This is a genomic window from Acinetobacter sp. ANC 4558, from assembly GCF_002135375.1.
Taxonomy (GTDB): Bacteria; Pseudomonadota; Gammaproteobacteria; order Pseudomonadales; family Moraxellaceae; genus Acinetobacter.
On record NZ_NEGH01000002.1, the window covers coordinates 115,344 to 230,686 of the forward strand.

Here is a 115,343-nt window from a genome sequence, read left to right on the forward strand (position 1 = left end):
CTGTGCTTCGTGATGCAAATTATTGTGGGCTTCCTTCAACGCAAAGACAACATGGATTACACAGGTGATCCATGGGATGGCCGTGTACTTGAATGGGCTACATCATCTCCAGCACCGTTTTATAACTTTGCTCATCTTCCAAAGATCAATGGTATTGATACTTTCTGGACTGACAAAGAAAATGGTATTGCTTACGTGAAACCAACTCATTATGAAGATATTCATATGCCAACAAACCGCGCAGCTGGTTTTGTGATTGCAATGTTTATTACCATTATGGGCTTTGCGTTAATCTGGCATATTTGGTGGTTAGTTGTCGTTACTTTCGTTGCCGCAATCATCAGCTTCATCGTATCTTCTTTCACGAAGAAAGTAGATTACTATGTTCCTGCTGCTGAAGTAGAACGTATTGAAAACGAACGCTATGCGCTTCTTGAAAAACACTTGAAGAAGGACTAAGACAATGGCTGAAGTACTTCATCACGATAACCACGGACACGATGATCATCATCACGATGATACAGACATCACCGTCTTTGGTTTCTGGACCTACTTAATGAGTGACTTGATTTTATTCGGTACACTCTTCATCGCATTTGCTGTGTTAAGTAGTCACATTCCAATGGGTACACCTAGTGCAAAAGATCTTTTTGGCGTTTCATTAGATTTCGTCTTAACTGAAACTTTTGCACTCTTAATATCTTCCGTAACATTTGGTTTTGCAGTACTTGCTGCATACAAAAAAGATGTTGCTAAAGTATTAACATGGTTAGCCATTACTTGGGTATTTGGTGCGATCTTCATTGGTATGGAAATTTATGAGTTCTCTCATTTAGTTCATGAAGGTCATGGTCCAAGCACAAGTGCGTTCCTATCTGCGTTCTTTACCTTAGTTGGTACGCACGGTATTCACGTTACTTCTGGTTTGGTGTGGATGATTGTATTGATGATTCAAATCAAAAAATACGGTCTAACACTTCCAAATACACGTCGTCTTGCATGCTTAAGCTTGTTCTGGCACTTCCTTGACATCGTTTGGATCTGTGTATTCAGCGTCGTTTACTTACTGGGAGTTATCTAATGAGTCATGATCATAACTCAGCTGGTGCAGCACACGGTAACGTTAAACAATATACGATTGGTTTTATCCTTTCAGTTGTTCTAACACTCATTCCTTTTGGAATGGTGATGTCAGGCAATTTTGAGGAACAACGTGGTTTACTCGTTGCTGTTATTGCAATTACTGCGGTTGCTCAGGTTCTTGTTCAATTAGTTTATTTCTTGCACATGAATTCTTCTTCAGAGCAACGTTGGAACGTTATTGCATTTATCTATACAGTGTTATGTATTGCTATTCTTTTGATTGGCTCTGTGTGGATTATGAATCACTTACATTTCAACATGATGATCTAAACTGATCGTCATGTTAAAAAAGTATTTATTCCTGACTAAGCCAGGAATTCTCTTTGGTAACTTCGTTACCACTTTGGGTGGCTATTTTTTAGCTGCCCAAGGTTCTGTAGATTTCCTTCTCTTACTGATTACCCTTGTAGGAACTACGTTAGTTGTCGCATCAGGTTGTGTCGTAAACAACGTCATTGATCAAGATATCGATCATAAGATGGAACGTACGATGAATCGTGCATTAGTTCAAAAAACCATTAGCCCCTCTTTTGCTTTAGCATTTTCTGCAGTGCTTGGTGTGATTGGCTTTTCTTTACTCTGGTTCTTTGTTAATGCTTATGCTTTCGGCTTTGCGGTTCTCGGATTTTTAGTTTATGTAATTTTTTATAGTCTTTGGAGTAAACGTACCTCTATTCACCAAACTGTGATTGGAAGTATTTCTGGCGCAAGCCCTCCAGTGATTGGATACACTGCCGTTTCAAATGAGTTTGATGTTGCTGCATTGCTTCTCTTTTTAGCGTATGCACTTTGGCAAATGCCACATTCATGGGGAATTGCAATTTATCGATTTGATGACTATAAAAATGCTGGGATACCCATTTTACCTGTAGCACGTTCGATTTTTCGTACAAAAGTTGAAAGCTTAATTTATGTTTTACTTTTTGCTGCTGTTTTAAATGGTTTGTATTGTTTTGGCTATACCAATGTATTTTTCTTAATCCTCTTTAATGCACTATGTGCTTATTGGGTGTATTTATCAATTATTGGGTTTAAAGCTGAAAATAATCAGATTTGGGCTAAACGTTATTTCTTATATTCAGTTATTTTAATTACTGCATTAAGTATTAGTTTTAGCTTTAGCTATATTTCTCCCGCACCGTATTTACCGTTATTTTAAAAAGATAGAGTTCTCTCTATCTTTTTTCATCCCAAATAAACAAATACAGCATGAATTCCGCCAATCTAGATTGGCGCCATCCATTTCTACCGTTATATTGTTATTTTAAAACTTACTTTTAGATAGTCACTTTATATTTAATCACGCTTCTTTATCTAAACAGATCATGGCTGAGCCAATACTTTAAATAAAAATGAGCTCACTAATGCAGCATGAAATGCACGTAATTTTTTTGTTGCAAAAATACGATGTCCTCCCTCCGACAGTTCATAAAAATACACCTCTGGTATATTCAACTCTTTCATCTTTGCAGCCATTTTTCTGGCATGTGCAGGTGATACTCGATCATCACTCGTTATGGTGTAAAATAAAATTGCTGGATAATCTTGTGCGGCCGACAGCTGATGATATGGAGAAATTGTGTGTAAAAAATTTCTGCCCACTTCGTTATTCGGATCCCCATATTCAGCAATCCATAAATGTCCTGCTCCAATTTCATGAAACCGTAGCATATCAAGTAAGGGCACTTCACACACAATAGCAGCAAATAAATGCGGATATTGTGTCAGCATATTTCCCACCAATAACCCTCCATTACTCCCCCCTATTGCCGCTAATTTATTTGGTGAAGTTATGCCTCTTTGAATTAACTCTTCTGCGACAGCGGCAAAATCCTCATAGGCGCGTTGTCTATTTTGTTTTAATGCCTGCTGATGCCATGAAGGGCCATACTCACTGCCCCCACGAATGTTTGCAATAACATAAATACCCCCCTCATCAATCCAAGCAGGAATTTCTGTTTCAAGAAATTTTGGAAGCAATGAAAACTGAAACCCACCATAGCCCTCGATTAAAGTTTGCTGTGGCACGTCGGTTAAATCCTTTTTTGCAATTTGAAAATAAGGAATTTTTGTACCATCTTGAGATATCGCAAAATTTTGTGTAACCTCATAATTATCAGGAATAAGCTGATTTGATTCAAATTTTATTAATTGCTTCGTTCTTGTATTCAAGTCAACCCTATATAATCGTTGCGCCGATACAAAACTTTCTTCAATCATAAAAAAATGATTACTGGTACGATCAACGTGATCAATTCGTATTTGTGCATATTGTTGATCAGGCCACATCGCATCCACATATTTAAAATCACTTCTACAATCTAATATGTGCAAAAAGTGACTGATATCTTTCATAATTTTTAGAATCAAAAAATCTTTACTAAAATTAAAACTAAATAAAATCTGATCGTATGCTTGTTGAAAGATAATTTTAAATAATCGACATCCCGATAAAAACTCATTTAAGTCAATCACCAATAATGAACCTGCTAAATACTCTGGATGAATATCCCAGTCTGTACTTAAAACAACGATTAACCAATTTTCATGAAAATCTATCTGCGCATCTAAAGGTAAATCTAATCGTTTTAGATCATCCAATAAATAAACTTCTGTTTCATAAAAGTTAATCGCTCTATAAAGAATACTTTTTTCAAAATTTTTAGTCGTATCGTATGTAGCAAATACATTTAAATCTGTTTGCTTCCCTTCAAATACGATGATTGCTTGCTCAATTGAAGTACCACGCTGCCATTTTTTAACAATTCGTGGATAACCTGACAAGGTCAAACTATCTTGCCCAAAATCTGTCATGACATAAATATGGTTTTTATCTATCCAATTCACTGTCGTATTGGCGATATCAACAAAAAAACCATCTAAAACAAATTGCTTAGTTTTTAAATTAAACTCACGAACTTGAACAGCATCTGTACCATCTTCGGCTAAATAGATTAAACAGTGCTCCTCACTCTCTGCTAAAAAAATACAATCTTGATAAAACCAATTGATATTTTCAATAGCGCCTAATACATCAATATCAATCACGGTTTCCCATTCAATGTCATCTAAACAATATTTTTCAAATGAGGTTCTACGCCATATTCCTTTAGGATGTTGATCATCCTGCCATAGATTATAAAAATACGCGCCTTGCTTTGTAACATAAGGAATTTTCTCTTGATTAAAAATAACATTATTAATTTTTTGATTTATATGATTAAAATTTTCAGATTTGACTAAAATTTCTTCTGTGATCTTGTTTTCTAGTGCTACCCATGCCAAAGCATCTGAACCGTATATTTCTTCTAAATATAAAAACTGATCTGTCATATATTCTTCCATTAACTCCACTTTGATATTTATTTAATTTTAGTTAAATAATATGCACAACGAAGAGGCGTATCATTGTTCATTTCTTGTATTAAAACGTATACGTTCCTTCCCCCACTCCTCTTGAAATTTTCCATAAAAGCGACTAGAATCTCGGCTTCCGTAATTACTACGGCACAACTTCGGTTGTGACTCCTTGCTTCTAACAATTAGGTTAGGGGCTGTATAATCCGTAAGGAGCTGACAATGCGTCACTACGAAATCGTACTTCTGGTACATCCAGATCAAAGCGATCAAGTGGTAGGTATGGTTGAACGCTATATCTCTCACATTAAAGAAGCTGAAGGTCAAATTCACCGTCTTGAAGATTGGGGCCGTCGCCAATTGGCTTACCCAATTAACAAAATTCACAAAGCGCACTACATTTTAATGAACATTGAATGTGGTCAAACGACGCTTGACGAACTTGAAGAATTGTTCCGTTATAACGATGCAATTATTCGTAGTCTTATCATCCGTCGTGAAAACGCAATCACTGAAGAGTCTTTATTGGCTAAGAGTGCTGAAGAAAAACGTGCGCGTAAAGCTCAACGTGAAGAAGCACAATTGGCTCAAGATTCTGTTGAAGCATAAGGAGAACATCAATGGCACGTTTCTACCGTCGTCGTAAGTTCTGCCGCTTTACAGCTGAGAACGTTACATATATCGACTATAAAGATATCGATACTTTAAAACAGTACATCACTGAAAACGGCAAGATTGTTCCTAGCCGTATTACAGGTACTAAAGCTCGTTACCAACGTCAATTAGCGCTTGCTATTAAACAAGCTCGCTACTTATCGTTGATTCCTTACACTGACAATCATAAGTGAGGTTGAGCTGTGGATATTATCTTACTACAACGCATTAAAAACCTTGGTAAACTTGGTGATAAAGTTTCAGTTAAAGCTGGTTATGGCCGCAACTTCTTAATCCCTCAGGGTAAAGCTGTTGCTGCAACTGAAGCAAATACTGCTGCTTTTGAAGCTCGTCGTGCTGAACTTGAAAAAGTTGAATCTGATGTTTTAGCTGCTGCTCAAGCACGTGCTAATCAATTAGACGAAGTAAATATCGTAATCACTGCGAAAGCTGGTGATGAAGGTAAACTTTTCGGTTCTATTGGTACTCGCGATATTGCTGATGCTTTAACGAATGCTGGTCTAGAAGTAGATCGCGCAGAAGTTCGTTTACCAAATGGTGCGCTTCGCAACACTGGTGAATTTAACATCTCGATTCAATTGCATCATGATGTTGCTGCTGAAGTTCTCGTTACAATCGTATCTGAGTAATTTTTGCACAAAAAAGAGCATGCTTTCGCATGCTCTTTTTTTATCTTTTAAAAATAGTTTACTTTTTCATTGATTTAAATAAGTGAAAATTTCGGTATGTATTGGCTAGCAGAAAGCGTATGATCTGCTAAAATAAATCATATTCTATCGCATTGCATTTTCATAGCATTTACTGTATTTAAAATCAGGAATTTATATGTCACAGGCAAATGCCAAAAGCACACAAAAAACCTCAAAAGCAGATGTAAATAGTGCTGAAACGTCTCAATTGAAAGAAATTCGTACACCACCACATAATTTAGCCATTGAACAAGCCGTTCTTGCAGCATTAATGACTGTAGCTGAATCTTTTGAGCAAGTGGGTGATGTATTACAAGAAGTAGATTTCTACGCAACACGTCATAAATATATTTTCCGTGCAATTGATACGCTTGCTAAAGAAAACTCGCCTTATGATGCTGTTTTAGTCAATGACTGGTTAATAAAACAAAACTTATTAGATGCGGTTGGTGGTGAAGAATACCTCATGCAACTTATGGCGGATTCCCCTTCAAGTTTCTACAATATTGAAACCTATGCAACCAAAATTAAAGAGTTTGCAACGTTAAGAAATATGATTAAAGTCAGCACTGAAATTTTGCAGAATGCCTATGATACAAAAGGCAGATCCGTCAGTGAAATTTTAGATTTAGCTGAAACAAATGTATTCCAAATTGCAGAACAACATAACAATAATAAAAAAAATGCTGGTCCTAAACCCATTACGACCGTTGTTGCTGATGTATTTGATAAGCTCAATGAACTATCACAAATGGAAGGAAGTATCACTGGATTAACTACAGGTTTCCTAGAATTAGATAATAAAACATCAGGTATGCAATCTGGAGATTTAATTATTGTTGCTGCTCGTCCTTCTATGGGTAAAACGACGTTTGCAATGAATTTAGTTGAAAGTGTTTTATTTAATAATGATTTACCTGCCTTGGTTTTCTCGATGGAGATGCCAGCAGACTCAATTGCAATGCGTTTAATTTCTGCCTACGGAAAAGTTCATCAAGGTCACTTACGTTCGGGAAAATTAGATGGTGAAGAATGGTCAAAAGTGACTGGAACAATTCTTCAATTACAAGAAAAGCATTTATATATTGATGATTCCTCTGCGTTGCCACCCACAGAGCTTCGAGCGCGAGCTCGACGTATTGCAAAGCAACATGGCGGAAAAATCGGCTGTATTATGGTCGACTATCTTCAGCTTATGAAAGTACCTGGAATGGGTGATAACCGTGTAGGTGAAATTTCTGAAATTTCCCGAAGCTTAAAAGCATTAGCGAAAGAAATGAATTGCCCTGTTATTGCACTTTCTCAGCTGAACCGATCATTAGAGAATCGACCAAATAAACGACCTGTGATGTCAGATTTACGTGAATCAGGGGCAATTGAACAAGATGCCGACTTGATTATGTTTATTTATCGTGATGAAGTTTATAACAAAGAGTCGAAAGAAGCTGGTACAGCAGAAATTATCATTGGTAAACAACGTAATGGACCAATTGGCTCAGTCCGTTTAGCCTTTGAAGGACATTATACGCGTTTTAGTAATCTATCACCTGAATTCTATGCACAATATGAAGATGATGAATAGAATTGGGCAATTATACGCCCTTTTCTACTTCATTTAGCTATAACGCATTAAATATAGCATTCAATTATTTCTAAACCCATTTAATTAATTCCGACTTTAACCCCGATTAAATGTGAACATTTAGTAAATATATCAACATGATCTTTAGTTTTTTCAATTGCAAATAATTTGCCCCACTAAATCAAAATTTCAGTCACGTTTTAAGATAAATAATTATTCATAAATATGCTTTTCATTGAACATTTCTCTAGAGACACGAATATTAATGAAAATCATAAATGAACGTATTCATTTTCAAATGAAGCGCTTAGAATAGGTCATTGCGATATATTTAAATTGCATTAAAATCATATAAGAATGCTGAATCAAGAAATAAGTTATGTATTTCCTAATCATCATCTATCTTCTTTAAGGAGTAATTCGGGTGCGCCAAGCAACAGTTTATATTGATAGTGAAGCACTGCAATATAATTTAAATCGTGTCAAACAACTTGCACCAAAAGCAAAAATAGTGAGCATGGTCAAAGCCAATGCATATGGACACGGGGTAAAAAACTGTTTAGCCGCCTTAAAAAATACCGATGCATTCGGTGTTGCATGCTTAGAAGAAGCGATTGAAATTCGTGAATTAGGTTATCAACAACCCATTACTTTAATTGAAGGTATATTTTCATCTGATGAGATGAAAACTGTACTTGAACAGAATATTGAAATCGTTGTCCACCATCAACAACAATTAGATTGGTTATATGCCCATCAAGTTGCATATCAAAATAAAAACTTAAAAGTTTGGGTTAAATTGAATAGCGGAATGAACCGTCTTGGTTTTAAATTATCTGAAATTATTAACGTCATTCAAACACTTAAAACTAAAGGTTTTACTTGCGTACTTGTCATGCATTTTGCAAATGCTGATACAGATAATCATGATCTCAATGAACAACAAAAATTACAATTTCTACAGGTAAAAGAAGCTTGTTCACCTATTTTAGCCTCTTGCTGTAATTCTGCCGCTATCTTCCAATGGCCCGAACTTCACTTTGATTTTGTTCGTCCAGGCATTATGCTTTACGGTGCAAGTCCTTTTGCTCATAAATCTGCACATGAATTAGATTTAAAACCAGTCATGTCCTTTACCGCGGAAATCATTGCTTTAAATCACCTTCAAAAAGGTGATGCGGTCGGTTATGGTTCAAGCTTCGTGGTTGAAAAAGATACCCATCTTGCGATTGTTTCCATCGGCTATGGGGATGGTTATCCAAGAGCATATTTCAAACAAAATTACGTTGTCATTAATCATCAAAAAGTTGCCGTTATTGGTCGGGTGTCTATGGATATGATTGCAATTGATATCACGGGTTTAAATGTTGAAATTGGCACAAAAGTAGAACTTTGGGGGAAACATAGATTGGTCGATGAAGTTGCTGATGCCAATGGAACAATTGGTTATGAGTTACTGTGTCGTCTAAGCAACCGTCCGATAAGAAAAGTTGTTTAATTTTTAAATTGATCATGAGCAATGAAGCCTAACCTATTTCTTAGGCCAAATTGCTCTTCTAAATTTTACAATACAACCCAAAATTGTTTGACTTAAACAGCTCAATAATTAAAATACCGCTTACATGTTTTAATCTGTCCTCCAATTATGTCGAACGATTTATTAGACCAGCAAGTTGTAGAGCTGGACAACCTGAATGAGCATCGTGAAATTGTCACGTTTATGCGTCGCTCTTCTCCGCTAAATACATCTCAACGTACTGCGCTTGAACAATATGCTCACTTAATTTTGGAATATCCTGTAGGTGATTTAAGACAACACTTTGCACATCCAGAGCGCCCACTGACCGTTGAGATTGGCTTTGGTATGGGGCGTTCACTTGTGTTGATGGCTCAAGCCAATCCTGAACGAAATTTTATAGGAATTGAAGTGCATGTTCCTGGAATTGCACAGTGTGTATATGAAGCAGGTCTGGCAGGCGTAATGGACAATCTTCGTGTACTCGATGCTGATGCAATTCAAGTTTTGCGTGAAATGCCAGACGATAGCATTAACTGCATTCAACTTTATTTCCCAGATCCGTGGCAGAAAAAACGCCACTTTAAACGTCGCTTTGTTGCACATGAACGTATGGAATTAGTGGAACAAAAACTTGAATTAAATGGAACCTTCCACTCTGCTACAGATTGGGAACCCTATGCTGAATGGATGCTTGATGTTTTAGACAACAGACCTCGCCTAAAAAATTTAGCTGGCAAAGGCAATAGCCACCCTCGTCCTGACTGGCGTCCACAAACTAAATTTGAACGACGTGGCATTGAATCAGGTCATAAAATTAATGATTTTATCTTTAAGAAAATAAATTAACGCTTAAATCGAGAATATCAAAAGCTGATCATTTGATCAGCTTTTGAATTATCACTCACTTAGTTTTTTTCATATTTCTTCATAATTTGCGCTGAAAGCAATTGATATACTGCTAAAAAATTTGTCTCATTTTGAGTTTGCAGCATTTCTTGATGCATTTGAATAATATTCAAATCCCCCCGACTTGCAGGTCCAGTTTGTACATCCTGAGGATCAGTAAAGGTTGCTTTTCTCGCAGTTTCTAACATTAAAGGATGAAGTAAAGAAAAATCAACCTGACTTTGATCTAATATTTGCTTTGAAATTGCATAACAATAATTACTAAAATTACAGGCAAACACTGCCGCCAAATGTAAACTGAGACGCTGCTCTGACGTATATTCATATACTTTTTGACTCAAAAATGTGGCAAGTTGATACAATATTTCCCGATCTTTCACATCATGAGCTTCAATAAATAGTGGCGTCTGCTGCCAGTTTATTTTACTTTCAAAACTAAACGTTTGTAATGGATAAAATACGCCTGTTCGACTGAATGATTTTGCCAATACATCTATATGTGTACTACCAGAAGTATGTACAACTAATCCTTTAAAATTTAATTGCTTCAGCTGCTCAACAACAGTTGAAATTGCTTGATCATTAACTGAAATAATCAAAAGTTCAATTTCAGGATCAATTTGATTTAAATCATCTATAGGTTGAGCATTTATATACTCTGCCAATCGTGTTGCATGTGTTAAATGGCGACTGAAAATTTGCACGATTTGATAGTTTGTAAAGAGCTTAGTTGCCAAATGCGTTGCAACCCGCCCTGCCCCAATAAATCCAATTTTCATTTTGAAAAACATCATTAAAAAATCATAATGAGCATGCCAACAAAATTTTATTGATGCAAATATTCTTCTTCCAAAACTGCTGGATATTGAAATTAACTAAAATAAAAAGCCAGCAAATGCTGGCTCTTTTCTATTCAGATCGAATCTATTAAGCTATAAATGTTCTAATTGCCTTACCTTTTACATCTTGCAGAATTAATGGTGTATTTTTTCCATGAGAAATAATGGTATCTTTATTTAATTGCCACGTTAATTCTGGATCAACCAATACCCATCCCTTCTCTTGCAACCAACCCTCATACATATTTGCAACTTTAGCAGGCGCAACAGTTACTTTTTCAACCCACTCTAAAGGTGAGAATAAACCTTCTTGAATGAGCTGTACACCAAATGGGATATAAGTATCAAATGCGCTAAATCCTGGTAAAGTTTCAGCAAACGGTGCATTTTTCGCAGATCGACTTAAAGGTTCATGATGGGTACAGATTGCATCAATTACACCATCTTTTAATCCTTGGCGTAATAATATCTTATCTTGTTCTGAACGTAATGGTGGTCGTACATGGGCTAAGGAGTTGAAACCATCAATCAATTGATCCGTTAAATGGAGTTGATGCATTGCCACATCACACGTTACATTCAATCCTTTTGCTTTTGCTAATTTAATTAACTCAACGGAAGCACCGCAAGATAACAGACCAAAGTGTGCGCGAACTGCGGTTGCTTCAATCATTAATAAATATTTAGCTATAGCAACAGTTTCCGCTAAAGTCGGAATCATGGGTAATCCTTGTCGTGATGCAACAAAGCTCTCATGAACGCAGCCATCTTTCGCAATTTGATGTTCTTCTGCATAAAACACAACGGTCATATCCAAACCCGCTGCATATTCTAAAGTTCGAATGACCACATCATCATCTGCAAATGGTGCATAGGCATTAGAAACAGCAGAACACCCTCCCTTTTTAAGACCAGCCATATTGGCAGGTTGTTTACCTAAAAGTCCTTGGGTTTGTGCACCAATTACTTGCAAATAAATACCACCATCAAGCATGGCTTTTTCAACCAAACCATGAATAAGCGCACCATTGTCTTGTACAATCGGTTTTGAATCTGGTGGTGTAAACACATGTAAAATACCATTTGCACGTGCAGCCCGACCTTCTGATTTCAATGTTCCATGCTGCTGTTGTCCTGGTTCGCGTAATCGAGCACAAAGATCAACCATCGTTGGCATTAACCATTTACCTTGACCATCAATGGTTTCTTCAACTGAATCTAGTGCCGCAACCAATTGACCATTTTTAAGATAAACAGTTTGTACATGATCGGTTTGCTGAATGGGATCTAAGACACGTACATTTTCAATTTTTACCATACTCATGACTGTCTCCTTACACCGCAATCGCGTCTAACAAACCTTTTTCTTGTAACTGACCTTGCATTGATAATGCGAGAACAGCCATACGTACTGCGATACCATTGGTCACCTGTTGAAGAATAACGGATTGCGAACCATCTGCAATACTTGAGTCGATTTCAACACCACGATTCATCGGTCCAGGATGCATCACAATACAATCGGGTTTTGCTAACGCTAAACGTTCAGGATTTAAACCATACATTTTATAGAATTCAGCTTGTGATGATAATGCTGGAGAATCAATTCGTTCATTTTGGATGCGCAAAGTAATAATCACATCACAATCGCGAATACCATCTTCCATTTTATTAAATAAACGCACTCCTTCACCGTATTCATTAAATCCATACGGTAATAAGGTATTTGGCGCCACAATTCGAATATCTTGACAACCTAAGGTTTGTAAAGCGGCAATATCAGAACGTGCAACACGTGAATGTTTAATATCACCAATAATTGCAATACTCATCGCTTCAAATTTTTTATTGGTTTCACGACGAATTGTTAACATATCAAGCATTGCTTGGGTTGGATGTGCATGACGCCCATCACCCGCATTAATAATCGCAACATGCGGACAAACATCTTTCGCAATAAAGTGTGCTGCACCAGATGAAGAATGACGCACCACAAAAACATCTGCAGCCATTGCTTCTAAATTCCACAACGTATCTCGTAAGGTTTCACCTTTTGACGTACTTGATCGTGCAATATCAATATTTAATACGTTTGCAGATAAACGCTTGGCAGCAGCTTCGAAAGTCGTTCTGGTACGCGTAGAATTTTCAAAAAAGAGATTCATTACCGTACGACCTTCTAAGAGATTATTGGTAATGAGTTGATTTTGGTCATTAAAAAAGGACGCCGCGGTGTCCAATATTGTGGTCAGAACTTCTTTTGATAGACCTTCAATCGTCAAAAAGTGCTTTAGGTTTCCGTGCTGATTAAGTTGAATCTGGCTCTGAGAGTGTAATGCCGCCAAATGCATGATGGATTCCTTATACGCTAAGTTAAGGTATTATACAGACATTGCTCTTTGATGTGCATCGCATGTTGTAGGAAAATACAACAATTCTAAAAGAATTTTACACTTAAATTCACAATATATAACTTAAATATCAATTATATATTTTGAATTCGATTATATATAATTCCGTCCTAAAACTTTTATTTTTATCCTTAATCAATATGAATATTTCATTGAATCTACACAATAAAACCTTTTAGGTTTAAGATTATATCCTCAGTACCAAATCACTGTAATTGGTGATTTTTTCTAAAAAATGACACCCATTTCATTCAAGTAAAAGTTCAATGTAAATTACCGTCATTTCAATCATAATTGAATCGGTTATTTTCTTATTCTAAAATAAATTTCACTTATTCAATGCTCAATTTAAATAAGTGAAATTACGCTTTTAATTTTTTAATGTAGAACTCATTTGAAATTGCTCATCGTCAATAACAATCGCTTGCCTACAAATTCCTTCTGCATTCCGTTGATTTTCAAATAATAATACGGGCATGGGCTCAAAAGAATCAAAAAAACATATTTCATGTTCATCAATTGAATATACCAGCGACTGATTTCCGACTTCATCAACCGTATCATAATAAACAATAACGAATTTTTCTTGCGAAATCGCTTGCTGGATTTGTTCATAACTTAATTCTGGTAATATTGGAATTTGTAACTTTTGTGCTTCTACATACATAAGTTGTTCTTTTTCACCAATATTTGGATCTTCATCTGTATAAAAAGTCACACCAAAACCAAACTTTTTGAGTGCGATCGCTAATGCAATGGTAAACGTTCCTTCTTGATCATCATATTGTGTCGTTTTAATAAGATTATCAATATCGACCTGCATACCATGATGATGAAAAAGCATCCAAAGCGCATAAATACCACAGTTTGCTTCCAAATTTGCGAGTGCATCAGGAATCTTTAGCGCCATTTTCAATGTCCGTTCAAATAATTGTGTTGATAATAAACAAAACACGATTGGAACTAAACAATTTTCCAAGTACAATAGTTCGCTAGTCGAGGGATGCTGCGACCATTTACGGACAGGTTTATAAATGTCTTAAACAGTAAATAGGCCAGGCTCGACGATCGGTAAATGCTTTCATGCACTACCAACAACGGCATCCGCGAACTGAATGATCAATTATTTTTTTTATAAGGAGATCGTGATGAACGCGGTTAATGCTTCATTTACAGATTATAAAGTTGCCGATATTTCTTTAGCAGATTACGGTCGTAAAGAAATTAAACTTGCTGAAGCTGAAATGCCAGCGCTGATGGGTTTACGTAAGCGTTATGCAGCAGCGAAACCACTAGCAGGTGCTAAAATTCTTGGCTGTATTCACATGACGATTCAAACAGCTGTTCTCATTGAGACATTGGTTGAATTAGGTGCTGAAGTACGCTGGACTTCATGTAATATTTTTTCAACTCAAGACCATGCTGCAGCAGCTATTGCGGCAAGTGGTGTTCCTGTATTCGCTTGGAAAGGTGAAACAGAAGAAGAATACAACTGGTGTTTAGAACAACAAATTAATGTGAATGGTACACCTTGGGATGCCAACATGATTCTGGATGATGGTGGTGATTTAACTGCACTTGTTCATGATAAATATCCTGAATTAATTACCAAAATTCACGGTGTAACTGAAGAAACTACGACTGGTGTTCAACGTTTATATGAAATGTTACGTGATGGTACATTAAAAGTTCCTGCAATTAATGTAAACGACTCTGTTACTAAGTCTAAAAATGACAATAAATATGGTTGCCGTCACTCGCTTAACGATGCGATTAAACGCGGTACAGACATGTTGTTATCTGGTCGTCGTGCATTGGTTATTGGTTATGGCGATGTAGGTAAAGGTTCTGCTCAATCACTTCGCCAAGAAGGCATGATTGTACGTGTCACGGAAATCGATCCAATTTGTGCAATGCAAGCATGTATGGATGGCTACGAAATTGTATCTCCATACAAAAATGGAGTTCAAACCGGTAAAAAAGAAGATATCAATCTTGAGCTTCTTCAAAATACCGACTTGATTGTTACCACAACTGGTAACTACCACGTTTGCGATGCTGCAATGTTAGATACCTTAAAGGCGGGTGCAGTTGTTTGTAATATTGGTCACTTCGATACTGAAATTGATACAAATTACTTACGTGGCTATAAATGGGTTGAAGTTAAACCGCAAGTTCATCAAGTGTATCGTTCAGAAAATGAAAATGATTATTTAATTCTTCTTTCTGAAGGACGCTTAGTTAACCTTGGTAATGCAACTGGTCATCCTTCACGTGTAATGGATGGTTCTTTTGCAAACCAAGTATTAGGTCAAATGCATTTATTTGCTGAAAAATTTGCTGATCTTCCAAACGAACAAAAGCAAGCTGCTATTCGTGTTGAGTTGCTTCCTAAGAAACTCGATGAAGAAGTTGCTGCTGCAATGGTTGCTGGTTTTGGTGGTGTATTAACCACCCTCACCCAACAACAAGCAGACTATCTAGGCGTTCAAATTGAAGGTCCATTCAAGTCCGACACTTATAAATACTAAGTAATGAAAAGTAAGTTAACCCTCTTAACTTTTTAATAAAAGAGAAGACTTTTACACTCAATGAGCTAAAACATCAGTTTTAGCTCATTTATACAATGGATTTGAACATGTCTAAGCATATTCCAATTTCCTTTGAGTTCTTTCCAACCAAAACTGATGTAGGTGCAGAAAAACTTAAAGTTGTACATCAAGAGCTTCAACAATTAAACCCAGAATTTTTTTCAATTACCTATGGCGCTGGTGGATCTACTCGTGAACGCACTCTAGCAGCCATTAATGAGTTTAATGGAAAAGGAGCGCCTGTTGCTCCTCATCTTTCTTGTATTGGTGATGATAAAGGACGTATTTCTGAATTATTAGATATATATCAATCAATTGGTATTAATCGTATTGTTGCACTACGCGGAGATCTCCCTTCTGGACAAGTCGGTTTGGGCGAGCTTCCTTATGCCACTGATCTTGTTCGCTTTATTCGTGAACACTCAGGTGATCACTTTCAAATTGAAGTTGCTGCATATCCTGAAATGCATCCACAATCTGAGAACTTTGACTTAGACATAAAACATTTTTGTGAAAAAGCCAATGCAGGTGCTAATGCAGCAATAACCCAGTTCTTTTTTAATCCTGACGCTTATTTTTATTTTATTGAGCGTATTCAAAAAGAAGGCGTAAATATTCCTGTATCACCAGGAATTATGCCCATTACCAATGCCAATAATTTAATTCGTTTTGCAGATGGTACAGGTGCAGAAGTTCCACGCTGGATTCGTAAACAGCTTGCAGCTTATGGCGATGATACAACCAGTATTAAAGCCTTTGGACATGAAGTCATTGTTAAGCTCTGTGAACGTTTAATTTCTGGTGGCGCACCAAGCCTACATTTTTATACCATGAATACAACAAATCCAACGCGTCAACTTATACTTGATCTTGGTTTAGCATAATTTATACACCTATTTGAGAGTACAGATTAAATGCCTCGTTTTTTTATAGAAGCAGAACTAAATACCAATACAACGATTCAACTCACTGATACCGTTTTTCATCATTGGATTAAAGTCTTACGTGCTCAAATAGGTGATCAAGCAACATTATTTAATGGAATCGGGGGTGAATATGAGGTGTCGTTAATTGATATTTCTAAAAAATCAGCCGCAGTTCAAATTCACACATATACCCCTAACAATCGAACGCCAAAATGTAAAACTTTACTTGGGCAAGTGATGAGTAAAGGAGATCGTATGGATTATGCCATTCAAAAAGCAGTTGAATTAGGTGTTGCTGAAATTCAGCTACTTACCTCAGAACGCTGTGAAATGCGCCTAAAATATGATCGTGATCAAAAAAAAATCGATCACTGGCAAGCGATTGCCATTGCAGCTTGCGAACAATGCGGCATGAATATTGTCCCTAAAATTTTAGCGCCTCTTTCCTTAGACACATGGCTGCAGTCTGAATTGCCAAATACTAAATTTGTATTAGCACCATATAAAGAGGAAATAAATATAATAGATACCATTCACTCTAGCTTGAGTATTGCATTATTAATTGGGCCAGAAGGTGGTTTAAATGAAAATGAAGTTCAAGCAGCTAATCGAGCAGGTTTTTTAAACTGGTGTATTGGAGAACGAATATTACGCACCGAAACTGCACCGATTGTGGCATTATCAATCATTAATCAATATGTTAAATAAATCACACTTTTTTAAAAAAGTAATATATAATAAATATAAATACAAATTAGATTGAAATATATCAAGAACCTTGTTCCACTCTTTGTGGGACATCTTGGATTTAAGCCACATGACAGAGTCTACTCCCCATGTATATAGTAAATACTTATATACTGAACAAATTAGAAACTCTTTAACAAACATTAAGTATTTTTTACTTAGTCTTTGTTTTGTCAGCATCTATACCTATATCTTTTACTCTTTATTTTATGATTATTCTTCTTTATTTAATCTATGGTTTAATTTAACTGAATTTTTATTGTTGACTTGCCTATGCCTAACACAATTTAAGTTTAAACATAAAACGTATTTGATGAACAATGCTGACTATTGGATAAAATCAGTATGTATGATTATGGGTAGCATACTTGCTATCGGTATTATTATTCTTTATTTTTATTTACCTGTTTATGTCAATGAAGCATACAATTATCGTTCATTTGACCTATCTTTTATCATTATTTGTCTTAGTACTATATTTGCTTTAACTTTTTTAAATCAAAAAAATAGTTATTTTCTTTTATTTTATATTCCTCTGATTTTACCTTTTCTATATATCCAGTTTTATCTTTTAATCGATTATGATAATCATTTTTCACTCTTTCTATTCACAGACATTATTTTATTTCTGGTTTTAATTTGTTCAAGTCTTTTTATTCAAACTCAAAAAAGATTAACCCGAGTTCACTATAAAAACACCCTATTAACACGTCGTGTAATAGATCAAACTCAACAGAAAAAAATTCTGAATCAAAAACTTAGGGATGAAATACAAAAATCTCAAACAATTGAGCGCCAACTATTTTTATATACTAAAGCACTCAAACATAATATTAAAAAATTAGATATAAAATCTACACAGCATAATCTTAGAAATATAAAATTCGATTTTATATTCACACATCATTATGCTCACTTAATTCTCTGGAATAAGAACATAAAGCATAACTTACAGCAGAATGAGCGTAAGCTTATTCATAATTTCAATGATCAAAATAAAAGCTTTGTACATTCTCCTGATTTTAAAAATTTTAAAGATGAGTTATTTAAGCAGCTACGTGGCTTAAGCCATCAATTTGAAGCTAAATCTAAAATTCAACTCAGTGACAGAAAATGGTATTGGATACATGATATTAGTCGTGTGATTAATCGTTATACCAAAAACCCCTTCACACTTCACATGGTTGACATTCAAAAAAATACTCATCATGAATGTTCAAATCAAGAGCGATTAAGACTTTCAGCGAGCGTCTTGCTCCAACAAGCTGCTGAAGGTATTTTTATCTTAAATCATGAATTACAATATATTGATGTCAATCCATTTTATGAACAACTTACAGGTTTTGATCAAACTCAACTGTTGGGGAAAAACCTTTTTGCCATTGTTGAAAATCATCAAAAAAAACTACATCATTTTATAATAAATGAGGTGTTATCTACTGGTAAATATGACAATGAAATAACCGTGGTCTTTTTGTCTGGTCATAAACGTACATTAAGGCTACATATTAACGCGATTCAAGATGATCAAAATCAGGTGATTAATTATATCGGTATTGTTTCAGACTTAACTGAAAAACGTTTACAAGAACAACGCCTTTCGTATTTAGAAAATTATGATGCATTAACAGATTTACCGAATAGATTTTACTATAATTATCAATTACATCAATATTTAGTTAAGTATCAAGATGATCGTAGTAAAAAGTTAGCCATTATTCGACTTAATGTTGATCGTTTTAGACATTTAAATGAATATTTAACAGATCAAGGCGGAGATGAGTTTTTAAAACAACTCGCTCAACGTTTACGTATATGTAATAAAAAAGCACTCTTTCTCGCACATTTAAATGGTGACAATTTTGCAATTGTCTACGAGCTGTCAACACTTCAATCCTCTATACAACACATGTGTGAAAAAATCACCAAACAATTGGAAATTCCATTTCATATTAATGGTGAAGATCATGTGATTACAGTTTCTATGGGCATCGCATTTTATCCAGAACATGGCAGACAAATTGATTACTTAAATAATTATGCAGAGCAAGCCTTAAATGAAGCGAAACGCTTAGGTGGCGATATGATTCGCATTTATAATTTTCAAACTGAATTATTCAATGAGCAAAATATTCAATTAGAAAGAGATTTAAAAAATGCAATAAAAAATGAAGAACTTTCTGTATATTATCAACCAAAGCTTTATTTTAAGGATTCGAAAATTCAAGGCTTTGAAGCTCTAGTACGTTGGAATCATCCAACTAAGGGCTTAATTTACCCGAATACTTTTCTTCCAATTGCTGAACAAACCAGTCTAATTTCAGACATTGGGCAATTCGTGATTTTAAAAACTGCTGAACAATTACAAAAATGGATTCAATTCGGATATGAAGATATCGTGATATCTTTAAATATTGTCGCGCAACAGCTTCATCGTGGTAGCTTATTAGATACAATTGATCGTGCATTAGAAAAATATCAAATTTCTGGAAGTAATATAGAACTTGAGATAACCGAATCCTCTTTGGTTGATAATTCAGATACGGTAAAAAATACACTTGATGAACTTATAAAACGAGATATACGCATTGCTCTTGATGATTTCGGAACTGGTTATTCTTCTCTTTCATATTTAACACAATTCCCTATTCGCACTTTAAAAATTGACCGCAGTTTTATTTCACACATTGGTCAACCTAAACAAGAAGCATTAGTCAGTGCCATTATTGCCATGGGAAAAGCAATGGGAATGACACTGGTTGCTGAAGGAGTTGAAACCGAAGAACAATTAGAATATCTATCAAAACATCAGTGTGATATTGCTCAAGGTTTTTTATTTTCAAAAGTGTTAACTGAAGAAGATGCGACTGCCTACTTAACTCAAAACTATCAGACTGAGTTATAGCCAATAAATATCAAGAAAGCGTTATTATGAATAATAAAAGATAAAAAATACATTATTCGGGCTGTGATTAAGCTAAGACTAATGATATATTCGAAAGCATTTCGCTAATCTTTACACGGGTTGGCATTACTTGTAAGACGAAAGAGATTCAGATGGACGAGCAATCATTAAAACAGCAAGCATTGTATTATCACGAGTTTCCAACGCCAGGAAAAATCAGTGTTACGCCAAGTAAACAACTGATTAATCAGCATGATTTAGCACTTGCGTATTCTCCTGGTGTTGCAGCACCTTGTTTGGAAATTGAAAAGGATCCATCAAAGGCTGCACTCTATACTGCACGAGGAAACTTAGTTGCAGTAATTAGTAATGGTACTGCTGTATTAGGATTAGGTAATATTGGACCTTTAGCTTCTAAACCTGTAATGGAAGGTAAAGGCGTACTTTTCAAAAAGTTTGCGGGTGTTGATGTTTTTGACATCGAAATTGCTGAAAACGATCCAGATAAAATTGTTGAAATCGTGGCTGCTCTTGAACCAACATTTGGTGGTATTAACTTAGAAGATATTAAAGCACCTGAATGTTTCTATATTGAAAAGAAACTTCGTGAACGCATGAATATCCCTGTATTCCATGATGATCAGCATGGGACATCGATCATTGTAGGTTCTGCACTTTTAAATGCCTTACAACTAAATGGCAAAAAAATTGAAGATATCAAAATCATTGCTTCTGGTGCAGGTGCAGCAGCACTTTCTTGCTTAGATTTACTTTGCGCATTAGGTGTTCAAAAAGAAAATATTATCGTTGCTGATTCACGTGGTCTATTAACGACAAAACGTGAAGGATTAGATGATTCTAAAAAGCGTTATGTACAAGACATTGAAGGCACACAATTAACAGATGTTATTGCTGATGCAGATATGTTCCTTGGTCTTTCTGCACCTGGTATTTTGACCCCCGAAATGGTCAAAGTTATGGCAAAAGACCCAATTGTTTTTGCACTTGCAAATCCAGATCCAGAAATCTTACCAGAACATGCACATCAAGTTCGTGATGATGTGATTATGGCAACAGGTCGTTCAGATTATCCAAACCAAGTAAATAATGCTCTTTGTTTCCCATATATCTTCCGTGGTGCACTTGATGTAGGTGCAACAACAATTAATGAAGAAATGAAAATTGCCTGTGTACATGCAATTGCACGTATGGCACATATTGAAGCAGATGCAGCATCTTATGGTGAAAAATCCGCTTCATTTGGTCGTGATTATTTGATTCCACGCCCACTTGATCAGCGCTTGATTCTTGAAATTGCACCTGCAATTGCACAAGCAGCAATGGATTCTGGTGTTGCGACACGTCCAATTGAAGATTTTTCTGCATATCGTCAACGTTTATCTGAATTTGTTTATAATTCAGCATTCATGATGAAACCTATTTTTGCACAAGCAAAAGCAGATCCTAAACGAATCGCTTATGCTGAAGGTGAAGACTTACGCGTACTTCGTGCTGCTCAAATTGCTGTAGATGAAGGTTTAGCAAAACCAATTCTTGTTGGTCGTACAGCGGTAATCGAAGCGAATATCAAAAAATTAGGCTTACGTCTTGCACATGGTGAAAATATCACCATTGTCGATCAAGAAAAAAATCCTGATTATGAAAAATTTGCTGATGATTATTACCAAATTATGCAGCGTAAAGGTGTCACACCTGAATACGCACAGCGTGAAGCTCGTCGACGCTCTACACTCATTGCATCAATGTTAGTTAAACATGGTTTAGCTGATGGTATGTTATGTGGTACTTATTCAAGTTACGATATCCATTTAGATTTCGTGAGCAATGTAATTGGCAAACAAGAAGGTCGTAATACATTCTTTACGTTAAATGCATTGATGCTTGAAGACCGTAACTTATTTATTGCTGACACTTATGTCAATACGAACCCAACTGCTGAACAACTGGCTGAAATGACCATTTTAGCGGCTGAAGAAGTTCGTCGTTTTGGTATTACGCCACGTATCGCTTTATTGTCACACTCAAGTTTTGGTTCAGACCAAAATGATACAAGTGCACAAAAAATGCGTAAAGTGTATGAAATTTTAAATGAAATTGCACCAGAACTTGAAGTTGAAGGTGAAATGCATGGTGATGCAGCATTAGATGAAAATATTCGTCATTTTGCATTCCCTAATACGCGTTTCAAAGGTTCTGCAAACTTACTTATTATGCCAAACCTTGATGCGGCAAATATTTCGTTTAACCTCTTAAAATCAACTTCTGGTAATAATGTTACCATTGGTCCAATTCTTTTAGGTGCTGCAAAGCCAGTTCATATTTTAACACCAACAGCGACAACACGCCGTGTGGTAAATATGACAGCATTAACAGTTGCTGAAATTCAAGAATATGAGAAAAATGCACTATAAGTGAATATTTTCTCAACATTTTGATACTTGAGAAAACCTCTATTCTGTAGCATGATGCTTACAAGAATAGAGGTTTTTTCATGCAAGTTTATTTAGTAGGCGGCGCAGTTCGAGACCATTTACTTGGTTACCCTTATCACGAAAAAGATTATGTTGTTGTCGGCGCTACACCCGATCAACTTTTAGCCCTTGGGTATCAACCAGTGGGTAAAGATTTCCCTGTTTTTTTACACCCAGAAAGCAAAGATGAATATGCACTTGCGCGGACTGAAAGAAAATCTGGGCAGGGATATCATGGTTTTGAGTTTCATACTGACCCAAACGTTACCTTAGAAGAAGATTTAATTCGACGAGATCTCACGATTAATGCAATTGCGATGGATCATAATGGAAATATTTATGATCCATATTCAGGACAGCAAGACTTAAAAAATAAAGTTCTGCGTCATGTTTCAAATGCATTTATTGAAGATCCCCTACGTGTATTACGTATAGCGCGATTTGCTGCCCGATATAAAGCAATTGGATTTACGGTCGCACCAGAAACTTTAATACTCATGCAACAACTCACTGAGTCAGGTGAATTAAATGCATTAACTCCCGAACGTGTCTGGAAAGAAACCTCTCGTGCGCTCATGGAAAAACATGCAGATGAATATTTCGAAGTGTTACGCACCTGTGGCGCCCTGAAAGTACTATTTCCTGAAATTGATGCATTATACGGCATTCCACAACGTCCAGAGTATCATCCTGAGATTGACTGTGGCATTCACACGATGATGTCTGTACAACAGGCATGTGCAGCAAACTACTCATTAGAAGTTCGTTTTGCGGTACTATTACATGATTTAGGCAAGGCACTAACGCCAAAAAGTGAACTTCCTCGACATATCATGCATGAAGAACGTGGGATTCAATTGGTCATTAATGTATGTGATCGATTAAAAGTACCGACAAATACCAAACAACTTGCATTATCTGTTTGTAAAGAACATTTAAAATGTCATCAAGCCTTACAATTAAAACCTGGAACCCTATGGCGACTATTGCAACGTTTAGATGTCCTAAGGCGTCCAGAGCGTGTAGAAGCATTTATACAAGCATGTGAATGCGATGCACGAGGTCGTTTAGGTTTAGAAAATCGGGATTATCCTCAAGCAAAATTTATGTTAGATGCAATGAAGATTGTGCGTCAGATTAAAGCACAAGATTTACCCATTGAAATTAGAGGCCCTGAAATTGGTGAATTGCTCATTAAAAAGAGAATTGATGCTCTAACTCAGTTTAAAAAACAAACTGAAATTGAACCAAATTGTTCTAATTCTTAACGAGCACGTTATTCTTATAACCAAGAACAGTTCAGGCAAATAAGTCTATAATTTGCCTTAATTACTTTTTAGCAAAAATCTGATCTTAACCAGCCTTTTTCATCTTATTTTTTATTGATATATCCTGCTTGCTCTACAAGCACCTTACTGATTCAACGTTAAATATTATTTTTATCTCAAATAAAAAGAGTCTCCAAAGAGACTCTTTTTACAATAAAATCATGCCTAAATAAGCATAAAATTATAAATTATGCATTTTTTTCCGCAGGGACTTTTGCATAACGTACGCCACTCATTTGCTCAGCAATACGCAGTACTTGGCAGCTATAACCGACTTCATTATCGTACCAGACATAAGCTGTTAAACGATTACCTGAAGTAATTGTTGCTTGTGCATCAAAGACACCTGCTGTACGTGATCCAATGAAATCTGAAGATACAACTTCCGTTGAGTTTGTATAACCGATTTGACCTTGTAAGTTAGAATAAATTGAAATTTGACGAATATATTCATTCACTTCATCGCGATCAACTTCTTTGTCTAACGTTAGATTTAAAATTGCAAGTGAAACGTTTGGTGTTGGTACACGTACTGAATTACCCGTTAATTTACCTTTAAGTCCTGGTAATGCTTTAGCAACAGCTTTAGCAGCACCAGTTTCAGTAATCACCATGTTTAATGTTGCAGCACGACCACGGCGATCAGCTTTATGATAGTTATCAATTAAGTTCTGGTCATTGGTAAATGAATGAACAGTTTCTACATGACCATTGATCACTTTATATTTGTCATCAATCACTTTTAATGTTGGTGTAATAGCATTTGTCGTGCAACTTGCAGCAGAGATAATTTTATCTTCATCTAAAATGTCTGCATTATTCACACCAAATACAACGTTCTTCATTTCACCTTTGCCAGGTGCGGTTAAAATAACACGTGCTGCGCCTGGACATTGAAGATGTAATGCAAGACCTTCAGCATCACGCCATTTACCTGTATTATCAATCACCAATGCATTTTGAATTCCATAAGCCGTATAATCGACTTCAGATGGGCTAGATGCATAAATAACTTTAATAAATTGACCATTGGCAATGATCGCTTCATTCTCTTCATCTACTGAAATTGTGCCTGAGAATGAACCATGAATAGAATCACGACGTAATAACGAAGCACGCTTTTCTAAATCGCCATCTGATGATTTACGTACAACAATCGCTTTTAAACTTAAACCACGCCCTAAACCCGATTGACCAATCATTAAACGTGCAAGAATACGTCCAATACGTCCAAAGCCGTATAATACAACATCTCTATTCTCTACTGCTGTCGCATTGCCTTTTAAAGTTTCAACTGCTTCTGCAACAAATGCATCGACATCGCCACCTTTTTCTTTAAATTCAACAGCAAGTTTACCTAAGTCAACTTCACCCGTACCAATGTTCTCTAGTTTTGCTAAAGCTTCTAAAATTGGGAAAGTATTTACAACAGAAAGTTCAACGTCCATCATACGTGTACGACGATGCGCTTTTAGAATTTGGATTACAGAACGGTTAACTAAAGAACGGCCATAAACCGAAGTTACAATATTTTTTTCGCGGTATAAATTACCGATCAAAGCAATCATTTTTTCCGCAATTTCTTCGCGGTTTTCCCAACGACCTTGATGCTCTGCGTGTAGGGCGATAATTGTCTCTTTGCTCACAGATACGTCCTCTAATTAATAATGTCTATGCATAAATTTTAAACCCCATAATTGTAAAGGAATTATCAAAAATAATGAATCAAAAGCGTATACCTATTTATCTATTTTGTAATATATTCAGTATAAAATCTGAAAATAGTTGTAATTTTTTATTTTTTATTAAAGATTAGTTTATAAAATAAAAACAATATAGTAGAAATACTTACACGTTTGAATTGAACTATCCATTTCACTACCAACAATTTAACCTTTGATTTTATGTAAATAAAAATGAAAAGATCTGTATTTATGCGATAAATAACCTACTTCTTTGCCAAATCTTGATTTAATTTTTCAATATTAAGTTTTAATTTTTTTTGCTTGTTAATTTCTTTTAATACATGTACAGCACCTTCAATGGCAAGCAATAAAACTGCGAGCCAAATTGGAATATACGTCAACCACTCTTCTGTGCTCACGCGTTCTCCCATAATAATTGATGCCAATGCCAATAAAACAGGTTCTAAATAACTGAGTAATCCAAAAATAACAAAAGGTAAAAGTCGGCTTGCAAGAATATAGCTTCCTAAGCCCATAGCACTCAAGAACCCTAATCCTATAATTGATAAAATTAAATATGGAAGTGAGGCAATAATGACGAGACTATCACTATACAAAAAAGCTAAATAGATGGACATCGGAATAATTAAACATAAATCCCACCAAAAACCACCTAAATGATCAGTTTTATAAAAACGACGTAAGAAAAAATAAATTGGATAAGCAACCGCAACATACACAGTTTCCCATGCAATACTGCCGATGCGCCAAACCTCATGTCCTACACCAATAACGGCTAACACTACTGCAATGATTTGTAAATTGGATAATTTTTCTTTATATAAAATACAACCGACTAACACCATAATTAAAGGCAATAAGAAATAACCCAATGAAACGGCTAATCCTCGACCATTTATAGGTCCCCATAAAAATAGCCAAAGCTGAGAGGTACATAATACCGAACTCAATAAAAGCCAAATAATCAAACGTGGATTTTCCTTCACCCGCTGAACAATTTGTTTGATATATTTTAAATCACCAATCCACCACATAAATAAAGTTAATAAGGGTAATGTGGATAACATACGCCAAGCAAACACTTCCTCACTATTAAGTGGCTTTAAAAATTGGGCATAAAAAAATAAAACGCCAAAAGTAATTGATGCCAATATAGACAATGCAACGCCCTTGTACATCTTTCACCTCAAATTCAGTTTAAAGCTAAAACTGGAATAGTATTCGTTTATAATTTTCGAATTATACATGAGGTTTCAAATTATTTAGCATTTGATATACCAATATATGTATCACTACAAATCGGATAATTTACGACTTAGTTTCTTCTTCTAATTTTGATCTAAGTATCGTTACTATTATTATATCTTGTATCTAAATATAAACATTAAGCATCTTTTCATCAAATCGACATATTCATGCTTCTGTAAAACAACTTAATCAATTATGAGGATGTCATTGATTCCAGTTCTATTTCATCCTCAAAACTTATCCAATCTTATCCCATATTTAATACAACATTTTTTCTTTCAAATGAAGAATCTCATCTCGTAATCGTGCTGCTTGTTCAAATTGCAATTCTTTAGATGCTTTTAACATCTCTTTTTCCAATTTAGTAATATGTTTTGCAAGCAGTTTAGGATCTGACAATAAATGCTGTTCATCTGCAGTTAAAACTCTAGATTGATTTGATGCATCTGAATTCGATAGATCATCTTCAAAAACTTCGCCAGTATTTAAATCTTTTGCTACCTGACGAACTGCACTTCTTGGCGTAATATGATGCTCTAAATTAAATTCAATCTGCTTATTACGACGACGATCAGTTTCATCTATCGCTTTTTGCATAGAGTCTGTTATACGATCAGCATACAAAATTGCCTTACCCTTCACATTACGCGCAGCACGACCAATCGTTTGTATTAATGATCTTTCAGAACGTAAAAAACCTTCCTTATCTGCATCCAAAATTGCAACCAATGATACTTCAGGCATATCTAAGCCCTCTCGAAGTAAATTAATACCAATTAATGCATCATAAATACCTGAACGTAAATCGTGAATAATCTTGGTTCGCTCAACCGTATCAATGTCTGAATGTAAATAGGCAACTTTGATACCATACTCTTTTAAATAGGATGTCAGATCCTCTGCCATACGTTTGGTTAAAGTCGTCACTAATACTCGCTCATCTAATTCTTTACGAATATTAATTTCAGACAACACATCATCAACTTGTGTTAAAACTGGACGTATTTCAATTACTGGATCAAGTAACCCTGTTGGTCGTACCACTTGCTCTACAATTTGTTTGGATTTTTCTAATTCATATCGTGCGGGTGTTGCACTGACATAAATCGTTGCTGGAACGATGCGCTCCCATTCTTCAAATTTCATTGGTCGATTATCTAGTGCGCTCGGTAAACGAAAACCATAGTTCACTAAGTTTTCTTTACGTGAGCGATCCCCTTTGTACATGGCTCCAATTTGTGGAACGGTCACATGCGACTCATCAATAATTAACAATGCATCATCTGGAAGATAATCAAATAAGGTTGGAGGGGCCTCTCCTGCTGGACGTCCTGATAAATGACGAGAATAATTTTCGATACCATTGGTATAGCCCAATTGCTGCATCATTTCTAAATCATAGCGAGTACGCTGTTCGATTCTTTGCGCTTCTAATAATTTATCGTGCTCACGGAAAAAAACTAAGCGATCTTTGAGTTCTTCTCGAATCGTTCCAATCGCTCGTTGTAAATTATCTTTTGGCGTTACATAGTGACTTTTAGGATATATCGTCACACGTGGTGCTTTACGCACCATTTTTCCTGTTAGCGGATCAAACCATCGAATTGAATCAACTTCATCATCAAATAACTCAATACGAATTGCATGCTGATCCGATTCTGCTGGAAAAATATCAATAATCTCACCACGAATGCGATATGTCCCGCGTAAAAACTCTAATTCATTACGCGTATATTGCATTTCAACCAATCTACGAATAATGTCATCACGCGCTATGCGATCACCTTCGACCACATGTAACAACATGCTCATATAAGCGTTTGGATCACCTAAACCATAAATTGCCGACACTGATGCAACAATAATTGCATCACGACGTTCTAGTAATGCACGTGTTGCAGATAACCGCATTTGATCAATATGATCATTAATAGAAGAGTCTTTTTCAATAAATGTATCTGATGATGGAACGTATGCTTCTGGTTGATAATAGTCGTAATAACTGACGAAATATTCAACTGCATTGTGCGGAAAAAAAGATTTAAACTCACCATAAAGCTGTGCTGCTAAAGTTTTATTATGCGCCATAATAATTGTTGGACGTTGGAGCTGTGCAATGACATTTGCCATCGTATAAGTCTTCCCTGAGCCCGTAACCCCTAACAATAACTGATCATGATAACCTTGTTCTAATCCGTTCACCAATTTAGCAATCGCTTGAGGCTGATCTCCAGCAGGCTGATAACTTGTAACGAGTTCGAAAGGTTGATGATCACTCACAATAAATCTTCTCTTCAATTCAGTTTGGCGGTGTATTTTAACAGATTATCGCGTATGACGTTTGCTAAATCATCGACTCATCTTAAAATGATATTTTTACTTGACCCACCACGTATTCAACGGCAACATGTTTAAAATAATGAATTACGCTGACTGCCATGACCTACCACTATCACGATGAAAGCATTATAAAAACCTTAGCTGAAGATACAATTTTTGTCTTTGGTAGTAACCTAGCAGGTCAACATACTGAAGGTGCAGCAAAAACAGCCTTAGAGCATTTTGGTGCATTAAATAAGGTTGGACGTGGCTGGTCTGGACAAAGTTTTGCTATTCCGACCATGAATGAGCATTTACAACAAATGCCTTTATCACAAATTCAACATTATATAGATGACTTCAAAATCTACACAAAAAATCATCCTAAGATGCGATATTTCATTACATCCTTAGGCTGTGGTACCGCAGGGTATAAAATTGAAGAAATTGCACCGATGTTTAAAGGGATTAGTCATAATGTTATTTTTCCAGCCTCATTTCGACCTTTTGTAGAAAAAGCTTTAGCTAAACTTACACCACATTTTTTACATGCCATTTTTAATGATACTGTTATTCTAAATACTGAAGAAAACAATGAATTAATTCAACATTTAGCTTTAACCGATGCAGAAAAAAGTGTCGCGAAAATTATTCTTAATACGCAAATCTACCCAGCCGATAGTAATGGTCGAGATCGCGTATTTGAAATACAAGATATTTTATATGCACTACAAGAAAAAACATTCAATTTAGCGCATGAATCAGAAGATCCTTTAGTTTTTGGAGGAGCTATTCTTGCATTACTTGAACTTTATAATATTAATGAAAAAGACTTTATTGATGTATGGCAGGGACAAAAAGAAATTACCCCACCTCGCCCTGCTCATCGAGCAAAAAAATAGGTGCTTTAAAGCACCTATTTTTTAACGTTTCCCCATCGAACGTCGAGTACCACGAGGTGGCATCCAAGTTCGATCAGCATACTGCTCAGGTTTAGGACGAAATTGTTCTACCTCTTCATCTGCACTTTTCGCATCATTCGCATTTTTTACAGGAAAAGGTAATTTTACCATTGCTTTTTTCTTGGGAGTATTTTGGGTGCTCATTAGATTCACTCAAGATTAACTGCACATATTGTACGGAATTTTTGCCTCCTACGCGAGCCCACAAAAATCAAAGCAAACATGTATTGCAAATTTAGTTATAAAGTTTGATTTATTTATAATATGTTTATTTTTTTAACACATTTATTTCTTATTTTAAGCTAAGATAGAATGCTTTTATTTTTTAATCCCCACAAGAAGGAATACTGCCGTGGACGTACGTCTCTCTGATCGTGTAAATGCTATCAAACCGTCCCCAACTCTAGCTGTAACAAACAAAGCAGCAGAATTAAAAGCTGCGGGTAAAAATGTGATTGGTTTGGGTGCTGGTGAACCTGATTTCGACACCCCACAACACATCAAAGATGCAGCAATTGCAGCCATTAACAATGGTTTTACAAAATATACAGCTGTTGATGGTACGCCAGGGCTTAAAAAAGCAATTATTGCAAAATTAAAACGCGATAATAATTTAGATTATGCCGCAAACCAAATTTTGGTTTCTTGTGGTGGTAAACAATCATTCTTTAACTTAGCTTTAGCTTTGTTAAATAAAGGTGATGAAGTCATTATTCCTGCACCATATTGGGTAAGCTATCCAGATATGGTCATTATCGCTGAAGGGACACCTGTCATTGTTAAATGCGGGGAAGATCAGCGCTTTAAAATCACTCCTGCTCAATTAGAAGCGGCAATTACAGAAAACACTCGCCTTGTAGTTTTAAATAGCCCATCCAACCCTACAGGTATGATTTATACAAAAGAAGAACTAGAAGCTTTAGCTGAAGTACTTCGCAAACATCCACAAGTATTTGTTGCGTCCGATGATATGTATGAACCAATCCGTTGGGATGATGCTTTCTATAATATTGCAACAGTCGCACCGGACCTTTACGATCGTGTTATCGTATTAAATGGTGTATCTAAAGCTTATGCCATGACTGGATGGAGAATCGGCTATGCTGCTGGTCCTGCTAAAATTATTGGTGCAATGAAGAAAATTCAATCACAATCAACCTCAAACCCAACTTCTATTTCCCAAGTTGCTGCTGAGGCTGCATTAAATGGTCCTCAAGATGTACTTGAACCAATGATTGAAGCATTCAAGCGTCGTCATGACTTAGTCATTAATGGTTTAAATAACATTAAAGGAATTTCATGCCTTCCTGCAAATGGTGCATTCTATGCTTATGCCAATATTCGTCCACTTATTCGCGCTAAAGGCTTAAAATCTTGCACGGAATTTTCTGAATGGCTACTTGAAGAAACCGGTGTTGCTGTTGTACCAGGTGATGCATTTGGTTTAGGTGGTTTCATGCGTATTTCTTATGCAACTGCAGATGAAGTTCTCGTAGATGCGCTAGCACGTATCCAAAAAGCTGCTGAATCTATTGATGGTGTAGATGCTGCGATTGCTTCAATTGCTGCTGAAAAATAATTATTTTTAATTAAAGAACCCGCTAAATAAAGCGGGTTCTTTTTATCAGGTATAAAATTTTAAATATCAACATTTATCTATATAAAATTACACATTGATTAGTTTTAAAGTATTTTTGGTTTTTTACTAGAAAAGATAACCAATGAAATTCCAATCAAAACGACCAGAGTAGAAATAATAATTCTCCAATTTAATACTTCACCAATAAATAAAGTTCCTCCAATAATAGCCAAACAAGGTACTGAAAGTTGTACTGCACTAGCAGTAACCTGTTCAATTTTTTGCATAATTAAATACCAAAGTACATAGGCACCACTCGATGCTAAACTACCTGATAAAATAGCTAAAACGATACCTTTAGGAAGAATGTAACTTTCATGTGGAATGAGAAATAAAGCAAATAAAACAACAGGAGTTGCAATTAAAAAATTAGTAAACGTACTGATTAAAGGGTTATTCATATATTTACCCCGAATACTATATCCTGCCCAAGCTAAACCAGATAAAAACATCATACTTGAATAGAATAAATCTGGAGTATTTGAGCCAGGCAATAATAAAAATAGAATTCCAAGCAGTGCAATAACTAAGCCTATACCACGTTTTATATTAATTAATTCACCATGAAATATTCCATAAATTGTCATCGAGATTTGAACAGAACCAAAAAGTAAAAGTGCGCCAACGCCTGTATCAATTTTTAAATATGCCAATGAGAAAGCTACCATATAAATCGCTAAAAAAATTCCATTCATTAGATTCCATTCTAAATTTGACTGCTTATCTTTCTTTTTATAACGATAGATTAAATAGAAAAAAAATAAAGTAATTGCACCACTGGCTACACGAATTAAGCTAAAACTTATGGGGTCAATCTGATAATCACTCAGTGCAACACGGCACAAAACCGAATTTGCAGCAAATGCACACATCGCAATCATTATTTTAAATAACATCGTTGACTTACTTCCTTGTCCAACAACCGTTACTCAAGATATATAAAAGTTTCTTATTTTTATCCAGCTTAAAAAAATCATATACAAAATCATTTTTTTTGATAAAAAATGGAAAAATCAATTTTATCTTTAATCTATTTTTTCTAATTTTATATTAAAAGATATTGTAAAAAATTAAATAATATTTAACCATTTTATTAATTACAATATCTTGCGAAAACCAAATGGCTTTAATCGGCCTGCATTAAAGCTAAAACATCTGCTTCGGTCAGCTTTTTGGTATTATTTTTAAAATCATAAAATTTAGGTTTTTGTTCGATAAAGATCTCGCTATCAAAATGCAAGTCATCTTCAGGTAAATTCAACGCAAATACATTTACATTCGCATATTCGTTATTTTTTAAACGCCAAAATAATGATGTCCCACATTCTTGGCAAAATCCTCGCTCCCCCCATTCAGATGAATCATAAATTTTTAAGAAAGTTTGATCATTAAAGAGCAATGAAGCTGGTTTGATATCAATAGACATTAAAATACCACTGCTTTGCTGACGACACATAGAGCAATGACAAACATGTACCTCATGATTTAAAATCTCTAAACTAAACCTAACTTTTCCACATAAGCACTGTCCATTCATTATTTTCGTACTCCTCTGTAATTCAATTTAAATGCAATTCAAAATATACTACAATTCATTTTTTTTACCAATTATGCCTTCAATACTTAGTTCATTAATAGAAATAATATTAATTAATTATTCACATTAAAATAAAAAATAATAATTTTAATAATTAAATGAATATTTATCATAAAGTAAATTATTTAAATTAATTTTAAAAATTTATCTTGTTTTTTAATAAAATTTACTATCTTATATAATAAATAAAATAATTATAATCAATTATTAACCATAGAAAGCAAAAATAATAATTTTAGATTTTTTGTGATTAATTTTGCAAAAAATAAATTAAAAAGAGATAAAACAATGAAAATAATAATCCTATCCTGTGCAACACTTTTATTGTCAAGTCAGATATTTGCAGAAGATCATCTCTATCCGCAAAAAAACTTCTCACTCAAAGCAGGTTATACAGAATTTGACATCCATCATAAAATTTTAGGCTCAGAAAAAGTCAAAAGCCTTGAATATTCTGCCGCATATGATTTCTCAAATTGGGGAATTTGGGGGAAATATGAAACTCAAAAAATTAAAAAACTCAAAAGCAATCAATATGCCATTGGTGCTCAGTATATGCTTTATCAAAACCGTTATATCTATACTTTAGCTTCACTAGGTGTTGGGTTAACGGATATTAATTTTAATAAAAAAAATTACAAGACACAGGCAAAATACATTTACTACCCATTCAATTTAGAGCTTGGTTATAAGCTTCACCCAAATCTAAATATCTATACTTCTATAGGCTATAAATGGTTCAAAAATAAAAACACTAAAATGTATTATAAAGATATTAAAATATCAGATGAAGCAGATAATAATTTAGATTTACATGGACAGACATATAGTATTGGTTTACGTTTTAATTTTTGAACTCATTTAAATAGATTAATCTATAGATCCATCCAACGTCTATTCACTGAATGCCCTGCATTATTATAATGAATTACTTTGGCATAATTTCCCACTGCCGTTGCATTAATTGGTATATCTTTAGTTACAACGCTTCCAGCTCCGATAGTGACATTATGACCAATTTTAATGTGATTAATAATACAAACGTTGGGACCAATATAAACATTATCGCCAATTTCAGCGGCTTGTGTACCACCATTAGCCCCTATAGTTGTAAATTGTGAGAGGTTAACATTATTACCAATAATCGTTGTTGGATTGATAACTAAAGGACCGCCATGACCTATATAAAGTCCATAACCAATTTTTGTTTCACGATGTATATCAATTCCATATTTTTTCTTTTTATAATAAAATACTGGATATGTAAGTTTAGCTAATACCGTTTTAGAACTAGCAAAGCGAAACCAAACACTAAAATTAAAACCCCGATTAAATAAATAATTTTTTATAAATGATTTTAAAGTCGTATTTCCACTATATCGATATAAATCACTTAAAATATATTTAATAATCATTAATTTTACCAACCTTCGTTAATATTTATGATGAAAAACTTTAATCACACAACTTTTTAATAGTCCTATACAGTAAAAATGAAGAACTACATCTATTTTAAAACTAATTACAAGAAAAGATCTGATAATCAAGTCGTCTGTCAGTTAACAATACATGATCACTCATGCAAAAGTATAAATTTGTACAAATACTTGCCATGAATGTAAATTTAAGCTAGTGTAATAAATACAGTAGATCTTATATAAGATGCTACAACGAAGTTGGACGGATCATTGACAGCTTATTGCGTTTAATTCATATTAAACAAGAAATCAGCACTAGCCTTCCAACAATAAGCTCGCAGAAATGCGAGCTTTTCATTACAACAAATAATAATGATAGCAAAAAAACTGTACCTTTTTATCAATATTTTAAACGACTGTCATATTATTGAATAAAATAACTTTTATCATAACAATCAAAATGCTTCAAAACTTTTAAAGCTATTTCCTCTCCAGTTGCCCATGTCGCCACTAAGGACTCATGATCGACTTCTATAATATCTAAATTAACACATAAAATTTGAGCGCTTTGAACAATAATAAACTGTGGTGAATGCTTTTTTAGGCATTTGGCGATATAGAATGTTATTTCTTCTTTTTTATAGATATCAATAATTTTATAGCGCATTTCTCACCTAGATATTAGCGACTTAACTTCAATTTCATTGTAGAGAAACAACATGTTAATGGAAATTGGAATTATGTATTAAAATAATGTGAATGATAGTTTTATGTTATTTTACAAATATCCAATCGTTAAAATAAAAAATTATTGTTCGATTTTAGTTTGACTATTCATTAAAAAGTTACCCACATACTTAGCATATGTAGATAACTTTTTTAAAACACAATTAAATAAAGATATTTTTATTTTGAATGATGAAAATGAGATTTGAATGACTCCCATTTTTGCTGACGATTGGTTTTATGTTCTGCTTTTTTTTGCTCTTTTAATGTAAAGTTTGCAATACGCTGAGTTTCATTCCAAGCCTCAACACTTGCCTCAATTTCAGCTTGTACTTCATTGAAGTCCCAACGATAAACAGTCGCTCCTGATTTTTCAAAAAAAGCATCTAAAAATGCTTCAGACTCTTCAAAGATATCAATAATAAGTCCAGTTTTCCCTACTGGTAATATTTGGCTAATTTTTCCAAGTACAGCCAAGTCATCTTTTTCATGATTTATATCGTAAGATTCTCCTATTAAAGCACCTGCTGTAAAGCCTAAAATTATTCCGAGTGGTCCACCTAAAATACCAATTAATGCACCAATTAAACTTCCACTCCAAAGACCATTATCTTGGTCTGGATTAACTTGATCTTCAATTTTAAAACGGCCATCAAGTTGTCTGTGAATTAAGCTAAGCTCATGGATTTTATTTATATTTATTTTTTTTAGTTGTGTAAAACCCTCGAAAGCTTTGGCAGATTCATCCCAAGTAACCAAAACAACATTATGTGACATAAAACTTTCTTCCTATCTATTTGGTTGTGTTATTCTTCACTTATATCCTATTATTATTTACGAAATAAAGTTATTTTTTGTACTTTTACCATTTAACCCTGTATATCTTTATATAATTTTATTATAAATATTAAAAAAATTAATTTAATCATTGAAACCTAAAGTAAATTATATTATTAAAGCCTATAAAAACATAATAATTAATTTCTTATTTTATTTAAAAATCAAGTATAATTAATATATTTATTAATTTAAGGTTTTATTTGAGGAGATATAACATGTCAACTGAACAATATACAGGGATTCAATATTTAACAGCAATTAAAAATGGAGAACTTCCTCATGCTCCAATGGCAACAACGATTCCAATGAGAATTGTAGAAGTTAAAACAGGATATGTTGTGTATGAAGTTACTCCTAATAATACGCATTTAAATTTACAAGGTGGTATTCATGGTGGATTTTGTGCAACTATTCTAGATAGTGTTACAGGTGGAGCTGCACATACTATTATGGATCAAGGTGTGCAATTCGTTACAACCGAATTAAATATTAAAATGATTCGCCCTATGCAATCTGGGAAAACATATCGTGGCATCGGTCAACTGATTAATGCAGGACGAACTTTAGTCATCACTGAAGGAAAAATTGTAGATGAAAATGATAAAATTTTTGCATATGGAACTGCAACTTTAATGATAATTCATCGTTAATATTTATGCTCTAGCCTATTAATTCAATCGAATAATATTATTATTTTACTGACTAAATACAAATATTATATTTTTATGTCTAAGTTATTTAATCCATTTTATTTATTGACAAAATAGAATGGATTTAAAATTACTATTGACGTAAATAATAAATATTATCCAACATCATTATTTATATTATGAACCATATGTAATAAACGTGGTGCAATATCTTCTTCCAATTTTTTGGGACTCAAAATAAAGCTAGGACCGCCACAATTAAAGACCAATAAGCCATGTTGTTCATGATAATAAGGTACTGCTACAGAGTTAACATCTTTATGCCAGTCACCTAACGAAAAACAATAACCTTTTTCTTCATATTCTAAACATGCATGTTTTAATTTTTTCTGAATATCGTTCCATTCATCTGGTTTTTTTTCTTGAATTGCTTTCAATAAAAACTCTTGTTCATCTTTAGGCATCGCAGCAATACATGCACGCCCCATAGAACTTAAATGAATAGGTAAATAAGTACCTACCTGACGGCGCATTGTTACATTTCCTTTACCTTGTACAACATCAAGATAAATCATGTTCAGCCGATCTCGTTTTGCCATCGCAACAGCTGCACCCGCATAGTCTGCTAGTTCTTTCATATAGGGATGAGCAACCGAGCGAATAGAAACATTTGAGAGCATTGAATATCCAAATGCCAATACACCGACAGACAATTGATATTTCGTTGAATTCGGAACCTGTTTTAAATAACCCAAACGCGACAATGTATAAGTTAAACGTGTAATTGTGGGTTTTGGTAATCCAGTCATCAAAGATAACTCTTGATTTCCCAAATGTTGTTGCTTAGGTGTAAAACAGCGTAATAATTCTAATCCACGTGCTAAGGCCGTAATATATTGACGATCATTTTCATCTTGCATATCTGCAATAGGATGTAAAAGCTCATGTCTTAAAGGAGCAATTAATTCTTCCTCTTGCTTTTGATTTGTTAAATCATTCATCGTCATTAATAGCCTAAAACTTTTGTATTCATATTTCGCATAGCGGAATTATAATATATTTTTTATATAAATAGCAAAAAGCGACTCAATAAGAATGGCTTTTTGCTATATTGCATTGCTTTTTTACTTAAATGATCAATTAAGAAATAATGCCTTGTGCTCTCAACGCTAAAATTCTTTCAGCATCAATAATATCTGCCAAAATTTCATCCGTATGCTCTCCTAACATTGGTGGAGCCTTTTTATATTGCACAGGGGTACGAGAAAACTTCATTGGTGAACCAATGACTTTTAATTTCTCTTTTTGTGGATGAGGCATTTCAATTAAAAGATTGCGTGCTTTTACTTGTGGTTCTTCAAACGCTTGTTCCAAGTTATTGATTAAACCCACAGGGACTTTTACTGCATGAATAGCATTCACCCAGTGCTTTGCTGTATTAGTCAAAAAATAGTGCGATAAAATGTCAACAATTTCTTGACGATGTTGAATACGTAAAGCATTGGTTGCAAATCTTGGATCGTCTAATAATTCAGCACGCTGAATCGCATGGCACATTGCAGTAAATTGCTTATCATTTCCACACGCAATAATAAAATCTTGATCTGATGCACTAAACACCTGATAAGGCACAATATTAGCATGAGCATTTCCATAACGCTGAGGTACTTTACCTGATGCTAAATAGTTCATGCCTTGATTCGCCATGATTGCAACTTGCACATCAAGTAATGCCATATCAATATATTGCCCCAAACCACTGACCGTTCTATTGAGCAAAGCAGCCTGAATGGCAACTGTCGAATATAATCCTGTGGTTATATCTGCAACGGCCACACCTACCTTTTGTGGCCCACCACCAGGTAAATCATCCTTTTCACCTGTCACAGACATTAAACCACCCATGCCTTGTACAATAAAGTCATAGCCAGGTTCTTCTGCACGAGGGCCAGTCTGACCAAAACCAGTAATTGAGCAATAAACCAATCGCGGATTAATTTCATTCAAGCTTTCATAGTCTAAACCGTATTTCTTTAACGAGCCTGCTTTATAGTTCTCAATTAAAACATCCGATTTAGCCGCTAAAGCACGAACTAACTCTTGTCCTTCTGCTGTTGAAATATCAATTGCAATTGACATTTTATTACGGTTGGTAGACTGGTAATAAGCAGCCTCTTTGGTGTCTTCACCTGCATCATTTTTCATCCATGGTGGACCCCACATACGGGTATCGTCACCAGTTTGGGGACGTTCCACTTTAATCACTTCAGCGCCTAAATCTGCAAGAATTTGACCACACCATGGTCCTGCCAATACGCGACTTAAATCAAGTACGCGAATACCCTCTAATGCACCCATGTATTCTTCCCACTTACACTCTTTCAATAACCATTGCGAGACCTTGTCCCACACCAATACATAAGCTAATTACGGCATATTTTTTACCACGACGTTGCAACTCTCGTGCTGTTGTTAATGCTAAACGCGCACCAGAAGCTCCCAATGGATGACCGACTGAAATTGCACCACCATTTGGATTCACGCGTGGATCATCAAGCGAAATATCTAAACCTTTTAAACAAGATAAAACCTGAGATGCAAATGCTTCATTGATCTCAATAATATCCATATCATCTAAGGTTAAATTTGCACGTTTTAATGCTAATTTAATCGCTTCAATTGGACCTGCCCCCATAATACGTGGTTCGACACCAGCCGCACCTGAAGACAAAATTTTTGCAATCGGTTTAAACCCTAATGTTTGTTCTGCTTGTGCAGAGCCAATTAATAATGCAACTGCACCGTCATTTACACCCGACGCATTTCCAGCAGTGACTACACCATTTTCAAATAATGGCTTTAATTTTTGTAATGCTTCTACTGTTGATGATGGACGTGGATGTTCATCTAAGGTGATTAATTTAGGGGGTAATTTATGACCTTGAGCAATCTCAATCCCAACAATTTCACCTTCAAAAAAGCCATCTTGTTTTGCAGCTTCATATTTTGCTTGAGATGCCGCAGCAAATTGATCAGCTTCTTCACGGTGAATGCCATATTCAACTGCAACGTTATCACCCGTTTTTGGCATGGTGTCATCGCCAAAGTTTTTCTCTATGAGTGGGTTGGGAAATCGTGCACCAATTGTGGTATCAAAGACTTTAAAATCTCGACTAAATGCTTTTTCTGATTTTGCAAAAACAAAAGGTGCTCGAGACATAGATTCAACACCTCCTGCGATAAAGATTTCTCCTTCACCACAGCTAATTGCTCTTGCTGCATCAATCACTGCTGCTAAACCCGACGCACATAAACGGTTTACAGTTTGTGCTGGAGTTTTTACATCTAAGCCTGCCAATAAAACGGCATGACGTGCGACGTTACGACTATCTTCACCTGCTTGGTTGGTATTACCTAAAATAACATCATCATAAATATTATTAGGTAATTGATGTTTTTCAACCAATGCTTTAATGACATGTGCTGCTAAATTATCTGGACGTATCGTTGCCAACTCACCTGCATGGCGACCAAATGGTGTACGTATACCATCATAAATATATGCATTTAACATGGAAAAACTCCTTAAATAGTAGCTATGTGAAGCAGAGGAAGATTTAAACGTGCACGACGTGATAACCAAGGACTTGGACGATAACGCTGATCTCCAGTATTGGCATAGATTCGTTCTAAAATAAGTAATATGCGCTGACTACCGAGTAAATCTCCCCATGAAATTGGTCCTTGAGGATAACCTAGACCCAATTTCACCGCTTGATCAATATCCGAAGCTGCTGCAATTTGTTGTTGTGCAATGTCACAAGCTAAATTGATGACCATTGCTAAAACACGCTGTGAAACAAAACCGATACTCTCTGCAATAACAGAAACACCATGATCATTTTTTGCAAAAATAGCATGTGCCTGATCAATGTATGATTTGTCAGTGACAATAGAAGGCATCAGCGTCCGATGCTTACTAAAATCTGTCAACATATCAATATTAACTGATCGTGTTGCATCTACACCGAAACGTAGTGCTGCCGTTGTTGTATCTTCACCATATGTTGCTAAAAGTATTAAACTTTCTGAGTGCGGATGTTCTGCGGTATCGAGTGTAAATTGTTGTTCATTTAAATAATCACGCAAAATTTGTGCATCTTGCTCTTGATCTGCTTGAATCCATATCGGTTGAAAATTTGTAACCGCTGGCACAGCTTGACGTGGCAATTCATTGATTTTTTTACCATCTACATATTTATAGAAGCCCTCTCCAACTTTTCGACCCACTTTTTTTCCAGCTAACATTTGACGGGTTAATGGATGTGGGCGATAGCGATCTTCTTGATAATATTGATTAAAAATAGACTCCATCACAGGATGTGAAACATCGAGTGCTGTTAAATCAAATAATTCCAACGGCCCCATACGAAAGCCAGCACCTTCACGTAAAATTCGATCTATTTCACTAATAGATGTAACACCCTCACCAAGTACTTTTAATGCTTCTGTACTATATGCACGTCCTGCATGGTTAACGATAAACCCTGGTGTATCTTTTGTTCGAACACCGAAATGACCCATTCGTTTTGCAAGCTCTAGTAAATCTTGAACAACACGTTCTTCAGTAACTAATCCTGCAATTACTTCAACAATTTTCATAAGTGGGACAGGATTAAAGAAATGAAAACCAGCAACACGCTCTGGATGCTTTAAAATTGATGCAATTGCAGTAACGGATAAGGATGATGTATTCGAAGCAAAAATTGTTTCAGTAGCAACAATACCTTCAAGTTGTGTAAATAAACGCTGCTTAATCTCTATATTTTCAATAATTGCTTCAACAACTAAATCAACCCCTGCCACTTCTTCAATATTTTCTAATACAGTGAAACGTGCAAGTGTCTCAGCGAATTGTTGTTCAGTAATTTTACCTTTTTGTTGTAATTTTTCTAAAGTTGCTTTTAATTTACTTAAACCTAATTCTGCTGCACCCGCTTTAGCATCAAATAAACGTACTTCAAGTCCTGCTTGTGCTGCAATTTGGGCAATCCCCATTCCCATTACGCCAGTACCAATAAGCGCCATTTTTTGAATTGTCATGTCTTATTCTCCTGTGTAATTTGCAGTGCGTTTTTCAAAAAATGCATTTACACCTTCTTTTTGATCTTTAGTATCAAATAAAATTTGAAATGCTTTACGCTCAAGTGCTAAAGCACCATCAAGTGATAAATCCTGTCCTAAATTAGTCACTTCTTTAATTTGCTGAACGGCTATCGGTGAAAAACTTGCAATCGTCTTAGCTAATTCAAGTGCATGCGCAATGGTATTTTCATCTGCAACAACTTCAGATACCAATCCCATTTGATTGGCTTCTTCAGCAGCAATAAATTTACCCGATAACACTAAATGCATGGTTTTAAATTTCCCAATCGCACGTAATAATCGCTGCGTACCACCTGCACCTGGCATTAAGCCGAGTTTTACTTCAGGTTGACCAAATTTAGCAGACTGCCCTGCAATAATAATATCGGCATGCATCGCCAGTTCACAGCCACCGCCAAGTGCATAGCCATTCACTGCGGCAATAATTGGTTTTGAACAATCTGTAATACTTTGCCAATATTGTTCTGTATGTCGTAAATACATTTGTGCAGTTGTTGCCGTGGTAAAGTCTTTAACATCTGCACCAGCTGCAAATACCTTTTCACCACCTGTCAAAACAATACAGCGAACCTGATCATTTATATTTAACTGTTCAAATGCTTTTGCAAGTGCTTGACGCAATGCTAAATTTAAGGCATTTCGTGCTTCTGGACGGTGTATTTCAATAATTGCTACACCATCATCTTGAATCGTTAGTTTTAAAATTTCTGTGTTTTCCATAATCTATATATTTCGCAATGCGGTACAAACAACACAATATACATCTTTTTTCAATCTTGTAAATTGATTAATTCAGTTACAAAAAATAATTGTAATTAATAAAACAACCTATTTAACAATAAAAAACAATAATTTATATATTTTTTTAAATTAAAAATTAAATACCGCTGTGCAAAATAAATTTTCATAACCATTGATTCTTGTTTCGCAGTTAATTAGTATCCGCTTAACTTATCAGATGGAGAACTTCATCGTTTGTAAAAAAAACGATAAGTTCGAATTGTTCTATAAATGGAGTAAAAGCATGGTTCGTGACCAACAAACCCTAGACCAATTGGTTGATATGATTCGTCAATTTGTCGAAGGAGTACTTATTCCTCACGAAGAAATCGTTGCTGAAACAGATGAAATTCCACAAGACGTTATTCAACAAATGAGAGAACTTGGTCTTTTTGGTTTAACGATTCCTGAAGCTTATGATGGTTTAGGCTTAACCATGGAAGAAGAAGTTTATATCGCTTTTGAATTAGGACGCACATCTCCAGCATTTCGATCATTTATTGGGACAAACAATGGTATTGGGGCAGCTGGATTAATTATTGATGGAACAGAAGAACAAAAACAATATTTTCTCCCAAAACTAGCTCGTGGTGAAATTATTGGTTCATTCTGCTTAACAGAACCAGATTCTGGTTCTGATGCTGCATCGCTTAAAACAACCGCAGTAAAAGATGGTGATGACTACATTTTAAATGGAACAAAACGGTTTATTACAAATGCGCCTCATGCAGGCGTGTTTACCGTTATGGCTCGTACAAACCCAGATATCAAAGGTTCATCTGGTATTTCCGCTTTTATTATAAATAGTAAAACACCAGGTATCTCTTTAGGTAAACGCGATAAAAAGATGGGACAAAAAGGCGCTCATACCTCTGACGTTATTTTTGAAAATTGTCGCATTCCAGCTTCTGCATTAATTGGTGGCGTAGAAGGGGTTGGTTTTAAAACAGCAATGAAAGTGCTTGATAAAGGTCGTATTCATATTGCAGCCATTAGTGTTGGTGCCGCGACACGTATGCTAGATGATTCACTGCAATATGCTATTGAACGCAAACAATTTGGGCAACCCATTGCAAACTTTCAACTTATTCAAGGTATGCTCGCCGATTCCAAGGCTGAAATTTATGCAGCAAGATGCATGGTTTTAGATGCTGCTCGTAGACGCGATGAAGGTCAAAATGTCAGTACAGAAGCATCTTGCGCCAAAATGTTTGCCACTGAAATGTGTGGTCGTGTCGCAGATCGTGGTGTGCAAATTCATGGCGGTGCTGGATATATCAGTGAGTATGCAATTGAACGTTTTTATCGCGATGTTCGTTTATTCCGTTTGTATGAAGGTACTACTCAAATTCAACAAGTCATTATTGCCCGCAATATGATTCGTGAAGCAACACATTAAACAGTCGCTTTGGGGTTGAATCAGCTCCCTTTTAGATTCAACCCCTTTTTTAATTAGGTAATGGATTATGGCTATCACAAACACTGTGTCGAAAATTGGGCCGCATACTTGGAAGATTGCTTTCATTTTCGCCTTCCTTGCACTCTTGGTCGATGGTGCAGATTTAATGCTCCTTTCCTACAGCTTAAACAGCATTAAAGCTGAATTCGGTTTAAGTCCTGTAGAAGCGGGCATGCTTGGAAGTTTCACACTAGCCGGTATGGCGATTGGAGGAATTGGTGGTGGTTGGGCTTGCGACAAGTTTGGCCGCGTTCGTATTGTTGTTATCTCAATTTTAACGTTTTCTATATTAACCTGTGGTTTAGGATTCACAAATTCATTTTGGGAGTTCGGAACTTTACGCTTTTTTGCATCATTAGGTTTAGGTTCATTATATATTGCCTGTAACACGTTAATGGCAGAATATGTTCCTACAAAATACCGCACCACCATTTTAGGTACACTTCAAGCTGGATGGACGGTTGGTTATATTGTTGCTACGTTACTTGCAGGTTGGTTAATTCCAGACCACGGTTGGCGTATGCTGTTTTATGTTGCTGCAATTCCTGTAGGAATGGCTATTTTAATGTATTACATGGTACCAGAACCTGCGGTTTGGCAAGAAAATCGTTTCAAGAAAGTTGAAAAAACAGAAAAAGTTGAATCTACTTGGAAGCTTATTTTTAAAGATAAGAAGAACCGTAATATGTTCATCTTATGGGCATTAACTGCTGGATTCCTACAGTTTGGTTATTATGGGGTAAATAACTGGATGCCTACATACCTAGAAAGTGAATTAGGTATGAAATTCAAAGAAATGACTGCGTATATGGTCGGTACCTACACTGCGATGATTTTAGGTAAAGTTTTAGCTGGTTTCATGGCTGATAAACTTGGTCGTCGTTTTACCTATGCATTTGGTGCAATTGGTACAGCCATTTTCTTACCACTCATTGTATTTTATAACTCTCCAGATAATATTCTATATTTACTCATTATTTTTGGTTTCCTTTATGGTATTCCATATGGTGTAAATGCAACCTATATGACTGAAAGCTTTGCAACCAATGTTCGTGGTACTGCGATTGGTGGCGCATATAATGTCGGTCGTCTGGGTGCAGCAATTGCTCCTGCAACGATTGGCTATTTAGCAAGTGGTGGCTCAATAGGACTAGGTTTCTTAGTGATGGGGGCAGCATATTTTATCTGTGGTGTAATTCCTGCACTATTCATCAAAGAAAAATTATATGATCCACAGAAATCTTAAAGATCGATATATATAAAAGCCTCTTCGGAGGCTTTTTTAATGACATGAATGCTTTTGTCTGATATAAAAAAATGATAATATACCGCCAAGCGAAATTAAGTTTTACATTATGGAAAATTTTTCTAGAGAATCTATGGAATTTGACGTTGTCATCGTCGGTGCAGGACCTGCGGGTCTTTCTGCTGCGATCAAAATTCGTCAACTGGCTATTGAAAATAATTTAAATGATCTTTCCGTTTGTGTGGTTGAAAAAGGCTCCGAAGTCGGTGCGCATATTCTCTCTGGGGCTGTTCTTGAACCTCGTGCCATCAATGAACTCTTCCCTAACTGGAAAGATGAAGGTGCACCATTAAATGTTCCTGTCGTTGAAGATAGAACCTATTTCACCTTATCTGAAACCACCTATAAAGAAGCACCACATTGGATGGTGCCTAAAACCATGCACAATGACGGCAACTATGTCATCTCTTTAGGCAATGTTGTTCGTTGGTTAGGTCAAAAAGCTGAAGAACTTGAAGTCTCTATTTTTCCAGGATTTGCTGCTGCCGAAATTCTTTATCATGACGATGGGACTGTCAAAGGCATTCAAACTGGGGATATGGGCATTGGGAAAGATGGTGAACCAACCCATAACTTTGCACCAGGCTATGAATTACATGCCAAATACACAATTTTCGCTGAAGGCTGTCGTGGACATCTAGGCAAACGTCTCATCAATAAATTTAATTTGGATCAAGATGCTGACCCTCAGCATTATGGCATCGGTATTAAAGAACTTTGGGAAATTGACCCTGCCAAGCATCAACCAGGTTTAGTTATGCATGGTGCTGGTTGGCCTTTAAATGAAACAGGTTCTTCTGGAGGATGGTGGTTATATCATGCTGAAAATAACCAAGTCACGCTCGGTATGATTGTCGATTTATCCTATACCAATCCACATATGTATCCATTTATGGAAATGCAGCGCTGGAAAACACACCCTTTAATCAAACAATATTTAGAGGGCGGTAAACGTATTTCTTATGGTGCACGTGCAGTCACTAAAGGTGGTTTTAACTCTCTTCCTAAGTTTACTTTCCCAGGGGGAAGTCTTGTGGGTGATGATGCTGGTTTCTTAAACTTCGCTAAAATCAAAGGCTCTCATACAGCAATGAAGTCTGGCATGCTTTGTGGTGAGGCAGTATTTGAAGCGATTGCAGCAGGTGTAGAAAAAGGTGGAGATTTAGCCGTAGCACGTGTCACTGAAGGTGAAGACTACTTCACCAAAGAACTCACCGCGTATACTGATAAGTTCAACAAGAGTTGGCTGAAAGAAGAGTTATATAGCGCACGTAATTTTGGCCCTGCGATGCATAAGTTCGGTCAATGGATCGGTGGTGCATTTAACTTTATCGATCAAAATATTTTTAAAGTCCCATTTACCTTGCATGATTTACAACAAGACTTTAGCGCGTTAAAAACAGTCGATACTGCAAACTTCAAACCGAACTATCCAAAAGCAGATGGCAAACTCACCTTTGACCGTTTATCTTCTGTGTTTGTATCAAATACAGTACATGAAGAAAACCAACCTGCGCATTTAAAATTAACTGACCCAAATATTCCAGTGCAAGTTAATTTACCGAAATGGGATGAGCCTGCACAGCGTTACTGCCCTGCTGGCGTATACGAAATTATGGACAATGATGATGGTTCCAAGCGTTTCCAAATTAATGCTGCGAACTGTGTTCACTGTAAAACCTGTGACATCAAAGATCCTTCACAGAACATCACATGGGTAACACCGGAAGGTGGTGGTGGACCAAACTATCCTAATATGTAATTAAGTAAAGAATCACGATCTTTACGAACATTTTTATTTTAGGTGGTTTGAATGAAGCATAGCTTCATATACCCAAAAATGTCGTGCTGAATTTAGCTCTTCATTTATATTTTTTAGGTAATCCTAGCTCCTTCGGGAGCTAGGATTAAAAGTATATTTCAAATTAACATTCATACATCAATTATGAATCATCATCACGCACTGAAGATGGATGACGGTTTAAAGCCATTACTTCAATTTTCATATATGGATATAGCGGTAAACCCTGTAAAATATTATGCAATTCTTCATTGCTTTCAACATCAAAAATACTGATATTTGAATATTGTCCAGTAACACGCCAAATATGACGCCATTTACCTTGGTTTTGTAAATTCTGTGAATAAGCTTTCTCAATCGCTTTAATTTCATTAACACGCTCTACAGGCATATCTAATGGAATATTAACATCCATACGTACGTGAAAAAGCATCTGTATCTCCATTTATTTCTATCATAAATCAATTAACATCACTTAAGTGTTAATTGTCATTTCATTGACGTGCCTATCACTTCATTCTGACCATATTAATATTATGATTTTCATTCAGAAAAATAATATATGGCGAGAATTTTGCATGTTTATTTAAGCTGATTTTTTCTCAGCATCACAACAACATGATCTCTCAATCATTGATTAGATTTGGCAAAGCAACTCGACAATAGATTTATAGCTTATAAACAAAACTGTGCTATAAACTATTATAATCATACCTTAGTTGAATTATTTAGCTAAATATAGGGAATGTTTAGTATTTAAAAATACTAAAAAAGTATATATAGGAGAAAATTACATGGAATTAAGACACTTGAAATATTTTATTTCCGTTGTTGAAGAAAAAAGTATTACAAAAGCTGCCGAAAAACTATGTATCGCACAGCCACCACTGACTCGCCAAATAAAAAGTCTAGAAGAAGAGCTTGGTGTAAACCTATTTGAAAGAGGGACTCGACCAATAAAAACGACTGAAGTCGGTGAATACTTTTATCAATATGCTGTGCAAATTTTAACACTTTCAGCACATGCAACCACCATGGTAGATCGTTTTAAAAATACACAGTCAATTGTAAGAGTAGGCTATGTTGCTTCATTATTTTATTGGAAATTACCTGAGATTATTAACTTATTTAGATCAAAAATTAAAAAATATCATAACTTAAATATTGAATTGGTAGAATGTGGAACAAAAGATCAAGTTGAAGCATTAAAAACAGGAAAAATTGACATTGGATTTGGTCGACTTGCAATTAGTGATCCTTCAATTAAAAGAGTGGTACTCGAAAAAGAAAAACTCATGCTCACCATTCATAAAGATCATCCACTTAAAGAATACGAAAATACTGGAATATACTTATCTCAAGTGGTCAATGAGCTTATTTTTATCTATCCGAATCTACCAAAACCTAACTTTTCTACCTTCATTCAAAATGTTTTTTCAGAGTTAAACCTCATACCGCGTAATTTAATTGAAGTTCGTGAAATTCATATGGCGTTAGGTTTAGTGTCATCTGGTGAAGGTATTTGTATTATTCCTAAAAGTGCAAATGCAATTGGAATGAAAAATTTACGTTATATTCCAATTATTGACGCGGATGTTTATAGTCCCATTTCATTGTCATATCGAGCAATGGATACCAATGATTATATTGTACAAATGTTAGATTGCATTCAAAATCATTCATATTAAAATATTCATGTAAGAGCAAGGACTAAACTCTAAGCATACAGCTGTATGGTCTAATCCTTGATTTTAATGGGTATAAAATCACTTACTCTTTTCTTGCATTTTACGTACCATTGCATTGAAAAACTTGATTGCAAAGCCACTATCTCGAATTAACATCGCCGTTAAGTCGGCACATTTCTGCTGAATGCCTTCTGCTAAATGAACATCTTCACCGCCCATTGCATCTGCCTGACATTGAATTTCTGCTGCGCGTTGTACAGTCCAAAGTAAAAAGAAGGCTTTTTCAATACTACTTTCACCCACAGCAATACCATGATTACGGAGTACTAAAATATGTTTATTACCCAAGCTCTCTAACATACGGACTTTTTCATCTTGAAATAATGTAATTCCTTCAAAACTATGATAACCAACACGTCCGAAGAGTTGCGCTCCATAAAAATTGTCGTGTTTAAAACCTATTTTTTTCTGGGTAATGGCACTGATAGGCGTGGTGTGTGTATGAATTAGGCAACGAATATCATCTCTTGCACCATGTACTGCACTGTGCAAAGCAAAGCCTGCTGGATTTGCATCGTATTCAGAAGCTTCTATTTTATGTCCATCCAAATCTACTTTCAGTAAATTTTCTGGAGTCACTTCAGAATAATTTAAACCAAAAGGATTCACTAAATAATAATGTTCTGTACCAGGTAATCGAGCAGAAATATGATTAAAAATAGTTTCCGTCCAACCAAAATGATCAATCAAATGATAACACTGTGCTAACTTAACCCGAACTTCCCACTCTTCGGCTGTGATATTATTTTGATGGATTCCCATGCGTGATCTCCTTTTCAGCATTATTCATCTTTATGATTTTTTAAATTTAAATATTGTGTTAAATGACAGATAAGCTTCGTCATCGGCATTGTTTCACCATAGGTTGAAGCAAGCTCCATGACAGCGTTTGCAATATTCGGTAATTCTAAAACGTGCCCTTTTTGATAGTCATACCACATTGATGTATAGGTTTGCCCCATTTCAGTGCCCAATTTTAAAAAAGTTGCTGGATCAATACTAATTCTTGCCCCATAACTTGCTGCAACTTGTCGCACTTCTTGTAGCATTTGTTTTGAAATATCAACTAAATCTGGATGTGAATAAATATCTTCTAGGGTTGCGCCAGTAATGACGGATAAAGGATTAGAACTTAAATTTGCCATCACTTTTGTCCAAATTTGATCGCGAATATAATCCGTTTTTCTCACCTCAATCGTTGTATCTTCAAACAACTCCAACAAACACGTTACACGTTCAGACAGTTGATGATTGGGCTCTCCAAAAATTAACAAATAAGGGTTTTCAGAAATCACTCGTCCATAAGATTCAAGCTTTGCCGTAATAAATACCACCGAACCGATTAAATGCGTTAATGGGAAATGGCGAATTAACTCACCTTCAGGGTCTAAGGCATGAATTTTCTTAACTTCAGTCGATTGACCTTGATAAAAATACCAAAAAGGGATGCCATTCATTAATGGAATGACTAAAGAATTTTCATGTAGTAGCTGACCAAGTTCGGGGGTAAGATGTTTTAAAGCATCAAATTTCGTACAAATAAAAATATAATCTTGTGGCTCTAATTCATGTGAAAACTCAACCACTTGAAAAGGCTGAACATGATATTCTCCTGATAAATCTTTGAGATAAATTCCATCTTGAGCCAATACTTTAGCATTTTCACCACGTGCAATAAGACTCACATGCTGATGCCCTGCAAGAATTAAACGTGCCGCTAAGGTACAACCGATAGCACCTGCACCATATATAGCTATTTTTTGTGTGCGTAACATCATTTGCTCCCATAAGTGGCATTATTAAATGGCCATGACATCCTGATGTTTACTATTTGTTCCTAAATAGCTTTCAATAATGCGAGGATCTTCAACCAAATCAGCACCCTTTCCTTCCATCGAAAGTTCACCCATTTCTAAAACATAGGCATAATCTGCAAGCTTTAATGCAGCACGTGCATTCTGTTCTACCAATAAAATCGAAACGCCTTGCCCTCTTAATTGATCGATTACTTTAAAAATCTCTCTGGTAATTAAAGGTGCTAACCCCAAACTCGGTTCATCAAGCATCAATAATTTTGGTTTCGCCATTAATGCTCGTCCAACCGCTAACATTTGGCGCTCGCCTCCAGACAATGTCCCTGCTTGTTGTGCTCTACGTTCTTTTAATCTTGGAAAGATGCTATACACTTCTTCAAGTGTATCGTTTAAAGTACGATCACCATGTCGATAACGTTGAAACGCGCCTAGCATTAAATTATCTTCAATATTCATTGAGCTAAATAATTCTCGTTTTTCAGGAACCAAGCCCAAACCACGAATTACCATTTTTTCAATGGGTGGACATTGTTCAACCTGTCCGTCAAATTCAATATCACCCTTAGAACCTAATACGCCCATAATCGCAGATAAGAGCGTGGTCTTTCCTGCACCATTTGGTCCGACAACGGAGACTATTTGTCCTTCATTGACGCGCATATTGAAATTCATTAAAGCTTCAACTTTTCCGTAGGCAACACTTAAATTTTTAACTTCTAGCAGTGATTTCCCTTGCTCATTCGTATTGATTATTGTCATGCTACACCTCCAAGATAAGCTTCTAAAACAGCTTCATTTTTCTGAATTTCATCTGGCAAGCCTTCCGCAATTTTTTCACCGAATTCCATAACCACAATTCGATCTGCGAGATTCATGACGAAATCCATATCATGTTCAACTAAAAGTACCGCCATTCCTTCTGCTCTTAGCTTACTTAATAAATCAGCTAAGGCTTGCTTTTCTTTAAATCTCAATCCTGCTGCGGGTTCATCTAATAATAAAAGTGAAGGACTTGCACAAAGTGCCCGTGCGATTTCTAAAATTCGTTGTTGTCCTAATGCTAAACTACCAGCTTCGGTATAGAGATACTCCCCTAAACCCACACGCTCAAGTTGATTTTTTGCTTCATTTAATAACTGATTCTCTTCGTTCCGATCTAAATGTAGCATAGAAGAAACCACACCTTGATGGCCACGTAAGTGTGCACCAATGACAACATTTTCTAAAACGGTCATTTCTGGCAATATTTTAACGTGCTGGAAAGTACGGCTTAGACCTAATTTAGCAATTTCACGAGAGGGAATTCCATTTATTTTTTGCCCTTTAAAAATAACATCGCCACTTGTAGGTACATCTACACCAGAAATTTGGTTAAACATGGTACTTTTTCCAGCACCATTCGGCCCAATTAAAGCCAATACCTCTCCTGCATGAATATTTAAATTCATTTGATTATTAGCAACCAAACCACCAAACTTTTTCGTTACATCTTTAACTTCTAAAATTAAAGTTCCAGTTTTCGGCAATGATAATGCAGTTAAAGGTTGAGACTCTTCGGAAATATGAATATGTCGATCTGTCGGTTGTAAAAACTTAGGCATTAATTTGCAAATAAAAGGCCATAATCCAGATGGTGCTCTTTGCATTAATAAAATAATCACCAATCCAAATACAATGCTTTCATAATGACCTTCGCTACCAAAAATCAGAGGAAGAAAATCTTGCAACCACTGACGCATCATGGTGAAAATACCCGCACCTAGAATCGCGCCCCAGATACTTCCAACACCGCCAAGGAGTGCCATAAATAAGTAATCAATCCCCATTTGTAAACCAAATGGTGTCGGGTTAATAAAGGTTTGAGTATGTGCGTATAGCCAGCCTGAGATTGAAGCGAAAATAGAGGAAATTAAAAAAACAATCAGTTTTGTTCTAAAAGTATTCACTCCCATAGATTCAGCCATTACTTGCCCGCCTTTTAAAGCACGCATTGCACGACCTTCACGTGAATTGAGTAAATTTTTCGTTAAAATAATTGCAATAAATAAAATCAACCAAATTAAGTAAAACATTTTATTATTGGTATCAAGCAAATAGCCTGCAATAGAAATACTTGGAATATTTGAAATTCCTGAATGTCCACCTAAACCATCTAAAGTTGAAAAGAAGTAATATAGAGAAATGCCCCAAGCAATTGTGCCTAAGGGTAAATAATGCCCAGATAATTTTAAAGTCAAACTCCCCACAATCAATGCTGAGAAAACTGTAATAATCAAACCCAGTAAAAGCCCTAACCATGTGCTTCCACTTGCCCAAGCAAGATATGACGGAAGTTGTTCTGTAACACACAAATATGCTGTTGCATAAGCACCAATACCAACCAATGCAGCCTGACCAAAACTGGTCATCCCACCAACACCTGTGAGTAAAACCAAACCAAGTACAACTAGCGCATTTAAACCAATATAATTTAATAATGTGACTTGATAAGTGGGAAGAAATAGCGGACTCACAGCCATTAATATGATAAAAAATAAGAATAAATATTTAGATTTCATTCATCATCTTCCTCTATATGACGAGATGTCAAAGACTTCCAAAGTAAGAATGGAATAATTAATGTGAAGACAATTATTTCTTTATAATCACTTGCCCAAAACATTGAAAATGCTTCAATTACACCCACCGCAAGCGAACCAATTGCTGCAACTGGAAAACTGATTAATCCACCAATAATTGCACCAACAAATCCTTTTAAACTAATCACAAAACCCGAGTCATAATAAAGTGTTGTAATCGGTGCAATTAAAATACCTGACAATGCGCCAATGAATGCCGCCAACGCAAAAGTGATTTTTCCAGCAAATAATGGAGAAATACCCATTAGTTGTGCACCTACTCGATTGACTGCAGTTGCATGTAATGCTTTGCCATATAAGGTTTTTTCAAAGAAATACCAAAGAATAATGATCATGCCAACAAATGTTGCAAGAATCACTAAAGTCTGGCTACTCACACTTAAGCTACCAAACTCAAATGTTGCAGTACTAAATGGAATCGTTTGAGCGCCATTTGGCCCAAACATCAGTAGACCAATGCCCACCAATACGACATGCACAGCAATAGAAACAATCAGGAGCACTAATGGTTTTGCAGCAACAAGAGGTTGAAAGAAAGCACGGTAAATTTGAGGACCAAGAGGCGTAATTACCGCGAGAGTAAATAATACTTGTAATAGCATTGGCATCGTTTCAAGTGGTAATTTATACATACCAACAATTAAAGCAAACACATATATGCCACTAAAAACACATAATTTTTTATTAAAATATGTTTTATGTTTTAAAAATGCGTAAATATCTAATACGGTATTTATCAAATATAATGAGAGCACAAGCCAAACAATTAAACTTGGAACACCTGCTTGAATAGATGCCAAAGTTAAAGCACCAAACACAGTAAACTCACCGAGTGGAATGAGTAAAATTCGTGTAACTGTAAATACCAACAAAATACAGAGTGCTAATAAGGCATAAATTGCACCACTTGTAATTCCATCTTGCCCGAGTATTAATGCAATATTTAAATCCATATAGCCATCCTTACTATTTCCAAAGACACAACTACCCTAAAGCGATGATTGCTCACCGCTTATTTTAGAAATAGTAAATTTTTAAATCTTCAGAGAATGTTTACTTTAGAATTTTCCACTGACCATTTTTCACAATGATCATTTCGCGACCGCGCTTGTCAAAACCACTATGATCTGTACGATTCATATTATAAACACCCTGTGTACCTGGAAGCTCTTTGGTATTCTCTAGTGCATCACGTAGCGCTATACGAAACTCAGGCGTTCCTGGCTTGGCTTTGGTTAATGCCACAGGAACTGCTTTTTGTAATAAAAGTCCTGCATCATAAACATTTGCCCCAAATGTTGCAGGAACTTCATTATATTTTGCCTTATAGTCATTGAGATATTTCTGTGCGATCGGCTTTGATGGATGACTATTTGGAACCTCATCAATCACCAACATCAAACTTGCAGCTAGAATTGTATTTTCAACTTTCTTCCCGCCTAATGTTAAGAATTGATTTAATGCAGCACCATGTGTTTGATAAATTTGACCTTTATAACCGCGATCAAATAATGCAACTTGAGGTGTTACAGCCGAACTACCTGGGGCAGCAATTAAGACTGCATCTGGCTTCTTACTTATCACTTTCAAGGCCTGACCTGTAAGTGAGGTATCTTGGCGTTGAAAAGACTCTTTTGCGACAATTGAAATTCCATTTTTTTGTGCAAGAGCAGAAATAACTTTTTGCCAGTTTTCACCATATGGATCAGCCGTTCCAATAAAACCTAAAGTTTTAACTTTACGCTTGACCATATCATTCACTAAAGCTTCTGCAATGACTTCATCGTTTTGAGTGGTTTTAAATACCCATTTACGTTGATCATTCATTGGCATCACAATCGCGGAGGTTCCAACTGGAGCCAACAATGGAACTTGAGCATTTGCAATCGTTCCAATCACTGCCATCGCATTGGGTGAGCCTGAAGGACCAATAATGGCATCAACTTTATTTTCTTTAATTAACTTTTCAACTGCTTTCACAGATGCCGTTGGATCACTAGCATCATCAAGTGAAATATAACGTACAGTTTCATTGCCAATTTTTTGCGGTAATAATGCAATGGTGTTTTTTTGAGGAATTCCCACCATCGCGACAGGACCCGATGATGAGGTTACAACACCAATCTTGATTTCTGCATTTGCTGCACCTGTTGCGATTGCTAAGGTTGTCGCTAATATTATTTTATTGAATTTCATCTTTATCTCCAAATTCACAATCCATATGAATGGGTCGTATTAAAACTTATAGGTATAACTTGTAATAATGCGGTTTTCGATAAAATCTGTACCTGATGTATTTGCAACACCATATTTAGTCGTAGTACGAATATGTCTCCACTCAAAACCCAAGCCTTTAAATAAACCTTCTGGCACTAAATAGTTAAAAATGAAGTTCGTTTCAGTTTCTGTATTGTCATTGAAGTTTGGACGCGAAATTTTAGAACCATGTAAGTAACGCGCAGTTGCACGAAGTCCAGGTAAGCCTACATCTCTAAAATCATAAGAATATAAAGCATGCCATGTTAATTCATTCGGTTTAATAAAACCAAGCGTTGACCATGTTTGTAAAAATGGTTGTGGTGCATACCCTGCAAATGTCGGGAATGTACTATCTCCACTATTTTTTTGCACCCCAGTGGTTAATGTGTGTGGACCATTAAGAAAGGTCACTTGCCCACCTAAGCTATCACTATCAATTTTGCCGTAATACGCATCACCTGATTCAGAGTTATTAAAATAACGCACATCAAATTTCAGCTTAGTGGCACCAATATTTGCTGTATATGCTAAGTTTAAATAGTGCTGTTGATAAATATCTTCTAATTGGCCATACCAATAAGAACCACTCAAATCAGGCTTAAAATTGTAGTCAAATCCAATATAATTTAAGCCATTACTCTCGTAACGTGGAACATTTGGTCCAACAAATAAACTTAACTTCTCATAGCTATCATCGTTACGCGCATTAATTCGCATGATACGACCCGCAGAAACTTTTAAATCTTTCACTGCTTTTGTTTCAAATGCGATCCCTTCATATGTCGTGACTAACTGGCGAGAATCATCAATAAATGCAACTGGAGTTCGTGGTAATAACTCACCCAAACGTAATTCAGATTCTTTATATTTTAATTTTAATGTCGCACCAACTTTTGTATAATCACGATCTTGTTTACCTTTCGCCGTATTAAATGGCAATACGGTATCGGGACGTTCATCATTATGGTTAGATAACCTTAATGCGTATTGCACGCCTGCATCTAATCCAACTTGAATAGGCGTATCGGTATAGCCTGATTTAAAACGCACCGTCACTCCCTGTGACCAACTTCCAATATTTGGATTTGGTGAGTCTTGAAAATCACGCTCCATATAGAAATTTCGTAAATACAGACTCGTATCACTATTATCCATAAAGCCCGCAGTTGCAAAATTCGTCCCGCATAAACTGACAAAAAAACATATTGAATATTTTTTAATCGAATTACTTTTCATCATTATTCCCATAGAATGTCCGTCTTCTAAAAATTTATTTTCTATCTATATGAGCACCTAAACCTTGGCGCTTAATCTAAACCTAGATAGTGTCCCTTGTGATTGAATACCTTAATCACATGTCTTGAAATGGGCTTTATCTTAATATTTCAAAATTCCATTTATTTTTCACCTTCATTTTAAGTATATTTATATACTTTTTAAAAAATAAATAAATATCACGTAAAAGGTCGATAATTATTAACCAATAAAAAAATGTAATGCAATAAATTATTAATGTTTTTTATCATAGTGAGAATAATAGATATTATTTATAATGTATTATTTAATAAATTAATTAAACTTTTATAAAAATCTTGACTATAATTGAACTAAAGAACATACAAATATATTGCATATTTAAGGTGAAAATAAGTCGGGATTAAAGGAATAAAATATACTTATCATGCTAATTTCATACTTTATGCGGATTATATTTAAATATAAAAATATTATTTTAACTCATTCAAATTAGTTAAGATAAAACATCTTTTTTAAATAAAACGATTGATTATGAAATGCAATTAAATATTTAATTTTCTCACTATTTGATAATTTATATAACAAAAATTAAAAAATTTTTGAGTAAAATTTGCATTTTTTACAACATTAACTAAGTGACTAAAAACTTAAATTTTCTATTAAATGATGCTTATTTTACGTATTATTAAATTCAATTAAAGCTAATAAGTATATTTTTTCTCTTTTTCTTCAACATCTGGATTTAGGAACAAAAACATTCACTTTGAAACCTTGATTCAAAAATATGCTGCCCAACTTGCGCCAATCAATCCTGTTCCAACAATTGCAATTGTATTGATTGCTCCCTTTATTTAAATGTCATCCTATCAATAGGATATAAATAAGTTTTATATCCTCCTAAATTTAAAACCAAGTATTGCTCATCAGCGATGACTGATAAAAGTATGCGGAGAATAAAATAGAATTTACTCTCCCAAGTGATCACTGCCAATTTTTTATAACTCGGTCTATTGTGCTGTATAGCCACCATCGATAACCACAGCTTGACCTGTTACCCCACCCGCCTTTTCACTTGCTAAGAAAATAGCGTAATCGGAAATTTCTTCTACGCTGAGTAAACGTTTTTGAGGAACCATAGCTAAGATTACATCTTCTAAAGCACTTTTTTCACTCACATTTCTTGTTTTTGCTAGATCCGTAATCTGTCCACGAACTAAGGGAGTATCTACATATCCAGGACATAAAGCATTCACGGTGATGCCATCTAAAGCACATTCAAGTGCTGCTACTTTAGTTAAACCAATCACCCCATGTTTTGCACTGTTATACCCCGCTTTACCTGCAAAACCAATTAAACCATTAATAGAAGCAATATTAATAATACGTCCAAACTTTTGTGCTTTCATGATTGGTAAGACATGCTTTATACCCACAAAAGCCCCAACCAACATGACATCTAATAATTTTTTATAAATTTCTGTTGGAAAATCTTCAATTTTGGCAACATGTTGAAATCCAGCATTATTAATTAAAATATCTAAACGCCCATAGGTTTGTTGTGCAAGCTCAATTGCTGTTTTAAATGCCTGTTCATTGGTGACATCGCACGGAGCTGCCAATGCCTCAAATCCCTCCTTTTGAAGCAAACTTACCGTTTCAATGCATCGTTCACCATTCACATCTGAAATGATGACTTTTGCACCTTCTTGTGCAAATTTTTTTGCCATTTCCAGTCCAATTCCACTGGCAGAGCCTGTAATAAATGCAACTTTATTTTTCAGCATTAAACTCATTTTCTACTCCAAGTTTTATTAAAAATACGGTAATTAAACAATGCCAAACCAAGTAAAAACAACAATTGCAACAAATACAGCTACTGTTTTAATAATGGTAATCGCAAAAATATCTTTATAAGATTGCTTATGTGTTAATCCTGCAACTGCAAGTAAAGTGATCACTGCACCATTATGCGGTAATGTATCCATTCCTCCTGATGCCATAGCAACAATACGATGCATCACTTCTGCAGGAATACCCATTGCTGTAATTGCCGTATTGTATTGATCCGCCATCGTACTTAAAGCAATACTCATTCCACCTGAAGCTGATCCAGTTACACCAGCCAAAACAGTGGTTGTCACCGCACCATTCACTAAAGGATCCGTAAATGTATTGCCAAGTGCATGACTAATTATCGTAAATCCTGGCAATGCAGCAATAATGGCACCAAATCCATATTCAGAAGCCGTATTCATCACTGCAAGTAATGATCCACTAATACTTGCATTAATACCTTCTTTAAACTTCAAACTAACACGTTGAAAATCATATAAAATTGAAGAAAAAATCCCCACAATCAAAGCCAGACCTACAGCCCAAATGGCTGAAACTTTTGAAACATCAAGCGTATAATTGGATAAACCAAGCGCACTAAAGTCAAATCCGTTTGGATACCAGTCTTGAATATTTATAGAAAAGAATTTATTCATCACAGCGACAAGAATTAACGGTACAAAAGCTAAAATCTGACGTATGACTGAATGATTAGATTTTGATGTTTCACTTGCTTCAAGTTGCTGTAATTCTGCTGAACTAAGTTCTACACCTGATGCAAACCCATTCCCATTTTTTGCTGCAATACGACGACGCCATTCCAAATAGCTTAACCCAACAACTAAAACAAAAATGGCGCCTATCGTGCCTAAAAATGGAGCTGCATAAATATTTGTGCCAAAAAAAGTGGTCGGGATAACATTTTGTATTTGTGGTGTTCCTGGTAATGCATCCATTGTGAAGGAAAATGCACCCAATGCAATCGTTCCAGGAATTAATCTCTTTGGAATATTTGCTTGCTTAAAAAGTTGATTTGCAAATGGAAATACTGCAAAAACAACAACAAACAAACTCACACCACTATACGTTAAAATACCACACAAAAGCACAACGGTTAACATTGCATTTTTAGAGCCAATCAGCTTCACTAGAGTTTTTGCAATTGACTCAGCAATTCCCGCCATTTCAACCACTTTACCAAAAATTGCCCCCAATAAAAAAACCAAAAAATAATCTTTGATAAAGGCAACCATTTTAGGCATAAAAACACCTGAATAAAATGGTAATACATTGACTGGATCAATTAAAAGTACAGCCAATAAGGCGCAGACTGGTGCCATTAAAATAACGGAAAAGCCTCTATAGGCTGTATACATCAGTAATCCCAAAGAAAATAAGATTACACCTAATTCCCACATATTTTTGACTCCATTCTTTTTCCGATATATTTTGTTCTAATCGGTATTCATCTTTTTTTTGCATTTTTAAAATATTGAATACAAAAATGCTCTATCTTAAATCGTTCATTTTTGATTAATTTAATCACATCACATTGGTTTAAATCACGTTAAGGTCAGCGGGATTGTTCACATGCTTTTTCGCGCACAGTGGCTATTTTTCCTTATTAAGAGCATCATTTAAGTCGATAACACTCAGTCATGCCCTCTCGGAATTTTCACTTAAAAACCTACAGGCATAATGATGAAATAAGACAAATCATTAATTTAATGATTGAACTATAAAGCATGTAATCTTATTCATTATTTGAAAATATTCATTGCTCAATAATTAAAATCAATTAATCCAATTAATGTGTGATCACAGATATCGGCTTAACTGAGAATTTACTTCATTATTTTCTCATCAATATTATTTGATATTTGACATATTATTGATGTATGGAACTTATTGATCTATACCAACTTCAATTATTTTTAATAGCATAATCTTCTAAATAATCAATAGAAGATCAATTGTGACTTTATTGAAATGATTAACGACATAAAAGCTCAATTTATGATTGGGTTTAATCATTAAAATTGACAAAAGCACATTGAGTAAAAATGGTTTATAAAAGAGATCAGATCATTTTTTATTGCTTAACTTTTTCCTATAAACACATAAAATAAAAGCCAGTTTAAAACTGGCTTTTATTTTATTAAATTTTGCTAATATCCATTAATCAATTGCAGGGGTATACGTTCCATCTTTAATTGATCCTTTAATTCGATCCGCTTCAACCAATACAAGTGTCAGTAAATTTTTTACATTCTCAAGGGTTGCAACTGGGCTTAAAGTGGTCATTTTCAGAGATTGAACTTGTCCCACTTTCGTTACACCAATATTCGCCTCACCACGTGCAAATAATTCATCTGCAACATTTTGGTTTAACGTATCCAACAATTCTGTCGGATAATCTTTTGGCACAACTCGAAATAATACGGAAGCAAACTGCGGATCAATCAGTAATTCTAAACCTTCCGTTGCTTGAATATAATCTGCAACATCACGAGTCAGTTTTACACCATGATCAATCATTGAACCATACAGTTCTTCACCTAATGCCTCTACGGTCATCCATAATTTTAACGCATCAAAACGACGTGTTGTTTGTAATGACTTAGACACTAAGTTTGGAACACCATGCTCTTCATCATATGCAGAATTTAAGTACTCTGCTTCATAATGCATAAAACGATAATTCGCTTCATCTTTGAGTAAAAATGCACCGCATGAAATCGTTTGGAAATAATGTTTATGGAAATCTAGGGTTACTGAATCTGACAGCTCAATGCCATCAAGCATAGAACGATAATCATTTGAAAGAATTAATGCTCCACCCCATGCCGCATCAATATGCATCCATGCGTCATATTTATGAGTGATTTCACGGATTTCTTTCAGTGGATCAATCGCACCTGCATCAGTTGTACCAGCCGTTGCAACAACGCACGCTACAATTTTACCATCTGCTTGAAGATGTGCCATTGTTTTTTCAAGTGCATCAACATCCATTTGCGCATTGTCGTTCACTGGAACAGTCACTACAGATTGGAAGCCCATGCCCATCATTGCCATGTTCTTTTGCACAGAGAAATGTGCATTTTCAGAACAGATCACTTTGACATTACGCATCGCTTCAGCAGGAATACCATCACGTTGCACAGACCACGGATGACCGTTTTCATTTTGCCAATGTTTAGCAATACATGCATCACGTGCAAGCAATACACCCATTAAATTGGACTGTGTGCCACCTGAAGTAAATACACCTGCTTGACCTGAACCATAACCTATTTTTTGGCGTAGCCAATCAATAAGTTGAACTTCCATTAATGAACCTGCAGGGCTTTGATCCCAAGAATCCATCGATTGATTCGTTGCATTAATCAAAACTTCTGCAATTTGACTGGTCACCATTGTTGGACAATGCAAATGTGCAAGAGAATGTGGATGATGTACTTTTAAACTTTTATTTAAAAAAAGTTCAACCATACGATCTAATGATTTTTGTACACCAATCCCATCTTTTGATGGGTTAAAAGCAATTGCATTACGAAGCTCTTTAATGCTACCGCCAGTATACATTTTGTCATTTTGCAACCATGCAGAAACGGCTTTCACCGCTTCACCCATTGCTAACTGATAGTCAGCAATGGATTGTGCATCATTGCAGAATAACGCTTTACGATGTTCTGCAAAATCAACCATGATTACGCGCCTCGAACTGCAACAAGAGCTTCAGCTAAAGCCTTTTTAAAACGAGTAATCACTTCGATGCACTCGTCTTGTGTGATGATGAGCGGGCAAAGTAAACGAATAACGGTACCATTACGACCACCTTTTTCTAACAATAACTTGTTATCAAAGCATGCCGCTTGAATTGCTGCTGCCAATTGAGAATCTGCAGGATATGCACCTAAATGATCCTTCTCTTGACGTTCATCAACAATTTCAACACCAATCATTAACCCACGACCACGAACATTACCGATACATGGGAACTCAGTTGCTAATTTTTTAAATTCAGCTTGTAAAAAATCACCACGTTCTTGTGCATTTTGAGCAAGATTTTGTTCTTTGATTGTATTCAAAGTCGCAAGACCTGTACCCATTGCCAGTTGGTTACCACGGAAAGTACCGGTATGACCAGCAGGTTGCCAAGCATCAAACTTACGTTTAATTCCAAGAACCGCAAGTGGTAAACTTCCACCAACAGCCTTAGACATAACAATAACATCAGGCTCAATCCCTGCATGTTCAAATGCAAACATTTTTCCTGAGCGAGCAAATCCAGCTTGAACTTCATCGAGAATTAAAACAATATTATTCTTTTCAGTTACTTCACGGATTTTCTTCAACCATTTGGTTGGTGCCGTCACAACACCACCTTCACCTTGAATTGCTTCAAGAATAACGGCAGCTGGCTTTGTTACACCACTTTCAACATCTTCAATAAAGTTTTCAAAGAAGTAAGTTAAAGCATCAACACCAGCATCTCCGCCTAAACCAAGCGGGCAGCGATATTCATGTGGATATGGCATAAATTGAACGCCTGGCATTAAGCCATTTACAGCGTTTTTAGCAGACAAGTTACCTGTCATTGCTAATGAACCATGTGTCATACCATGATAGCCACCTGAGAAGCTAATCACAGAACTACGGCCTGTATAAGTTTTTGCAAGTTTAATTGCAGCCTCTGTTGCATCAGCTCCAGAAGGACCACAGAACTGTAAGCAATACTCTTCACTTCCACCTGGAAGATGAGAAAGCAATGCTTCAGTGAATGCATCTTTTAAAGGCGTTGTTAAATCCAATGTATGTAAAGGAAGACCACTTGCAATAGTGTCTTGAATACTTTGGATCACCGCAGGATGGTTATGGCCTAATGCCAATGTTCCTGCCCCAGCTAAACAATCGAGGTACGTTGTACCTTCAACATCGGTAACCCAACAACCAAGTGCCTTTGCTATCGCTAACGGTAATTTACGTGGATAACTACGAACATTCGATTCCATCTGACTTTGGCGAGTCAAGTAGTATTCGTTTGAGGAATTGGTGGCAGGATTTACAGAAGTAACGCTCATATCGAATTACCATCTCTGATATGGGTTGAAAGAAATAAGTCGGGTGACTTGCGGTCCTTTGACTCGGTGCTTTATAAAAGAATCTAGTTAGATCGTCTTGATGTATTCAATAACTAGGAACGCGATGATACCTAATTTTAATTAAAAATAAATAGTTTTAATCATTAAAATGTTTAATTTCGATTGAAAATATACATCAAGTTAATCCTAAGATTGGATTATCATATTAAGATATGACAAGAATAAGAAAAAAGGATTTTTGAGGATTTTTTTACTCTTGTCGCTTTATCATTTTTAACCTTATAAATGCATGCTTTTCTAAATTATTTGGATTCAAATTTACATTCATGCCACAATTTCTGCTTAAATGTATCACAAAAGAAATTTATGCTATTTATATCGTTCATTATATGCAAAATCTAGGGCTCTGCACTATGCGTTATTTTTCAGCTTTACCCATTTTACTTACGGCAGTAATCAGTTCAACTTCTTTTGCTCATGATGCAGACAATTTGAATTATAATATTGTCAATATTCAAGCCGAAGCAACGCGTAATATTTCAAATGATGAAATGAATGCAGTTATGTATATTGAGCAATCAAATCGACAGCCCAATGTACTTGCGAATCAAATCAATCAATTAATGAATAAAGCATTAACATCTGCAAAAAAATACCCAAATGTAAAAGTCAGTACTGGCTCTCAAAACTCGTATCCTATTTATGACAACGACAATCGCAAACTTAAAGAATGGCGTAGTCGTGCAGAAATACGTCTTGTAAGTACCGATTTTCAAGCGACAAGTCAGCTCATTAGTGAATTACAGCAAGATTTCCAAACACAATCCATTAATTTTACTGTTTCAGACAATCAACGTAAAAAAATTGAAAGTGAACTCTTAATTGAAGCTTCTAAAAATTTCCAACAACGCGCACAATCTCTCAGTCAAGCATGGAATAAAACTGGTTATAATTTAGTGAGTCTTAATTTAAATACCAATAATCAATATCCAGCACCAATTATGATGCGTGCAGCCAGCGCTAAATTTTCATCAGACTCAATTGCACAAGAAGTTGCTGGAGGTGAATCTACAGTAACCGTCAATGCCAATGGTACAATTCAGTTTAAATAAATTTTAATTTATTTTTACTAAAATAAGATTCTGTTGCTATCAGATTTATATGAAAATTTGATTTCAATTTAAAAAAAGACAACAAATATGTTGTCTTTTTTAAGTTTCAGCTAAGTATACTCAGCTAATTTATTGTTCTCACACCATTTTATTCTTTCTATGACACTGTCTGATATTAACCAAAATTTTTTCTTAGCAATTAACTCGACCAATGAGCAATTTCCTTTCCTTACTCAATTTGGAATCTTTATCGCAAAAGATCTTTTATATATTTTTGTCCTTATTTTTGCCTTATTTTGGTTATGGGGAAATGACATTATTAAGAAATATATTGTTAAAGCTTTTATTTTTACGTTAATTGGTGGTTGTATTAGTCAACTGATTTCAGTTTTATTCTATTTCCCTCGTCCGTTTGTACTGAATCTTGGACATGATTTGATTGAACATGCAGCAAATGGTGCTTTTCCAAGTAATCACATGTTTATTTTTAGCAGTATCGCTTTTTCCTATCTTTTATCTCCTTTCAAAAAGCTCGGAATATTACTTTTTGTGATTGCTTGGCTAGTGGGCTGGTCAAGAGTATTTGTTGGTGTCCATTTTCCTGTTGATATTTTAGGTGGATTTATTTTAGCGTTCTTTGTTAACTATTTTGGTTTAGGATTATGGAATCAATACCATCATGTGCTTGTGAATTTAATTATGAAAATTTACCATACTTTATTTAAACCTCTACTTCAAAGAGGAATTGTAAGATAAACATTCTCTGGTTATCAGCCCCAAAATTGATTTTATAGAATTAGATTGAGTTCGATTTTTTTGAGCTCAATTTTCAAATGATATATTAATCAATTAAATACTTTCCGTTGCGCTACACCAAACAACTTAGAATTTACTTTCTAACACATAAAATTCTATTTTTAATTTTCAACCTATTGATATAACAAATATTAACTGCAATAAATTACAAACAATAAGTTTTAGGATTTTAATGCAAATTATATATATTCAATATGTGAAATTTTATCGGGTGTCATGAGTGCCTGATTAATATATAAATTAATTAATCTTTCACGTGATCCAATTGACTTTTGATAGTGCGTAGAGTTTAACAATAAGGCTGCACCATAAGTCACTGTCCAAATATAAGATAAATAATCTCGAATTGACATAGCACTCCTAGCTGCTACTAAATATTCATGCGTGATTACTTTAATTTCAATTATTCTTTGTTCTCTAATATGGTATAAATTTTCAAATAAGTCTTTGAGTTTTCGTTCATTATTCGTCAAACGTTCTTCAATCACATGTAATAAAATTGTACGATTTGAATTTAACATATTATAAAGCATATATTGATGTACATAAGTTTTCATATCATTTTTATATTTTTTAGAAATTTCTAATAAGCGCATTTCATTTAAGATAATTAATTCTAAATATAACTGATTTTTACTATTAAAATGCTTATATATTGTTCCTTTTGCAATACCTAACTCACTCGCCAATTCACCTAATGTAATATCTTGCTGATTATCCAATAATAGAATTTCGGCCATCGCTAAAATTTTCTCCTTTCGTAAAAGAAAATTTTGTTGGCGTATTGAATTCATGATTTATCATTCCATAAAAATCGGGAAAAAATAATAAGGATCGCAGAACAATCCACTTGTTCAAAAATAACAGGGCTAAATATATACCTAAACAATATCAGCACAATCAGGTAATACATCTAAATCAATTATTAAGCTTCGAATTTTAGAAATAAAACCAATCAACTGTAAAAGCCTTAGATGATACTAAAGCTTTTACACAATGCCATAAACTTAACGCTATGCAATAAATTTTGCACGTGCTTGATGAAGTTTATTGTAACTATCAATTAAACGTTGATGACGTTCTAAACCTTCAAGTTTCATACTGGTTGGTGTTAAACCATAAAAACGTATACTTCCATTAACAGAACCAAGTGCCGCATCTAGACGTTCATTTCCAAACATACGACGGAAGTTAGTAACATAATCGTCTAATTCCATTTCATCATCTAAAAGGACTTCCAATACCACATTTAGACATTGATAAAACAAGCCACGCTCAACAGTATTGGTATTATATTGTAAGAATGTGATCACTAACTCATGGGCTGCTTCAAATTCTTTTAATGCTAAATTAATTAATAGTTTAAGCTCTAAAATAGTCAATTGTCCCCATACAGTATTATCATCAAACTCAATTCCAATTAACGTTTTAATATCAGTGTAATCATCAAGTTCACTTTCTTCTAAACGCTCAATTAAGCCTTCTAATTGCTCATCACTTAAACGATGTAAATTCAAAGTATCTTCGCGGAAAAGTAAAGCTTTATTGGTATTGTCCCATACCAAGTCTTCCGCCAAATACACTTCTGAATAATCAGGAACAAGAATACGACATGCTGTTGCACCTAGATGTTTATAGACTGCCATATAAACTTCTTTGCCCATTTGTTTAAGAATATCAAAGAGCATTTTCGCTTCTTTAACATTGGCATTTTCACCATGATGACTAAAATCCCATTCAACAAATGCATAATCAGATTTTGCACTAAAGAAACGCCATGAAACGACGCCACTTGAATCAATAAAATGTTCTACAAAATTATTAGGCTCCGTTACCGCATTGGTGCTAAATGTCGGTTGTGGTAAATCATTTAAACCTTCAAAACTACGGCCTTGCATTAATTCAGTCAAACTACGCTCAATTGCCACTTCCATATTCGGATGTGCGCCAAATGAAGCAAATACCCCACCCGTTCTTGGGTTCATTAACGTCACACACATCACTGGGAACTGTCCACCCAGTGATGCATCTTTAACGAGAATTGGGAATCCTTGTTCTTCTAAACCTTTAATGCCTGCCACAATTTGTGGATATTTTGCTAATACATCTTCTGGTACATCTGGCAGTGCAATTTCACCTTCAATGATTTCACGCTTTACTGCACGTTCAAAGATTTCGGATAAACATTGTACTTGGGCTTCTGCTAAAGTATTACCGGCGCTCATCCCATTACTTAAATATAAATTTTCTATTAAATTTGTTGGGAAATATACGACTTCACCATCAGATTGGCGTACATAAGGTAATGAGCAAATACCACGTGCTGTATTTCCCGTATTTGTATCATATAAATGCGTGCCTAATAGTTCATCTTCTGGATCATAAATATTAAGACAATATTCATCTAAAATTTCTGTAGGTAACTCACCATTTGGTCCTGGATGAAACCATTTTTCTTCAGGGTAATGTACAAATTCAGCTTGGGAAATTTCTTCTCCCCAATAGTGATCATTATAAAATAAGTTACAATTTAAACGCTCAATAAACTCGCCCAATGCAGAAGCTAAAGCACTTTCTTTTGTCGCCCCTTTACCATTTGAAAAACACATTGGCGAATGAGCATCTCGAATATGTAAAGACCAAACATTTGGAACAATATTTCGCCATGAAGAAATTTCAATCTTCATACCTAAATTCGCCATAATTGCAGACATATTAGCAATGGTTTGTTCTAAAGGTAAATCTTTCCCCACAATATGTGTCAAACTTTCTGATGCTAAACTTGGCATCAACAAAGCTTGCGCATCTGCATCAATACTATCAACTTCTTCAATAACAAAGTCTGGAACTGTTTGTACTACTTTTTTTACTGTACAACGATCAATAGAACGTAAAATTCCTTGACGATCTTTCTCAGAAATATCCGCAGGTAATTCAACTTGAATCTTAAAAATTTGTTTATATCGATCTTCAGGATCTACAATATTATTTTGTGATAATCGTATGTTTTCTGTCGGAATATTCCGTGCAAGGCAGTAGACTTTAACAAAATATGCAGCACACATTGCAGAAGATGCTAAAAAATAATCGAATGGTCCCGGTGCTGAACCATCACCTTTATAACGTATAGGTTGATCAGCGATTACCGTAAAATCATCAAACTTGGCTTCAAGTCGAAGATTATCAAGATAATTAACTTTAATTTCCATGCTGGCACCTAAATATTTTATATGTCATAACAAACATATAAGCAGAATAAACAAAATTGAGATATAAGCCGAATTACAGCGAAAATTGACTTAAAAATGAAAGAAAGCTATATGATAGCGATCATACATTCATCATAAATTGAAAAAAATGACAATTGTAAAATTATAATAGTTTATGACATTTTCAGCACTATAGTTTTTAAGATGTATGTACATTATTTAAGCTTAAATATCAGTCTCAATAACACTTTTGTTTTGGTACATTTTAATGTGATTTTTAATATTAAAATCAAGCCATTATAAGCTATTGTTTTTCAATTAAAAAAGACTATTAGAAAATATCAACCCTCAATTTACCCCCTAGCCCTGTTCTGTACTTCCTACTTTTAAGTGATCAGGCATTTTACTCCCTATAATCAATATTGATATGTAGATATAGAGTAGAAGTATTCAAATCTTTAACTTTCATGTATTAAATGACCGTCCTCTAACCATCTTTTTACATGAGCGAAATTAAAAAATGAGGGTCTTGACTGCATGTAATCCTTATAGATCAAGGTAATAGCTTTTTAAATTTCAAATTTTATACTATTTTTATGCTTAATTCTTATTATTTTGAGCTTTTTAAAGATTTATAGCTAAATACTTATTTTATCAGTATACCTAAAACTTTAGAAAAATGGATTTTACTGATATTTTTGGAATATAGCTATAGTGTTCATTTATTTGTAAAACTAGATAGTTATAATAATTAAAGCCCCAAATTGGGGCGTAAGTATTAATATACTCATAGATATTTAATTATAATTTTTTGAACATATTTTTGATTTTTTCTGAAGGTAACATTAGAATTACTCTGAAATTTTTGAAAACAACTCTAATTTGAATTATTAATATCATCAAAACAAATCGCATTCAATTTAGTTAGATCATAAACAGTAGTATTTAATGAATATACTTCTTTGGATTTATTTTGCTTGTAGGTTGCTTCCCAAAAATCGTTATCTTGTGTAGTTATAGTAAATTTTGCAACTTCTTTTTTCTTTACTAACTCTATATAAGTTGTTCTATAAACTGGATTTTCATCATCTATTCTCTCATAATTTAAAATTTTAACCTTATTAAAATTATTAAAATTATTAAAATTATTAAAATTATTAAAATTATTAAAATTATTAAATGGATAATGATATAACCTATTTCTATATCTATCAAAAACAACTTTCTGTTTAGATGTATCATCTTCCATACAATAAAATACTTTTTCATTTTTAATTACTTGAGAAATATATTCTTCACTATATTTCGCATAACTTACGGTTGAAAATAAGCATAATATTATTAAAAATACTTTCATTATTACACCTTGCCTTTTATATTTTTTGACTCAAATTTCAGTTAAAAAAAGTTATGTAACTCAACATTTGATAGTTTATACTGCGCTTCAATAGGTAGATTTTTTATAGTTGTGTTGCTCTTGATGCCATCAGGAACTACTTTCTTTGAAATAATTTTTCGTAAGAAAAATCCTTCATTTTTAATTTCATCAAACCGCATTGTTGTTTCAGAAGTAGCGCCTTGTCCATACACAAACGAAATGGTGAAACCTTTAGTACTTTTTTTTATATTAATATCTGAAATATAATCCATATTTGATAAAATTTTTTCATTAATATATGGACGTTCATTGGTCTTTTTTAGAACAAATACATAACTATGTATAGTAGGATCTGAATATGGACAATTCGTAGATTTTTCAGGAGAAAACCCTCTGTCAAGTATGTAAATATCTCGGGATTTATCTAACTTTAATACCGATAAAATACTGTATCTATTTGATATTTGTATGTTTCCTTTATTTTGGAAAATTTCATTTTTTTCATCACAATTTGGATCATATTTAGCAGATATTTTACTTTCAGCAAAAGTTTGTCCAGTCATACAAATCAATAAAAAATATAAAAAAATCTTCATTAGTAAGTCTTCCAAAAAACAGTATGACCTTCACAGACCGTAGCTATAATACTTTTACTCGCATTCCTTGCATTGGTAACATATACAAAATTTCCAGTACTCCAGTTTTTAGGATCTAAAAAGACTTGAGAAGGTACAGATGACGTATAATTATATTTTGTGTATACAACTTTACCTTTAGGATAAACTTTTAAAGTAGCTGCTTTATATTTTTCATAAATATCTTTATTTATAGTAATTTTTTTATACTCCCTAAACTTTGCATGTGAAGCACCGCCTTGAAATGGGCTTTTTAATCCCCAAGCTAGAAGGTCAGTTCCATCCCAAAAGGTAGCTCCCTTAGTCGGATCATCATAGTCAGATAAAAATTGAAGTAATCCTTTACGAATATTATTTGATTTGGTGTCTGTTTTAGATGGTGTTAATAAATTCCCTTTCTTATTCTTAGGGACAGACGAATAAGGTGTAGAAAGAAGCCTAAATAGCTTCCAATTTAATTCCTTAGCTCTATTCGAAGCTGTGAACCCTAAACAAACACATTCTTGCCCTGGATCTCCCGCTTCTTCTGCTAAAATGAATGCATTTTTTTGAAAGTCAGAATGTGTCATTTCTAATTTTTTCTTATTTCCGTAGTCATTTCCTTCTTTACCATTACATGCGTATAGGTCTTCTAGCTGCCCCGTACCACTGGTAATTTTCCCCTCGAAAATACCTGTTTCAACATTGTAATAATGACCATTTAATAATTTTTTATCTTCCTCTGCAAAGTTATTATTCAAATTTTGTTGAAGGCTTGTTGGTCTAAAGTTGACTACAGAATTGTAATTAGCTCCACCACTATCCCCAACGACATGAGTTTGTTGCGGCTGAATCCTCGCCCCACAAGTTAATTTATCACCTACATAAGCAACCGCTTTACCATCAAAAATAACATGGTCGTGACTTTTGATTATTGTAGACCAACACTTACATTTAGGACAAAAGTGTCCATCACCAGCTCTAACAAAGAGGTTTCCCTGTTGCGAATTTCTAACTTGAGTTGAAGGAATGAAGCCTCCGTGATCTGTAGGTGCATTATGAATTGCAAAACCTTTAGCCATTTTTAGCATCCTGTTCCGAAACTAAAAAACCTTGCAGAGCTTTGTCACCTTTAAAAATATTGATCGCTACAGCGTTATTCGGACTATCAACAATCTTATCACCATTTTCTAAACGACTACCAACTAAAGCAACTGACAGACCATCAACAGTATATGCTGTTCCTGCACCAGAAATAATTTTAGAGGTTGTCCCATCTGCATAAATAACATCATCACCAACACGAGCAATAGCTAAACCACCTATTGTATGTTGTGTGGCACTCGCTTTAACTAATCCATCATTTTTAGTTTTAGCCCCATTTACAGCAAGGTAATAAATAGTTTTTGGTCGATGTTGAAAATAGAGTTGTTCAGCTTTAATCGTTTGATCAATATCTTCTTGAGACATTTGTTCTAGTTGTTCAATTGGTAATTCATGTAAAAAAATAGGGCTTGTCATTATTGTTCCAATTATTATTTTATTGTTTAAGAATTAAGCATATCAAATTTTATTTAAAAAATATTTTTATTTTATCTAAAATATTATTCTGATTTTCTACGCTCTAATCATTTGTAGATCTTACTAAACTCTCTCCACTTACGCCTTGTCACTTGAATCACGTCTACACTAGCATAGCGATTTACTGTGTTTTGACAACTGACTTTAAACCATATGAAATACAAGCAAGATTACTCACATCAATACCGATCTACTTTACTATTTAATGGCTCAAGTCTATGTATTTTCTTTAAGTTTCAGTCCATTAAAAGATTTTAAATTTATAGCAATAAATATTTTTTGACCTCCTATTCGTCTATTGCATGTTATTGCAGCACACTAGAAAAAGGCTCAATTCCTTTTAGAATCAAGCCTTAATTATGTTTTTATGGTTGGTACTAACTAATAAATCGCCATATGATTACGATGAATCATCTCCAATGAGCGTGCTTCACCTAAAACCTGATAAACCTTATCTGACGCTAAACCTTTAATAATATCAGCTGAACGTGAGCTGAAATTGACTCGCCCAACTGCAATTCTGTGCCCTTGATGATCTACACATTCAACTACATCACCGCGCTCAAAATGCCCCTCAACCGCTTTCACACCAACAGGCAATAAACTCCGGTGATTTTCTTTAATCGCTTGGACTGCGCCATCATCAATAACTAAACGACCTGCAGTTTGCAAATGAGCCGCTAACCATTGTTGATGCGCTGTAATTTGATCACTATCTGTCACAAACAAAGTACCCAACATTTCACCCGCCATTAAACGTGTGAGTACATGATCACTATCACCGCTGGCAATTAAAGTAGGACAACCTGATTTTGCCGCTAAACGCGCGGCACGTACTTTAGTCAACATTCCGCCACGACCAAATTTACCGCCACCGCCAGCCATATCAAAAAGACTTTCATCTAAAGCACGAACAGTCTGGAATAATTTGGCATCTGGATTTGAACGTGGATCTAAGTCAAACATCCCTTGTTGATCTGTCAAAATAATCAACAAATCACCATGAACTTGACCAGCAACCATTGCGGCTAATGTATCGTTATCACCAAAACGGATTTCATCAGTTGATACTGTATCATTTTCATTAATAACAGGAATCACTCGCCATTCAATTAAATTTTGCAATGCATCACAAGAGTTTAAATAACGACGACGATCTGCCAAATCATCATGAGTCAGTAAAACTTGCGCAGTCTGAATGCTTTGTTGTTCCAAAACACTCGACCACGTTTGAATTAATCCCATTTGACCAATGGCTGCACACGCTTGAAGACTAGGTAGATCTGTGGGTCGATTCTGAAGTTTCATCCGAACCATCCCTTCAGCTACAGCACCTGATGACACTAAAATAATTTCATGTCCCGTATGGTGTAGATCCGCAATTTGTTTCGCCCAATGCGAAATTGCTGTTAAATCTAAACCTTGCCCATTTGCTGTAAGTAAAGATGATCCGATCTTAACAACGATTCTTTTACAACCCTTGAGCTGACGTTGCCCATCTACCACTTCAATCATCTTGTCCTCAATACTCTTATCCTAAGAGCTTAACGTACGTAATATGTTTCTACTTCACTATCATCGTCTTCATCAAAATCATCGTCTTCCTCTTGCATCAGTCCTGCAAGACGCTGTTGGCGACGCATTTCACGATATGCTTCTTTTGCTGCAATGGTTTGTTCACGTGTTTCAGCTTCCAACTGATCACGGAATGCTTTCATCTCTGCTGCATATTCTGGATCTTCAACTTCGCGTTCACGTTGTTGTTCAATTTGATCCATTAAATAATATACAACCTCTTTGGTACCTTCCGACATTAAACCTGATGTTTTAAATACAGGACCTTTCCAATCTAATTCTTGAAGAATATGATTACACCATTCTTCACGTGTATCTTCAGCCAATTGATCTAATTTATTTAAAACCAGAACAATTGGTAACTTAGATAGTGTTGGTGAAAACTTATCTAATTCTTTAATAATTGCTTTTGCGTTATATGCTGGATCTGAACCATCAATCGGCTGCACATCTACAATGTGTAATAAAATACGAGTACGTGCCAAATGTTTCAGGAATCGAATTCCTAAACCTGCACCTTCTGCAGCACCTTCAATCAACCCTGGAATATCCGCCATCACAAATGAGCGATGACGATCTGCATCTACAACACCTAAGTTTGGCACCATTGTGGTAAATGGATAGTCCGCAACTTTAGGTTTTGCCGCAGAAACAGCTCGAATGAACGTGGATTTACCCGCGTTTGGCATACCCAATAAGCCAACATCAGCAAGAACTTTCAATTCTAAGCGAATTTCACGAAATTCACCTTTAAAACCATGTGTACATTTACGCGGTGTACGGTTAGTCGAAGATTTAAAATGGGTATTTCCTAAACCGCCATCACCACCTTTAGCAACTAATATTCTTTGACCATCTTCAACTAAATCGCCAATAATGTCACCAGAATCTGTATCGACAATAGTTGTTCCTACAGGCACTTTAAGGATAATTGATTCACCGCCACGACCTGCGCAGTTTGCACCAGAACCATTTTTACCGCGCTCTCCACGGAATCTACGGGTATAACGATAATCTACAAGAGTACCAGTATCGTCATCGGCCTGAAGATAAACACTACCTCCGCGCCCTCCATCACCGCCATCTGGCCCACCAAATGGAACGAATTTTTCACGGCGAAAACTGGCTACGCCATTGCCACCGTCGCCAGCCTCTACGGTAATGACTGCTTCATCAACAAAGCGCATAATGCCAATCCTCTAAATACTTTAAAACCGCATATTCTGCCATATTTTAAAGAATTTCTCGAATAGATTTATTCAGCTTTTACTTAATTTTTACGATTAACCGAAATAATTTGTTAACAAGACTCAAAATTTATTTAAAATTTCCAATGCTAGAATGCCCTCTTTCATCACTTTTAAGTAATATTCTGAGACCAACAAGCTTTTCTTTGTCTGTCATGATTTATCTAAAATAAGTTCTAAAATTTCACCAGGTAAACCATCAAAACTTCGGAATTCTTTAGATTTAAATCCTTTCTTAATTAAAATTTTCCGTGATGCTTCATTCTTAGGGTCAATAATTGCGATTAAAGCATTTATAGATGAAATCGTTTTCACCAGTTCAAGCAAATGATGTGCGATTTCGCTTCCTAAACTTTTCCCCCAAAATTCGGGTAATAACATATAACCGACTTCTGCAACTTTACTCTCTGAACTTTCAATTTCTAATTTTGCTAAACCAATAAACTGTTGCTCTAGATTCGTAACTTTATAGAAACCAAGGTACTGATCTAATTTATTTTTTTCCAACAGTTCACTAAACTCTAAAAATGCCTCTTCTTTAGATAGACTTCTTTCTGTAATCATTTTCATCACATCAATATTACCCACCAATTGAAAATAAAAACTAAAATCTTCTGCTTGAAATTTTGTAAAAGACATATTCTGGAATTTATAATTTTGCATTCGTTAATCAATCCTTACATTTTTCAGATAAATAATTTATAACATATTGAATAATTAAATATTGGTCGTACAACTTGAGTGATTCAACACCTATTCAAATTTAAGCTCATTGAAATCTATCTGTTACACGTGCTTTATTTTCTACAATTTCAGGCAAACTTTTTTCAATCCAACTGATTAAATAATTCAGTTTTTCTGAAGCTTGTGAACCTAAAATCGTCAATTGATATTCTACTTTCGGTGGAACAACTGGATAAACTGTCCTTAAAATAAAACCATCTTTTTCTAACACTTTTAAAGTCTGAGCCAGCATTTTTTCACTCACCCCTTCTATCCGTTGTTTTAACTCACTAAAACGATGAACCCCTTCACTTAAACAACGTAATACCAATACAGACCATTTGTTGGTTAAATGCTCCAAAATTTCACGTGACGGACATTGACTCGATAAAACCTGACCAAATAACTCACTTGTTGCATATGTATTCATCATTTCCCTCTCAAGAGTAATTAACTTACTTTTTAGTATGTACTTACAATTAGTAAGTTATCAGATTAAGATTTAGTCATCAAGTTTAATCATCCATAAATTTTGAACGACAACACAGGTGAATAGAATGAAAATTGCAATTACAGGCGCGACAGGACAATTAGGGCAATTGGTGATAAATGCCTTGTTAAAAACAACAGCAGCTCAAAATATTATTGCTTTAGTGCGAAATATTGAAAAAGCTGAAGTTTTTAAATCTCAGGGCATAGAAATTCGACATTTTGATTATGATAATGTTGAATCATTAGCACCTGTCTTACAAGGTATTGATAAATTACTTCTTATTTCTGCCAATGAAATTGGACGACGCACGCCTCAGCATCAAGCAGTTATTCAAGCCGCAGTTCAAGCAAAAGTTCCATATATTGCCTATACAAGCATATTACATGCAGATCACTCCCCTTTAGGGCTTGCTCAAGAACACCGTGAAACTGAAACACTCATCATAAATAGTGGGTTAAGTTATACATTTTTACGTAATAATTGGTATAACGAAAACTATCTTGCAAGTTTAAATCATAGTCTTGAAACTGGCATTTTATATGGCGCAGCGAGAGAGGGTAAAATTAGTTCAGCATCACGCCAAGATTATGCAGAAGCAGCCGCCAAAGTTTTATTGGGTTCAAATCATGATAATCAAATTTATGAACTTGCAGGATCTACGAGTTTTACCATGACTGATCTTGCAGCCTATATTTCTAAAGCCTCACATAGATCAGTACAATTTCAGAACCTTTCAGCTGAAGAATACCAGCAAGCTTTACGACAAGCTGGCTTACCTGACACTTTAGTAAATGTTATTGTCGATGCAGATATTCAAACGATTCAAGGTGCAATGTTTAGTCAAAGTACAGACTTAGAACACTTAATTGGTCGAAAAACGACAAATATTCAAACACAAATTCAGAACTTACTTGCTTAAACTTGATCATGACCTCTGATTCAATCAGAGGTTTTTAAGTTACATGGAATAAATATACTGAAACAATTTTTTATTTTTTTAATATTTAACTTACAATATGAAGCTATATTGATCATTTACTTTCATGATGAACATCATGCACAAATTAAGACGTCAGCTCAGAAAACAACGTAGACAGTTAAATCATTTTCAACAACTTCAAGCAGAATCACGTGTATTTCATCAACTGATTAGAACTCCTGAATTTATTTCGGCAAAACATATTGGTATTTACTTACACGCTTTTGGAGAAATTCGAACCCATAAAATTATTGAATATGCTTTTTCTAAAAATAAAAAAATTTATTTACCACTCATCTGCAACATGAATCAGCACCTCGTTTGGGTTCAAATTAATCTACAGCAATATCGGAATAAACGCTTTTCTTTACATCATTTAGGTATGCAAGAACCCAAGTGTACTCGTGGATTACACGTTTCAAAGTTAGAATTGTTAATCATGCCACTCTTGGCTTGTAATGAAGATGGTATACGTGTAGGAATGGGGGGGGGATTTTATGATCGCACGCTTGCCCATGCTCAATACAAACCCACTCGTTTGGGCTTAGCACATGATTTTCAACTTATTCATCACAAAATAATTCCACAAAAATGGGATGAAGCATTAGATGGATTAATAATACCTACTAAATTACTAAGATTTAAAAGAAAATAAGAAAATTTAATCGAATTAGTTAACATTAAAAGCTAAGTTTTTGAATCATTTTATATAAATTATTTGCAATACCCCTTGTAATTTAAAAAATCGTAAGCACTATAAAAGCATGACAACATTGTTGTCACTCATTAGGAGTGCCCATGTCTGAAATTAATATGAATGAAGAAATCTTAGAGCCTCAGGTTCCAAGTGTATTACCGCTCTTAGCGTTACGTGACGTGGTGGTTTATCCGCACATGCAAATTGCGCTTTTTGTAGGTCGTGAAAAATCGATCAATGCAGTTGATGTGGCTCGTAACAGTGACAATCTCGTATTTGTAGTTGCACAAAAAGATTCGTTAACAGAAGAAATTGATTATGACAATTTATATCAATACGGTACTGTTGCGAAAATTGTGCAAGTTGTAAATCATGAAAATGATGAAAACTGCATCAAAGTCTTGATTGAAGGCTTATATCGCTCGAAACTTGTTAAAATTATTGACAGTAATGATGAATATCTTGCTGCGGAACATGCATTAAGTCCAATGACCGTCGATGTTGATGCAGACACGCAAGCAACACGTGTAGAAGAATTACGTGCTTTATTTGCACAATATGCAGAAGCTAAGTTACGTAATGCACGTGAACTGATTGCTGCTGCCAATAAAATTGAAGATTTATTACAACTTTTATTCTTTGTTGCAACACGTGTTCCTTTGAATATTGATATTAAACAAAAATTCTTAGAACATGATGAATTTGAAGCACATTTACAAGAACTCATGACTTATTTATTGCAGCAATCTGAAGAGCAACAGATTGAGCAAACTTTACATGATTCTGTAAAACGTCAAATGGAAAAGAATCAACGCGAATACTTCTTAAATGAGAAAATGAAAGTTATTCAGCGTGAACTTTCCGATATGAATGGCGGTGCAGAAGACGACGTTGCAGAAATTGAAAAACGTTTAGCTGAAGCAGACTTACCAGAACATGTCCGTAAAAAAGCTGAAGCTGAGTTCCGTAAACTTAAATCAATGCAACCTGCATCAAGTGAAGCGGCTGTTGTTCGTAACTATTTAGAGGTGATTTTAGATACACCTTGGAATAAAGCGAGCAAAGTCAGTATCAACTTAGCGAAAGCGCAAGAAATTTTAGATACAGATCATTACGGCTTAGATGACGTTAAAGATCGTATTGTTGAATATCTTGCTGTCCAGTCACGGGTGAAAAAACTTCGTGGTCCTATTCTTTGCTTAGTTGGACCTCCAGGTGTAGGTAAAACCTCCCTAGGTGAGTCTGTCGCAAAAGCAACAGGTCGTGAGTTCGTACGTATGGCGCTGGGTGGTGTTCGCGATGAAGCTGAAATTCGCGGCCATCGTCGTACCTATATTGGTGCAATGCCAGGTAAAATTGTGCAATCTTTAACGAAAGTCGGGGTAAAGAATCCATTATTCTTACTCGATGAAATTGACAAGATGGCACAAGATTATCGTGGAGATCCTGCATCCGCTTTACTTGAAGTCTTAGATCCATCTCAGAACAGTAAATTTAACGATCATTACTTAGATCTTGATCTTGACCTTTCTGAAGTCATGTTTATTTGTACTGCGAATAGTATGAATATTCCTGAAGCATTACTTGACCGTATGGAAGTCATTCGTCTGCCAGGTTATACCGAAGATGAAAAAATCAATATTGCAGAACGTTACCTTGTTCCAAAAGCGATTAAGAATAATGGTTTACGTGCAAAAGAATTGACTGTTCATGAAGAAGCGATTCGTGACATTGTGCAACGTTATACTCGTGAAGCTGGTGTTCGTAGTTTAGAACGTGAAGTGTCTAAAGTTGCGCGTAAAGTGGTCAAAGAAGCGGTCAGTAAGAAATCTAAAAATCTACAGATCGAGATTACCTCTGAAAATCTTCCAGAATACTTAGGTCCACATAAATTTGACTTTGGTATGGCGGAAGAAGAAGCACAAGTCGGTCGTGTAAATGGTCTTGCATGGACCTCTGTTGGTGGAGAATTACTAACGATTGAAGTTGCTGCGGTCAAAGGTAAAGGTAAGTTCATCACAACTGGTTCTCTTGGCGATGTGATGAAAGAATCGATTACTGCGGCCATGACTGTTGTTCGCACTCGTGCAGATGAACTCGGTATCGAAGCTTCTCGTTTTGATGAAACTGATGTACACGTTCACTTACCTGAAGGTGCTACACCTAAAGATGGGCCATCAGCTGGCTTAGCATTAACAACTGCGCTTGTCTCTGCTTTTACAGGAATTGCAATTCGCCCTGATATTGCAATGACTGGTGAGACTAGCTTAGGTGGTCGAGCAATGCGTATTGGTGGATTAAAAGAGAAACTTTTAGCAGCTCATCGTGGTGGAATCAAACTGGTCTTTATTCCACAAGATAACGTCCGTGATTTAGCTGAAATTCCAGAGAATGTAAAAGAAGGTATTGAAATTAAAGCAGTAAAATCAATTGATGATATTTTACCTATCGCCTTAATTTCTCAACCTGAACCCATAGTCAAAACACCAATTGTTAAAACACCAAGTGACAGTAAAGCTGCACGTCACTAAATTTGACTCAAAAAGAGAGAGCTTCGGCTCTCTTTTTTATTTTAAACTTGATTTTTTTTAAAACACCCCTATATATAAATTAGAGATATATTACGCTGTATGTTTCTTTTTAAACTTATCAATGGTCATCGAATTCTCCAGATAGATGGCCAGTTTTCTCGCAGCGCTCAGAGATTTTGAGCGTTGCGTTTTTTATATTCTCATTCAAATAAAGTTAACTTTAAATTTGTAAAAATATCGCCCACAACAATCAATACTCTGAATAACAGCTATGTTGAAGTATATACATGAGCTTTCCAACTCTTCTGAAGAACATAATCTACAAATAAAAATTTCAACGCTATAATATGCCATATTTTATTGATGTTCTGAATTTTATGAAAATACGTATCTTAACCATTGGTCAAAAAATGCCAGCATGGGTTTTAACTGGATTTGAAGACTATTTTAAACGTATTCAACCATTTGTTCAGACACAAATCATTGAATTACCCATGGCAAGACGTGGTAAAAATGACTCTGAAGCAGATATTCTGAAGTATCGTCAAATTGAAGGAGAAAGCATTTTAAATGCCATCAAGCAAAATGAAGTTTTAATTGCATTAGAAGTTGGTGGCCGAGAATTTAGCACTGAAAAACTTGCAGAAACCATGAAATCATGGATGCTCGAAGGACAAGATATTGTGCTTGCAATTGGTGGTCCAGATGGTCATTCTGATGCAGTTAGAAAAGCTGCTGCTTGGCATTGGTCTTTATCCAAATTAACGCTTCCCCACCCCTTGGTGCGAGTTATGCTCATTGAGCAGCTCTATCGTGCAATGAGCATTAATCACAATCATCCTTATCATCGTGCTGGATAACATCTACATTTGTTTTATTTATAGAACGATACGTTGATTAGATCATATTTCTTACATTTTTCACTTCAGGCAAAATATCCCTGAATTATAAAATAGGCTATATATCATGAATTTACAAACACTCCCAGGTTTATTTATTTCTCATGGATCGCCTATGCTTGCACTCAACCCTGAGCAAGTTGGACCCGCTTTAGGGCGCTTAAGCTTAAACTTACCTCGCCCTAAAGCCATTATCATTATGTCAGCGCACTGGGAAAGTGAATCACTCGAAGTAAATACTGGCGTTCGTCCTGAAACTTGGCATGACTTCAGAGGCTTCCCCAAAGAACTCTATGAATTACGTTATCCAGCTCCAGGTGAGCCTGAATTGGCTGAAAAAATTATTCACTTACTTGCTGAAGCACAATTTTCTGCACATGCCAATAGTTCTCGCCCTCGTGATCATGGGGTTTGGATGCCCTTACTCCATATGTATCCTGACGCTGATATTCCAGTGATTGAAATTTCTCTACCCACCTATATGACCGCATTGGAAATTTATAAAATTGGACAAGCACTTGCACCACTGAGAAAACAACAAATTTTACTTATTGGCTCTGGAAGTATTACACATAACCTTAGAGAATTAACATGGGATCAAACATCTAGCTTCGTTCCTGAATGGGCATCAACTTTTCGTAATTATGTGGTCAATAAACTGACACATCGAAATTATGATGCTATTTTAGACTGGCAACAAATTCCTTTTATCGCACGCAACCATCCTACAATTGAACACTTAAGTCCTTTATTTTTTGCAATGGGGACTGGTCCACGATTTAGTATTGTGCATAGCAGTTTTAGTATGGGAGCTTTAGGCATGGATATCTATCGCTTCGATTAACAGTAATAGTCTCATGAATACTCGCGGATACATTTTGAAACTGAAAGATATAAAATGTATCCATCCTTTTTAAACATCAATGGGTTATGCTATTTTATAACAATCTTTATAATAGTTCTTAACAATGAAATTAAAACTCATCGCATATGCACTTTTTCCATTGACCTTAGCAGCTTGCCAAACAACTGATTTAACAAATAAAAACTCAACATCATCTGCTCAAATGAATAAAATACTTTCTTCATATCTTTGGAGTACTGTAACAGATCCTACACTTAAACCGATTGTTTTACACTTTAATGCGCAAAATCATTTAGGGATTTCTACAAGTTGTAATACTTTGGGTAGTTCTTGGAAAATCGTCAATCAAACACTTGAATTAGGTACAGGTTTTAGCACGTCTATGGCATGTAATGCCGCAGCAACACAGCAAGAAAATTTTACATCTGCACTATTTAACAATAAAAACCTGCCATTTACGTTAAATATAAACAATCCTGAACAACCTACATTAACCCTCACATCACCACAAGGAACGCGTGTTGTTTTTACTGGAAAAATGACACCAGAAACAAAATACCAGACTCAAGCTGAAACTATATTTTTAGAAATCTCTTCTGAACTTAAACCTTGTATTGGTGTTGCACCACAAAGCTGCTTATTAGTTCGGGAAGTAAAATATGATGAAAAAGGGATAAAAACTCATGTTGATAAAGATTGGACATTATTTTACAGCCCAATTGAAAACTTTGAGCATCGCAAAGATGAACAATCTATTATTCGTGTTAAACGCTACGAGTTAAAAAATCCACCTGCAGATCATTCAAAATATGTTTATATTCATGACATGACCGTTGAAACTCAAGAAATAAAACCATCAAAATAATAAAATCATCCATCAAAAAACCGATGCTTAAGCATCGGTTTTTTACATCAACATATAAAAATTAGTAAACGCCTTGAACAAGCATTGCATCTGCAACTTTTACAAAGCCAGCAATATTTGCACCATTTACATAGTTTACAGTACCATCTGCTTCTGTACCATATTTCACACAGTTACGATGGATTTCTTTCATAATTGCATGTAAACGTTCGTCTACCTCTTCAAATGTCCAACCTAAACGAATTGAATTTTGAGACATTTCAAGACCAGAAGTCGCAACACCACCAGCATTAGAAGCCTTACCAGGTGCATACAGTATTTTTGCTTCAACAAATTTCTCAACCGCTTCCAATGTTGAAGGCATATTTGCACCTTCAGCAACACAAATGACACCATTTGCTATAAGTTGCGTAGCATCTTCAGCTGTTAATTCATTTTGAGTTGCACATGGAAGTGCGATATCACATGGAATAGACCATGGACGTTGACCTTCAAGGTATTCAAAACCGTGCTTTGATGCAAATTCAGAAATACGTCCACGTTTAACATTCTTAAGCTCCATCACTTCCGCAAGAAGTTCTGTTGTAAAGCCATTTTTAATGTAAACTGTGCCGTTTGAATCTGATAATGATACAACTTTAGCACCTAAATACATTGCTTTGTCAGCAGCAAACTGTGCAACATTCCCCGAGCCTGAAATTGCCACAACTTTATCTTTAAAGCTTTCGCTACGCGTTTTCAGCATTTCTTCAGCAAAATATACGGTACCGTAACCAGTCGCTTCTGGACGAGCAAGTGATCCACCAAAAGCCAATCCTTTACCCGTGAAAACACATGAAGTATCGTTACTTAACTTCTTCATCATACCAGCCATATAACCAACTTCACGACCACCAACACCAATATCTCCAGCAGGAATATCTGTATTTGATCCTAAGTGACGATACAACTCTAACATTAATGCTTGGCAAAAACGCATAATTTCGCCTTCAGACTTTCCTTTTGGATCAAAGTCTGAACCGCCTTTACCACCACCCATCGGCAATGTAGTTAAGGCATTTTTAAATGTTTGTTCAAAACCTAAAAATTTTAAGATCGAGAGATTTACAGATGGGTGAAAACGCATCCCACCTTTAAATGGACCAATCGCTGAGTTGTATTGGACACGGAAAGCACGGTTAACTTGAGTCTGACCTTTGTCATCTACCCAAGAAACACGAAATTGAATCGCACGTTCTGGTTCTACTAGACGTTCTAGTAAACCATGATCAGCATATTGTGGATTCTTTTCAATAAATGGCCAAAGGCTTGTCATAACTTCTTCAACAGCTTGAAGAAATTCTGGTTGATGTGAATCACGTGTTTTAACGTAGTTTAAAAAATCGTTAAGGCTGTTATATTTCAACGCTTAATCCTCAGCAGAAATGGATCAAAATTGGTCAAAATTTCAATCAATGATTTATTTTGGCGCAAAACATTTAATACCTTTTATAAAAAATCTACAACATTTTTTTAACAATAAATGGATTAAACATTAAATAATAATACCTTATGTATATTTTATAGATGGATTCACAGTTTATTTTTAAAAAGTCAAATTAAAACAAAATGTTAATAAATGCACACTTACAAAGCATATCGTGATCCAATGTAGATCACAAGATAAAATAAAGAATTCATGTTAAAATCAGCCACCTAAATTGAATCTCCTTGTTTTCTTGCTGTGTTTGCAGCAACTGGTACTTCCAATGAACTCGCAAATTGCTCTCATCCAAAATATTGATGCTTTACTTCCCCAAACACAATGTGGACTGTGTGGTCATCGAGATGGTTGTTTACCTTATGCTCAGTCCATTGCGGAAGGTGAAGAGGCTAATAAATGTGTTCCTGGTGGACAACCTGTTGCTGATGCGCTTGCTACACTGCTAAAACGCCCGACATTGAGAGCAGAAGAAAGTGTTTGGCCAATTCAACCGGATGGTCGACCTTTACGAATGAAAGCAGTGATTCGTGAAGATGAATGTATTGGTTGTACCAAATGTATAAGTGCTTGCCCTGTTGATGCCATTATCGGTTCAGGAAAACTGATGCATTCTATTTTAACTGATTTGTGTACAGGTTGTGAATTATGTATACCGCCTTGCCCTGTAGATTGTATTGATTTAGTTGAAGACCAAAAACCATTCTTAAACGAAACACAACGCCTAGATGAGCAAAATGACCTACGTCAACGTTATTATGCACATATTCAACGAGAAGAAAAAAAGCAGCTTCATCGTAAAGGTCCTGTCGTTCGTGCAGCAATTAATACTGAAATATTTGCAAAATTTTCTGCTCAATCTAAAACTGTACCTGAAATTAACCTTCTAGAAAAAAAACCGATTATCTCTGTACAAACTGATGCAAAAACAACCATCGAATTGGCTAAATTACGCGTCCAAATTAAGAAGCTCGAAAAACAATTGAGTATTAGAGATGACTCAAAAAAACGTGAATTATTGCATGAATTAACCAATCAGTTAGCGTCTATAGAATAGGAACAACATAATGATTGTTAAAAATATGACAAAAAAACAAATTCAAATTTTTTTTGAACGTTTACGTGAACAACGACCTCATCCTAAAACTGAACTCAACTATTCCAACCCTTTTGAATTATTGGTTGCAGTAACTTTATCTGCACAAGCAACAGATGTTAGTGTGAATAAAGCAACGGATAAATTATTTCCAGTTGCCAATACACCAGAAAAAATCTATGCGTTGGGTGTCGATGGATTAAAAGAATATATTAAAACCATTGGGCTATATAATGCCAAAGCTGAAAATGTCATTAAAGCCTGTAAAATACTCATTGATAAGCATCAAAGCATTGTTCCAAATAATCGTGCAGATTTAGAAGCCCTGCCTGGTGTTGGTCGTAAAACAGCAAATGTCGTGTTAAACACCGCATTTGGACAACCCACTATGGCCGTAGATACACATATTTTTCGTGTAGGTAACCGCACAGGACTAGCAGTTGGTAAAAATGTTTTAGACGTAGAACAACGTCTTATTAAAGTGATCCCTAAAGCATTTATTCTCGATTCACACCATTGGTTAATTCTACATGGGCGTTATTGCTGCATTGCACGAAAACCTAAATGTAATGAATGTGTCGTTTCCGATGTGTGTAATTGGCCCGATCGTTTTGAATTTGGCGCCAATCGAATCACCCAAATAACAAGTTTATAAACAATAAAACTCAGTATATGTTCAAAACATGCTCATCTTTTGGGTTTATTTTTATGCTCTTTTAATTTTGGATGCAACTGTCTATTCGGAAGTTTATTTGCATTTTCAGCTCTTTCTTCTTGACGAACCTTCGTTAGCATTTTATAGCTCATTCTAAATAAAGCAAAAAGTACGATAAAACAAATTAACAATAAAATGATAATAGCGACATTTTGCAAAATGAATATCCTCAAAAACAGCGACAAAAAAGAGCCCTAATATGACTGAGGACTCTTTTATTGTCAAAATTTTAATACAAGATTGTATTATTTTGTTTGATCTAATATCGCGAATAAATCTTTTTGAACTTCATCAATTGGACGAAGGCCATTCAATTTATTATACGTTGGTGCATTTTCACCAGAAGCAGCACGACCTTGGTAGAATCCTACGAGCTGTTCAGTTTCTGTATGATAGGATGCCAAACGTTTACGAATAGTTTCTTCCAAATCATCTGGACGTTGAACAAGATCTTCACCCGTTTCATCATCTTTGCCTTCAACTTTTGGTGGGTTGTAAACAAGATGATAAATACGTCCTGATGCAGGATGTTGACGACGACCTGATAAACGTTGAACAATTTCTTCATCGGCCACATCAATTTCAATTACGTGATCAATATGAATGCCTTCATTTTCTAACGCTTCAGCTTGTGGAATGGTACGTGGGAAACCATCAAAAATGCATCCATTGACACAATCTGGCTGTGCAATACGCTCTTTTACTAGACCAATAATTAATTCGTCCGACACCAGCCCGCCATTTTCCATCACACTCTGCGCTTTTAAACCCAATTCAGTTCCTTCACGAATTGCAGCACGGAGCATATCACCGGTTGAAATCTGTGGGACATTGTAGCGCTTACAGATCAACTGAGCTTGTGTACCTTTCCCTGCCCCAGGTGGTCCGAGTAAAATAATGCGCATAATGAAATATCCTCAATTTAACAATGTATATAATACCTTATTTATGATAAATCATATCTCTACCAAAATTTAGTATCAAATTATAAGAAAACAAAAAATAAATGGAGTAACCCAGCAATAAATCCGGTGATACCCCCCAACAATATCAAAATCCATTCGTCTTCCTGAAATGCAGGACGTAATAAATTTTGGAACTCTTTCGGTGTTAAGTCTCGTATACGATCTCGAAACATCTTATAAATCTTTTGTGCACGACTGGCATTAAATGCTGGATCGCTAATAGGCACCATCGTAATTTCAATTGAACGATCGATCAAGTCTGACTTAAGCTTTGCATATTCCGTTGGTCCTAAAGATAACTGTAAAGTCGTTCGAACTAAAGGTGTTTCCATAATTTTATTAATGTGTTTTTTCACAATTCGACGTGTTTTATCTTTTTTAGGACCATACATCATTTCTGTCATGATCGTTTTTAAAGTAATTAAGTCTTCCGTCACAACCTGCGCAAACACATCAGAAACTTCTTCTTGTCGTTTCATAAATGCCCCTTGAATATTATATGTGCTCATATGTGGCAATACGGGTCTAATCCAAGGGAATTGATGATTTTGGGTCCTTGCAAAAAACTTAGGATATCGAACAGGATGTGGATCTAAGGGATTAAATACCATCCAAATTGCAATCCAGTTGGTTAATAACCCCCAAATTGCCGCCCAAAAAGGAACGGTCCAATGCCAAGGGACAATAAGCCAGATCGCCATTTGAACAAAACCAAAACACATACCAATTAATGCGCTGACATGCCAAATAAAATTTATTTCTTTTTGACCTACTTTAAGAAACATACGAACCATTAAACGACGATCGCCTTCCATTCGGCTCACCACCATTTCCCGCATATTAACCAAAGACTCCACATTGAGAATTAAATCAGTAACAAGATCTTTCAGTACATCGGGCAATTGCTTGTGCGATTGTGCATAAATTCGTCGTTTAATTGAGTAGGGTAAATTTTCCCAAAGAATTGCATTTCGCTCCAACATGACCTCATCAATTAAATTATCTAATTCTTGAGTCACCTGTTCACCAATGATACGTGCCATATCATCTGGATCCATTGCCTCTAAAAATTCACTTAAAGAACCTAATTTTGATAAAGTATTATCGGTAATAATGCCAGAAATTCGTCCCGCTTTTCTCGGCACAATTCCTTGCCATCCGACTGGAATAGAGCCAAGATGAAAACCCCAAAAATGGATTGGGAAAAAAACCATCTTAAGTGCCATCCATACATGTGCCCATGTCACAAAAGTTGTTACTGGAACGATACTGATCACAGCCCAAAAATCAGGGCGATTCAGAAATGTTAGCCACAACTGGTGGATGTACTCAAGCATGAAATTTCCTGTATTTCTCTAAGAACAGCAGTTTAATTTAAAGTTTACTATTGTGTATTTAAATCATGAATTTAAATATTAGAAAATTGTATGGCTTCGTCTTTCGATTAAGTTAAATGTAAAGATAAACCTCAATATTGATCCAACATCTTTTGATTTCATAATATCAATGTACGTACATTCAGAAATATTCAATTAAAAATAAATATAATCATTAAAAAACCCATCAAATACTCAAAAGCATATTTTAATTCATAATTTTCAATAATTTTCTTCATTATTATTTAATAAATTCATCTTCCCAAATTTAACCTGATCAATACAATCTTATATTTACTTAATTCTACTCAATAATTCCCAAAAATGAAGCCTATTGACTTTATCAGATATGACGTATTACTTATAGCAATAGATCATCTTTTTTCATGTCGCTAGAGTCAAACATTATTTTATAATTAAATCACTTTACTGTTTTCATTTACACATTCAATTCAGAAATTGCGTTAGAATACGCATAATTTTCGAAGACTTTATGCTTACACAGCCAAGACCATATGAAACCGAATTATCCCCTTAAAAATGTGCAGCAAGAAAAGCGCATATTTCGCAATCGTGTCTTCATATCTATTGGTATTGTAACTTTTTTCCTAGTACTTCTTGTTGTGCGCTACGCTTATTTGCAAATTTCTAGTTTTGACGAATTCAGCACAGCTTCTGATAAAAATCGTATTCGTCTACAGCCACTTCCTCCTGCCCGTGGTTATATCTATGACCGTAACGGTATTTTATTGGCAGATAACTTACCTGTCTTTAATGCCACCATTAGTCGTGCAGATATTGAAGATATGGATGATACGATTAATCGTTTAATTCCAGTTCTCTCACTCACACAAGAAGATATTGATCGCTTTAAAAGTCGTATTCAAACCGCACGAAAAACTGAACGAGTTTCTATTAAACTTAACTTAAATGAAGCGGATATTGCCCGTTTTAGTGAAGTAAAGTTTCTTTTTCCTGGTGTAAACATTGAACTACAAATGACACGTTACTACCCTCATGGAGAATTATTTGCACATGTGATTGGTTATGTGGGTCGAATTAACGATAAAGAACTGAAAGAAATTGATAAAGATGCCTACGCAGGCACCAACCTGATTGGAAAAATTGGGGTTGAAAAATCCTATGAAAATCTGTTGCATGGCGTTCCTGGAAATGAATCGATTGAAGCAGATGCTCACGGTAATGTTTTACGTCATTTAGGTCGAAAAGATCCGATTCGAGGAAATGATTTATATCTTTCGATTGATTACGGTTTACAAGTCATTGCCAGTGAACAACTTGCAGGACGACGTGGCGCAATTGTCGCACTAGATCCAAAAACTGGTGAAATTTTAGCATTAGTGTCTAGCCCGAGTTTTAATCCTAATTTATTTGTCACAGGTATTAGTAGCACCGATTATTCTTCTTTGCGTGATAATCTTGATCAACCACTTTATAACAGAGCGGTTCAAGGTGCATATCCACCTGGTTCCACCATTAAACCCATGTTTGGTTTAGGCGGAATTCATTATGGTTTTGTAGATTGGAAAACACAAATATCCGATCATGGTTATTTCTCACTTCCAGGCGATAGCCATCGATTTCGTGATCATAAAAAAACTGGGCACGGCATAGTAGACATGCATAAAGCTCAAGTTGTTTCATGTGATACTTACTTTTATGTCCTTTCCTATCGAATGGGCATTGAGAAAATGAATGAATGGATGCGTCAATTTGGCTTTGGCGCCAAAACAGGCGTCGACCTGCCAAGTGAAAGCACTGGACTCTACCCAAGCCCAGAATGGAAAATGCGCACGCGAAATGCAAAGTGGCTTAAAGGTGAAACAATTTCAGTAAGTATTGGACAAGGTGCTTTTACTGCAACCCCATTACAACTCGCAATGGCTACAGCAATTACTGCCAATCAAGGTGATCATATTACACCGCATGTATTACGCGAAAGCAAAGGTTCTAAACCACATACAGTCCATAATGCAACTGACGGTAAAATTGATTTTAATGGGCAACCTGAAGACTGGATCAAAATGCGTGAAGCAATGGTCGATGTTGTTAACTCTGGTACTGGTCGTCGTATTCGTTCATCAGCATATACAATTGCAGGGAAAACAGGTACAGCCCAAGTTAAGAGTATTGCACAAGGCAAAAAATACAATGAGTCCATCTTAACAGAACGTCAACTGGATCATGGTTTATTCGTTGGTTTCGCGCCTGCAGAGAACCCTGAAATTGCAATTGCTGTTGTTTGGGAAAATGGTCGTCATGGTGGTTCAGCCGCTCAACTCGCTAAACCATTATTTGATTACTGGTTACTTACACGTCAAAAGAATCCAGTTGTACCGACTGGAAAGCATATTAGTGGTGGCTTAATGACTGCAGGTATAAAACCTAGTGATTTACCTAGTGGTAGTCAATCTTTATCGACTAACGCTGAAGCAAGCTCGACCCAACGTCATGAAGCATCAGCAGCATCAATAGAAAGCCAAGTCGAAACTGAGCGAGATTAATTAGTTATGAAAAATCAGCTACGCATTATTGGTGGTGAATGGAAACGTCGTCAACTTTCTTTTGCAAATATTGAGGGTTTACGTCCCACACCAGATCGGGTCAGAGAAACTTTATTCAATTGGTTAATGTGGGATATACAAAATTCAAATGTATTAGATGTCTGCACAGGTTCAGGGGCGCTTGCCTTTGAAGCCCTTTCTCGCGGCGCACACCAAGTGGTCATGATCGAACCAAATCAAACCCAAGCAAAATTTTTAAAAGACAACTTAGAACTTCTCAAAGTAACCAATCAAAAAGCTAAGCTCAAAATAAACACAGCTCAACAAATTTTACCTCAATTAAAAGAACAGTTCGATGTGGTTTTTTTAGATCCACCCTACAGTCTAAATTTATGGGAAGAGTTATCCAATTTGGTTGATCCACTCATTCAAGCAGAAGGTCTCATTTATATCGAAGCCGACCAAGAGATCACTCAATTCAAACTTCCATCGACTTGGCAACAAATTAAAACAACCAAAGCAGGTACAGTACAAGCAAGTTTATTTAAAAAGGTGGTGAAGTAACAAACATCTCGTATAACTCTCAAGTTTTAATTCCTTGAGGTACGGATGACAAATGTCTGATCAATTGAATTGGTTTCTTTGTTGATGAGAATATTGGTATTGTTGCTGTCTCTGAGGTCGACCTGAACTCTCCTTTTTCAAAAGTGTTGTCGGTCTTCTTGGAGTATATTGATCACGAGAATAACCTTGCTGTTGATAACTCTGGTTAAATTTTGATGATATTGGTCTACGGTTCCTATAGCCATGTCTCATTGGAAGTGGCCGTTGCATGGAATGAATATTTTTTCGATATATACTCTGCCCGTAAAATCCACGATTCACGACAGAATAATCACGGTAAACTGGTCCATAATAAGCCGTCGCCTGTGGACGATATATACGCCCTTCATCTGGAGCAATAACACATCCTGTCAAAAGCATCATACAACTTGAAAATAAAAATACTTTTTTCATTATTTCACTACAATTCTTTATTTAGAACAGTATTCATTTAGAATAAGAATTGCTCAGGTAGTTTATGTTTTTTCTTGTGTATTCATGCCCAATATGTATACATATTTGCATTATTTTTTGTAAAACATTTAACTTTAAAATTGAGTCATCTTAAATATTAGATAAGTTAATTTTAAAATGATTTAGACCAAAAAAAGCGTAACATTTGACCACGATCATAAGGGAAATTAGACACATATTCATAACCAATCTTACGCTCACTATCAATTTTATATTCCATCCCGTAACCGATTGAAAATTTAAAATCTTTAATTGCTGTAGGTTCAGACATACCTCCTGCCTTAAAGTTCTCTGCATCCAGCTCATATAATGTATTATTATATATACGAATTTTATCATTCTCATACCATTTATTACTAATAGTACTATACTCACGTGCTTCCTCAGCAAGAGCATCTAATTTCTCTTTTTTTTCGTTTGCTTGAATTTCAAAAATAGTCGGTCGATCAAAATTCTCTTCATCAACATATTCATCCGCCCATACAGTCGAATTAATTAATATAAATATCCATAAAATTAAATATTTTTTCATAGGCAAGCAAGGAGAAAATTTTATCTCTATGCTACCTTTTATTTATATATAATTCATGCTTTTATTTAATATAAATATCTTTTTAATATCAGATTTATTTTTTAAAATAAACATACACTTGTTAGATACTATAGGTTCTATCTTATTCAATCATACAGCCGTTTTATAGATTAAAAGTTGCATAAAACTGTAATTACAGAGAAATTATCTTTAGCATTTCCTCAAAGCTTGCTATGTTTCCATCAACCTCATTTTAAGATTTCACATTATGCAAATTCGTGATCAAATTGTACTCGTCACTGGTGGAGCACGTGGTTTAGGTCTAGCAATTACTCAAACCTTACTTGCGGAAGGTGCTCGTATTGTGGTGAATTATATATCAAGTCATACACAAGCCGAAAAATTAGCACAACAATATCCCAATCAAATCTTTGCATATCAAGCAGATGTTACCAATAAAAATCAAGTCATCGAAATGTTTCATGCAGCTAAAATACATTTTGGCGCTGCAATTACATCAATTATCAATAATGCATTAGTTCACTTCGAATTCAATGGCGATGCACGACCTCAGATTGAAGATTTAACCTTCGAAACTATGACTCGCCAATTTGATGGTGCTGTACTCGCATCCCTATACACAACACAAGCTGCTTTAGATGATATGAAACTTGCTGGATTTGGGCGTATTATTAATATCGGGACAAACTTGGTGCAAAACCCAGTGGTACCATATCATGATTATACTACTGCGAAATCAGCTTTATTAGCTTTTACCCGAACATCTGCACAAGACTTAGGGCAATATGGAATTAATGTTAATATGCTATCAGGCGGTTTATTACAAACGACAGATGCCAGTAAAGCAACACCCAATTTCGTTTTTGATTTAATTGCATCATCCACACCACTACGTCACGTCACAACCCCAGAAGAATTCTCCTCAGCGATTATGATATTTTTATCTCCATATTCACGTGCGATTACAGGACAAAATTTAATTGTAGATGGTGGTTTGGTGAAAGGTTAATCAGGACTTTTCTATTTAGTTACTTTTCAATCATTTGATAGCATAAGAATGTAAAGTGATGCCTAAATATTTATACAATGCGACGCATCACTTTCACATCCAATACAGCTCATGAAACTATATTTTGCATTACTAAGTTCATTGACTCTTAGTGGATGCATATTTTCAAACTCAAATGATATTAAACATGCAGAAAAAATCTTAGCGCAATTTCAATGTACAAATATTGAAAGCACTCAACTTAACCACACATCCATTACAACTTATCATGAAAGAATTCTATATATTTCAAAACAAAAGTCACAAAATTATATCGAAAGTTATAAAAATGGAGATAAATTATTTGATATCCCCCTGTCTGAAGTTTTAACCTTACAATACTCCATTTATAAAGATGCTTGTCAAAGTTTAGGTGGTCTACATACGATACCTGATTCGTAATATAGAGTTAGTTCATCTTTTAAAAGATGAATGAAATAAAGTACACGCTTAACCTACACGAAAAATGAACAAATTATGATTGTTTTATTACATGAATTTTCTAGTTTAAAATCAGATAACTTTATATGATAAATTGGGATATACAATTCAACCAACTTCCACATTACAAATATGGGTGAAAAGATGAAAAAAAGTGCATTTATTTTAAGTATTTTAGCGATATCATTAGCTGCTTGCAGCAAACAAAAAGATGAGGTTCCGACTAGTAGTCATTCAGAAGCAACAGCAAGCCAAGCGGCAATTGCATCTGAAGTCGCTCCACCAACAGGTGATACAGCTGAAACTTCGCTCGATTGGGCAGGAGAATATAAAGGGACATTACCTTGTGCGGATTGTGAAGGTATCAAAACTGAGTTAACACTCAATCATGATAAAACCTATGAACTTACTCGTGAGTATATCGGATCAAAAAATAGCGATAATAAAACCACGACAAAAGGTAAATTTACTTTTGATGCTCACCACCCATCTACGATTACGCTAGATGCACCTGAAGACAATAGAAAAATATTTGTCAGTGAAAACTATATTCTGTTCTTAGACCAAAATGGCGATAAAATTACAGGCCCATTAGCAGATCACTATAAACTAACCAAAGAATAATTTTCTAAAATAAAAAAACCCTGCCTTAGCAGGGTTTTTTTATCATCTCATGCTTAATTTATGCAGAGAATTGATTCATTGTATTTTTCGCATCATCATGTGCTTTTAGTGCATTATCACCAGAGAAAATCTCTTTGTGATCATCACCAATGTCTGATCCAGCCATTGCTTGGTGTTTCACACATGCAATACCGCCACGAATTTCTTTACGTTGTACACCAGCTACATAAGCAAGCATACCTTCTTCACCAAAGTAACCTTGTGCAAGTTCGTGCGTAGAAAGTGCAGCAGTATGGTAGGTTGGTAATGTGATAAGGTGATGGAAAACACCAGCTTCACGAGAAGCATCTGCTTGGAACGTACGTACTTTCTCATCAGCCTCAGCAGCTAATTCGGTATTATCATATTCTGCACTCATTAATTTAGCGCGATCATATGCAGAAACATCTTTCCCTTCAGCAACCCAACGATCATAGGCTTGCTGACGGAAGTTTAACGTCCAGTTGAATGATGGCGAGTTGTTATAAACAAGTTTCGCATTTGGCACAGTTTCTTTCACACGATTAACCATGTGCGCAATTTCATCAACGTTTGGCGTTGCAGTTTCAATCCAAAGTAAATCTGCGCCATTTTGTAAACTTGTTACACAGTCAAGTACCACACGATCAATTTGTGTATCAGGACGGAATTGATATAAGCCAGATGCTAAACGCTTAGGACGGTGAAGTTTGCCATCACGTTTAATTAGAATTTCATCTTCTTTCGCATCTGCAATATCAATTTCAGTTGTATCTAAATAGCTGATGTATTGAGAAGCAATATCACCTGGCTCTTTAACAACTGGAATTTTTTGAGTTAAGTCCGCACCTTCAGAGTCAGTACGTGCAACAATAATACCATCCTCTAGACCCATTTCTAAGAATGCGTAACGTAATGCATGAATTTTAGCAACAAAGTCTTCATGAGGAACAGTTACTTTACCAGCTTGGTGACCACATTGTTTCGCATCAGACACTTGGTTTTCAATTTGAAGTGCACATGCGCCAGCTTCAATCATTTTCTTCGCAAGTAAATATGTTGCTTCTTCATTACCAAAACCAGCATCAATGTCTGCAATAATTGGCACAACATGTGTTTCAAAATTATCGATTTGAGCAGTAATTTCAGCAGCTTTTGCGGTATCACCTGCCTCTTGAGCTTTTTTAAGCGCACGGAATAAATCGTTTAACTCTTTTGCATCTGCTTGACGTAAGAAAGTGTAAATTTCTTCAATTAAAGCAGGTACAGAAGTTTTCTCGTGCATAGATTGGTCTGGAAGTGGACCAAACTCTGAACGAAGTGCTGCAACCATCCAACCAGAAAGATAGATATAACGTTTGTTTGTTGTTCCAAAGTATTTTTTATTGGCAATCATTTTTTGTTGTGCAATAAAACCATGCCAGCAACCCAATGATTGAGTATATTGACTAGAATCAGCATCATATTCAGCCATATCACGACGCATAATTGCAGCTGTGTATTTTGCAATATCTAAACCCGTTTTAAAACGGTTTTGTAATTGCATACGTGCAGCATCTTCAGGACTGATGTCTGCCCAAGTGCCACCGAATTTTGCTTTTAATTCACGGATTGCATCAATCGCTGTTTGGTAAGTAGTCATGATATTTTCCTGTAATAATATTAGGATTTTTTTTACAACAAACTGCTAAATTCATACCCTCTAATATTGTTTGAATTTAGATCAATTCCCTGCCATGAGTACAGATTAGTTGGACTTGCAAAATAAATCCAATATCCTTTTAATATCTTCACCATTTATTTAAAAAATACATAGATTAAAGTCGTAATCCAATTTATATAATAATACATAAGCAACTGTATTTTATTGTTTTTAATTTTCACTAAAACTTCAGTGAAAAATAAATTTGTTCTTAATTTGAACATACGACTATAGTCTATTTCATCTCTATGAAACAAAATCACACATCTTAAGCTGAGTAATTTCAGTTATTTTACATTTCTTAATAAAAATAACTGGATGTTTTTTATTCACAATTAGTTCAAAATACTCTTTTTAATTTCTTTTTCTTAATTCAATATCACGACACTACAAAAATAGTTTTTCTATATTCGAAAAAATATTTACGGTATTCTCTTTAATGTTATAAATTTGCTTCATTTTTCGTCGTTTTTTCTACACAAGTAAAATAGCTTATGGCATAATTGAAACAATTTATTAATTTTATTCTCGGTATTTATTTTATGAATCTGGAGCGTGTCGATCTTAATCTACTTATTTACTTAGATGTTCTTCTACGAGAAAAAAATGTAACCCGTGCAGCAGAACAACTTGGTGTTACTCAGCCCGCGATGAGTAATATTCTTCGAAGATTAAGAAATTTATTCAACGACCCACTACTTATTCGATCATCTGAAGGAATGACACCCACAGAACGTGCTTTAGAATTACAACCACGTATTCGCGATGCGCTTGCAGATCTTTCTATGATTTTAGAGCCACGCACCGAGTTCCGCCCCTACACCTCCAATCGCGTTTTTCGAATTATGACTTCAGACTATGCAGAGGCAACGCTAGTTCCTCGTTTAGTCAAAGCCTTAAGATCTGAAGCTCCTAACGTTGTGCTTGATTTTTTAACACCGAGTGATGTTTCCTACCGAGATATGGAGCAAGGAAAAGTAGATCTAGCAATTAATCGCTTTAATGAAATACCACAAAGTTTTCACCAAGTCTTAGTTTGGCGCGATAGTTTCTCTTGTTTACTCAACGGTAAGCATCCTGCAGCGCCTAATTTAAACTTAAAAAGTTATTTAGATGCACAGCACATCTGGGTGTCAAAAACTGGAATGGGTGTAGGATTTGGTGTAAACCCTGAGAAACAAGCAGGCTTAGGCTGGATTGACCAAGCATTAGAACGTATTGGACAAAAACGTAAAATTTCAGTATTTACCCGTCATTACCAAATGCCAGCTTTACTTGCATCAAATGTCGATTTAATTGCAACACTTCCAAGCCGTATTGCGCGCTTGCAAGCACAAAGTCAAAACCTACTGATAAAAGACCCTCCATTTTATATTCCAGAATTTGAATTAAAAATGGCATGGTGTCCTCTATTACATCATCACCCTGCGCATCGTTGGTTACGTCAATTAATTTTATATGTTGCGCGTCAAATGATTGAGGAAGAAAATCGAGAATTTTTATTAAATAATTCACAATTTTCACATCTCTAAACTTTAATTAGTATCATATTTTTAATATCAATATCTTCAATAACTTGTGGAAACTATTTGCTTCCCCAAGTTATTTGTTTTAAAACTATTCAAGAAATGATAAATCCACAGGTATATTCGTGAGTCTCTTTCAAAATATCGTCATCATTCTATTATTAATCATTGGCGGTGGTTTTTTATCTTTAACAGAAATTGCTTTTGCTGGTGCAAGAAAAGTCAAACTCAAAATACTCGCTGAAGCTGGAGAAATACGGGCTCAAAAAGTACTCGACTTGCAAGGCAATTCTGCAGATTTTTTTGCCGCATCTCAAATTGGCATGAATGCAATTGCTATTTTAGGCGGTATTTTAGGTGAAGCTGCTTTTCGTCCTTATTTTGTTAATTTCGTAGATCGTTTTTATGATGGGCCACTCACTCAACCGATTGGTTTTGCACTTTCATTTACCTTAGTGACTTCGCTTTTTATTCTATTCGCAGATTTAATGCCAAAACGCCTCGCAATGATTGCACCAGAAAAAATTGCAATTGCGGTGATCAATCCTATACAAATTTTTATTATTATCTGTCGCCCGCTCGCATTTTTCATTAATGCCATTGCAAATGTTTTATTTCGCCTATTCAAAATCAATACGAAGCGCGATGATAATATTACCTTTGATGATATTTCTGCGGTCATGGATGCAGGTGCTCAAGCGGGTGTATTACAAAAACAAGAACATCACTTTATTGAAAATGTTTTTGAGCTTGAAGAACGAAATGTTCCCTCCAGCATGACCACACGTGAGAATGTGATTTTTTTTACACTTATTGAATCTGAAGAAAGTATTCGTCAAAAACTTGCAGAATTTCCTTATTCTAAATTTTTAGTATGTAATCATAATATTGATGATGTAATTGGCTATGTAGATACGAAAGATCTGCTGGTTAGAATTTTGAATAATCAAAAAATAAATCAATTAAATGAATCAACAATCCGAAATGTTCTCACCATTCCAGACACATTAACATTATCAGAATTACTCGATCGCTTCCGCTCTAGTAAAGAAAAATTTGCCGTCGTAATTAATGAATATGCGTTAGTTGTAGGTGTCATTACCCTCTCAGATATTATGATTACCGTGATGGGAGATTGGGTCACACCCACTGATGAAGATCAACAAATTATTAAACGTGATGAAAACTCTTGGTTAATTGAAGGTAGCACCCCGATTGAAGACTTAAAACATGCTTTAGGTATTGATGAAATGCCAGATGATGAAAGCTATGAAACCTTGGCTGGATTTATGATGTATCGTTTAAGAAAAATTCCACGTCCTGCAGATACAGTTATTTTTAATGATTATAAATTTGAAGTCGTCGACGTCGATCATTTTAAAATTGATCAACTTTTAGTGACCCGATTAAATTCAATTACACCATTAGCTACAGAAGAAAGTAAAAATAATTCTGAATAATACAATCTACAATTTAAGGATGTATGCATGTTATCGAGTGATGATGTGTACATCTTTAATGCATTAATTGAAATTGTTACAGTAAACCCTCATACCACTATTAAAAACATCTTGAAATGCTATAGAACTTCACACTATATAGAAAATCTTAATTATTACATTATTCAACCATATTATATTTCATTGATTTTTAACTACCATTTTTATAGATAATGATTGTCATAAAAACATTTCAATATAAATATTTAGAAATATTTATTTTCCTTTAGAATACCACTTGTTAATTATAACTAACAAATAAACTCTAATTATATCAAGGAAAGATTATATGCTAACTGCTCTAGGTTTGAGCATGATTTTATGCTTTATGTATTTAATAATGTCCAGACGTCTTGTTCCACTTGTCGCTTTAACATTAATTCCAGTTTTATTCGCTCTCATTGCTTGGGGCTTAGGCTTCTTTATAGAAGGCCTATCTCATATTCAACTCAATGGACTGGGTGAAATAATGCTTGAAGGGGTAAAAAAGCTGGCCCCTACTGGTGTCATGCTTCTTTTTGCAATTCTATATTTTGCGATTATGATTGACACTGGACTTTTCGATCCATCTGTCAAATGGATACTTCGTTTAGTCAAAGGAGATCCTCTTAAAGTCGTATTAGGAACCATAACACTCACCTTAATAGTTTCCTTAGATGGTGATGGTTCCACAACCTATATGATCTGTGTCGCTGCAATGCTACCACTTTATAAACGCTTAGGAATGAGTCCACTCATCATGGCATGTTTAATGCTGCTTTCAAGCGGTATTATGAATTTAACACCTTGGGGAGGTCCTACTGCACGTGCAGCCAGTGCTTTACATGTCGATCCAAGTGATTTATTTGTCCCCATGATCCTACCCATGATTTTTGCCATTATTTGGTTATACTTTCTTGGTTTCATGTATGGACGTATGGAGCGTAATCGTTTAGGTATTATTGAACTCGATATTAGCCATGGCGATAATATTCAAATTTCAAATAATCCTGAAGCCAATCGCGCTCATTTACGTTGGTTTAATGGATTGCTCACATTAATTTTAATGGTGAGTTTAATCATGGGCATTTTACCAATGTCCATTCTTTTCATGATTGCATTATGTATTGCCTTAGTCATGAACTATAGAGATATCGATTTGCAAAAAAGACTGATTGCCAATCATGCTGGAAGTGTTTTAAATGTTGTTGGTATTATTTTCGCAGCAGGTATTTTTACAGGCATTCTTACTGGCACTGGCATGGTTGAAGCAATGTCTAAAGAGTTGGTTGCCATTATTCCCGACAGTATGGGTCCATATTTAGCCCCTATTACTGCCCTTGTGAGCATGCCTCTGACCTTTTTTATGTCCAATGATGCTTTTTATTTTGGCGTTTTACCCATACTTTCAGAAGCAGCAGTACATTACGGCATTCAGCCGATTGAAATTGCACGTGCCTCTTTAGTTGGACAACCTGTTCATCTTTTATCACCCCTTGTCCCATCAACATATTTACTTTGCGGATTGGCCGGTATTGAATTTGGTCAACATCAAAAATTCACCATCAAGTGGGCAATTATTACCTGCCTCGTCATGCTGGCCGCTTCTTTAGTTTTTGGTATGTTTCCACTCCACTCAACCCTTTAAATATAAATAATGCATATAAAAAAGCACCAGTTGGTGCTTTTTTATAGATCTAAAATATGAATACTAAAGAAAATATTCTAGCGCATTGATCTTATCTGACGTTATATTGATTAAGAAGTTCAGCCAATACCGCCTGATAGTGAATGACAATATCATCCTCTAAAATATTATATGCATTATCAAACTGAACCATTGGCCAGCCTTCTTTCCAAAATGGAAAAATATTATGCAAATCATAGGTTACGATAGCATCTTCACGTATAATTGCTTGAGCCACTTGCGATAATACTTGTGCTGTTTCAGCACCATCAATCGCCATATAATCAATACCACGTGCTTTTAAAATACGAATACGATCTTTTTTATAACGAATCTTTTTTGATTGTCCTTCATTTAAACCCAATGCCAAAGTTACAGCTTCAACAAAATTATTTTCAAAACATTGATTCAAAGCAACCAAGGCATTTTTATATGCTTCTTGACGACCTGCTTTTCCACCATTACGAATAATTTCTTTGGCTTCACGATTAAGCACATCATTTTTCATAGAGTTTAAAATATCTAGAAGTTCAATATCGCTTAATATTGCAGGAGATTGTTCAGTCATAAGAAGCCTATCGCTTAGGATACAAAACACTATTTTCGCACAAATTGTTCGGGAAATATATGAATAGCGTAACGAAGCCAAAACAGAAATATAATCTTAAATTTATCAGTAGTCTCATATACAAAAAACTAAGCGTATATAAAAGCTCCTCTAATTTCAAAAAAAGAGGAGCATGAACTAACTTAAATCAATTCAACCACAACTTTACCAATATGTTCACCCGTATCCATACATGCATGCGCATCTTGAATTTGATTGAACTTAAATGTCTGATAAATCATTGGTAAACATTCACCTTTTTCCCATAAAGGTGCAACATGTTGCTGTAAACCTTGTGCAATTTGAGCCTTTTCAGCTGTAGTACGTGCGCGCATAGTAGAGCCTGTAATTGTTAATCGCTTCATCATGATTTGATTAATTTTTACATCTTTAACTTTAGCACCGCCTAAAAAGGCAATATAAACCAAACGACCATCACGGCGTAAAAGATTTAGATTTTTTTCTAAATATGGTGCACCCACCATATCCAAAATAACATCGACACCAGCTTGATCAGTTTGCTCGTTAATCACTTGCTCGAAATCTTGTGTTTTGTAATTAATCGCATGTGTTAAGTGAGAAATAGCCTGTACTTTTTCGTCACTTCCAACTGTTGCAAAACTTTTAATGCCTAAACTCTTACATAACATTAATGCAGTCGTACCAATCCCACTTGCACCGCCATGCACCAATATAGTTTCTCCAGCTTTCGCACGACCCATCTGAAAAACATTCGCCCATACAGTAAAGAATGTTTCAGGAATTGCGGCAGCTTGCGTAAAACTTACATTATCTGGAATAGTAATCGTTTGGCTTTCAGGTACAACACAGTATTCTGCATATCCACCGCCATTTGTTAAACCACAAACCTTATCACCGACTTTAAATAAAGTAACATTATGTCCAATGGCAACAACTTCACCAGCAACTTCTAACCCTGGGATCGGTGTTACGCCTTTTGGCATTGGATACAAGCCTTGTCGCTGTAAAATATCAGGGCGGTTAATACCAAAAGCATGCACTTTCACCAAAACTTCATCTGCTTTAGGCTCTGGAATGCTGACTGTCTCATAAGCAAGCTTTTCTGGTCCACCCGCTTCCGTAATTACAACATGTTGCATCAAATTATCTTGTGTCATGTGTTTATTCCTAAAACAATCTATTACTTTTCATCTGTTGTATCTCTATTTGAACATAGAAAGTAAATGGTGTGAAAGTCTTAAAACCGATCTTTATGACGTTATTTCCAACTTATCTTTTTATTTTTTATAAATAATATTTTCAAAATTTCATAACAATTCATGCTATAACTTAAATTAGTAAAGAAATGAATAATCTCTAACTTTAAGGTCGCATTAAAGGCTCAATACCCACCCATTTTTTTTCAGAAATATGACATGTTTTAAGATCAGAAATAGCATAATGCTGATCTAAAATTTTTATACTTCCTAAATGTACTGTCCATTTTGCATCAGCATCAAATTTACGATCTATGTCTGAAATTGGAAATACCACACTCACAGATCCTGAACCTTTATGTATTTGACGTGCTCGACTTTCTTTATCTGTATATAAATTTAATTTTGAATCATTTAAGTCAACTAATCCTATTTTTCGAAATTGCGGTGCCTCCATTGGTGTGTCCCATCTGGTCGATAAAAAAAGCTCAGGATATGCTTTTAACACACGTCCATCATTCATGGTCACTGAAGCTTGACTTGCATCATAATAAACAGGTAAATGGCTGGCTTGTTCTTCTTTATGCTTTTCTATTAAAATCAATGTAACATAAAATTCTGGTGGTGCTTTCCAATCATGTGGCGGTATATTAGGTTTAATTGTAAAATGTGACTGTTCTATTCTTTCATCAGACCAAAACCTTTTTGTATTGTACAAATAGCGATGAAGCTCGAATGTTCGTTGCTTGCCATTTTCCGTGATTGTATAAATATCAGGTTTTTTATCACATAAATCAGCATAAGCTGGGCGACTTCTACCGTAAGGAATACAAGCAGATAACAATAGTGGTAAACCAATAAATAATACAAAAATATATTTATTTTTCATTTTAGTTCCTGCTTAAAATACAACCCAAATATGATGAGAATGATAATGTATTGAGATAATTTATTTTATATTTTACTCCTCTTTAATTACATTTTATCAACATACTTTACTCTCTAAGGCGAATGATAAAATGATTTTAAAATAACGACCTCATCATAAAATTACCATATATTTCTATTAAATACCTTATTTTAATGTCGATGATTATTTAAATTTTTGAATGATTCCGTACCTCGCTTTTTCTATATTTTATTTCTCTTAAACACACTATAAAAATACTCAGTCCAATTGAAAGAAGTCAGTTTTCATTATTTCCAATAGCTAGTTTTAAACAAGAAAAATTAGTCTAAAAAACTCAACATCAACTCAGAATAAAATTAATTACGCACATAAAAAAACCCGCTATTCAAAGCAGGTTTTTTAATTAATGGAAGGTGTTCTTATAAACGAACCAACTCCACAATTTTCTCAGCCAACTCTTCAATAGTGTCTTGAGCAAAAATTACATCAGCGCCTTGTTCAACATCAGTAATCACAATAACACCTGTATGACGAAGCAAAGTCACCTGTTCAGCAGTTAAACCAACTTTAGCAATTGCAACTACGCCCTGTTGGATTAACAGACTTTCAAGAGACTGTGCTTGTTTAAGAATTTCAGTAGATACCGCAACAATAGCGGGTTTTTGCCCCAAACGTGCAGCACGAACTTCAGCAGTAACAGGTTCATCATGCGCAGCCCATTCAATCGTGTCTTCCACCATGCCTGCGCCAACAGTGACATTACTTAAACGATCAATGAAAATGAATGAACCAGTATAACGACTATCATGATAACGATCAAAAACCACAGGTGCGTCAAACTCGATGACCACATCGGCAATCGCATTCAAATCAAGTTGCTGAACATCAATCTTTTCCAATGTATTCACATTGGTACGGAAGTTAATTTTTTCTACCTTTGCTGGAATGGTTTGTGTGCCAAACTTAACGTTATACAACTTACCAATGACAAGCGGTTGATCACTCATCCACACAACTGATGCACGAGCTGAGCGTGAAATCAAAGGTTGCTCACCCGCTTTAACCAGTACGTTACCACGTGAAATATCAATTTCATCATTAAGTGTTAAAGTGACCGCCTGACCTGCTATTGCATGTTTCAAATGACCATCAAATGTCACTATTTCTTTAACTGTCGACTTTTTCCCTGACGGTAATGCAATAATTTCATCACCAACCTTAACCTCACCTAAAGCAATTGTTCCACAAAAACCACGGAAATCTAGGTTTGGGCGGTTCACATATTGCACAGGAAAACGGAATCCATGATTTTTTACATCATGAGATATTTCAACTGTTTCTAAAGTCTCCATCAACGTTTTACCTTGATACCAAGGTGTATTTGGAGACTTATTCACCACATTATCGCCATTCAAAGCAGAAATGGGTGTAAAAATAATATTGGCTGGCTTACGCTCACCCAATTGATTTACGAAGGCACTATATTCAGCCTGAATTTCATGAAAACGAGCTTCTGAAAATTCAACCAAATCCATTTTGTTAATCGCAACAACAATATTACGAATACCTAAAAGGCCTGCAATGAATGAATGTCGACGCGTTTGAGTTTGTACACCATACCGTGCATCAATTAAAATAATAGCTAAATCAGCAGTTGATGCTCCCGTTGCCATATTACGTGTGTATTGTTCATGCCCTGGGGTATCAGCAATAATAAACTTACGCTTTTCAGTTGAAAAGTAACGATAAGCGACATCAATTGTAATGCCTTGTTCACGTTCAGCTTGTAAACCATCAACAAGTAAAGCCAAATCTGGTGCATCACCAGTCGTCCCTACTTTTTTAGAATCGCGTGTAACGGCTTGCAATTGATCTTCATAAATCAATTTTGAATCGTAAAGTAAACGACCAATTAAAGTCGATTTACCATCATCTACGTTACCACAGGTTAAAAAACGTAAAAGATCTTTATTTTCATGCTGTTTTAAATATGCCAAGATATCTTGGCTAATCAATGTTGATTGATGAGACATTGCTCAAAGCTCCACAAATACGTTGAAATCGAATGCTTAAGTGCTGTTAGAAATAGCCTTCTTGCTTTTTCTTTTCCATCGAACCCGCTTCATCATGGTCAATCATACGGCCTTGACGTTCTGAGCTGGTCGCTAAAAGCATTTCTTGGATAATTTCTGGTAGAGTTGTTGCTGTAGATTCAACTGCACCTGTCAGTGGATAACAACCCAATGTACGAAAACGTACAGATTTCATTTGTGGTACTTCGCCTTCTTTTAAACGCATGCGCTCATCATCAATCATGATAAGCGTACCACTACGTTCAACAACTGGACGTTCAGCTGCTAAATACAAAGGCACTAATGGAATATTTTCTTGATAAATATATTGCCAAATATCCAATTCAGTCCAATTAGATAAAGGGAATACACGAATACTTTCGCCTTTGTTCACTTTACCATTGTAAAGATTCCAAAGTTCTGGACGCTGATTTTTTGGATCCCAACGATGTTTTGAATCACGGAAAGAATACACTCGTTCTTTCGCACGAGATTTCTCTTCGTCTCGTCGCGCACCGCCAAAAGCAGCATCGAACTGATATTTATCTAAGGCTTGTTTTAAGCCTTGTGTTTTCATGATGTCTGTATATTTTGAACTACCATAATCAAAAGGATTAACATTTGCGTCTTTTCCTTCTTGATTTTGATGTACGATTAAATCAAAGCCGTGTTCTTTAGCCATATTGTCACGGAACTTAATCATGTCTTTAAACTTCCAACCTGTATCTACATGCAGTAATGGAAATGGAAGTTTTGCAGGATAGAAGGCTTTTAGCGCAAGATGCAGCATAACTGCTGAATCTTTACCAATCGAATATAGCATCACTGGGTTTTCAAACTCAGCTGCAACTTCACGAATAATATGAATACTCTCAGCTTCTAGCTGTTTAAGATGAGTAAGTCTTTCCTCATTTAACGACATGGACAACACCAGCTTAGAAAAACGTGCACTTATGACACTTTTGAAAATTAATATTCATTATAGTGATTTACTCCACTTCACTATTGCTTGTTTTATTATATTATTATTCGTATTTATCATATAGTGGTTTTCTGATAACACTTATCAGAAATATTTAACCTGAAAAATAGAACTGATTTATTGTCTTTATCGATCTTTAAAAATTAAAAATCAAAATGATATTGTGCATTAATTGGTTTAATTCTGTCCTGACAATCTCGTTATAATGACTATATATGTTAATTAATACTGTTTTCAAACGACCATACTGCCCATAAAATTTATGTCTAAGCTCATCAATGAACTTAGACTTTATGGCTTAAATACGGAAAATAATTCAATATGATGTACTGGTTTTATTCAGATCTTAATATTTACCTCGAACACTCAGCATCACACTACGTGGCTCGCCATAACGGTTACCATTAATTTCTGTCCCTAAACGTTGGTAATACACTTTATCGAATAAATTATTGATACTGAGTGAAGAATTCCAATTTTGATTGATTTTATAACCAGCTTGGATACTCCATAGTGCATAACCACTTTGCTCAATTTTTAATGCCCCACTGGTATTATAGGTACTACTTTGTGCATTGACACCCGCACCGATACTCCAATCACTCCAAGCACCAGATAATTGATACTTCGCCCAAATTTTTAATAAGTTCTCTGGCGTCGTACTACGAAATGCCTTACCTTCATTGGTCTTATCTTTAATATATTTAGTATTTACATGTGTATACCCCATGCTGGTTTCTAGCCGTGGGAATAACTCACCTGATACTTCAAACTCATATCCTTCACCACGCACTTTTCCTTCTGCAATATAACAAGCACCTAAATCAGGTGAACCTGAACATGGAGCTTCAACATCTAAATATGCACGGTTACTTTCATCAATTCTAAACACTGCAAATGAAGTATTTAAAGCACCATCATAGAATTCACCTTTGATACCTGCTTCATAGTTTGCTCCAACAACAGGATCTAAAGGTGTACCTTGACGAGTAAATCGGGTATTTTGTGGTGTAAAAATATCACTATAACTGGTGTATAAAGATAAAGTGCTACTCAGATCATATACGATGCCAAAATACGGGCTTAATTCATTGGTTTGCTTTCGTTTTGTCACAATACCAGTACTTCTATTTTTGATGTCATCATAGATAGAACTGAGACGTGCGCCGGTTATTACTTTTAAATCATCTGTAATGCTTAAGCGTAAAGTGGTATATGCACCTACATTTCTAAATGTTGATAAGGTTAACGAGTCAACTTTAGGTCCAAGCACAGGTCTTTTTACGCCATAAGGGTCAAATCCAAATATCGTATCATCACTAACAGGTCGACTGCCTTTACGTGCCCAATTTTCAGTCCCTTTAATTTTGGATAATGTTGTACCTACAACAATATCATGGGTTTGATTGAATAAAGAGAACTTACCAGAAAGCTGAGCATCAAAAGCCATTCGACGGTCTGAACTATAACTATCTTCAAATGCTGGATATTGTGGTCCCTTTGATGTTACAGGATCTACCGCGCCACGCACGTTGATCGCATTTCCTTGTTGATTACGATCTTGATAGTTAGCTGCAAGTCTCAATGACCAATCTGGATTAAAATTATACTTTAAACCACTAAAAATGGTGGTGTTTTCACCATCCCAATAATTCCAAGCAGGTGCCATACCACGTGATGAACGAGAGAGCTTCAAATCATCTCCATTTCGGTAACGTGGTAATCCGCCTGGCGCAATATTTGAATTCATTTTTTCATAACTTGTACCTAAAAATACCGTCGTTTTATCGCCTATATCTGTTTCAACAATCCCATAAAAAGCAGGTTTTCGTGTGTATTCCAGATCAATGAAATTTTCTCTATCTTGGTAAGCAGCAACAAAACGTCCACGAACCGTAGCATCTTTATTTAAAGGCCCACTGACATCAAACTCAGAATAATAATTATCCCAAGAGCCTCTTTGTAAATTAATAGACGCTTGTGGGGTTGCTGTTGGCATTTTACGTACTAAATTTACTGCGCCACCAGCAGAACCTGTACCATAAATTAAACCTGCTGCACCGCGCAAAATTTCAACACGATCAAAAAAAGCTAAATTTGGTGTAAATCCAGCATCTGCATCTGCCATTGAAGGCATGCCATCAACCATATTTTCAGTAAAAGCAAAGCCTCTTGCTGTATATGAAACTCGATTTAAATTCCGCGTGGATGAGGTAATACCTGGTGCAAGCTCCATCGCCTGATCTAAACTCACAAAATTACGATCTTCAATTTGTTGTCGACTAATCACAGATACAGACTGTGGTGTTTTACGCATGGATAAAGCTAATCGTGTTCCTGTACTCATCGACTTTGTGGTATATGATTGACTATGTTCTGTCGTTGCTTGATCTGAATCAGCACGAACGCTAATGGTCGGTAATACACTCACAAGCCCTGACGTTTGTTCCACACTTTGTTCTTGATCATTGTGTTCTTGTGCTTGTATCCCCATACTTGCGAGCACGGCAGAACACGCAATAATCAAATATTTCTTCTGTAAGAGTGGCTGTTTCATGCTTACATTATTTCCTCTATTTATTTAATTTAAATAAAGCAAGCACTCTGTAGTGTTCCTATCTACGATGTCACCAAAGCACAAATCGTATACTAATCACGTATTAAGAGAATAATTTTTAACTATATTCTCACTAATATTTAAGCGATGCCTGATTTATTTCACTTTGCTATAAACAATTTGGGTGCAACTTAATCTCATGCAGTTTATTTCCTTGCAATGTCTTACGATCCCAGATGTTTACGGGTTTGGATATTACCATAATACGATTGAATGTAAATAATAATAATTATCATTTATAGTTCTATGCGTTTTTAGTTTTATTCTTTTTATAGATAAATAAAAATTATTAAAAATGAATAAATTTATAGATTAATAATTTTAATTTATCGCCACCATCGCAGTTCATTTGTAAGATTAAGTTCAAAAGATAAAGAACAACCATTATTTCCAAAAATATTGTGAGATTTTATTGGTTTTATACATATAAATAACGATTGTTCAATTTAGAATCATCATGATTGTTAAAAATATTAAATTAAAATACAGTCAAAATTATTAATTTTTTGATATCTTAATTCTCACACTTATCTAGATTTTTAATTTTGAGAACTTAAACTGAATATATGCCGTCATATCATAAAATACTTGATTAATGAATAATTGATAGAAATAGTTTAGATGATTCCTTTAAATGATTTTATAGATTTTCTTTTTCATCTAAAAATTAAATTCAAAAGAAAATCTATATTTAAAATAATGATGTTTTAATTTAAATATTTAAGGTGTTGTAAATACTAAGGTTGCCGTTGCATTAAAATAACCTGCAGGTAAGTTAACCTCATTAGCAATCGTACTTTTAACTGGCGCAATGATTAAAGTATCACTTCCAAAACCATTTGTAATTTGAGTTGTGTATCCAACACCTGAGTTAGGTGACAATACCGTAGAATCTCGATAAAACTCTACACCTAAATTTTGAATGGGGGTACCTGTACCATAAACATTTCCCGTTCTCGCTTCCACCGCCGTCGTTGAAAATGCAGAAGGCTGGCCGACTAATTGTACCCGCATTAATGACGTAATATTATCTTCGCACTGATAATTTAATTCTAAATTTCTCGTCACAGCACTGTCTAAACCACTCCGTGACGAAATTTCAACAGTCCCAATTGTTCCAAAATCGACCTCAATCGGTTGATCATTGTTAATCGTACAAAATTCAGGCTGGAAAATTAAATCATTCGTTGTCACGAGTCTAATGTCTAAAGTTTGTCCATTTTGTATGACATTATTTTTAGCGACTGTAAACTGTAAAGTTCCTACAAATGTTCCTGCAGGCACGATATTCGACGTTGTTCTTCGATAAATCACAATAGATGGATTAAGTACTGTTGTTCCTAAGCTATTTCGTGCTGGTAATGGTGTATTAACAATAAATCTACTGTTCGCTGGATTAAAACTGGTATTTCCACCCCATGCATAAATAATTGTATTTGTACTCGTATCCATAAATCCTGGACTATATGCATTCGTATTTCGAGTCACTAAGGTAAATCGAAGTTGATAATCACCAGTGTCTTCGAATGAATTTCGACATTGTAAAAAAATAGGCGATAATTCAAAGACTCTATCTCGACTATTGCCTAAACCAGCTGAAGGTATTTGTTGATTCCCCACAGTCACTACTCGGGTCATTGTCGTATTACCAGCCCCTATTCGAAGCCATTCTCCTGTCATATTATCTAGACAATAAATTCCTGGTACCGCAGCAAAGGCAAAACTCATTTTAAACAGTGCAAATATACACAGCATTATTCTTAGTAAACTTTTCATACTCAGCCCTATATTTTAATTGTAAACAACTTCATAAGTTGCTGTTGCTGTAAATGCACCTTCACGAATTTGTCCAGCAGATTGGATACTTTGTAATTTCGCAACTTGTGCTTGAAAATGAAGTATATGTACAACTCCTTCTACCCCAATGGTCGATGATGTATCTTCACCAAAAGTAACAACATGCCCACGTTCATCATATAATCGAATACCAATACCACTTGCTGTACTATCTTCACTAACATTCAAAATTTGATTGTTATCCGTACTATTTCCAATAAACTTCGCACGTACATTCACACTAGGACAATTATTCAATCGAATAATAAAGTCATGCCTTTTCGCAGTATCATTCATTAGTTCTGGAGAATTAGTCACGCCAAAATTAATATCAACTTCCGATGTTAAAAGATCACAAGGCTTAGTCACCAATAAACCAGAGATATTAATGATTCGGTCATTCGCATATGATGTTGAAAAAACACAAAGGCCTAAAATAAAACTAATACCATGCCGCCATAATGTAATTGATTTCATCTGCCATGCCTTCTTCACAAATATTCTCTCTTTCATTGGATATTTCTCAATTTATTCATAGACCAATTCAAAAGAAATAATGGCATGAAAGGCATTAGGTTCTAATGAAGCTGTTCTTACTGGCGTAATAGAATAGGTCAAAATATTCTGACCAATATTTAGTAATTTTGGGCGACTAAATTGATCAATATTAATTGCTTTACCATTTAAATCATTGACTTCCAAGCCTAACCCTTTTGCACCATTTACATGAATAACATTAGGATTAAGTACATCACTTTCAGCTAAAAAGCGTATTTTCATCCCCGGTTGACTATTACTCCAAGTGTTTAATCCTGTTTGATCATCCGTTATATCTGTATTTTCTGAAATACAATCCTCCAACTTAATTTGAAAGGTTTTTGGCTCAGCTCGATCACCAATCTGTTGCAAACGTGCAGTTTCAATATTACCTAAATTAATAGATTGATCTAATGATTCCATTGCAATACTACAAGCGCTTTCAGTTAATGATCCATGAACATATAACTGTCCAATATTTCCAGCAATACCGTTTACAGTTCCTCCCATCTCATTTGCATAAACTGAACTACATAAACCAAGAACAACCAATATTCCGCTAAACGATTTTAATATATGCTTATTTTTCATTGTATTAATCACTCTTTTTTAGCTTTAATCACCTGACATGTATCTACTTGGCACTGATACTGTAATTTTGGAGTGCCACCATAATCATTGATATAGGTTAATACAGGGGAATTTCCCAACAACTGAGCACTTATCGGTAATTTTTCTTCTGAAAAAGGTGCAATCATGACCGCATCTAAATCAGAGTGTATTTTAGAATCTTTAGAAGCTCTTACTGAAATGATCGTGGTGTAATAAGCAGTTGGATTCTTAGCAATGACTTGGTTCCCCTGCTTCACCAGTGTTAACTTCTCTTGCCATGGATTATTACTCATTTCAAGTGGTGCCAACATTAGACTAGCTGGGCGGTAAAATAATTTAATTTTACTTTGTAATGCAATTTGCAATACATTTGGCTTATCGCTTTTAGGTGGAACTTCACGAAGATTAAAATAGAACAAACTTTCACGATCTTGCGGTAATTCAGCAATCTTATTTTCCAATGCTTCAATACGAACCTGACTTGACTGATTTGGCTCTAAACGTTGTAAAGGTGGTAGAACAACAAAAGGCGTATTCTCTTTTTCTTGAACAGCATTTTCCATCCAAGCTTGAGCTAAGTAAGGTAAATTTTTATTTTTATTGCTTACCGTAATGGATACAGAACTCCCCGATCCATCAAAAATCACGCGAGTACGATCCAACGTCACAGCACTATGTCCCAGTGATGCTATACACGCTAAACCCAACACAGTAACTTGAGAAAATAATTGTTTCATTTTCATCTGTTTCATTAAATACCCCTTATTTATTAAATTACTTACAAATTAATGCATCATTTTCAGCTTTCGCTAGATTATTTTCAGTAAAAGTAATTGAACATGTTTGTCCATTACCTAAATGTGCAAACATTTGTTCACCTACTTTAATTCCACCTAAATAAGCCAGCCCATTATCATCAACCATACCTACGCTACGACCTTGATTATTCATAACTGGCGTACCAAATGGCACAAAACTGCCATCATCAAAACTTAATGTAATGAGCTTTTTTTGACCTGAGACAACATTTAACTTACGATAACCAATTGCTCCTTCGGTCAAGCTTGCTTGAAGAACCGAATCTGTCACTTCAGCATTTTTAGGCAATTTATTAATATCAACTTTAATACTATTACGTGTATAGTTACTTACATCAGTGACAACAACCTTTCCAAAGTAATTTGAATTTGTGGGCTGACCATTTGCACTGACTGGAATATCAGCAGTTTTTTCCGTATCAATCATTACACGCGTCCCCCCCATTGCATTACTACGATGGAAATCAATACCTCTTGCTGTAAGCGTGATACCACCTTGCGAACTCGCACCAATGGAAGTGTAACGATCTCTTACATAGTTAATATTGGCACTGGCTTGAATACGTCCGCCGGTATGTGAAACAAATGCACCAAATGAACTTGCTTGGTCTTGTGAATGGGTCGCATTAAACTGATAACTTGTCGTATTATTTAATCGATCAAAATAACTCACTTGATTTCGGGTATCAAAATCATCATGAGATAATGAATAACTCAGTCGTGCCCCCGTATCTAATGGCAATGAAAGAGATAAATATGCACCTGTATCTTTGGTATCAGATTTATTTTGATAAGCCGAGAGAGATAGGTTTGAATTTCTAAATGCACCAATATCTAAGGTTTTATTAATCGATAAAGTATAATAATCTCGATCTTTAGATTCCCAATAAGTTT

99 protein-coding genes and 1 pseudogene (2 of these 100 cut by a window edge) are annotated in these 115,343 nt (G+C 35.2%); 42 read left to right on the forward strand and 58 right to left on the reverse strand.

All coding sequences use genetic code 11. From position 1 onward, the window contains the following. The 4 genes in view from cyoB to cyoE are tightly spaced (at most 10 nt apart) and all read left to right on the forward strand, a layout consistent with a single transcriptional unit that may run on beyond the window. Window positions 1-459: the end of a cytochrome o ubiquinol oxidase subunit I gene (gene cyoB, locus B9T31_RS02970; RefSeq protein WP_086180486.1), read on the forward strand. It extends 1,530 nt beyond the left edge of the window; the window shows 459 of its 1,989 coding nt (coding positions 1,531-1,989); its start codon lies beyond the left edge, outside the window; the stop codon is at window positions 457-459. Between the two features lie 4 nt (window positions 460-463). Then, the gene (cyoC, locus tag B9T31_RS02975) at window positions 464-1,081 is read left to right on the forward strand and encodes a cytochrome o ubiquinol oxidase subunit III (protein WP_086180487.1); all 618 of its coding nucleotides are present in this window, start codon (window positions 464-466) and stop codon (window positions 1,079-1,081) included. Beyond that, window positions 1,081-1,413: a cytochrome o ubiquinol oxidase subunit IV gene (gene cyoD, locus B9T31_RS02980; RefSeq protein ID WP_086180488.1), complete on the forward strand. Its 333-nt coding sequence runs from the start codon at window positions 1,081-1,083 to the stop codon at window positions 1,411-1,413. The genes cyoC and cyoD overlap by 1 nt, the downstream gene beginning before the upstream one ends. Window positions 1,414-1,423: 10 nt before the next feature. Further along, window positions 1,424-2,302: a heme o synthase gene (gene cyoE / locus B9T31_RS02985; protein WP_086180489.1), complete on the forward strand. Its 879-nt coding sequence runs from the start codon at window positions 1,424-1,426 to the stop codon at window positions 2,300-2,302. 164 nt (window positions 2,303-2,466) lie between these two features. Here cyoE and B9T31_RS02990 read toward each other — a convergent pair whose 3' ends face one another. Continuing rightward, window positions 2,467-4,476: a prolyl oligopeptidase family serine peptidase gene (locus B9T31_RS02990; protein WP_171264677.1), complete on the reverse strand. Its 2,010-nt coding sequence runs from the start codon at window positions 4,474-4,476 to the stop codon at window positions 2,467-2,469. 246 nt (window positions 4,477-4,722) lie between these two features. Here B9T31_RS02990 and rpsF point away from each other — a divergent pair, with 246 nt between their 5' ends. The 6 genes from rpsF (at window position 4,723) to trmB (ending at window position 9,811) form a co-directional block, all read left to right on the forward strand. Continuing rightward, the gene (gene rpsF / locus B9T31_RS02995) at window positions 4,723-5,109 is read left to right on the forward strand and encodes a 30S ribosomal protein S6 (protein ID WP_086180491.1); all 387 of its coding nucleotides are present in this window, start codon (window positions 4,723-4,725) and stop codon (window positions 5,107-5,109) included. 11 nt (window positions 5,110-5,120) lie between these two features. Next, entirely contained in the window at window positions 5,121-5,348 is a 228-nt protein-coding gene (rpsR, locus tag B9T31_RS03000; protein WP_004278792.1) for a 30S ribosomal protein S18, read from the forward strand. 9 nt (window positions 5,349-5,357) lie between these two features. After that, entirely contained in the window at window positions 5,358-5,804 is a 447-nt protein-coding gene (gene rplI / locus B9T31_RS03005; RefSeq protein ID WP_086180492.1) for a 50S ribosomal protein L9, read from the forward strand. Between the two features lie 196 nt (window positions 5,805-6,000). Then, window positions 6,001-7,446, forward strand: coding sequence for a replicative DNA helicase (gene dnaB / locus B9T31_RS03010; protein WP_086180493.1), 1,446 nt, complete (start codon window positions 6,001-6,003; stop codon window positions 7,444-7,446). A 424-nt stretch (window positions 7,447-7,870) separates the two neighbouring features. Continuing rightward, on the forward strand, window positions 7,871-8,944 hold the full coding sequence (alr, locus tag B9T31_RS03015) for an alanine racemase (RefSeq protein WP_086180494.1): 1,074 nt from the start codon (window positions 7,871-7,873) through the stop codon (window positions 8,942-8,944). A 147-nt stretch (window positions 8,945-9,091) separates the two neighbouring features. After that, entirely contained in the window at window positions 9,092-9,811 is a 720-nt protein-coding gene (gene trmB / locus B9T31_RS03020) for a tRNA (guanosine(46)-N7)-methyltransferase TrmB (protein WP_086180495.1), read from the forward strand. Between the two features lie 59 nt (window positions 9,812-9,870). Here the strand turns inward: trmB and B9T31_RS03025 are convergent, their stop codons facing one another. From B9T31_RS03025 to B9T31_RS03040, 4 genes are all read right to left on the reverse strand, one after another. Then, a complete protein-coding gene (locus B9T31_RS03025; RefSeq protein WP_086180778.1) occupies window positions 9,871-10,650 on the reverse strand; it encodes a Rossmann-like and DUF2520 domain-containing protein in 780 nt (259 codons plus the stop codon). A gap of 148 nt (window positions 10,651-10,798) precedes the next feature. Beyond that, window positions 10,799-12,034 (reverse strand): dihydroorotase, encoded by a 1,236-nt coding sequence (locus tag B9T31_RS03030; RefSeq protein ID WP_086180496.1) that lies wholly within the window; start codon window positions 12,032-12,034, stop codon window positions 10,799-10,801. A gap of 10 nt (window positions 12,035-12,044) precedes the next feature. Then, window positions 12,045-13,061: an aspartate carbamoyltransferase catalytic subunit gene (locus B9T31_RS03035; protein ID WP_086180497.1), complete on the reverse strand. Its 1,017-nt coding sequence runs from the start codon at window positions 13,059-13,061 to the stop codon at window positions 12,045-12,047. Window positions 13,062-13,491: 430 nt separating this feature from the next. Beyond that, complete coding sequence (locus B9T31_RS03040; protein ID WP_086180779.1) at window positions 13,492-14,031, reverse strand: cysteine peptidase family C39 domain-containing protein; 540 nt, start codon at window positions 14,029-14,031, stop codon at window positions 13,492-13,494. 238 nt (window positions 14,032-14,269) lie between these two features. Here B9T31_RS03040 and ahcY point away from each other — a divergent pair, with 238 nt between their 5' ends. From ahcY to B9T31_RS03070, 6 genes are all read left to right on the forward strand, one after another. Then, window positions 14,270-15,652 carry an adenosylhomocysteinase gene (ahcY, locus tag B9T31_RS03045; protein ID WP_086180498.1) on the forward strand — a complete coding sequence of 461 codons (1,383 nt, stop codon included), beginning with the start codon at window positions 14,270-14,272 and terminating at the stop codon, window positions 15,650-15,652. A gap of 107 nt (window positions 15,653-15,759) precedes the next feature. Continuing rightward, entirely contained in the window at window positions 15,760-16,596 is an 837-nt protein-coding gene (gene metF / locus B9T31_RS03050; RefSeq protein ID WP_086180499.1) for a methylenetetrahydrofolate reductase [NAD(P)H], read from the forward strand. A 30-nt stretch (window positions 16,597-16,626) separates the two neighbouring features. Next, window positions 16,627-17,346: a 16S rRNA (uracil(1498)-N(3))-methyltransferase gene (locus B9T31_RS03055; protein ID WP_086180500.1), complete on the forward strand. Its 720-nt coding sequence runs from the start codon at window positions 16,627-16,629 to the stop codon at window positions 17,344-17,346. A 394-nt stretch (window positions 17,347-17,740) separates the two neighbouring features. After that, entirely contained in the window at window positions 17,741-20,290 is a 2,550-nt protein-coding gene (locus tag B9T31_RS03060) for an EAL domain-containing protein (RefSeq protein WP_416202512.1), read from the forward strand. A 152-nt stretch (window positions 20,291-20,442) separates the two neighbouring features. Then, a complete protein-coding gene (locus B9T31_RS03065; RefSeq protein WP_086180502.1) occupies window positions 20,443-22,722 on the forward strand; it encodes an NADP-dependent malic enzyme in 2,280 nt (759 codons plus the stop codon). A gap of 80 nt (window positions 22,723-22,802) precedes the next feature. Further along, a complete protein-coding gene (locus B9T31_RS03070) occupies window positions 22,803-24,050 on the forward strand; it encodes a multifunctional CCA addition/repair protein (protein WP_086180503.1) in 1,248 nt (415 codons plus the stop codon). Window positions 24,051-24,298: 248 nt separating this feature from the next. On the opposite strand, the gene B9T31_RS03075 is transcribed toward B9T31_RS03070, so the two are convergent. The 3 genes from B9T31_RS03075 to uvrB all read right to left on the reverse strand — a co-directional run bounded on the left by B9T31_RS03075 (window position 24,299) and on the right by uvrB (window position 29,344). Continuing rightward, window positions 24,299-25,756, reverse strand: a complete 1,458-nt coding sequence (locus tag B9T31_RS03075) for a glyceraldehyde-3-phosphate dehydrogenase (RefSeq protein WP_086180504.1) — start codon at window positions 25,754-25,756, stop codon at window positions 24,299-24,301. A 302-nt stretch (window positions 25,757-26,058) separates the two neighbouring features. Further along, the gene (gene rarD / locus B9T31_RS03080; protein WP_086180505.1) at window positions 26,059-26,994 is read right to left on the reverse strand and encodes an EamA family transporter RarD; all 936 of its coding nucleotides are present in this window, start codon (window positions 26,992-26,994) and stop codon (window positions 26,059-26,061) included. A gap of 328 nt (window positions 26,995-27,322) precedes the next feature. Beyond that, a complete protein-coding gene (gene uvrB, locus B9T31_RS03085) occupies window positions 27,323-29,344 on the reverse strand; it encodes an excinuclease ABC subunit UvrB (protein ID WP_086180506.1) in 2,022 nt (673 codons plus the stop codon). Window positions 29,345-29,502: 158 nt separating this feature from the next. On the opposite strand from uvrB, the gene B9T31_RS03090 reads away from it, so the two are divergent. Beyond that, on the forward strand, window positions 29,503-30,285 hold the full coding sequence (locus B9T31_RS03090) for a hypothetical protein (RefSeq protein WP_086180507.1): 783 nt from the start codon (window positions 29,503-29,505) through the stop codon (window positions 30,283-30,285). Between the two features lie 21 nt (window positions 30,286-30,306). Here the strand turns inward: B9T31_RS03090 and B9T31_RS03095 are convergent, their stop codons facing one another. Further along, on the reverse strand, window positions 30,307-30,489 hold the full coding sequence (locus B9T31_RS03095) for a hypothetical protein (protein WP_086180508.1): 183 nt from the start codon (window positions 30,487-30,489) through the stop codon (window positions 30,307-30,309). A 208-nt stretch (window positions 30,490-30,697) separates the two neighbouring features. On the opposite strand from B9T31_RS03095, the gene B9T31_RS03100 reads away from it, so the two are divergent. Next, the gene (locus B9T31_RS03100) at window positions 30,698-31,924 is read left to right on the forward strand and encodes a pyridoxal phosphate-dependent aminotransferase (protein WP_086180509.1); all 1,227 of its coding nucleotides are present in this window, start codon (window positions 30,698-30,700) and stop codon (window positions 31,922-31,924) included. A 104-nt stretch (window positions 31,925-32,028) separates the two neighbouring features. Here the strand turns inward: B9T31_RS03100 and B9T31_RS03105 are convergent, their stop codons facing one another. Beyond that, the gene (locus tag B9T31_RS03105; protein WP_086180510.1) at window positions 32,029-32,880 is read right to left on the reverse strand and encodes a DMT family transporter; all 852 of its coding nucleotides are present in this window, start codon (window positions 32,878-32,880) and stop codon (window positions 32,029-32,031) included. Window positions 32,881-33,110: 230 nt separating this feature from the next. Continuing rightward, window positions 33,111-33,521, reverse strand: coding sequence for a GFA family protein (locus tag B9T31_RS03110; RefSeq protein WP_086180511.1), 411 nt, complete (start codon window positions 33,519-33,521; stop codon window positions 33,111-33,113). Between the two features lie 306 nt (window positions 33,522-33,827). Here B9T31_RS03110 and B9T31_RS03115 point away from each other — a divergent pair, with 306 nt between their 5' ends. Beyond that, window positions 33,828-34,436 carry a hypothetical protein gene (locus B9T31_RS03115; RefSeq protein ID WP_086180512.1) on the forward strand — a complete coding sequence of 203 codons (609 nt, stop codon included), beginning with the start codon at window positions 33,828-33,830 and terminating at the stop codon, window positions 34,434-34,436. Window positions 34,437-34,456: 20 nt separating this feature from the next. Here B9T31_RS03115 and B9T31_RS03120 read toward each other — a convergent pair whose 3' ends face one another. The 3 genes from B9T31_RS03120 to B9T31_RS03130 all read right to left on the reverse strand — a co-directional run bounded on the left by B9T31_RS03120 (window position 34,457) and on the right by B9T31_RS03130 (window position 36,502). After that, window positions 34,457-34,996, reverse strand: a complete 540-nt coding sequence (locus B9T31_RS03120) for a serine O-acetyltransferase (RefSeq protein ID WP_086180513.1) — start codon at window positions 34,994-34,996, stop codon at window positions 34,457-34,459. A 427-nt stretch (window positions 34,997-35,423) separates the two neighbouring features. Further along, window positions 35,424-35,666: a hypothetical protein gene (locus tag B9T31_RS03125; protein ID WP_086180514.1), complete on the reverse strand. Its 243-nt coding sequence runs from the start codon at window positions 35,664-35,666 to the stop codon at window positions 35,424-35,426. Between the two features lie 239 nt (window positions 35,667-35,905). Next, window positions 35,906-36,502: a DUF456 domain-containing protein gene (locus B9T31_RS03130; RefSeq protein WP_086180515.1), complete on the reverse strand. Its 597-nt coding sequence runs from the start codon at window positions 36,500-36,502 to the stop codon at window positions 35,906-35,908. A 278-nt stretch (window positions 36,503-36,780) separates the two neighbouring features. On the opposite strand from B9T31_RS03130, the gene B9T31_RS03135 reads away from it, so the two are divergent. Next, window positions 36,781-37,215, forward strand: coding sequence for a PaaI family thioesterase (locus B9T31_RS03135; protein ID WP_086180516.1), 435 nt, complete (start codon window positions 36,781-36,783; stop codon window positions 37,213-37,215). A 155-nt stretch (window positions 37,216-37,370) separates the two neighbouring features. Here the strand turns inward: B9T31_RS03135 and B9T31_RS03140 are convergent, their stop codons facing one another. The 5 genes from B9T31_RS03140 to B9T31_RS03160 form a co-directional block, all read right to left on the reverse strand. Continuing rightward, the gene (locus B9T31_RS03140) at window positions 37,371-38,216 is read right to left on the reverse strand and encodes an IclR family transcriptional regulator (protein WP_086180780.1); all 846 of its coding nucleotides are present in this window, start codon (window positions 38,214-38,216) and stop codon (window positions 37,371-37,373) included. Between the two features lie 139 nt (window positions 38,217-38,355). Beyond that, window positions 38,356-39,573, reverse strand: coding sequence for a CaiB/BaiF CoA transferase family protein (locus B9T31_RS03145; protein ID WP_086180517.1), 1,218 nt, complete (start codon window positions 39,571-39,573; stop codon window positions 38,356-38,358). A gap of 13 nt (window positions 39,574-39,586) precedes the next feature. Beyond that, window positions 39,587-40,789 (reverse strand): 3-oxoadipyl-CoA thiolase, encoded by a 1,203-nt coding sequence (locus tag B9T31_RS03150; RefSeq protein ID WP_086180518.1) that lies wholly within the window; start codon window positions 40,787-40,789, stop codon window positions 39,587-39,589. Between the two features lie 11 nt (window positions 40,790-40,800). Then, complete coding sequence (locus tag B9T31_RS03155) at window positions 40,801-42,318, reverse strand: 3-hydroxyacyl-CoA dehydrogenase (RefSeq protein ID WP_086180519.1); 1,518 nt, start codon at window positions 42,316-42,318, stop codon at window positions 40,801-40,803. A gap of 3 nt (window positions 42,319-42,321) precedes the next feature. Next, window positions 42,322-43,101 (reverse strand): enoyl-CoA hydratase, encoded by a 780-nt coding sequence (locus B9T31_RS03160; protein WP_086180520.1) that lies wholly within the window; start codon window positions 43,099-43,101, stop codon window positions 42,322-42,324. A 304-nt stretch (window positions 43,102-43,405) separates the two neighbouring features. Between B9T31_RS03160 and B9T31_RS03165 the strand changes: the two genes are divergently transcribed. The 3 genes from B9T31_RS03165 to B9T31_RS03175 all read left to right on the forward strand — a co-directional run bounded on the left by B9T31_RS03165 (window position 43,406) and on the right by B9T31_RS03175 (window position 47,688). Next, window positions 43,406-44,560, forward strand: coding sequence for an acyl-CoA dehydrogenase family protein (locus tag B9T31_RS03165; RefSeq protein WP_086180521.1), 1,155 nt, complete (start codon window positions 43,406-43,408; stop codon window positions 44,558-44,560). 67 nt (window positions 44,561-44,627) lie between these two features. Beyond that, window positions 44,628-45,866: an MFS transporter gene (locus tag B9T31_RS03170; protein WP_086180522.1), complete on the forward strand. Its 1,239-nt coding sequence runs from the start codon at window positions 44,628-44,630 to the stop codon at window positions 45,864-45,866. Between the two features lie 109 nt (window positions 45,867-45,975). Next, entirely contained in the window at window positions 45,976-47,688 is a 1,713-nt protein-coding gene (locus tag B9T31_RS03175) for an electron transfer flavoprotein-ubiquinone oxidoreductase (protein ID WP_086180523.1), read from the forward strand. Between the two features lie 181 nt (window positions 47,689-47,869). On the opposite strand, the gene catC is transcribed toward B9T31_RS03175, so the two are convergent. Next, on the reverse strand, window positions 47,870-48,160 hold the full coding sequence (gene catC, locus B9T31_RS03180) for a muconolactone Delta-isomerase (protein WP_086180524.1): 291 nt from the start codon (window positions 48,158-48,160) through the stop codon (window positions 47,870-47,872). A 361-nt stretch (window positions 48,161-48,521) separates the two neighbouring features. Between catC and B9T31_RS03185 the strand changes: the two genes are divergently transcribed. After that, complete coding sequence (locus tag B9T31_RS03185; RefSeq protein WP_086180525.1) at window positions 48,522-49,415, forward strand: LysR family transcriptional regulator; 894 nt, start codon at window positions 48,522-48,524, stop codon at window positions 49,413-49,415. A gap of 78 nt (window positions 49,416-49,493) precedes the next feature. On the opposite strand, the gene B9T31_RS03190 is transcribed toward B9T31_RS03185, so the two are convergent. The 11 genes from B9T31_RS03190 to B9T31_RS03245 form a co-directional block, all read right to left on the reverse strand. Next, entirely contained in the window at window positions 49,494-50,237 is a 744-nt protein-coding gene (locus B9T31_RS03190) for a class II aldolase/adducin family protein (protein WP_086180526.1), read from the reverse strand. 20 nt (window positions 50,238-50,257) lie between these two features. Then, window positions 50,258-51,250 carry a ketopantoate reductase family protein gene (locus tag B9T31_RS03195; protein ID WP_086180527.1) on the reverse strand — a complete coding sequence of 331 codons (993 nt, stop codon included), beginning with the start codon at window positions 51,248-51,250 and terminating at the stop codon, window positions 50,258-50,260. A gap of 24 nt (window positions 51,251-51,274) precedes the next feature. Then, window positions 51,275-52,048, reverse strand: a complete 774-nt coding sequence (locus tag B9T31_RS03200; RefSeq protein ID WP_086180528.1) for an ABC transporter ATP-binding protein — start codon at window positions 52,046-52,048, stop codon at window positions 51,275-51,277. Next, window positions 52,045-53,847, reverse strand: a complete 1,803-nt coding sequence (locus B9T31_RS03205) for an ABC transporter permease subunit (RefSeq protein WP_086180529.1) — start codon at window positions 53,845-53,847, stop codon at window positions 52,045-52,047. Before B9T31_RS03205 ends, B9T31_RS03200 begins: the two co-directional genes overlap by 4 nt. Beyond that, on the reverse strand, window positions 53,844-54,881 hold the full coding sequence (locus B9T31_RS03210) for a branched-chain amino acid ABC transporter permease (RefSeq protein WP_086180530.1): 1,038 nt from the start codon (window positions 54,879-54,881) through the stop codon (window positions 53,844-53,846). Before B9T31_RS03210 ends, B9T31_RS03205 begins: the two co-directional genes overlap by 4 nt. Window positions 54,882-54,981: 100 nt before the next feature. Continuing rightward, on the reverse strand, window positions 54,982-56,124 hold the full coding sequence (locus B9T31_RS03215; RefSeq protein ID WP_086180531.1) for an ABC transporter substrate-binding protein: 1,143 nt from the start codon (window positions 56,122-56,124) through the stop codon (window positions 54,982-54,984). A 39-nt stretch (window positions 56,125-56,163) separates the two neighbouring features. Then, the gene (locus B9T31_RS03220) at window positions 56,164-57,426 is read right to left on the reverse strand and encodes an OprD family outer membrane porin (RefSeq protein ID WP_086180532.1); all 1,263 of its coding nucleotides are present in this window, start codon (window positions 57,424-57,426) and stop codon (window positions 56,164-56,166) included. Between the two features lie 1,025 nt (window positions 57,427-58,451). Next, complete coding sequence (locus B9T31_RS03230) at window positions 58,452-59,237, reverse strand: 3-hydroxybutyrate dehydrogenase (protein ID WP_086180534.1); 786 nt, start codon at window positions 59,235-59,237, stop codon at window positions 58,452-58,454. Window positions 59,238-59,270: 33 nt separating this feature from the next. After that, window positions 59,271-60,695 (reverse strand): GntP family permease, encoded by a 1,425-nt coding sequence (locus B9T31_RS03235; RefSeq protein WP_086180535.1) that lies wholly within the window; start codon window positions 60,693-60,695, stop codon window positions 59,271-59,273. Between the two features lie 760 nt (window positions 60,696-61,455). Further along, entirely contained in the window at window positions 61,456-62,988 is a 1,533-nt protein-coding gene (locus B9T31_RS03240; protein ID WP_086180536.1) for a pyridoxal phosphate-dependent decarboxylase family protein, read from the reverse strand. A gap of 2 nt (window positions 62,989-62,990) precedes the next feature. After that, complete coding sequence (locus B9T31_RS03245; protein WP_086180537.1) at window positions 62,991-64,364, reverse strand: diaminobutyrate--2-oxoglutarate transaminase; 1,374 nt, start codon at window positions 64,362-64,364, stop codon at window positions 62,991-62,993. Window positions 64,365-64,798: 434 nt separating this feature from the next. Here B9T31_RS03245 and B9T31_RS03250 point away from each other — a divergent pair, with 434 nt between their 5' ends. Beyond that, window positions 64,799-65,497 (forward strand): SIMPL domain-containing protein, encoded by a 699-nt coding sequence (locus B9T31_RS03250; RefSeq protein WP_086180781.1) that lies wholly within the window; start codon window positions 64,799-64,801, stop codon window positions 65,495-65,497. Window positions 65,498-65,656: 159 nt separating this feature from the next. Next, entirely contained in the window at window positions 65,657-66,253 is a 597-nt protein-coding gene (locus B9T31_RS03255; protein ID WP_086180538.1) for an undecaprenyl-diphosphatase, read from the forward strand. 239 nt (window positions 66,254-66,492) lie between these two features. Here B9T31_RS03255 and B9T31_RS03260 read toward each other — a convergent pair whose 3' ends face one another. The 10 genes and pseudogenes from B9T31_RS03260 to B9T31_RS03305 form a co-directional block, all read right to left on the reverse strand. Continuing rightward, complete coding sequence (locus tag B9T31_RS03260; RefSeq protein ID WP_086180539.1) at window positions 66,493-67,107, reverse strand: TetR/AcrR family transcriptional regulator; 615 nt, start codon at window positions 67,105-67,107, stop codon at window positions 66,493-66,495. Window positions 67,108-67,326: 219 nt separating this feature from the next. After that, window positions 67,327-69,522 carry an OsmC domain/YcaO domain-containing protein gene (locus tag B9T31_RS03265; protein WP_086180540.1) on the reverse strand — a complete coding sequence of 732 codons (2,196 nt, stop codon included), beginning with the start codon at window positions 69,520-69,522 and terminating at the stop codon, window positions 67,327-67,329. Window positions 69,523-70,399: 877 nt separating this feature from the next. After that, window positions 70,400-70,879: a hypothetical protein gene (locus B9T31_RS03270; RefSeq protein WP_086180541.1), complete on the reverse strand. Its 480-nt coding sequence runs from the start codon at window positions 70,877-70,879 to the stop codon at window positions 70,400-70,402. Window positions 70,880-70,920: 41 nt separating this feature from the next. Beyond that, on the reverse strand, window positions 70,921-71,463 hold the full coding sequence (locus B9T31_RS03275) for a hypothetical protein (RefSeq protein ID WP_139840896.1): 543 nt from the start codon (window positions 71,461-71,463) through the stop codon (window positions 70,921-70,923). An 865-nt stretch (window positions 71,464-72,328) separates the two neighbouring features. Beyond that, window positions 72,329-72,596, reverse strand: a pseudogene (locus B9T31_RS03280) (PAAR domain-containing protein); the annotation flags it as partial. Further along, window positions 72,589-73,035, reverse strand: coding sequence for a PAAR domain-containing protein (locus B9T31_RS03285; protein ID WP_086180543.1), 447 nt, complete (start codon window positions 73,033-73,035; stop codon window positions 72,589-72,591). The gene B9T31_RS03285 and the pseudogene B9T31_RS03280, both read right to left, overlap by 8 nt. 441 nt (window positions 73,036-73,476) lie before the next feature. Then, window positions 73,477-74,610 (reverse strand): glutamate 5-kinase, encoded by a 1,134-nt coding sequence (gene proB, locus B9T31_RS03290; protein WP_086180544.1) that lies wholly within the window; start codon window positions 74,608-74,610, stop codon window positions 73,477-73,479. A 29-nt stretch (window positions 74,611-74,639) separates the two neighbouring features. Beyond that, entirely contained in the window at window positions 74,640-75,857 is a 1,218-nt protein-coding gene (gene cgtA, locus B9T31_RS03295) for an Obg family GTPase CgtA (RefSeq protein ID WP_086180545.1), read from the reverse strand. A gap of 213 nt (window positions 75,858-76,070) precedes the next feature. Beyond that, on the reverse strand, window positions 76,071-76,580 hold the full coding sequence (locus tag B9T31_RS03300) for a GNAT family N-acetyltransferase (protein ID WP_086180546.1): 510 nt from the start codon (window positions 76,578-76,580) through the stop codon (window positions 76,071-76,073). 106 nt (window positions 76,581-76,686) lie between these two features. Continuing rightward, a complete protein-coding gene (locus B9T31_RS03305) occupies window positions 76,687-77,070 on the reverse strand; it encodes a winged helix-turn-helix transcriptional regulator (RefSeq protein ID WP_086180782.1) in 384 nt (127 codons plus the stop codon). A gap of 127 nt (window positions 77,071-77,197) precedes the next feature. Here B9T31_RS03305 and B9T31_RS03310 point away from each other — a divergent pair, with 127 nt between their 5' ends. From B9T31_RS03310 to B9T31_RS03335, 6 genes are all read left to right on the forward strand, one after another. After that, complete coding sequence (locus tag B9T31_RS03310; protein WP_086180547.1) at window positions 77,198-78,052, forward strand: SDR family oxidoreductase; 855 nt, start codon at window positions 77,198-77,200, stop codon at window positions 78,050-78,052. A gap of 124 nt (window positions 78,053-78,176) precedes the next feature. Then, complete coding sequence (locus B9T31_RS03315) at window positions 78,177-78,767, forward strand: 5-formyltetrahydrofolate cyclo-ligase (protein ID WP_171264678.1); 591 nt, start codon at window positions 78,177-78,179, stop codon at window positions 78,765-78,767. Between the two features lie 143 nt (window positions 78,768-78,910). Then, window positions 78,911-81,340, forward strand: a complete 2,430-nt coding sequence (gene lon / locus B9T31_RS03320) for an endopeptidase La (protein ID WP_086180548.1) — start codon at window positions 78,911-78,913, stop codon at window positions 81,338-81,340. Between the two features lie 377 nt (window positions 81,341-81,717). Then, window positions 81,718-82,200 (forward strand): 23S rRNA (pseudouridine(1915)-N(3))-methyltransferase RlmH, encoded by a 483-nt coding sequence (rlmH, locus tag B9T31_RS03325; RefSeq protein ID WP_086180784.1) that lies wholly within the window; start codon window positions 81,718-81,720, stop codon window positions 82,198-82,200. A gap of 106 nt (window positions 82,201-82,306) precedes the next feature. Continuing rightward, a complete protein-coding gene (locus B9T31_RS03330; protein WP_086180549.1) occupies window positions 82,307-83,083 on the forward strand; it encodes a dioxygenase in 777 nt (258 codons plus the stop codon). A gap of 124 nt (window positions 83,084-83,207) precedes the next feature. Further along, window positions 83,208-83,969: a DUF4377 domain-containing protein gene (locus B9T31_RS03335; RefSeq protein WP_086180550.1), complete on the forward strand. Its 762-nt coding sequence runs from the start codon at window positions 83,208-83,210 to the stop codon at window positions 83,967-83,969. 61 nt (window positions 83,970-84,030) lie between these two features. Here B9T31_RS03335 and gdhA read toward each other — a convergent pair whose 3' ends face one another. Continuing rightward, window positions 84,031-85,374: an NADP-specific glutamate dehydrogenase gene (gdhA, locus tag B9T31_RS03340; RefSeq protein WP_086180551.1), complete on the reverse strand. Its 1,344-nt coding sequence runs from the start codon at window positions 85,372-85,374 to the stop codon at window positions 84,031-84,033. A 343-nt stretch (window positions 85,375-85,717) separates the two neighbouring features. Between gdhA and B9T31_RS03345 the strand changes: the two genes are divergently transcribed. Continuing rightward, a complete protein-coding gene (locus B9T31_RS03345) occupies window positions 85,718-86,506 on the forward strand; it encodes an RnfABCDGE type electron transport complex subunit B (RefSeq protein ID WP_086180552.1) in 789 nt (262 codons plus the stop codon). Between the two features lie 10 nt (window positions 86,507-86,516). Continuing rightward, complete coding sequence (gene nth / locus B9T31_RS03350; protein WP_086180553.1) at window positions 86,517-87,200, forward strand: endonuclease III; 684 nt, start codon at window positions 86,517-86,519, stop codon at window positions 87,198-87,200. Between the two features lie 305 nt (window positions 87,201-87,505). On the opposite strand, the gene adk is transcribed toward nth, so the two are convergent. Both adk and B9T31_RS03365 read right to left on the reverse strand, forming a co-directional pair. Next, complete coding sequence (gene adk / locus B9T31_RS03360) at window positions 87,506-88,165, reverse strand: adenylate kinase (protein ID WP_086180555.1); 660 nt, start codon at window positions 88,163-88,165, stop codon at window positions 87,506-87,508. An 80-nt stretch (window positions 88,166-88,245) separates the two neighbouring features. Then, the gene (locus tag B9T31_RS03365; RefSeq protein ID WP_086180556.1) at window positions 88,246-89,562 is read right to left on the reverse strand and encodes a hypothetical protein; all 1,317 of its coding nucleotides are present in this window, start codon (window positions 89,560-89,562) and stop codon (window positions 88,246-88,248) included. A 554-nt stretch (window positions 89,563-90,116) separates the two neighbouring features. On the opposite strand from B9T31_RS03365, the gene mrdA reads away from it, so the two are divergent. Further along, window positions 90,117-92,126: a penicillin-binding protein 2 gene (gene mrdA / locus B9T31_RS03370; protein WP_086180557.1), complete on the forward strand. Its 2,010-nt coding sequence runs from the start codon at window positions 90,117-90,119 to the stop codon at window positions 92,124-92,126. 6 nt (window positions 92,127-92,132) lie between these two features. Continuing rightward, complete coding sequence (gene rsmD / locus B9T31_RS03375; protein WP_086180558.1) at window positions 92,133-92,690, forward strand: 16S rRNA (guanine(966)-N(2))-methyltransferase RsmD; 558 nt, start codon at window positions 92,133-92,135, stop codon at window positions 92,688-92,690. Between the two features lie 60 nt (window positions 92,691-92,750). On the opposite strand, the gene B9T31_RS03380 is transcribed toward rsmD, so the two are convergent. Continuing rightward, window positions 92,751-93,113 (reverse strand): hypothetical protein, encoded by a 363-nt coding sequence (locus tag B9T31_RS03380; RefSeq protein WP_139840897.1) that lies wholly within the window; start codon window positions 93,111-93,113, stop codon window positions 92,751-92,753. A 202-nt stretch (window positions 93,114-93,315) separates the two neighbouring features. Beyond that, window positions 93,316-93,735: a hypothetical protein gene (locus B9T31_RS03385; protein ID WP_086180560.1), complete on the reverse strand. Its 420-nt coding sequence runs from the start codon at window positions 93,733-93,735 to the stop codon at window positions 93,316-93,318. Window positions 93,736-94,003: 268 nt separating this feature from the next. Here B9T31_RS03385 and B9T31_RS03390 point away from each other — a divergent pair, with 268 nt between their 5' ends. The 3 genes from B9T31_RS03390 to B9T31_RS03400 all read left to right on the forward strand — a co-directional run bounded on the left by B9T31_RS03390 (window position 94,004) and on the right by B9T31_RS03400 (window position 95,869). Then, on the forward strand, window positions 94,004-94,765 hold the full coding sequence (locus tag B9T31_RS03390; protein WP_086180561.1) for a 3-oxoacyl-ACP reductase: 762 nt from the start codon (window positions 94,004-94,006) through the stop codon (window positions 94,763-94,765). Between the two features lie 111 nt (window positions 94,766-94,876). Then, the gene (locus B9T31_RS03395; RefSeq protein ID WP_086180562.1) at window positions 94,877-95,206 is read left to right on the forward strand and encodes a hypothetical protein; all 330 of its coding nucleotides are present in this window, start codon (window positions 94,877-94,879) and stop codon (window positions 95,204-95,206) included. 183 nt (window positions 95,207-95,389) lie between these two features. Next, window positions 95,390-95,869 carry a copper resistance protein NlpE gene (locus B9T31_RS03400; protein ID WP_086180785.1) on the forward strand — a complete coding sequence of 160 codons (480 nt, stop codon included), beginning with the start codon at window positions 95,390-95,392 and terminating at the stop codon, window positions 95,867-95,869. Window positions 95,870-95,927: 58 nt separating this feature from the next. On the opposite strand, the gene B9T31_RS03405 is transcribed toward B9T31_RS03400, so the two are convergent. Further along, complete coding sequence (locus tag B9T31_RS03405) at window positions 95,928-97,529, reverse strand: isocitrate lyase (protein WP_086180563.1); 1,602 nt, start codon at window positions 97,527-97,529, stop codon at window positions 95,928-95,930. A 602-nt stretch (window positions 97,530-98,131) separates the two neighbouring features. On the opposite strand from B9T31_RS03405, the gene B9T31_RS03410 reads away from it, so the two are divergent. The 3 genes from B9T31_RS03410 to B9T31_RS03420 all read left to right on the forward strand — a co-directional run bounded on the left by B9T31_RS03410 (window position 98,132) and on the right by B9T31_RS03420 (window position 102,241). After that, window positions 98,132-99,121 (forward strand): LysR family transcriptional regulator, encoded by a 990-nt coding sequence (locus B9T31_RS03410; protein ID WP_086180564.1) that lies wholly within the window; start codon window positions 98,132-98,134, stop codon window positions 99,119-99,121. 119 nt (window positions 99,122-99,240) lie between these two features. Further along, complete coding sequence (locus B9T31_RS03415) at window positions 99,241-100,575, forward strand: hemolysin family protein (protein ID WP_086180565.1); 1,335 nt, start codon at window positions 99,241-99,243, stop codon at window positions 100,573-100,575. Between the two features lie 328 nt (window positions 100,576-100,903). Further along, window positions 100,904-102,241 carry a CitMHS family transporter gene (locus B9T31_RS03420; RefSeq protein WP_086180566.1) on the forward strand — a complete coding sequence of 446 codons (1,338 nt, stop codon included), beginning with the start codon at window positions 100,904-100,906 and terminating at the stop codon, window positions 102,239-102,241. A 91-nt stretch (window positions 102,242-102,332) separates the two neighbouring features. On the opposite strand, the gene B9T31_RS03425 is transcribed toward B9T31_RS03420, so the two are convergent. The 11 genes from B9T31_RS03425 to B9T31_RS03475 form a co-directional block, all read right to left on the reverse strand. Next, window positions 102,333-102,848: a hypothetical protein gene (locus B9T31_RS03425; RefSeq protein ID WP_086180567.1), complete on the reverse strand. Its 516-nt coding sequence runs from the start codon at window positions 102,846-102,848 to the stop codon at window positions 102,333-102,335. Between the two features lie 182 nt (window positions 102,849-103,030). After that, window positions 103,031-104,026 (reverse strand): NAD(P)H-quinone oxidoreductase, encoded by a 996-nt coding sequence (locus tag B9T31_RS03430; protein WP_086180568.1) that lies wholly within the window; start codon window positions 104,024-104,026, stop codon window positions 103,031-103,033. 205 nt (window positions 104,027-104,231) lie between these two features. After that, window positions 104,232-104,954, reverse strand: a complete 723-nt coding sequence (locus B9T31_RS03435) for a hypothetical protein (protein ID WP_086180569.1) — start codon at window positions 104,952-104,954, stop codon at window positions 104,232-104,234. Between the two features lie 440 nt (window positions 104,955-105,394). After that, entirely contained in the window at window positions 105,395-107,008 is a 1,614-nt protein-coding gene (cysN, locus tag B9T31_RS03440; protein WP_086180570.1) for a sulfate adenylyltransferase subunit CysN, read from the reverse strand. A 46-nt stretch (window positions 107,009-107,054) separates the two neighbouring features. Further along, the gene (cysD, locus tag B9T31_RS03445; RefSeq protein WP_086180571.1) at window positions 107,055-107,969 is read right to left on the reverse strand and encodes a sulfate adenylyltransferase subunit CysD; all 915 of its coding nucleotides are present in this window, start codon (window positions 107,967-107,969) and stop codon (window positions 107,055-107,057) included. Between the two features lie 406 nt (window positions 107,970-108,375). Further along, on the reverse strand, window positions 108,376-110,586 hold the full coding sequence (locus B9T31_RS03450; RefSeq protein WP_086180572.1) for a TonB-dependent siderophore receptor: 2,211 nt from the start codon (window positions 110,584-110,586) through the stop codon (window positions 108,376-108,378). Window positions 110,587-111,366: 780 nt separating this feature from the next. Continuing rightward, entirely contained in the window at window positions 111,367-112,422 is a 1,056-nt protein-coding gene (locus B9T31_RS03455; RefSeq protein WP_086180573.1) for a fimbrial protein, read from the reverse strand. A 15-nt stretch (window positions 112,423-112,437) separates the two neighbouring features. Continuing rightward, window positions 112,438-112,959 carry a fimbrial protein gene (locus tag B9T31_RS03460; RefSeq protein WP_171264680.1) on the reverse strand — a complete coding sequence of 174 codons (522 nt, stop codon included), beginning with the start codon at window positions 112,957-112,959 and terminating at the stop codon, window positions 112,438-112,440. A gap of 51 nt (window positions 112,960-113,010) precedes the next feature. Then, window positions 113,011-113,610 (reverse strand): fimbrial protein, encoded by a 600-nt coding sequence (locus B9T31_RS03465; protein WP_086180575.1) that lies wholly within the window; start codon window positions 113,608-113,610, stop codon window positions 113,011-113,013. 8 nt (window positions 113,611-113,618) lie between these two features. Continuing rightward, a complete protein-coding gene (locus tag B9T31_RS03470) occupies window positions 113,619-114,383 on the reverse strand; it encodes a fimbria/pilus periplasmic chaperone (protein WP_228145974.1) in 765 nt (254 codons plus the stop codon). A gap of 22 nt (window positions 114,384-114,405) precedes the next feature. Then, window positions 114,406-115,343 carry the 3' end of a fimbria/pilus outer membrane usher protein gene (locus B9T31_RS03475; protein WP_171264681.1) on the reverse strand. Its footprint extends 1,498 nt past the window's final position, so 938 of the gene's 2,436 nt are visible here — the last part of the coding sequence; the start codon falls outside the window, past its right edge — the gene reads right to left on this strand; the stop codon is at window positions 114,406-114,408.

What these genes read in the sequence shown, in the direction of transcription:
- cyoC (WP_086180487.1), top strand. Translation starts at nt 464, where the DNA reads ATGGCTGAAGTACTTCATCACGATAACCACGGACACGATGATCATCAT.
- cyoD (WP_086180488.1), top strand. Translation starts at nt 1,081, where the DNA reads ATGAGTCATGATCATAACTCAGCTGGTGCAGCACACGGTAACGTTAAA.
- cyoE (WP_086180489.1), top strand. Translation starts at nt 1,424, where the DNA reads ATGTTAAAAAAGTATTTATTCCTGACTAAGCCAGGAATTCTCTTTGGT.
- B9T31_RS02990 (WP_171264677.1), bottom strand. Translation starts at nt 4,476, where the DNA reads ATGACAGATCAGTTTTTATATTTAGAAGAAATATACGGTTCAGATGCT.
- rpsF (WP_086180491.1), top strand. Translation starts at nt 4,723, where the DNA reads ATGCGTCACTACGAAATCGTACTTCTGGTACATCCAGATCAAAGCGAT.
- rpsR (WP_004278792.1), top strand. Translation starts at nt 5,121, where the DNA reads ATGGCACGTTTCTACCGTCGTCGTAAGTTCTGCCGCTTTACAGCTGAG.
- dnaB (WP_086180493.1), top strand. Translation starts at nt 6,001, where the DNA reads ATGTCACAGGCAAATGCCAAAAGCACACAAAAAACCTCAAAAGCAGAT.
- trmB (WP_086180495.1), top strand. Translation starts at nt 9,092, where the DNA reads ATGTCGAACGATTTATTAGACCAGCAAGTTGTAGAGCTGGACAACCTG.
- B9T31_RS03025 (WP_086180778.1), bottom strand. Translation starts at nt 10,650, where the DNA reads ATGAAAATTGGATTTATTGGGGCAGGGCGGGTTGCAACGCATTTGGCA.
- B9T31_RS03030 (WP_086180496.1), bottom strand. Translation starts at nt 12,034, where the DNA reads ATGAGTATGGTAAAAATTGAAAATGTACGTGTCTTAGATCCCATTCAG.
- B9T31_RS03035 (WP_086180497.1), bottom strand. Translation starts at nt 13,061, where the DNA reads ATGCATTTGGCGGCATTACACTCTCAGAGCCAGATTCAACTTAATCAG.
- B9T31_RS03040 (WP_086180779.1), bottom strand. Translation starts at nt 14,031, where the DNA reads ATGGCGCTAAAGATTCCTGATGCACTCGCAAATTTGGAAGCAAACTGT.
- ahcY (WP_086180498.1), top strand. Translation starts at nt 14,270, where the DNA reads ATGAACGCGGTTAATGCTTCATTTACAGATTATAAAGTTGCCGATATT.
- metF (WP_086180499.1), top strand. Translation starts at nt 15,760, where the DNA reads ATGTCTAAGCATATTCCAATTTCCTTTGAGTTCTTTCCAACCAAAACT.
- B9T31_RS03055 (WP_086180500.1), top strand. Translation starts at nt 16,627, where the DNA reads ATGCCTCGTTTTTTTATAGAAGCAGAACTAAATACCAATACAACGATT.
- B9T31_RS03060 (WP_416202512.1), top strand. Translation starts at nt 17,741, where the DNA reads ATGGGTAGCATACTTGCTATCGGTATTATTATTCTTTATTTTTATTTA.
- B9T31_RS03065 (WP_086180502.1), top strand. Translation starts at nt 20,443, where the DNA reads ATGGACGAGCAATCATTAAAACAGCAAGCATTGTATTATCACGAGTTT.
- B9T31_RS03070 (WP_086180503.1), top strand. Translation starts at nt 22,803, where the DNA reads ATGCAAGTTTATTTAGTAGGCGGCGCAGTTCGAGACCATTTACTTGGT.
- rarD (WP_086180505.1), bottom strand. Translation starts at nt 26,994, where the DNA reads ATGTACAAGGGCGTTGCATTGTCTATATTGGCATCAATTACTTTTGGC.
- B9T31_RS03090 (WP_086180507.1), top strand. Translation starts at nt 29,503, where the DNA reads ATGACCTACCACTATCACGATGAAAGCATTATAAAAACCTTAGCTGAA.
- B9T31_RS03095 (WP_086180508.1), bottom strand. Translation starts at nt 30,489, where the DNA reads ATGAGCACCCAAAATACTCCCAAGAAAAAAGCAATGGTAAAATTACCT.
- B9T31_RS03105 (WP_086180510.1), bottom strand. Translation starts at nt 32,880, where the DNA reads ATGTTATTTAAAATAATGATTGCGATGTGTGCATTTGCTGCAAATTCG.
- B9T31_RS03110 (WP_086180511.1), bottom strand. Translation starts at nt 33,521, where the DNA reads ATGAATGGACAGTGCTTATGTGGAAAAGTTAGGTTTAGTTTAGAGATT.
- B9T31_RS03120 (WP_086180513.1), bottom strand. Translation starts at nt 34,996, where the DNA reads ATGATTATTAAATATATTTTAAGTGATTTATATCGATATAGTGGAAAT.
- B9T31_RS03125 (WP_086180514.1), bottom strand. Translation starts at nt 35,666, where the DNA reads ATGCGCTATAAAATTATTGATATCTATAAAAAAGAAGAAATAACATTC.
- B9T31_RS03130 (WP_086180515.1), bottom strand. Translation starts at nt 36,502, where the DNA reads ATGTCACATAATGTTGTTTTGGTTACTTGGGATGAATCTGCCAAAGCT.
- B9T31_RS03135 (WP_086180516.1), top strand. Translation starts at nt 36,781, where the DNA reads ATGTCAACTGAACAATATACAGGGATTCAATATTTAACAGCAATTAAA.
- B9T31_RS03140 (WP_086180780.1), bottom strand. Translation starts at nt 38,216, where the DNA reads ATGAATGATTTAACAAATCAAAAGCAAGAGGAAGAATTAATTGCTCCT.
- B9T31_RS03145 (WP_086180517.1), bottom strand. Translation starts at nt 39,573, where the DNA reads ATGGGTGCATTAGAGGGTATTCGCGTACTTGATTTAAGTCGCGTATTG.
- B9T31_RS03150 (WP_086180518.1), bottom strand. Translation starts at nt 40,789, where the DNA reads ATGTTAAATGCATATATTTATGATGGTATACGTACACCATTTGGTCGC.
- B9T31_RS03155 (WP_086180519.1), bottom strand. Translation starts at nt 42,318, where the DNA reads ATGACAATTCAAAAAATGGCGCTTATTGGTACTGGCGTAATGGGAATG.
- B9T31_RS03160 (WP_086180520.1), bottom strand. Translation starts at nt 43,101, where the DNA reads ATGGAAAACACAGAAATTTTAAAACTAACGATTCAAGATGATGGTGTA.
- B9T31_RS03165 (WP_086180521.1), top strand. Translation starts at nt 43,406, where the DNA reads ATGGTTCGTGACCAACAAACCCTAGACCAATTGGTTGATATGATTCGT.
- B9T31_RS03170 (WP_086180522.1), top strand. Translation starts at nt 44,628, where the DNA reads ATGGCTATCACAAACACTGTGTCGAAAATTGGGCCGCATACTTGGAAG.
- B9T31_RS03175 (WP_086180523.1), top strand. Translation starts at nt 45,976, where the DNA reads ATGGAAAATTTTTCTAGAGAATCTATGGAATTTGACGTTGTCATCGTC.
- catC (WP_086180524.1), bottom strand. Translation starts at nt 48,160, where the DNA reads ATGCTTTTTCACGTACGTATGGATGTTAATATTCCATTAGATATGCCT.
- B9T31_RS03185 (WP_086180525.1), top strand. Translation starts at nt 48,522, where the DNA reads ATGGAATTAAGACACTTGAAATATTTTATTTCCGTTGTTGAAGAAAAA.
- B9T31_RS03190 (WP_086180526.1), bottom strand. Translation starts at nt 50,237, where the DNA reads ATGGGAATCCATCAAAATAATATCACAGCCGAAGAGTGGGAAGTTCGG.
- B9T31_RS03195 (WP_086180527.1), bottom strand. Translation starts at nt 51,250, where the DNA reads ATGTTACGCACACAAAAAATAGCTATATATGGTGCAGGTGCTATCGGT.
- B9T31_RS03200 (WP_086180528.1), bottom strand. Translation starts at nt 52,048, where the DNA reads ATGACAATAATCAATACGAATGAGCAAGGGAAATCACTGCTAGAAGTT.
- B9T31_RS03205 (WP_086180529.1), bottom strand. Translation starts at nt 53,847, where the DNA reads ATGAAATCTAAATATTTATTCTTATTTTTTATCATATTAATGGCTGTG.
- B9T31_RS03210 (WP_086180530.1), bottom strand. Translation starts at nt 54,881, where the DNA reads ATGGATTTAAATATTGCATTAATACTCGGGCAAGATGGAATTACAAGT.
- B9T31_RS03215 (WP_086180531.1), bottom strand. Translation starts at nt 56,124, where the DNA reads ATGAAATTCAATAAAATAATATTAGCGACAACCTTAGCAATCGCAACA.
- B9T31_RS03220 (WP_086180532.1), bottom strand. Translation starts at nt 57,426, where the DNA reads ATGATGAAAAGTAATTCGATTAAAAAATATTCAATATGTTTTTTTGTC.
- B9T31_RS03230 (WP_086180534.1), bottom strand. Translation starts at nt 59,237, where the DNA reads ATGAGTTTAATGCTGAAAAATAAAGTTGCATTTATTACAGGCTCTGCC.
- B9T31_RS03235 (WP_086180535.1), bottom strand. Translation starts at nt 60,695, where the DNA reads ATGTGGGAATTAGGTGTAATCTTATTTTCTTTGGGATTACTGATGTAT.
- B9T31_RS03240 (WP_086180536.1), bottom strand. Translation starts at nt 62,988, where the DNA reads ATGGTTGATTTTGCAGAACATCGTAAAGCGTTATTCTGCAATGATGCA.
- B9T31_RS03245 (WP_086180537.1), bottom strand. Translation starts at nt 64,364, where the DNA reads ATGAGCGTTACTTCTGTAAATCCTGCCACCAATTCCTCAAACGAATAC.
- B9T31_RS03250 (WP_086180781.1), top strand. Translation starts at nt 64,799, where the DNA reads ATGCGTTATTTTTCAGCTTTACCCATTTTACTTACGGCAGTAATCAGT.
- B9T31_RS03255 (WP_086180538.1), top strand. Translation starts at nt 65,657, where the DNA reads ATGACACTGTCTGATATTAACCAAAATTTTTTCTTAGCAATTAACTCG.
- B9T31_RS03260 (WP_086180539.1), bottom strand. Translation starts at nt 67,107, where the DNA reads ATGAATTCAATACGCCAACAAAATTTTCTTTTACGAAAGGAGAAAATT.
- B9T31_RS03265 (WP_086180540.1), bottom strand. Translation starts at nt 69,522, where the DNA reads ATGGAAATTAAAGTTAATTATCTTGATAATCTTCGACTTGAAGCCAAG.
- B9T31_RS03270 (WP_086180541.1), bottom strand. Translation starts at nt 70,879, where the DNA reads ATGAAAGTATTTTTAATAATATTATGCTTATTTTCAACCGTAAGTTAT.
- B9T31_RS03275 (WP_139840896.1), bottom strand. Translation starts at nt 71,463, where the DNA reads ATGACTGGACAAACTTTTGCTGAAAGTAAAATATCTGCTAAATATGAT.
- B9T31_RS03285 (WP_086180543.1), bottom strand. Translation starts at nt 73,035, where the DNA reads ATGACAAGCCCTATTTTTTTACATGAATTACCAATTGAACAACTAGAA.
- proB (WP_086180544.1), bottom strand. Translation starts at nt 74,610, where the DNA reads ATGATTGAAGTGGTAGATGGGCAACGTCAGCTCAAGGGTTGTAAAAGA.
- cgtA (WP_086180545.1), bottom strand. Translation starts at nt 75,857, where the DNA reads ATGCGCTTTGTTGATGAAGCAGTCATTACCGTAGAGGCTGGCGACGGT.
- B9T31_RS03300 (WP_086180546.1), bottom strand. Translation starts at nt 76,580, where the DNA reads ATGCAAAATTATAAATTCCAGAATATGTCTTTTACAAAATTTCAAGCA.
- B9T31_RS03305 (WP_086180782.1), bottom strand. Translation starts at nt 77,070, where the DNA reads ATGAATACATATGCAACAAGTGAGTTATTTGGTCAGGTTTTATCGAGT.
- B9T31_RS03310 (WP_086180547.1), top strand. Translation starts at nt 77,198, where the DNA reads ATGAAAATTGCAATTACAGGCGCGACAGGACAATTAGGGCAATTGGTG.
- B9T31_RS03315 (WP_171264678.1), top strand. Translation starts at nt 78,177, where the DNA reads ATGATGAACATCATGCACAAATTAAGACGTCAGCTCAGAAAACAACGT.
- lon (WP_086180548.1), top strand. Translation starts at nt 78,911, where the DNA reads ATGTCTGAAATTAATATGAATGAAGAAATCTTAGAGCCTCAGGTTCCA.
- rlmH (WP_086180784.1), top strand. Translation starts at nt 81,718, where the DNA reads ATGAAAATACGTATCTTAACCATTGGTCAAAAAATGCCAGCATGGGTT.
- B9T31_RS03330 (WP_086180549.1), top strand. Translation starts at nt 82,307, where the DNA reads ATGAATTTACAAACACTCCCAGGTTTATTTATTTCTCATGGATCGCCT.
- B9T31_RS03335 (WP_086180550.1), top strand. Translation starts at nt 83,208, where the DNA reads ATGAAATTAAAACTCATCGCATATGCACTTTTTCCATTGACCTTAGCA.
- B9T31_RS03345 (WP_086180552.1), top strand. Translation starts at nt 85,718, where the DNA reads ATGAACTCGCAAATTGCTCTCATCCAAAATATTGATGCTTTACTTCCC.
- nth (WP_086180553.1), top strand. Translation starts at nt 86,517, where the DNA reads ATGATTGTTAAAAATATGACAAAAAAACAAATTCAAATTTTTTTTGAA.
- adk (WP_086180555.1), bottom strand. Translation starts at nt 88,165, where the DNA reads ATGCGCATTATTTTACTCGGACCACCTGGGGCAGGGAAAGGTACACAA.
- B9T31_RS03365 (WP_086180556.1), bottom strand. Translation starts at nt 89,562, where the DNA reads ATGCTTGAGTACATCCACCAGTTGTGGCTAACATTTCTGAATCGCCCT.
- mrdA (WP_086180557.1), top strand. Translation starts at nt 90,117, where the DNA reads ATGAAACCGAATTATCCCCTTAAAAATGTGCAGCAAGAAAAGCGCATA.
- rsmD (WP_086180558.1), top strand. Translation starts at nt 92,133, where the DNA reads ATGAAAAATCAGCTACGCATTATTGGTGGTGAATGGAAACGTCGTCAA.
- B9T31_RS03380 (WP_139840897.1), bottom strand. Translation starts at nt 93,113, where the DNA reads ATGATGCTTTTGACAGGATGTGTTATTGCTCCAGATGAAGGGCGTATA.
- B9T31_RS03385 (WP_086180560.1), bottom strand. Translation starts at nt 93,735, where the DNA reads ATGAAAAAATATTTAATTTTATGGATATTTATATTAATTAATTCGACT.
- B9T31_RS03390 (WP_086180561.1), top strand. Translation starts at nt 94,004, where the DNA reads ATGCAAATTCGTGATCAAATTGTACTCGTCACTGGTGGAGCACGTGGT.
- B9T31_RS03395 (WP_086180562.1), top strand. Translation starts at nt 94,877, where the DNA reads ATGAAACTATATTTTGCATTACTAAGTTCATTGACTCTTAGTGGATGC.
- B9T31_RS03400 (WP_086180785.1), top strand. Translation starts at nt 95,390, where the DNA reads ATGAAAAAAAGTGCATTTATTTTAAGTATTTTAGCGATATCATTAGCT.
- B9T31_RS03405 (WP_086180563.1), bottom strand. Translation starts at nt 97,529, where the DNA reads ATGACTACTTACCAAACAGCGATTGATGCAATCCGTGAATTAAAAGCA.
- B9T31_RS03410 (WP_086180564.1), top strand. Translation starts at nt 98,132, where the DNA reads ATGAATCTGGAGCGTGTCGATCTTAATCTACTTATTTACTTAGATGTT.
- B9T31_RS03420 (WP_086180566.1), top strand. Translation starts at nt 100,904, where the DNA reads ATGCTAACTGCTCTAGGTTTGAGCATGATTTTATGCTTTATGTATTTA.
- B9T31_RS03425 (WP_086180567.1), bottom strand. Translation starts at nt 102,848, where the DNA reads ATGACTGAACAATCTCCTGCAATATTAAGCGATATTGAACTTCTAGAT.
- B9T31_RS03430 (WP_086180568.1), bottom strand. Translation starts at nt 104,026, where the DNA reads ATGACACAAGATAATTTGATGCAACATGTTGTAATTACGGAAGCGGGT.
- B9T31_RS03435 (WP_086180569.1), bottom strand. Translation starts at nt 104,954, where the DNA reads ATGAAAAATAAATATATTTTTGTATTATTTATTGGTTTACCACTATTG.
- cysN (WP_086180570.1), bottom strand. Translation starts at nt 107,008, where the DNA reads ATGTCTCATCAATCAACATTGATTAGCCAAGATATCTTGGCATATTTA.
- cysD (WP_086180571.1), bottom strand. Translation starts at nt 107,969, where the DNA reads ATGTCGTTAAATGAGGAAAGACTTACTCATCTTAAACAGCTAGAAGCT.
- B9T31_RS03450 (WP_086180572.1), bottom strand. Translation starts at nt 110,586, where the DNA reads ATGAAACAGCCACTCTTACAGAAGAAATATTTGATTATTGCGTGTTCT.
- B9T31_RS03455 (WP_086180573.1), bottom strand. Translation starts at nt 112,422, where the DNA reads ATGAAAAGTTTACTAAGAATAATGCTGTGTATATTTGCACTGTTTAAA.
- B9T31_RS03460 (WP_171264680.1), bottom strand. Translation starts at nt 112,959, where the DNA reads ATGAAATCAATTACATTATGGCGGCATGGTATTAGTTTTATTTTAGGC.
- B9T31_RS03465 (WP_086180575.1), bottom strand. Translation starts at nt 113,610, where the DNA reads ATGAAAAATAAGCATATATTAAAATCGTTTAGCGGAATATTGGTTGTT.
- B9T31_RS03470 (WP_228145974.1), bottom strand. Translation starts at nt 114,383, where the DNA reads ATGAAACAGATGAAAATGAAACAATTATTTTCTCAAGTTACTGTGTTG.